Source organism: Actinomyces sp. oral taxon 181 (genome assembly GCF_018370895.1).
GTDB lineage: Bacteria > Actinomycetota > Actinomycetes > Actinomycetales > Actinomycetaceae > Pauljensenia.
Genome location: NZ_JAGYZL010000001.1, coordinates 57,672 through 173,014, shown reverse-complemented (window position 1 = coordinate 173,014; position 115,343 = coordinate 57,672). Strand labels below are relative to the sequence as shown.

The window sequence follows — 115,343 nt, the reverse complement described above, 5'->3', positions numbered from 1 at the left end:
TCTTCCATAACCGTCAGACAGCACGTTCCATCCACTTCCTTGGAATGGCTTTCTACTGCGTATTTGTAGTGATTCACGTTGCCCTGGTTTTTGTGGTTCACCCGCAGTACAACATCGCACACATGATGTTGGGCGAAAACTACAACGACATTACTGCAGCACAATTCGCCCAAGCTGTGACAATGCTGATCCTTGGAATTGTTTTTGCAATCGCTCTATGGATCGGCGCATCCTACTGGTCGTTGACTGACAAGCGCCGCACACAGCGCCTGATCTGGGGAGCAACCCAGCCCATCCGTTCGCTCACCCTCGACAAGATGCACTCTCGTCAGGTCAAGACACGCACCTTCACCGAAGACGATATTTCGCCTTTCCACTGGGTGAACACTCGTCCCCCGACACGCGAGCAATCCGAAGAGTGGGTTGACATGCGTGAACGCGGCTTCGAGGACTACCGCCTGGAGATTGGCGGTTTGGTCGAGGAAGAGAAGTCCTTCTCGATTGATGAGCTCAAGGCACTTGGCCACGTCACTAACATCACCATGCACACCTGCATGCAGGGATGGACCGGCATCGCAAAGTGGGAAGGCATCCGTTTGAAGGACGTCTTAGCTTTGGTGAAGCCAACTGAGGGCGCACGCTACGTTATGGTCACTTCCTACGGACACGTGGGACATATGTACGACGGCGGTCCGACCACTCCGTACTACGAGTGCCTGGAGCCTTCCATGGTTGACGATGATGAATGCATCCTCGCATGGGCCATGAACGGTGAGCCCTTGCCCGACGTTTACGGCGGCCCCCTTCGCCTGCGTGCCGATTCTCAGCACGGCTACAAGATGGTCAAGTGGGTTCACCGCATTGAATGGATTCACGACTACCACGATGTCGGCGATGGTCAGGGCGGTTCCCGTGAGGACTCCGGCCTGCAACACTTTGACGCGCGCGCATAAAGCACAGGGTGTCCATCCGGCCCATCCGTTCCATCCGGCCCTCTACTCCACACGAAGTCAGCAAAAGACACAGGCTATAACCTATGCTTTTCGTCGACTTCATGTGACAGATCTAAGAGATCAGGCAAGCGGATGACGTGATACGTGTTTGTTCGCACTATGGGGGGCTGCCAATCAAATTGGCAGCCCCCCACTACTACATACATGTACTTTCGCGCATTTCTCCGTCTTCCCATTAACCAGATCCCCACTCCCCTCCTGCTCAAAGCCCCTCCTCATGTCCCCACAGGACAGAAGCTATAATCCAGTCCTCTTCAGCCACTACACCGGACAAAGGAGTACTTAGGCTACATTTCAAAGGACGAATGCGACCTGCGGAACGCATATTTAGGCACGTGCAGAGTCACAATAAACACTGGTGGGCTCCATCTATGTAGATGGAGCCCACCAGTACGTGTACCGCGTTTACGCCTGAGACGTCCCTCGTGATTCAGGGGATTTACTCGTCAGGCATTAAACCTCAGTTTTTAGCCGAAGTTTCAGACCTACCCTCAGGCCTGCTGACGACGACGCATCAGCGCAGCGCCCAATGCCAGTCCAAGCACACCCAAACCGATTGCCGGAGCAGTCATAACACCGGTATGCGCCAAGGGAGTCTTCGGCGAAGGAGTGGTACTGGTTGAAGGGGAAGGAGTGGCCTCGGTCGTCGACACAGAGGGAGACGGGGTCACCGTGGTAGCCGGAGGAGTCGTGACGGACGGTGTCGGAGGAGTCGTACGCAGCTGTCCCTCGACATTGCCCCAGCCAACGGTCTCAACTTTGATTTCCTTCTTCGCGGTCACTCCGTTGACATCAGCGGTGTTATTGAAGGAGTTACCAATCTTGAGTCCCTCTGGAGAATTAAGCTCGGTGTAGTACTTGAGCTCATAGATCGCATCATCGTTGGAGTTCGGGAAAGAGGCAACGAAGCCAGTCGAGGTTTCGGTCAAGGTGAAAGTACCACCGTTGATCGCCTCACCGACCTTCACCCGTGAAGAAGGATGCGCGTGGTAGGGGTCCTTCTTGTAGGCCTCTGTACTATTCCACTTCAGCAAGCGAGTATGCTGCCAAGCATTCGGATCCGTTGACGGATCATTGAAGAGCTTGTAACCACCATGAGCGGTATCGAAGGTGTCCGTCACCGAAATAACGGGCGCTTGGATCGATTTTGCAGGAATATGAATTTCCCAGGTGAAGCGCTCATTGTGTCCGTCGTGGAGCTGCCAACCATACTTCCACGGGCTCGGAGGCACCCAAGCCTCCTTGTTCACCACAACGTTGCCATTGGGAATATCGGCTTTGATCTCCACTTTGTGGTTGATCTTGAAAGTCAAGGACGCATCCGTAGTCGTCGAAGCCATATCCGCACGAACGTGGATATCACCCTTCGCGTTTACGTGCGTATTCACGTAGTCCGTAAACGTACAGGTGACCGTCTGCCCAAGACCGAAAGGCACCGTACAGTTCAAAGCAACTCCGCCGGTCTTCTTATCGGTGACGTCGAAGGTCGCGTTACGGGTACGCAATTCAGCCGGCAGGTCGATGGTCAGAGTATCGCCCTGCTTCACGCTCTTACCGCTGGTATCGAAGGTCAGATCGGCCGAGAAGTAATCCCAAAGCCGATTTGGCCCATTGGGACTAAATTCATTAGCAACATTGACGCTGGTGATGATTCCATTCACTTCAGCCGCCGAGGCCGCCGGGGCAGTGGGCGCAAAAACGCTGAGCGCGCCGGCGCCGAGCAAAGCGACTGTGAGTGTCCCAGCAAGAGGAACGCGACGCAACTGCGCGCGCGTAGCTTCGTTATTCATGACGTATGTGTCTTTCTGGAGGGATACCGCTTAAGCGGCTAAGCCCTTTCAGGCTAACACTTTCATCTTCAGCTTTGGTCAAGCGATTTTTTCTCAAACAACAATACCAATTTCAGGAAATCCGCAGAATATCAACGATATACGCATTCAATATCAGCGGATTCCCCGATACATTTCTGAATATTCCTGAGTAAATCCCAGTTATTGACACATCGTTAGAGATTCAAAAGCCGGAAGTTACGCAGCACTACAAATTCGCATCTTTCCGGCTACATACAACTGACCACCAGCACATATTCGTGCAAAATCGCAAAATAACGCTGCTTCTAGGTAAAGTTGTGGGCCCCACCCACAAGGATGGAGCCCACAGTTCAGCTGTTACTTCTCTACAGAGAAGTGCGCCTCGTTCAGACTTAGGCCTGCTGACGACGACGCATGAGCGCGGCACCCAATGCTAGTCCCAGTGCACCCAAACCAATCATCGGAACACTCATAACACCTGTACGGGCCAAGGGAGTATTAGGCGTAGGAGCGGTGCTGGTGGAAGGGGAAGGGGCCGCCTCGGTTGTCGACTCAGAGGGCGATGGGGTCACCGTGGTAGCGGGAGGAGTCGAGGTCGAGGGAGCGGGAGGAGTCGGGCGATTCTCACTCGAGAGGTCACCCCAGCCAACCGTATCGATCGCGATACTGTGCTCAGCGGTCATCCCATTGACATCAGCCTTGTTATTGAAAACGTTTCCGGGCTTCGCATCTTCAGGAGCATTCAGCACCGTGTAGTACTCGATCATGTAGTACGCATCGCTGTTCGAGTTCGGGAAAGAAGCAACGAACCCGGTCGAGGTCTCGGTCATGGCAAAGGTGCCACCATTGACCGCACCTCCAACCGGAATGCTCTCGTTGTACTTCTGGTAACTGGGGTCAGCCTTGAATTCCGCAAGCGAATTCCACTTGAGCAAGCGGGTACGCTGCCAAGCATTCGGATCCGTTGACGGATCATTGAAAAGCTTGTAACCACCATTAGCGGTGTCGAAAGTGTCAGTCACCGAAATAATGTTGGAGCGTATTTTACGCTCTGGGATGAAGACCTGCCAGGTAAAGCGTTCCTTGTGGCCTTCATGAAGCTGCCAGCCGTTCTTCCACGGAGTATCAGGAGCATACCCAACTGCATTCGGAACGACGTTGCCATGCTCAATATCTGCAGGCAGCGTAATGTCATGACTCAACTTGAACTCAAAGTGCGTTGAAGTGGTCGGGCGCGTAACGTCCGCCAGGACATGGATATCGCCCTTTATGTTGATGTGGTTATCTGCGTAGTCCGTAAACGCACAGCGCAGCGTCTGTCCCTCGCCATCGGGAATGACACACTTCATTGCGACGCCACCGGTGTTCTTATCTGTAACGTCAAAGGAAGCAGCACGAGTACGCAAGTCACTGGGAAGCTGAATTGTAATGGTGTCAGTTTCGGCAACTTCCACACCAGTCGTATCGAAGCTGAAATCCATGGTGAAGTTATCCCACACATGGTTGGGGCCATCCGGAGTCGAACGGTTTTTCATCACGACGTTCTTGACGACCTGATCAACCGCAACGGGATAGTGATCAGCAGCTTGCGAAGACGAAGCGGTAACAACAGACATCACGCTGGCTCCGGCAAGCGTGCATGCAAGAGCACCGGCAACCGAAACGCGACGCACGCGCACGCTTGTAGCATTGAAAATCATGAAGTTATTTCTTTCTGGAGGGTTGTCACAAGAGTGACCGAACACTAAAAGATTATCACGCCAACATCCAGCCTCAACTCAGGTTACACCGTGAATAACATCAGAATTCTTGGTCATTTTCTGCGGATTCTCAGAAATTTTTTCAGACAAATACCGATGTATGTTGAGCTACGTCATAAAGAGTCTCCAGGCTACCCCCTAGAGCATTTTGCGTACAAAATGATTCGACCGGTGTCTCCGCACGGAGACACCGGTCAATCAGACTAGCGAGAAATTAAATTACTGTGCGCGTCGACGCGAAAGCATTGCGCCCAGCGTGCCAGCCAAGGCACCGGCGAGAAGGACAATCGCAGCACTTGCACCCGTATGGGCCAGAACCTTAGGAGCTTCAGTCGAGGTTGAAACACTGGGCTCAGGCGTCGTGGTAGACGGAGTGGGTTCAGGCTCAGGCGTCGTGGTAGACGGAGTGGGTTCAGGCTCAGGCGTCGTGGTAGACGGAGTGGGCTCAGGCGTCGGCGTCGTAGTGGACGGAGTGGGCTCAGGCGTCGGCGTCGTAGTGGACGGAGTGGGCTCAGGCGTCGGCGTCGTGGTAGACGGAGTCGGCGAAGGCGTCGTAGTGGACGGAGTCGGCGAAGGCGTCGTGGTAGACGGAGTCGGCGAAGGCGTCGTAGTGGACGGAGTCGGCGAAGGCGTCGTGGTAGACGGAGTCGGCGAAGGCGTCGGCGTCGTGGTAGACGGAGTCGGGCTCGGCGTCGTGGTAGACGGAGTCGGGCTCGGTGTCTTCTTCTTATCTGCATCGACATCGCCCCAACCGGCGGTGTTAATGACGATACTCTTCTCAGCAACTTGCTCATTAACGACAGCAGTGTTCTTGAAAGCACTGCCGACGCTTGCGTTCGCAGGAACCTTCAGTTCTGTGTAGTACTTGAGCAGGTAGTAAGCATCGCCACCCGAGTTCGGGAAAGATGCGACAAAACCGTTAGCAGTCTCCGTCATGGTGAAGGTGCCGCCATTGATGGAGCCACCAACGTCGACCTTTTCAGCAAAATTCTCACGCTTCGGGTCGTTCTGGAAGTCTTCCAGCGAATTCCACTTCAGAAGACGCGTACGCTGCCATGCACCATTCGGATCATTGAAAAGACGGTAGCCACCGTTGGCGGGATCAAAAGTATCGGTCACGCTGATGGTGCTTGCATGGTTTTGGCGCTCAGGGATGTAGACCTCCCACGTAAAGCGCTCATCATGCCCGTTGTGAAGCTGCCAACCATCCTTATAGGCCGTCGCAGGCGCATGAGCATTAGCTTTCGGGACAATCTTGCCATTAGGCATGGGTACAGGAAGGGTCACCGTGTGATTCACAGTGAAGCTCAAATTTTCACTTGAAGATTCGGCGGCTGTTTCACCAACCAAGTGGATCTGACCCCTCGCATTTTCATGCGTCTTCATATAGTCGGTGAAAATGCAGGTAAGCTCAGGCCCTTCGCCAGAAGGAACCGAGCACCGAAGCGCTACGCCACCGGTCTGAGCATCAGTCACATCGAAAGAGGCCTGACGGGTCCTCAATTCCTTGGGAAGCTTAATGGTAAGCGTGTCATTTTCGGCTACAGTCTTACCGGTCGTATCGAAGGAGAAAACGGCACTGAAAGAGTCGAAGACATTGTTGGGACCATTTGGATGCGAGGTATTCTTGATCGACGCATCGGTAACCACATTGACATCCGCGGCATGCGCGACGCCGTTCGAGGTCATCACACCGACAGCAGCTCCAGCACCAACTAGCGTACAAGCGACTGCCGTTGCTCCCCAAGAACACAGCGGGCGAACGCGTATCACTTTAGAGTTCATCACAAGTTATCTTTCGTTGAGAACGTCGAACTGTATTGAGGCAATTTGAATGCTAACACAGCAACGTACAGCCTAAGTTCAGAGATTTCTCACACTTTCTACATTTTCCTGATATTGCAAGGAAAACTCCTAATTAATAAGGCGCGAGGCGAGTATTATTCTTCCGCAATACTCCTATGCGGATGAAAGCCATACGACAAATCCAGATCCTTATAGAAAACGTGGCTGGTGCAAAAATACGCACCAGCCACGCTCACGATCACCGATCAATCATTGCGCCCGACGGGCAATGAGTGCGGCTCCTGAAATTCCAAGTAACACCATCAAAAGTCCGATCAGCGCAACGTCACTTCCCGTACGGGCAAGAACCTTTTGAGGAGGCAAACTTGCGCTTGTTGACGAAGTCGGTGATGGACTTGTCGTCGAGGCTGTGGGTTCCGGCTCAGGAGTCGTGGTAGACGGAGTGGGTTCCGGCTCAGGAGTCGTAGTGGACGGGGTCGGCTCAGGCGTTGGCGTCGTTGTAGACGGGGTAGGCTCAGGCGTTGGCGTCGTTGTAGACGGGGTCGGCTCAGGCGTTGGCGTCGTAGTGGACGGGGTAGGCTCAGGCGTTGGTGTGGTCTTTTGATCTGCATCCAAGTCTCCCCAACCAGCAGTCTTAATGGCAATAGTATTCTCAGACTTTTGCCCATTCACAACCGCTGTATTTGCAAAAGTACTGCCAACCTTCGCATTAGCTGGGACATTCAGAACCGTGTAGTACTTGAGAACGTAGTACGCATCACCCTTAGTATTTGGGAATGAAACACGGAAGCCATCCGCCGTATCCGTCATCTGGAAGATCCCTCCATTAATTGCACCTCCTACCGAAACACTCTCCGCAGGACGTTCATGGTTGGGATCCGCTTTAAAGTCTTCCAGCGAATTCCACTTCATAAGGTGGGTACGCTGCCACGCATTTTCACTGCTCATATCATTGAAAAGACGGTAGCCACCGTACGAGGAATCAAAAGTGTCATTGACCGTTATGGTGTTTTCACCAATATGCCGCTCAGGAATGAAGATCTCCCACGTGAAGCGGTCAGGATGACCATCATGCAGCTGCCACCCGTACTTATACGGCGTCTCCGGGGCGAAACCTATTTTGGGCTTGACAATTGCCCCATGATCAAGGGACATCGGAATATCAACTGAGTGATTAATCGTCGCATGAAGCACTTCACTTGTCGTTTCTTTCACCGAATCTGCGACAAGGACGATATTTCCCCTAGCATTTATATGAGTTGCCATGAAATCAGTGAAAACACAGGTCACTTCTGGACCTTCAGCTGCAGGAACAGTGCAGCGCAGCGCAACACCACCCGATTCCATATCGGTCACATCGAAAGAAGTACTCCGAGTTCGCAGCTCCCTGGGGAGCTGAATATTAAGAGTATCGTTCTCAGCGACCGTCTTTCCGGTTGTATCAAAAGTAAGCTCGAGCTTGAAATTGTCGTAGACGTGGTTCGGACCGGCTGGCGTAGACGTATTAGTAATCTTCGCTCCCGTCACGGCATCAATTTGAGCGGCCTCTGCAGATTGGTCACTTGTCACAACCCCCAGCAAAGAACTCACACACACCAAGGCGCCTGCCGCCCCGATCGCAAGCCATGAGGGAACCCGTAAAGCACGCTTCATATCTGACTCCATAACACGATGCACCTCTTCAGCAAGGTAAAAATCTCAGATCCTCAAATACTAGCACTGACTATATACAGATAAAATTAAGTAAAAATTGAGAAATGCCCCAAAAGCTGAGTAATTACATAAAAAGAAGCTCGGTAGATCACATAATTATGGCAACTAAGACGTCTCAGATCTCAGACAATATTCAGTTTTGACTCGGATCCAAAGCCATGTGAGAATCTTTAATCCTGGCCGCGGGAGTGAAAGCCATCACGACACCAGCAAGCACTGACAGAACAACGAAGATATACATGGCAGCTTCGACACCCACGATGGAGGCAAGAAGACCTGCAGCGACCGATCCCAGGGGCATCACTCCCCACACCGCGAAACGGAAGGTTGCATTCATACGCCCAAGCATCCACTTAGGGCAAATTTCCTGCCGCAAACTCATCTGCGTCACGTTGTAGATGGTAATGAAATAGGAGTAGACAATTGCCGCGCCAGCGATGACCCAGTCCGCAATCTCGGGCACATGAAGTGCCGCCGGCTGCAAGACAAGGATCGAGACTCCAATGACGTAAGTGATCACAATGCAACGCCCGATCCCTAGGCGCCCAAGCCACAGGGAACGAGTCATCGCGCCAAAAATGCCGCCAATCGCTCCCGCACTCAGAAGTACCCCTAGTTGCGTCGCATTCATGCCCAGTGTTCGAAGCACCAAAATCGGCAAGAGAACTCGCAACCCTGAACCCGTAAAAGCAGCAAAGGAGATACACGAGAACAGGGGAAAAAGCAGACGCTCGTGTCGAACGAAGCTCAACCCCTCGCGGATTTGCGCAAACAACGAAGCACTAGGGCGCTCGGGTTTAGGCTCAGGTGTTCGAATTCGCCAAATCGCCACCGTCGAAAACACGTACGTTGCTGCGGTAAATACGTAGGCAAGCGGAGGCGCAAAGACCCCCAAAAGCCAGCCACCTAAACCAGGGCCACCCGCAGCACCAACCTGGTACGAGGCCTCGAGCCGGCCATTCGCAGCCGCGATGTACCGCGTGGAGGCAATTGCTGGAACATAGGACTGATACGCAACATCAAAGAAGACTGTCGCAAGCCCTAAGAGCGCAGCAACGATCATCAGGTGCGTGAGCGTAAGCGTAAACCACTCATATGCGATCGGAATTGAAATCAGCGCAAAAACTCGCGCTAGATCAGAAACAATCATGACCCGGCGTTTACGCCAGCGATCAACCCAGGCACCTGCAGGAAGACCGATGAGGAGAAATGCGAGTGTCTGTAAACCGCTGAGAACACCGATTTCAGACTCCGAAGCGTGCAATAGAGAGATAGCGATTGCCGAGGTTGCAAGAGTGGCAACTTGGAAACCAAACTCCGCAGCGGTCTGGCCAGCCCACAGGTGCATGAAAGCAGAATTGCGCGTGAGAGGATGGTTCAGCAACCGCCCAATCACCCTGTTCACTTCTTTTTCCCCGTTCTGCTCTGCCTGCGTCTTTCACTCACCCGATGCCACGACCGTGTGCCCGGGTAGCCTTCTGAATAGAGAATACACAAAAACGGCCTGAGAGCAAGCCGTTTTGCATTTCAGTGCCCCCGAGACGATTCGAACGTCCGACACCCGCTTTAGGAGAGCGGTGCTCTATCCCCTGAGCTACGAGGGCGCACCACCATAGGGTATCACCCACCTCTTCGTTTCTCAGACTCTCAAAAAAGAATGTAGACACGTAAGCGGCGACACCCGAAGATGTCGCCGCTATTAAAAACGCATCGTCAGCGCCTACTCCACTCCTGCGAAGGATCGGGCAAGAGGTCGTGATGCTTCGAAGGAACAACCATTACCGGACAGGTCGAGTGCGCGATCACTGTCTGCGAAGTTGACCCCAGCAAGATGCCGGCAAAGCCACCACGGCCTCGGGTACCGACGACAACCAAATCAACGGCAGTCGAGAACTCAATGAGCAACGATGAGGGGGACCCGTCCAAGGCATGACGAGCAACCTTGCGCTGGCGTCCATCTAAGGCCGCATCAACAGCGTGATCAAGCCCCTCCTTGACATCCTTGAGGAGCTTGTCGCGATCAATATTGGCTGGCAACCAGGCCATCATCGTCGTACCCGTCGTCATTGGGACTGCGGCAACTGCGGTCAGGCGGGCGTCCCAGAGCTCGGCCTCGTCAACCGCACGCTTGAGCGCCGAGGTCGCACCTTCGGAGCCATCAGAGCCAACGACGATTCGCTCAACGGGAGTAAAAGCCTTACCCGAGGTGTGACGGGGCACAATGACAACCGGGCAATGAGCATGAGCAGGAAGTGCGGAAGAGACAGTTCCCAGGAGGCGGTCGGCGAAACCGCCACCACCGCGCGAGCCAACGACAATCAAGTCGACTTCGCGGGACATGTCGATAAGAATTCCCGCAGGGTCACCAGCTTCGACGAGGCCGTGAACATCAGGAGCGCCGATTTCCTTTGCCAGGTCAACGCCTTGCTTGACGATCTGCGAGGCGCCTTCTTTAAGAGCCGCATCGTCGAGGACCGCATATCCGCCATCTAGGGTTGCCGCGGCATACGATGCAACGGCATAAGTACAAATAATGTGAAGTCTGCATGAGCGAAGCTTTGAACGCTCTGCGGCCCACTTGACTGCTGCGAAGCTCTCCTTTGAGCCATCGACACCGACCAAAATCACTTCTGATGTCCCCATGACTACCTCCTCGTGATTACGTCACCACTATTTTGCCCTATTCACACGTGAAATGTCAGTACTTCAGTGATTCCACAGCGAAAAACTGAATATCACGGAGCGCGGGCGGATATAGAAAAGGGGCCGCCGAAGCGACCCCTTCCCTATCACACAAAAACTCAGTAGCGCACGAAGCTGTAGTTGCCCCACAGCGGCTGGACCTTAGTCACAGAACCGGGGGTGGTAGCCTCGACGACCATTCCGTTACCTGCGTAGATACCCACGTGACCGTAGGCGTGCCACACGAGGTCACCAGGACGCGCTTCAGAAGCGGAGACGAAGGTGCCCGCCGCGCCCTGCGCACCAGAGGTACGCGGAATGGAGATACCTGCACGAGCGTAGACGTACTGGGTGAAGCCAGAGCAGTCGAAGCCCGCGGGGGTAGAGCCACCGTAGACGTAAGGAATGCCGGTGAGAGACATTGCGATCGACACAATGTCGTTACCTGAAGGGTTCACCGCTGCAGACGAAGTGGCAGAAGCGCCAAGATCCGCGCGAGTGTAATCACGCGAAGCAGCATTCGTCGTTGCAACAGGAGCCGGAGCTTCAGCCGAAGCAGAAACTTCGTCACTAGCAGACCAGGCGATATCCGGGACCGAAACCGTCGTAGGCAGAACGGTCGCGGTGTTGTTCGAAGTATCGACTGCGGCATCATGGACGGCGGGGGCTGCGGTTGCAGTTCCACCGACGACAGCGGTCAGAGCGAGTCCAGCGGCCGACGCAGCAGCGGTGCCACGAAGCGGTGTCTTGAACGCGGTGAGCGTGTCAGCCAAGTCGAAAACAGGGGCCATCGGGCGGCGTGCCTTGCGGTGCCGCGGCGCGGGCTTACCAGTTGTCACAAGTAATCTCCTCTTTGACCTGCGAGGTGAGCTGTCGGGTTCGGGCGGGAGAGCCCGGCTTGGTTTCCCAAGCTTCACCCCAAGACCCAAGGGTCGTAAGTGGTTTCCCCGCGTTGAACCTTCGTCTTACCTATTTCTTCGCGGTTCAACCTCGGTTAACGAAGAACGGTCGGCCAGTGCGGCCATGTATGAGTTTATCGTACTGACCCTGAAATGTCACGCCAATGTAACGAAACGATGACGAACATATTACAGGTTTCCTTAAGGTTTTGCAGCTTACTTTCAGAATTACTGGTCAGGGAGCTTAATTAAGCGTGATGAAAAGGTGTGGAGCAAGCGTCAAAGGCAGTTGAACGGCCTGGCCGGGCGCCGATTCCTTCCCATCATTGGTGTGAGTTACCTCAAGAACGACCTCGCGAGGGTCAGCTTCGAAGTTAATCCGAGCCCCCGGACGAACTCCGCAGCGTGCGAAGGCATCCAGCACTTCGGTCTCCGCCTGGATGGGTTCACCGATTCGGGTGACCGTTCCAGAGGTGGACTCCCCCATTCGCAATGCCAGTTCCATCGAAATGCCGTCTGACACCCCATCCGTTCCAGGAATCGGGTTTCCGTAGGGATCGGTCGTCGGGTTATGAAGAATTTCGCCGAGGCGCTGCTCGACTTGGTCCGACATGACGTGCTCCCAGCGACACGCTTCCTCATGGGTGTGGGCCCAATCCAAACCGATGACATCAGTCAAAAGACGCTCAGCAAGGCGATGCTTGCGAACAACTTCAATGGCGCGCTCACGCCCCAGAGCCGTCAGTTCTAGCCGCCGGTCCCCCATGACATGCACGAGGCCGTCACGTTCCATTCGTCCAATTGTTTGCGAAACCGTGGGGCCAGAGTGTCCCAATCGCTCGACAATTCGAGCGCGAAGAGGCGTAACACCGTCTTCTTCAAGCTCAAAAATCGTCTTGAGATACATTTCGGTGGTATCGATCAGATCGCTCACGATTCCTCCATAGGTAGTTTCTGACCTCAGAGTACATATTTCCGTGCCATGGTGTTCATTAGCTTAGAAAACCGCGCGTCACGGGGAGTCAGGTGAACAACTTCGACATCAATTGAGATAAGCCAATGTTGCTAATTCCCCATATAGGGATCGTAATGAGCATTCGGGTTCTCAATTTCAATGGGGTGCGCACCCGCGCGAACATGCAGATGGATATCCCACCGTTTCATACACACCGCTGCCGCAATAATCGTCACGATCAGGGTCGAAACTGAACCCACCCAAATCGAGGCACGAGCATCAATCACCTGACCAATCCACCCCACAAAGGGAGCACCGATAGGTGTCGACCCCATAACGACCATGCCGTACAGGGCCAAAACTCGTCCACGCACGTCTTCCGCAGTCGTCGTTTGAACTGCAGCATTTGCCGAAGTGAGCATGGTAATCATGGCAAAACCCGTAGGAACGCACATGATCCCATAGGTTTCATAAGTGGGAGTGAATGCCAGAATCGTTGATACAACGCCCAATGCAATAGTTGAGCCAACGACCAAACGAAGACGCGGAAGCCTCCGCCGCGCAGCAAAAAGTGCCCCAGAAAACGATCCGACCGCAATCAGTGCGCTCAACATACCGTACTGGCCCGCTCCCCTATGAAATACCGTTGTCGCCATGACAGCCGTCGTGAGCTGCTGGTTTAAGGCCAAAGCCGAAGCAAAACCAACTACAACAATGATCAGAATGAGATCGGGACGGCCTCGTAAATACACAAGCCCCTCACGCAACTGCCCTTTCTTCCGAGGAACCGGCCGACGAGGCACTAAATCTTTATGGCGAATTGATGTCGTGAACATCGCGGCAATCAGGAACATTCCCGAGTTCACAAAAAAGACCCAGGCCTCGCCCACCCAATCAATCATCAGGCCCGAAATTGCGGGGCCTACCAGACGGGCAAAATTAAAAGCAACGGAGTTGAGCGCTACAGCATTCGTAATCGATGAAGCGGGGACAAGCTCGGAAACAAAAGCCTGACGCGCAGGAGAATCAAAAGCCGCAGCGACTCCCCCGCCAAAGGCTAAGCCATAGACCAGCCACAGATGCGCATGCCCCGTAAAAACCATGATTCCCAAAAGGAGTCCAAAAACGCCAAAGGATGTCTGGGTGACCTGGATGATTCGTTTGCGATCGAGACGGTCGACCACGACGCCCGCATAGGGACTCAAAAGAAGAATGGGGAGGAACTGGAGAGCCGTGACGACACCGACTTGGAAAGACGAGTTCTGCGTCAATACGGTCAGAACAAGCCAGTCCTGAGCAACGCGCTGCATCCACTGGGCAGAAGCAGCCAGCACATTGGCGACAAACCAATGCCGGAAACTCCGGTACTCAAATGACTGAAAAGTTCGTGACACAAAAGCCCCCACATCGCTCGACACTGCTTTTGAGGATACGCCCAAATACACGTGTGGGGGCCGACACATGCCAGCCCCCACAAAAGGTGAATAACGGATCAGGCTCCCAAAGCGGCCCGAATCGGTCCCAAGAGGAAGTAGACCACGAAGAGGATCGAGGTCAGCCACATCAGCGGGTGGATCTGACGAGCCTTGCCCAGGGTGATCTGAATGACCGTGTAGGCGATGAAGCCAACGCCGATACCCACCGAGATCGAGTAGGCGAAGGGCATGAAGGCGATGGTCAAGAAGCCGGGGATTGCATACTCCGGGTCCTTCCAATCAACCTCAAGAACCTGAGCCATCATGAGGAAACCAACGAAGACCAGAGCGGTCGAGGCGGCCTCGGTCGGAACAAGCTGAACCAGGGGCGAAAGGAAGGTGGACAGCAGGAAGAGGACACCGGTGACAACCGAGGCCAAACCAGTACGTGCACCCTCACCAACACCGGCGGTCGACTCAATGTAGGAGGTGTTCGAAGAGACACCACCCAGACCACCTGCAGCAGCAGCCAAGGAGTCAATGAGCAGAATGCGGCTGGAGTGAGGCGGGTTGCCGCCTTCGTCCAGAAGACCACCCTCGGCACCAACAGCAACCATCGTGCCCATGGTGTCGAAGAAGTCTGCAAGCATCAGCGAGAAGATCAGCAGAACAACCGAAACAACGCCAAGCTTCCCGAAAGCTCCGAAGAAGTTGATTTGGAAAAGCGAGTTAAAGCTTGGAATCGAAATCGGAGAGCCGCTCAGAGCCGGAATGGTCTGTCCCCAACCGGTCGGAGAGCCCTCACTGCGCACGGGAAGGTGGACGAAGAGCTGGAGGATCGCGGCCAAAACCGTCGAGGTGATAAGGCCGATGAGCATAGCGCCCTTAACCTTGCGCACGTACAAGATGATGGTCAGACCAAGGCCAACAACGAAGACTAGGGTCGGCCATCCCTGCAGGGAGCCGTTAATACCGAGCTGAACCGGGGTTGCGCCTGCACGAATAATGCCCGCGTTGATCAGGCCAACCAGGGTAATAAAAAGACCGATACCTACAGAGATAGCGGTCTTGATCTGGTACGGGACTGCGCGGAAGACCGCGTCTCGGAACCCTGTTAGAACGAGAAGGGTAATGAGGATACCCTCCCAGAAGATCAAGCCCATGGCTTCTTGGAAGCTCAGGCCCGAACCAAGGACCAGGGTGAAGGCAACGATTGCATTGAGGCCAAGACCTGCAGCCAGTGCCAGCGGGTAGTTCGCAACGACACCCATGAGAATGGTCATGATGCCGGCGACAAGTGCGGTGCCTGCAGCAATTCCGGCGGGGGTAATGGAGCCGTCTTGAGGCAGAGCGGCGGAAAGAATTGAGGGGTTAACAACAAGGATGTAGGCCATTGCGAAGAAGGTGACCACGCCACCTCGGATTTCGCGACCAATTGTGGATCCACGTTCAGTGATGTGGAAGAAAGTGTCAAGGGGATTCAGTGGCTTTGCGCTCGTTGGCGCTTTCTCTTGTGTGCTCACTCCCCACATATTCGCTGAAAAAACACTCAAAGTGAAGCGCTTATCATCCAGCGAGATGCACTTTGATTTCCCGGATTGACCTGCTTATAGTTCTTATTTAGAACCAGTTTCGTTTTCAGGACCCGATTCGCTCAGATTCAACAAGGAAATCGTTGATACGCGAGGGGCGAACTGGCCAATCCGTTCCATTGTTCGGCACATCAGTTTCCGAGTGCGCACCGCAAGTGTGATCCAAACTCACAACACAACCATCATCTTGCGCCCATTCATTTGCGCAGACGCCAAAGACCAGGCGCATCGAACCGGACATCTTCATAAGGAAGCCGCAGGTCGAACACGTCTGCTTGGGACGACGGCCACGCTTAGGACCGCGTTCCGAGGCATACCAGCGCTTTGCAGCATCGTCGTGACCTTTATCAGAGAGAACGCGAACGCGCCCCAATCCCAGCTCACGGTCCGTAGGCAAATCCGGATCTTCTCCGGTGTCCTCAAGCCCCGAAATCAAGCGATCATCATCGTCACGGTACGGCAGTACATCCTCGCGGCTCACATCACCCGGCTGCAGGCGGTCCTCCCACGGGAGCCACTCGGGTGCCAAAAGTGCGCCGGAACCGGGTACCAAATCAACTTCGCACACCGTGATCTTCCGCGAGCGCGGAACGCGCGTCAAAGTGACCGACCAACGCCAGCCGACGTAACCGGCATCGTTACAGGCAAAGTAGTGAGTGCCAAGGCGCTCGGCATCCATTTCGAAAGAGAGGTGCTCTCCTACCGAGGCTTCTCCCCCAACTTCGACCGCGTTTTCACGCGCAAAGTCCACCGCTTGAGCGAGCTGCTGATCCATTCGCCCACGCGCGGACGCAGTTTTTTCAGGCATCAAAATCCTCTGCAACGGCCCGCATGACCTTCGCGATCTTTGCGGCGTTTTCCGGGTAGTGTCCGCGGCGCAAAGATTCAGAAGAGGCATCGAGCAGTTTAATTAAGTCTTCGACGACGGGCACCATAGTTTCGGGCTTGCGTCGTTGGGCACGCGCCACGGAGTGCGGCGTGGAAATAATACGAACCGACAGCGCCTGCGGCCCCTTGCGCCCATCGGCAACTCCGTATTCAACACGGGTTCCGGGACGAGGCGTCACTCCTTCAGGCAGCGCGGAAGAGTGCAGGAAAACCTGACCACCGTCTTCTCCCATAATGAAGCCAAAACCGCGCTCAGCATCAAAAAACTTCACCTTACCAGTGGGCATCGTACGCACTCCTTCCTGTGTCATCGGCTAAGGACGTATCCTCCATCATAGATGGCGCGTCAATCAAACGCTTCTTAGTCGTAAACTAGTGGCTATGTTTTACCACGCTTTCCGCTCTCGTTGTATGGCTTTTCTCGCCGCGCTTGCTACGGTGCTTGTCGCGACGTGTCTACCGGCCGGAATTGCGCGCGCCGATTCACCGGTGACCGTAACAACAAACCTGACGGATACGGCCTCGTTCCTGTCTGAAAACTCAGTTCAATCCATTAATCGCGAACTGCGCGCCCTTCAAAGAAAAGGTCTGGATACCTACATCGTTGTAGTCCCAGATTTTTCAGGAACAGCCCCTCTCGAATGGTGCAATACAGTCGGCACCCAATCGGGCCTATCGAGTTCTTCGCTGGTCTTAGTGATTGCAACGCAAGAACGACAGACTGCCACCTGCGGCAATTCAAATCAAAAAGGGATCAGTGACGCGACGGTTGTGAGCGCATTCTCGGGATTAAGGGAAGTGCTGAGCAAGGCAGATCCTCTGGATGAATCAACTTTAGCTACTGGCCTCAGCCTTTTCGTCACCGAACTGGAAGTGGGAGTAACAACTAAATCCATCACGGCCTCGCCGACGGCAACCAAGTCCGCCGCGACGACTTCTCACAGTTCCAAGCGAAACTCGAACTCACTGGCCATGGCCATCGGCGCAATGGCTCCCTTCCTTCTGCTTCCCGTTATCATCCTCGTAATTCTGTTTATCATCATGCGTTCTCAACGCAAGACACACAAAAATGTCGTCCGTAATCAGGCTCAGGAGCATGTTCAGCAGACCTTGGATCTTGCACGCCTTCTGCTGGACGCAGATGACATCGTTCGATCGAGCGACGACGAAATCCAATTCGCCCGGGCTCAATTCGGCCCCGAGTCTGTCAAGTCCTACTCTGCAGCGCTTGAAACGGCGCGAGCACTGGTTAATAAGGGTTTCACCATGCAGCGCGAGAATGAGGATGGAAGCCACCCGCGTTCTCCCTACGAATTCCAAGAGTTTGTCGGGAAACTCAACGTCGCAATGAACCAGTTGGTTGCGGAGAAGAACGCTTTCACTCAGCGCCGTAACCAGGTTGCAAATGTCGGCCAGCAAGCCCGCGAGTTGCTCGAGATGATTGCGCAGACTCGTACTCAGGTGGATCAGGCTGAGAAGGACCTTCAGACCCTCCAGCTCGCCTATTCTCCCGAGGCCGTCGCCTCCCTCAAGGAACGTCCCAACCAGGCCCGCGCGCTCTTGGATCAGGCCGAAAGCAGTGCAAACGAGGCTCTAGCAAACGAGAGCAATGGCCAGAACGCGCTTCAGATCCTCGAAGTTGCGCGTCGCGCTTTGGCGCTGGCACGCCATCAGCTGGAAGCCATCACTCAAGCTCCCGATCAGCTTTCGCGTTCTTCGGAGCTTTTGACCGCTGCAATCGGTTCAATCACCTCGGATATTTCTGATGTGACTCGCCTTCACGCGGATCCGATCGCATTCCAGCAGCTGGTTGCCTCCGCTCAAGAAGCAATTAACGCTGGCAATGCCGCGCAAAACGGGAAGGGCGATCCTTTAGTCGCGCTTGAATCCCTGCGTGTTGCGGAAGCCGCCCTTGACGAGGCCTTGGCTCCCTTACGTAGTGCAGAAGAGCGCAGCCAACGTGCTGAGTCAGGAATTGATGCACTTTTGGCACAGGCTGATTCCGATGTCGCACGCGCAAGCCAACACGTCACAAGCCACGGCACGCTGGTTGGTTTCGATGCGCGCTCAAATCTGTCCTTCGCGCAGTCCTCGCTTCAAAGTGCTCACTCCTATCACGACCAAGGCAATGATGAGACCGCTGCCGGTCAAGCGCGAAACGCAATCACCTACGCGCAGGCGGCAATCAATGCTCCCCTGATCACTCCGCAACGCTCCACAACGGGTGATTCCATTGTCAACGGGATCGGAATGGGCAGCATGCTTGTGTGGTCCGTCTTGAATGGAATGCTCAATGGAGGAAGTTCACGTCGACATGATTGGGGCGGGGGCGGTTCCAGTTGGGGTGGTTCCAGCGGAGGAAACTTCGGCGGAGGCTTTAGTGGCGGCTTCGGCGGAGGCGGCTTCGGCGGTTCCAACGGATCAGGTCACACCGGATCTTTCTGAAATAGGATATAGTTCAACCATAATTTTTCCCGCTTCCCAAAGGAGGAAACAATGGCGGAAAAGCAAACCATTCTTGGACGTATTTCTCAGCTCGCAAAGGCAAACATCAATGCGCTCCTCGACCGCGCCGAGGACCCTCAGAAGATGCTTGATCAGTTGATTCGTGACTACACGAACTCGATCGCAGAAGCTGAGACCGCAGTTGCACAGACCGTTGGCAACCTCCGCTTGGCCGAGAAGGACCACGATGAGGACGTCGCAGTAGCCGAAGATTGGGGACGCAAGGCAGCCGCAGCCTCGGCAAAGGCAGAGGAAATGCGCGCAGCCGGCGACCAGGCCGGCGCACAGAAGTGGGACGATCTGGCCCGCGTCGCCATCGGCAAGCAGATCCAGTTCGAGGGCGAAGCAAAGACCGCTGAGCCACTGATCGCTTCTCAGCGCGAGGTCGTCGACAAGCTCAAGAACGGGCTGGTCCAGATGAAGGACAAGCTCAGCGAGCTCAAGACCAAGCGTGATCAGCTGGTGGCACGCCAGAAGGCCGCCGAGGCACAGGCTCAGGTTTCGGATGCAGTTGCCTCGATCAATGTTCTTGACCCCACTTCCGAGCTCTCACGCTTCGAGGACAAGGTTCGCCGAGCCGAGGCGATGGCCCAGGGCAAGGCTGAAGTTGCGACCTCCTCGTTGGACTCACAGTTCGCAGAGCTGGAGACCGATTCTTCGCAGGCTGAAATCGAAGCTCGTCTTGCGGCACTGAAGCAGCAGAACTGATTAACAGCATAAAAATGTGGGCCCTGATTTAGGGCCCACATTTTTATATGTCAGAGGTAATCGAAGGGGTCGAAGTCGTCGATATCGATGATGTGAATACGTGGAAGCTGCACTTGGAATGCGTGCGCATCGTATTCAAGGTCAATGACTTCAAGGCCCAAATCTTCCAATTCGTGGAACTGGCTGGAGAGGAACTCCTTGAAACACATAATCCCGACGCGGTGTCCACTTTCAAGCAAATCCTGAATTTGCGGCAGAAAATCGGCGTCGTGAGAAGCCAAAATAACTGAGCCCGATCCCTGCTCTGCAATGGCTTCAAGGGTGCGTTGAATACCGACATCAACGACCTTCATGTCGTCTGGACCAGCTAGGGGAAGAGCGCGGTAACCCATTGCATGGAGCGCTTGAATAAAGCCCATGGGAAGGTAACCTGAGGTTCCATTGAGGTAGAAAAGGCCGCGCACTTGCTGATGCCAGAGTTGCTCGGTTGCTTCACGAATGCGATCCCAGCGGGGACGCTCATCGGGAGTTGGGCGGCGATCCAGAACGGAAAGCCCAAGTGTGGCATCGATGTTTTCACCATCGATCAGGAGATATGTCGCTTCTGCGTCAGGGGGATTCATAGTCCAATCCTATACTTTCGCGCATCGACACATACGTGAGTTAAGAGGGAAGTCCTCATCGCGAGGCGCCTGAGACACAAGAGGCCGGGACCGCAGATGGCGGCCCCGGCCTCTTGTGTCTCAATACCTTGAGACTACTTCACATCCTCGTCAACCCAGTCGAGAGTACGGGTGACGGCCTTCTTCCACAGACGGTAGGTGCGATCGCGTTCTGCAGGAGCCATTGAAGGACTCCAGCGCTTGCCTTCCTGCCAGTTGGCGACGACATCGTCGGTGCCCGACCAGAAGCCAACAGCGATACCCGCAGCGTAAGCAGCACCCAGTGCGGTGGTCTCAATGACCTTCGGCCGAACAACATCAACGCCGCACAGGTCAGCCTGGAACTGCATGACCAGGTCATCGTGCGTCATGCCGCCATCGACCTTGAGTTCCTTGAGAGGAACACCGGAGTCAGCATTCATTGCATCCAGGACTTCTGCGCTCTGGAAAGCGGTGGATTCCTCAACCGCGCGAGCAATGTGGCCCTTGTTGACGTAACGCGTCAAGCCGACGATTGCACCACGCGCATCGGAACGCCAGTACGGTGCGAAAAGACCGGAGAATGCGGGGACGAAGTAGACGCCACCATTGTCTTCGACCGTACGTGCCAGTTCACCGATATCGGAGGACTTCACGATCATGCCCAGGTTGTCACGCAGCCACTGAACCAGTGAGCCGGCAACAGCGATCGATCCTTCCAAGGCGTAAACGGGAGCCTGATCACCGATCTTGTAGGCAACCGTCGTGAGCAAACCATTGTTGGAGAACACGGGCTCGGTGCCGGTGTTCATCAGCATGAAGCATCCGGTGCCGTAGGTGTTCTTCGCCATGCCCTTTTCGAAGCAAGCCTGGCCAAAGGTTGCAGCCTGCTGGTCACCAAGGATGCCCGAAATCGGCGTATCGATGAGCAGACCGTTCTTACGGCCATAGCCGTAAATCTCCGACGAGGACTTGATCTCAGGCAGCATCGACATGGGAATGCCGAAAATCTCGCAGACATCTTCGCGCCACTGAAGGGTGCGGATATCCATGAGCATGGTACGCGAGGCGTTGGTGACGTCAGTGTAGTGAACGCCGCCGTTCACGCCGCCCGTTAGGTTCCACAAAACCCAAGAGTCGGTGTTGCCAAAGTAGAGATCGCCGGCCTCGGCGCGCTCGCGCGCACCCTCTACGTTGTCGAGGATCCACTTAATCTTCGAACCGGAGAAGTAGGGAGACAACCCAAGGCCACAAATCTGGCGGAAGCGGTCGGGGCCTTCATCACCTTCGAGTTCCTTGACGATGTCGGAGGTACGCATGTCCTGCCAGACAATCGCGTTGTAAACGGGCTCGCCGGTGTTCTTATCCCACACGACGGTGGTTTCACGCTGGTTGGTGATGCCGACGGCCGCCAGTTGGTGACGGTTAATTTCCGCTTTCTGCAGTGCATCAGCGACGACCTGACGCGTGGTATCCCAGATCTCGATCGGGTTGTGCTCAACCCAACCGGGGTTCGGGAAGATCTGGGTGAATTCCTTCTGCCCCACGGAGACAATCTCACCGGAGTGATTGAAGATGATTGCTCGGGTTGAAGTCGTACCCTGATCGATTGCCATGACGAATTCTTTAGTAGTCATGAGTTTCCTTTCGAAAGTAGTGTCACGTCGTTGTGTTTACTCAGACAAGGACGAGGAAGTAGAGGACAGTGCCCAACACAGCACCAATGATGGGGCCGACAACGGGAACCCACGAGTATGCCCAGTCAGAGCCACCCTTACCCTTGATCGGCAAAATCGCGTGAGCAATACGAGGGCCGAGGTCACGCGCGGGGTTGATCGCGTATCCGGTGGGGCCACCCAAGGAGTTGCCGATGACGACGACGATGAGGGCAACGCCAAGCGGGCCAATCGCAGTCTCGGTGTTGCCGGAGACAAAGACCCAGAGGATAAGGACAGCGGTGCCGATGGCCTCAGTGACGCAGTTCCAAGCGTAGGAACGAATCTCGGGGCCGGTAGAGAAGACACCGAGCTTCAGAGCAGGATCGCAATCCTCATCGAAGTGCTTCTTGAAGGTCAGCCAGCACAGGACAGCACCGACAAACGCACCGAGGAACTGGGCAATGATGTAGACGGCAACGTTCGAGCCAGTGACAAGAACAGCTCCGGCCTTATCTGCCGAAACGCCATTGAGAGTCCAGCTGGGATCAAAGAGGTAGGCGACAACCTTTGCAATGGTGACTGCGGGGTTCAGGTGTCCACCGGTACGGACAGCGACATAAACACCTGCAAATACTGCAAGTCCCCATCCGAAGTTGATCATGAGCCAACCGCCACCCTTGCCCTTGGACTTGGGCAGCAGATTCGTGGCAACGACGCCGCCACCAAGGAGAAGAAGTACTGCAGTTCCAAGGAACTCAGACCAGAAGACCTGCGCCGTTGTCACCGGAATTGAGGTGTCAAAGGCTGGGAGAATTGTTGCGAGCATATTTCCCTAACTTTCTCCGTCGCGTCTTCGCGACGGGGCCATTGGCGGGATTTCACCGCCATGCAAGTACCACCAGACCACCCTCATTCGAAGATGCGTTGTGGATCACGTTTAGTATCTCATTTGTTACCCTTCACCCCAAATGGAAGAACGTATGTTCATGCATTTGGGTCAACCTGTGGACAAGTACACCATGTGGAAGCTGCTTCGCCTATAGGCAAATTGGTGACTAAACAGCTACGAGTGCGTGCTCATGGATGGCATACTAGGAAATGTGACAATACGTGATGAACAGGCCCACGAAGCGGCCTCGATGTATTACCTGCAGGGGCAGACGATGGAGACCATCGCCCGCCACCTCGGTGTTTCACGTTCGTCTGTTTCACGCCTACTGACCTACGCTCGAAACTCCGGTCTGGTGCGCATCTCCGTTGCTGCGACCCCAGGAAACCGTGGTTCTCTCTCGGGCCAAATTAACGAAATATTTGGAATTCGGACATCAGTCGTTCCTGTTCATGATATTCACACGGAAGTGAATCGACTGCACAATGTTGCACGAGTAGCCGCTGAACGCCTTGTGGATATGCTCAAGCCCGGAGACACACTTGGAATTGCATGGGGAAACACGACCTCTGAGGTCACCCGATGCCTCCCCCGAGTGAATCTCCCGGGTTCAACAGTGGTGCAACTTAATGGCGCTGCAACTGCGACAGAATCTGGTGTCCCCTATGCGGATGCCATCATTTCTCGCGCAGCTACTGCCTTGGGTGCCCGAATGGTTCACTTCCCCGTCCCCGCTTTCTTTGACTTCGCAGAAACAAAGGAAGCACTGTGGCGTGAACGTTCGGTAACCTCGGTGCTTGCGACGATTGATTCGGCAAATGTCGCGCTCTTCGGAATCGGCTCCCTTTCTGCTCGACTTCCATCGCGCGTCTATTCGGGAGGATTCTTGGATCCCGATGAAATTTCGCATGCACAAGAAGACGGCGTTGTTGGGGATGTCTGCACGGTCCTTCTGCGTGAAGATGGATCGACGGATATGGATCTGAACAAACGCGCATCTGGGCCAAGCCCAGCAACGCTGAGGAAGATTCCCCGTCGCTTAGCCGTGGTGGCAGGTGCATCGAAGGCACTACCACTACTGGGCGCACTCCACGCCGGTGTCATCACCGATCTTGTTTTGGATGATGGCGCTGCGCGTGAGCTCCTAGATTTGGTTCGCCACCGCACCCACGCCTAGCCCACACCTGTGACGCTTGAACACTGCGCTTCCAGGTAGTATCCACCAGCACTAAGGTGCACTCTCTACATACAAAGGCGACCGGCCTCGTCAAGTAACGAAAGCCGGCCGCCTTTTTACGTACTCAGCCCAGGCGCTTCACCAAGGGGAAGGGGATCGTTTCACGGATTCCCTGTCCAGTCAGCACCATCAGCAGGCGGTCGATACCCATGCCCATACCGCCGCAGGGCGGGAAGCCCTGTTCCATGGCAATAAGGAAGTCCTCGTCCAGAACCATGGCTTCGGGATCACCATTGGCAGCGGCCAGAGCCTGCGCTTCAAAACGCTGGCGTTGGACAACGGGATCAGCGAGTTCGGAGTATGCCGTTGCGGTCTCAAAACCACGAACGTACAGGTCCCACTTCTCAGTCAATCCCGGACGCGAACGGTGGTACCGGGTCAGCGGAGAAGTATCCTCGGGGAAGTCATAGACGAAGGTCGGTGCCCACAGCTTCGAGGCAACGAGCTCTTCGAAGATATCCTCGACGATCTTGCCGTTTACTGCGTAATCATCAACTTCAATACCGATCTGATCGGCGTACTTGAGCAGCTTTTCACGAGGTGTATCCACCGTGATCTCTTCACCCAAAACCTCTGAGGTCGAGCCATACAGGTCGATGTGGTCCCAATCGCCCGAAAGGTCATACTCGGTGCCGTCAGCAAGAGTGACAACTTCCTGGCCTTCGGGAAGATCAAAGGCATCGCGAGCAGCCTGCTGGATCAGGTTTCGGGTTAGAGCAGCCATTCCGTTGTAGTCGGAATAGGCTTCGTAGGCCTCCAGTGAGGTGAATTCGGGGCTGTGAGAGGAATCCATACCTTCGTTGCGGAAGTTACGGTTCATCTCAAAGACGCGATCCACACCACCGACAACTGCGCGCTTGAGGTAGATCTCGGTAGCAATACGCAGGTAGAGGTCCATATCCAGCGCGTTCATGTGCGTGATAAAGGGACGCGCCGAAGCACCACCGTGGATGACCTGAAGCATTGGAGTCTCAAGCTCGATGTAATCGCGGCGGAAGAAATTCTCACGAATGGAACGGTTCACCGCAGCGCGAATACGGATCATATTGCGCGCGGCAGGACGGGTGATCAGGTCGAGCTCGCGGCGACGGATTCGCTGATCTTCCGAAAGAGTAACTTCTTCACCCTCTGCGGTCGTCCATGTCTTAGGCAAAGGACGCAGGGCCTTTGAAGCAATTGCCCACGAGGCGTCAGGAGCAGGAAGGGCAGTCGGGGCCGCATCGTAAGCAGCTTGAGCTTCCTCAGTCACTTCAGCCGGGGTAGCGAAGATCGACAGTTCACCACGCTTGGAGGAAATCACGCGACCGTGAACGTAAAGGAAGTCACCCAGGTCGACGTCGTTTTTGTACTGAGCCAGCGACTCTGCACCAACCGAGGCGGCAGAGAGCATCACCTGGATTTTGTTACCCGCACCATCCATGAGGGTTGCAAAGCAGAGTTTTCCACCGTTACGTGCCAAAACCACGCGGCCAGAGAGAGCAACGATGTCATCGGTCTCTTCACCGGCTTCCAGATGGCTGTACTTTTCACGGACCTTTGCAATGGTCGTGGTGAGAGGAAGCTTCACAGGGTAGGCAGGAATCCCCGCCTCCATAAGGCGTGCACGCTTGGCAGAGCGGATTTGTACTTGTTCAGGGGTATCGTCAACAGGCGAATCAGTCATGACTTCAATGGTAGCGAAAGTCAGCGATTAGTCACGCCCATGCGTATGAGCGGATTGAAATTCACACACCCGAACTTTTCAAGCCCAAGCTTCGGGCGTGGGGCGAAGACTCAGGGACCTGTCCCAGAGCGCTCCCCTCTTCGATAATTCGATTCTGCGCATCAACGAAAACGACACTGGGCGTTACAGAGCGAACCTGGGATTCGGGAACCTGAGCATAGGCCATAATGATGACCAAATCATCCAGGTTCACCAGATGCGCCGCGGCCCCATTGAGCTGAATGACACCGCTCCCCCGCTGACCTGCAATTGTGTACGTCGATAGGCGCGATCCGTTGTTCACATCCGCGATATCCACTTTTTGGCCGGGAACAATATTGGCCGCATCCAGGAGGTCTTCGTCGATGGTAATTGAGCCAACATAATGCAAATCGGCTCCAGTTACTCGTGCACGGTGAATCTTTCCGATCACCATGGTCCGAGTCATTTCACTCATGACGTGCGCCTCCGGCAACAGAAATAACGACATCCGCGTTATCGATCAAGCGAGTCGCCCCAACCCGCGCAGCAAGAAGAATCCGAGCGCGAAGGCTTCCCTGCGTTGTCGCAGCTTCCAGCACCTTCTCACGAGTTTCCTTCTCAACCTGCTCTGCGGCACTTCCTGTCCCCGCAAGCAGGGTGAAATCGTCATCGTCCACGATCGCAACGTAATCGGGTACGACTCCCTCTTCGGCCTCGAGAACAGAGGCTGCTGCACGCAAAACTTCGTCAAGAGGAACACCCAAAGCCGCTGCAGCGCGGGCCTCGTCAATCGCGCGCGACAGGGAACGGGCATGCACGCGTTCTTCCTCACTGAGGTACTGATTACGCGAAGACAGCGCAACACCATCGCTATCGCGAACAATTTCAACGGCCTGAATGCGCACGGGCATATCCAAGTCGCGAACGAAGGTACGAATAACCGCCAGCTGCTGAGCATCTTTTTGGCCAAAGAGTGCAACATCAGGACGGATCAGATTCATTGCCTTTGAGACGACCAGGGCGACACCAGCAAAGTGCGTCGGGCGGATTGCGCCTTCAAGAATGTGAGCAACCGGGCCAGCGTCGATACGGGTGGTTGCAGGAGTTGGGTAAGCATCAGCGACGGAAGGAGCCCATACAAGATCAGCGCCCACCGTTGACAGGGCCTCCATATCGGCATCCAATGTGCGCGGGTAGGCGTCGAAGTCCTCGCCGGGCGCAAACTGGGTGGGATTCACGAAGATCGTGACAATGACATGATCAGCAAGCTCCTGTGCCTGCCGGACAAGCTCAAGGTGCCCTCTGTGGAGCGCTCCCATTGTCATGACCAGCGCGCGCGTCCCCTCAAGTTGGGATAGTGCTTGCGCAAGCTCTTCGCGGGTATGCGTCAACTGAGGCGTAAAGTTCATATAACTTATTTTCGCCCGAAAGGCCCCCAAAACGCCATTTCGTTGGGGTCTAACGGATCACTTTTCGCTCATTTCGCGCACGGCTGCGCGAATTTCCGAGGCCACCTGAGAGCTGATTCGTCCCTCGAATTCCAGTAGGTCGACGGTGTGCACAGTCATTGCCGCGTAGGTCGAGCGCGCATCCCGGAGGCGGTGTGCCCACTGCCCCTCCCCCGCCAGGTTTTCTTCCTTGGCTTTGGTTTCTAGAAGGCTGAGGTGCTCGCGAATTGTTCCTACATCCCCGCGCGGGATGGGGCCAGAGACACCGCGGTCTCCCGCTCGCAGCGCGCGATCGAGGGCAGCCTCGCACAGGGGACGCAAGAAAGTTCCCGGATCATCAATTCCAACGGTGGAGAGGATCTGCTTAGACTGCGTAACTACGGTGGCAAGGAAATTTGCACCGTGATTCAACGCAGCGTGGTAGACCCCGCGGTCTTCCTCCGCGATCTCAAAAGGCTCACCGCCCATTTCAACGACTAGCGCTTGGGCTATGGGCAAGGCGATTGCAGGAGCAGTCACCGCAAAGGGCGTCCCCACCAAACGTGGAACGTCAACAGAGGTCCCCGTGAAGGTCATCGCGGGATGAATTGCCAGGGGAATTGCCCCCATACCCGAAGCAGGACGCAGAATATCGATTCCGTGTGCCCCTGAAGTATGCACAACTAGTTGTGAGGATTGCCAGGCCCCTAACTCAGCCAGCCCCTTGACCAAGCCCTCCAGCTGGTCATCGGGAACGGTCAGAACAACCATCTGGCAACGAGAGACAATCTCTTCCACCGAAAGAATGGGAATCCCCGGTAACAGAGCGTCGGCACGCTCTCGTGATTCCTCTGAAGAAGCACTCACCCCAACAATTGTGTGTCCAACCGCGCGCAGGGCCGAGCCAATCACAGGGCCAACATGTCCCATGCCGATAATGCCGATATCAAGTCGACCGCCGCGCATATTCCGCCTTTGCTGTGATGTCTGATGGATGGCCCTAAGTGCCAAGCCACGCATGAATCCGCGCCCCTTGATCGGCGCTATCTTCGCAGCTGCATCATTGGATATTAACTGTGCATCCCATTTTCTACGCGCAGCATCCATTTCTCAGGAGGCTCGCTGGCACGGTTGGCCTGCCCCTCGATGAGCAAGGTGTGGATATCTGCACCTGCCTGCGAGGCGTCTTGATGCTCCGCAATCATCCTGAATGCACCGGGAACCACATCCATGTGCAGACTTGCCACACCCAGTTTGCGTTCTAGCGGACCCGACTGCACCCGAACCGACTGCAGACGTGCAATAGGTGCCCACAGGCTCTTCCAATTCAACCAACCATCGCGGATAACGAATGTGGTCCGCGTGATTGCTCGAGCGCGGCGATGGTAGGCGAAGGGGTCCAAGCAGCGCGCTCGAGGCGACATCTGCACAAAGCCCTGCCCGCTTCCCTTTCCCGCGAGCGCAGCCTCAATAAATGAAGGAACATCATCGACACCCAGATCGTTGAAAACCATCCACAGCGCGAATTCAACGTCTTGGCGTGTACCTACGGGAATAAGGATGTGAGAGCTCTGCTGTTTTTTCGAATCGGTGTCTTTCGCGCCGTAACCGGCTTGAAGAATGCTCACGCGGTACCAACCCAGAAAACGCCAAAAGAAGGGCTGCTGAACCTGAATCGCGTGAATACGCCTCGGCGGAATGGTCTGTGCGCGCGTGCTGAGCAAGCCGCGTCTCACGCGAATACCATCTGGGGAAATCGCTAGGCGGAAGTTAGCCTCAGAGGCAAAACGATTCCACTGCACACCGACAATCGACACTGCCACCGAGACGAAACCACTCAGTGAAGCAATGGCAACGACAATACCCTCTTGAAAAGCAGCAATACCTCCTGCGACGAGGAATGCAATGAGAAGCAAAATGGCAACGATATTGCCCAAAGACAGCATCTGAGAAGCGAGCAGGCGCCCCATTGAAACCTGATAAAGCTCGCGCTCAGGTGCGACCGGGATTGAGGAAGGCGCATAGACCTCTCCGGTGTAGCTGTAGTTTCCAGGAACTTGCGAGGCCGTGGGCTGGGTGGGCGCGTAGGGATCTGCCGTTGCAGCTGGGGACTCGCTCTGGGCGGGGGCGTATGGAGACTGAGGTGTCGTCCCCTCCCCCGAGGCCTCGGGCGAGGCTTGCGCTTCTACCCTCAGCCCTGCAGCTCGAGCGAGGATTTCACCGCGCAGAGCTTCAAGTTCAGAAACCTTGAGATAACCGATGGTAATGCTGGAGGAGGAGCCACCGGCAACTTCGACATCAAGCTTGCCCAAACCAAGGAGACGCGCAAGGACTGGCTGGGAGATATCAACGGCCTGAATACGATCCAAGCGCGCGTGGCGCTGCTGGCGCTTAAGAATCCCGCGGCGTGTCCACACTGCAGTTTCCGTGACTGCAAAGGCCAAGAACCACCACTGAAGAAAAACAAAACCAACCAGAACGGCAACGACAATCAGCGCGCTCCCCGCCAAATAAAAGAAACGCTCCGAAAGGAAAGGGAGAAGATACCCAGAGCGCAGCATTTCCTGGAATTCACTGAAATTGCGATAAGTAGCAAAGGCAATACCTGCCACCAGGATTTGCCAGATCTCCAGAAGAGGCGTGATGACGTGGACACGGCGCCACAGCGAGGGATCAACCCCTTGGTCAGCTGCATACACGTGTTGAGAAGAACTCATGCTCACAGCCCTGCCATCTCAGCACTTCCACGCTGGGCAAGTTGGTCGCGCAGACGAGCAGCATCCTCAGAGGGGATCCCCTGAACAAAGGCACGAGTAGAGACCGAGGCCGTATGAATGACCACCGTGGAAATACCGAAGAACCGAGAAACGGGGCCTTCTGAAATATCAACGTACTGAATACGACCGTATGGAACGATTGTCATCGAGCGGAAGAAAGCACCTCGTCGGATGAGAAAATCATGCTCACCTTGTGCCCAAGCAAAATTACGTACTTGCCTGCCGATAATCCACATCATGTAAAGCCATCCGGCACTCAATCCAGCGATGATCCCAAAACCCCACTCACGCGGAAAATCTGGCGCCGTCACCATGCCAACCAATACCGCAGCAACCCCAATAACGAAGTAAAGGCTGATGTTCACTCGTCGCACCACGGCAAGCGAGCGTTTGACCGGATTAAAAGTCACACCTTGGGGTTCAAAAAGGCTTTGAGAGCTGGATTGAATCATGCTTGCATTATCTCTTCCTTTCAACGTCTTTTTCATGCGAATTCTCAGAAAAACAATTTCACACAGCAGACGCTCAGGATACATTCAGACATCTCACTCAAAATATTGACTATGACGGAATTTGAAAACACTGGAGAAGCACGACTTCTTGTCGTTGACGACGAACCAAATATTCGCGATCTTCTGGCCTCATCTCTGCGCTTTGCAGGTTTTGATGTCATTACGGCAGAAGACGGGGCATCTGCTTACCACCAGGCTCAGGAAGAGCGCCCCGACCTGATCGTTCTGGACGTTATGCTCCCCGATATGGACGGCTTCACAGTGACCCGTCGCCTGCGCGATGCAGGCATCACCATCCCCGTCCTTTTCCTGACAGCTCGCGATGATGTGCGCGACAAGATCCAAGGACTGACGGTCGGCGGCGACGATTACGTCACCAAGCCCTTCGGCCTCGAGGAAGTCGTCGCACGTATTCGTGCCATCCTGCGCCGCACGCTGGGCGAGAGCGGCGACGATGGCAAGCTGCGTGTCGCCGACCTTGTCATCGACGAGGACGCACACGAAGTCACTCGCGCCGGAGTGCCGATCGACCTGTCCCCCACCGAGTTCAAGCTTCTGCGCTACCTCATGATCAATCAGGGACGTGTCGTTTCGAAGATGCAGATCCTCGATCACGTCTGGGAATACGACTGGGATGGCGAGGTCGCAATCGTCGAATCCTACATTTCCTACCTGCGCCGCAAGCTAGCCGTCGAAGGCGCCAGCGGCGAGCTCATTCATACCAAGCGAGGCGTTGGATATATCCTTCGAGACGATAACTAAAAAATGTACCCACGCGGTGTAGTACGCAGATTCTGGTCGTCACGTTCGTTGACGGCCAGAATTGTTGCGCTCACTACACTTCTTCTCTCCCTTGGACTTTCCCTTTCAGCAACGGTGATGATCGGCCTCTTGCAGCGCCACCTCATTGCCCAAGTTGACGACCAACTCTCATCAACGGTTCTCTCATTGGCCCCCAAAGCCATTGAAAACCCCCAAGAGCTGGCTCAAGAGCCCAACCTCCCCACCCTCTACTACCTCAACATCCACCGGGCGAACGAAGAAGACGTCACGCTACTCTCGGCCTCGACACGCGACCACGCGGGTAAACCGCTGATCCCTGAACTTCTCAAGCCAGGCCAGTCCGCGCAAACGGCTACTGGCTGGACTGACCCCGTCACTGTGGAATCGACGAAGCAGGGATCCACGTGGCGCGTGACCGTTGTCCCCATTACGCGCAGTGGCGAAAGTACCCCCACGGGCATGCTCACCGTTGCGCTTCCGCTCAACGACGTAAAATTCACCATCCAAAATATGGCTGGATACGTTGCAACGACAGCAATTGCGATCATCGCCATCGGCACTGGCCTAGCGACGTACCTGGTCCGACGCGCGCTTCTTCCCCTGCGCGGGATCGAGACGACTGCTGGAAAGATCGCCGACGGCGACCTCACCCAGCGTGTTCCATTTGCTCCGCCTTCAACGGAAGTTGGTTCACTTTCGAAATCATTGAACTCCATGCTGAGCCAGCTGGAGCAGTCATTCGCAGCGCGCGAAGAATCTGAGCGCAAGATCCGTCGCTTCGTTTCCGACGCTTCGCATGAACTGCGCACTCCCCTCGCTGCGATTTCCGGTTACTGCGAGCTCTACTCAATGGGTGGCGTTCCAGCAGAGCGAACCGGCGAAGTTATGGGACGTATTCGATCCGAATCAACTCGCATGGGTTCATTGGTTGAGGACCTTTTGACCTTGGCCCGCTTGGACGAGGGCCGACCGTTGGAAATCGTGGATGTCGACGTGATCGCGATGCTTCGCAATGCTCGCTTCGATCTTCAAGCCCTTGATCCCACTCGACAGGTTACGATTCTGGGGATCAACGACCAACCCATTCCTCAATCCGTATGGGTTCAGGCCGACCGCGACCGCCTGCAACAGGTGCTCACAAATATCATCGGCAACATTGCGCGTTATACCCCGCGTTCAACACCGGTAGAGATTGCGGTAGGCCAGAATCCGACTTCTGTTCTAATGGAATTTAGGGATCACGGACCTGGAATTGCGAAGGAAGACTATGAAAAGGTTTTCCAGCGCTTCTATCGAACAGAAAGCTCACGTGCCCGCTCACTGGGTGGCTCCGGATTGGGACTTTCCATCGTATCCTCAATCGTCTCAGCGCACGGCGGTCACGCAGAGCTCGCAAAGACTGCGGGCGGTGGCCTCACCGTCAAGATCGATATGCCAATCGTGCAGTCCAAAGAACGCTTGAAGGCATAAACTGACGCAATTCGATCTTCGCAGCTTCCTTCCCGCGCCAATTGTCTTGCGAATCTCAACTATCGAAGCACTGGTGTTTTTCCTTGAGAATCACGCAGAAAACCGCTGGAAATTAAGTGATTATGCGCTGCATGGCCTCTGCGAATCCTTCGCTCAGGGGAAAGATCCGTGCCAAGTGCTCAAAAAATGGCTAGCATTGCCAAGTAACATTGTCAGACTAGGAGTGAGCGCGCATGGGTGCCGATGCACCTCAGTGGCTTTTTAGTTCCTTCGTGGACGCGATGCAAGAAATCGGGGCAAGTGCTCCGATTCCCCTTTTGGAGGCGGAAGCGCGCGATTTGATCTCGCGCTGGAATGCCAAGGGACGAATCCTTCACAATACCCGCCATCTCATCAAGACCTTGGCGCGTATCGACGAGATTGCCTCGACAGCACACGATCCTGATGTTCTGCGGGTTGCTCTGTGGTATCAAGGAGCGGTTATTAACCGCAGTTTTGACGTTTTCCAACGCGGTACTAACAGCGATGAACAAGAATTTTCCGCACTGTACCACGCACGTTCTCGCATGGAAGCACTGGGGTTGAGCGAGGATGTTATTTCTCGCGTTCAAGAGCTCATGATGGCGCTTTTCACGCACCGCGCGGACCCTTCTGACATGGATGCTCAAGTCCTCATTGATGCCGACTTAGGAATGCTGGCAGCTAGCCCTCAGGACTTTAAGCGCTTCCGCGAATCATTGCGCGAAGAATGCCCTGATTTGTGCGATATGGATTACGTACGTGCACGCCGCCTGGCAATTAAGAAGATTTTGGCGCGCGAGCAGATCTTTCATTCACCGCTTGCACTTGCATGGGAAGAAAGCGCACGAGCTAATCTCGAGGCCGAAAGCGCCAAGCTCGCTCGAGTTCTCAAAGCATATGCCCCCGATGCCGATCTCAATGAGCCCGAAGAAGATGTCGAGCCAGAGGAACACCATGAGACGCTCTCATCGGATACTCCTGCCTCTGGAACGATGATTATCCGGCGCCGTCACCTCAACATTAAGAGTCATACTGAGCCTTTCGACCCCGTCGACGCCCCGAGCACTCCTGCTGAGTCTTTGCCTTCCGCGGTCGTAGAGCTTCCGAAGTCAACCCTTTCCGTTGATTCCGATGAGTTTGCTACTGACGAGGCCGCTGGCCTGCCTGTAACCCCCGCTCCCCTTGGCAGCAGTGGGGATGAGGCTACAGCCTCCGTTCAGACCCCTTCCAATGCCACATCTGATGACGCGGAAGAGGCAGCGGAGAATAGTGTGCCCGCATCGCCAACGCTTCCTCCCGAGAACACTGAGACACCTGCTCTAGGAATTCCAAGCGGAGCGGCGGCAAACGGAGCGGCAGCCCCCACATCCTCTGGCGCGGCGGTGCCTTCCGCTCAACAGGTTTCTCTTCCCAGTACCGTCCACACCCCTCTGCCGGGAGTTGCAGCAGAGAGCCCTTCGCGTGGATCTGCTGCTGATGCTGACGACACTTCTTCTTTGGAGTCGGCATTGGATGACCTGGACATTCCAACTCCTCCCCCGCTGTCCTAAATCCTTAAACTTGAATCGTCGTATTCATCCACCGTGTCAGATTGAACCGTTTTCTCCACAGATTGTGTTATCTGCACGGTGCCGTCAAATTACTCTTCCTAGGCTGTGAACACCCATTCACCCAGCCTAGGAGGGCACAATGACCGCATTTTCCGTTGACTCCGCACACATCGCATCCTGCGCCTCGCGGATCCAAATTACTTGCGACTCGATTCGAAACGAAGTCTCAGCGCTCATGAACGAGTTACTGGCGCTTAAAGATACCTGGCAAGGCGGCGCTTCGGCGCAATTCTCTGATTCTGTTGCCTCTTGGCAGCTCACCCAAGCTCAAGTTGAAAGCTCCCTGGACCAGATCTCAGGCTCACTTTCGCATGCGGCTCAGGTCTACGCAGATGCTGAAGCACAGAGCATCGGGCTCTTCGCGCACTAGGAAACTGCCTTATTCACATACAGCTGCCTATTAAATGCCTGTGGGGGACGCGCATGAAGCGCGCCCCCCACAGGGACATTCATAGGGAATGCGGTTTTCTAATCCCTAATGGATCAGTACATTCCGCCCATTCCGCCGTCAGCAGGTGCTCCTGCCGGTGCCGGAGGCTCAGGCTTGTCGGCCACAACGGCCTCGGTGGTCAGGAACATACCTGCGATCGAGGCTGCGTTCTGCAGAGCGGAGCGGGTGACCTTGACCGGGTCGGAGATACCCTGGGTCATCAGGTCGCCGTACTCACCGGTTGCAGCGTTTAGACCGAAGCCGGGCTCCATCTGAGCAACGCGGTCAGCAACAACGCCGCCCTCAAGACCAGCATTCTCAGCAATCTGCTTGAGCGGTGCAGAGACAGCCTCGCGAACAATGTTCACACCGGTTGCCTCATCGCCGCTGAAGTTCAGCGAGTCAAGAGCCTTGGAGGCTGCCTGAATCAGTGCAACACCGCCACCGGCAACCAAGCCCTCTTCAGAGGCTGCGCGAGCGTTACGGATCGCGTCCTCGATGCGGTGCTTACGTTCCTTGAGCTCAACCTCAGTTGCAGCACCGGACTTGATGACTGCCACGCCGCCGGAGAGCTTTGCCAGACGCTCCTGGAGCTTCTCGCGGTCGTAATCGGAATCGGTGGTCTCGATTTCCTTACGCAGCTGACGGATGCGTGCCTGGATGTCATCCTTTGCGCCCAGACCGTCAACGATGGTGGTTTCATCCTTGGAGACGATGACCTTGCGCGCACGGCCGAGATCCTCAAGGGTGGCATTCTCAAGAGAGAGACCAACGGTCTCGGAGATCACTTCACCGGCGGTAAGGATTGCAACGTCCTTCAGCATGGCCTTACGGCGATCGCCGAAGCCGGGGGCCTTGATGGCGACCGACTTGAAGGTGCCGCGGATGTTGTTGACAACCAGGGTTGCCAGGGCTTCGCCCTCAACGTCCTCGGCAATGATGAACAGCGGCTTACCGGTCTGCATAACCTTTTCCAGGACAGGCAGCAGTTCCTTGGCGTTGGTGATCTTGGTGTCGACCAGCAGGATGTAGGGATCCTCGAGGACGGCTTCCTGGCGATCTGCATCGTTAACGAAGTATGCAGAGAGGTAGCCGCGCTCGAAACGCATGCCTTCGGTGGTCTCAAGGGTGGTGTCGAAAGAGTTGGTCTCTTCAACGGTCACAACACCTTCAGAGCCAACCTTCTCGAAGGCCTGAGCAATGAGCTTGCCGATCTCGGGATCATTTGCGGAGATCGAGGCGGTGGCAGCAATCTGCTCGGTGGTCTCAACAGGCTTGGAATCCTTGTGCAGCTGGGCAACGATTGCCTCAACAGCGCCATCGATGCCGCGCTTCAGGGCGATAGGGTTCGAACCGGCTGCAACGTTACGCAGACCCTCACGGACCAGTGCCTGTGCCAGAACGGTAGCGGTTGTGGTGCCGTCACCTGCGACATCATCGGTCTTCTTGGCAACTTCCTTGACCAGTTCTGCACCGATGCGCTCAAAGGGATCTTCGAGGTCGATTTCCTTAGCAACGGAAACGCCATCCTTGGTGATGGTGGGGGCGCCCCACTTCTTGTCGAGGACGACATTACGGCCCTTGGGGCCCAGGGTGACCTTAACGGTGTCGGCGAGAAGGTTCAGACCGCGCTCCATGCCGCGGCGTGCCTCCTCATCGAAGTGAATGAGCTTCGTCATGTTCTTCTATCCTTCCGCGATGCGGATTGGACCGATGCCCGCGACGGACGACTCAGGTAACTCCTAAGCCTCACCGGCCTTAGTGCTTATCACTCGGCACTCCCGAGTGCTAAATCCAAGTCTGGCACTCTCAGCCCCAGAGTGCAAGATGGGCAGTTTGGAGTTCGCTGAAAAAGAAAAACCCCGGTACCAAGTACCGGGGAGAAGCTCCCGCGACTGGATTCGAACCAGTAACCGTCCGATTAACAGTCGGATGCTCTGCCGTTGAGCTACGCGGGAAAGCGACAAAAAGAAATAGTAGCGATGAAGTGAGCTAAGAGCAAATCCGAAAGCATCTTGCACTCATGGCCTGCCTCACAAACCAATCACTTCCATTCGGGTTTATCGGTATCGACACCGCTCTGATGAGCAACATGCTCAATTGCAGATGCGAGCCATTGGGCAAAACCGTCGAGCTGCGAGTCGTAGTGCGAGCGGAAACGCTCGTCGTGAATGTAGGAACGCGAAATCACGTAGTGCTTTGCGGGGGTCACCGGGAAAAAGGCACTGAGCAGTTCCCTATGCAAGGTCACAAGACGTGCCGCCTCGCCACTGTCAGGAGAAACTCCCTTGCGGATCGCGTTGATCATGTCCTTTTCAACTTGCTCAAAAGCTTCAGCATTCCCCTGCCAGTCCGCCGCACTCCACGACGCAGTGCGGCGCCGAGATTCCTGCCAGTCATCACTGCCACCGTAGAGTTGTTCAGCTTCCTCCTGATGCGCGACAAAGTCAGCATCCCCAAGGATTGTCCCAATTTCTTCCGCGTTGAGCGCATTGTCGTTCATTGCTTCCTCCAATAACGTATCGATTGCTGCGATCATTTTGTCCGTCTGTTGGCGATGGGCAATAAGGCTCTCTCGCTGACGTTTGAGGTGCACAATCGCAGAGTCACCGGAATCAAGGAGCTCCTTGATATCCATCAATTTCATGCCCGTCGCACGATAAATAATGATTCTCTGCACGCGCGCACAGTCTTCAAGCGAGTAGAGCCGATAGTTTGACCAGCTTCGCCCCGAGGGCACGAGAAGCCCCTGTTCTTCCCAATGACGAAGCGTTCGCACAGTCAACGAAAAGTGCTTGGCTAGTTCGCCGACAGTGTAAAGAATTTCGTCGTTGTTCATGTCAATCATTGTGAAGCCTCACGTCACGTCATGGTCAAGTCGAATGCGCAGGAAATTGCAAAACTTCCACTTCACGAGGCCGCGGCCCCCAGAGCGGCACCACAAGCGGAAACCCCGCCCTGCCATAGCAGAACGGGGTTTCGCAGCCCATGACGGGCAAAAGTCTGAATGAATCAGACGGGGAAAGTCACTTAAGGGTGACCTTGCCGCCGGCCTCTTCGATCTCAGCCTTAGCCTTCTCGGCGTCTTCCTTCTTGGCGTTCTCGAAGATGGTCGAGGGGGCGCCGTCAACCAGGTCCTTGGCTTCCTTGAGGCCCAGGCCGGTCAGAGCCTTGACAGCCTTGACGACGGCGATCTTCTTGTCGCCTGCGGACTCGAGGACAACCTCGAACTCGTCCTTCTCTTCAGCTGCGGGAGCATCGCCTGCTGCAGGAGCAGCAACGGCAACGGCTGCGGGAGCAGCAGCGGTAACGTCGAAGGTCTCTTCGAAGAGCTTCACGAAATCGGAGAGCTCGATGAGGGACATTTCCTTGAAAGCTTCGATGAGCTCGTCGTTGGAGAGCTTAGCCATGATTGGCATCCTTTCGATTTTGGCCTGCTACGTGAGCAGATTGTGGATGTGATCGCAAAGGCGAGTGCCTTCGCGGGCCTGTCACGTCAGGCCGCTTCGCCCTGCTTTTCACGCAGAGCATCGATAGTGCGCACCGCCTTGGACGGAAGCGCGTTGAAGGCGTATGCCGCCTGAGAGATCTTCGCCTTGAGGGCGCCTGCAGCCTTGGCCAGCAGGACCTCGCGAGACTCGAGATCGGCAAGCTTCTTGACAGCCTCAGCGGAGAGCTGTGCGCCCTCCATAGCACCGGACTTCAGTACCAGCTGAGGATTCTCCTTGGCAAAATCACGCAGCGTCTTGGCAGCCTCAACGGGCTCACCGGTGACGAAAGCGATAGCGGTCGGGCCCTTCAGGTCAGCCTCGAGGAAATCGAGACCAACTTCGCGAGCCGCCAGGATCGCCAGCGTGTTCTTTGCCACGGCGTAGGTCGCATTGCCAGCCAGGCCGCGACGCAGCTGCTTGAGCTGGCCAACGGTCAGACCGCGGTACTCGGTCAGCAGGACAGCGTCGGCTGCGCGGAAACGCTCCACGAGCTCGGCAACTGCTGCCACCTTGTCGGACTTCGCCATGGTCCTCCTTTCAAAAATTCACCGCCGGACGCACGAAAAAGCCCGGCACGCAGGAAAGCGGCCGGGCTCAAATGAAACCCACTTCTCAAGAAGTCACTCACCTGCGTCGGAAGCTTTCGCACTTGGAATCCACCGAGGTGGATGACCGACGGTCTTCGGCAACGAGTAGCTTAACATGCATCGCGGTCGGGGTTCCAGCTTTGGACGTGTGGATCAGCACACGGTTCAATACACACGTCACGCATGGCCGGAGTCACTTTCCTCAGTATGACGTCTTATTCGAGTTCCCTATGAACCAAAGCAAAGGTCCCCACGAGCAATGCTCGTGGGGACCCACGTGAAACGACTATCTGCCGTTAACCTCTAGAGTGCTTCAGGAAGCATCCTCGGAGGTCAGGGCGCGAGTCTTGGTGGCATCCAGCGGAATACCAGGGCCCATGGTCGTGGCGACCGTAGCCTTGAGGATGTAACGGCCCTTTGCGGAAGCCGGCTTCATGCGCAGGATCTCCTCCAAGACGACAGCGTAGTTCTCGACCAGCTGCTCGGCGGTGAAGGAAGCCTTACCGACGATGAATGCCAGGTTCGAGTGCTTGTCGACACGGAACTCGATACGACCGCCCTTGATTTCCTTAACGGCCTTAGCGACATCCATGGTGACGGTGCCGGTCTTGGGGTTCGGCATGAGGCCACGGGGACCAAGCACGCGGCCCAGACGGCCAACCTTGCCCATCAGGTCGGGGGTTGCAACGGCGACATCGAAATCGGTGTAACCCTTGGCAACCTTCTCGATCAGCTCGTCGCCACCGACTTCGTCGGCTCCGGCGTCGATTGCTTCCTGTGCGCGCTCGCCAACGGCGAAGACCAAGACCCGGGAGGTCTTACCGGTGCCGTGCGGCAGGGAAACGGTGCCTCGGACCATCTGATCGGCCTTACGGGGATCAACACCCAGTCGCATAACAACCTCAACGGTTGAATCGAACTTGGTGACCGAGGTTTCCTTGGCCAAACGCATTGCGGCCAGGGGGCTGTACAGTTCGCCAGCGTGGATCTTCTCCGCCGCTGCGCGGTAGCTCTTAGAGCGCTTCGTCATTCTGCTTCTTCTCCTTGCAGGTGTGGGTGTCGGGCAGCGCCTGCCCTACCACGGAAATTAAAGGGTCAGTCCTGAACAGTGATGCCCATGGAACGTGCGGTGCCCGCGACGATCTTGGATGCAGCATCAATGTCGTTGGCGTTGAGGTCAACCATCTTGGCCTGAGCGATTTCGCGCACCTGGTCCATGGTGATCGATCCAACCTTGGCGGTGTTCGGAGTGCCCGAACCCTTTGCAACACCTGCAGCCTTCTTGATCATCTCGGAGGCCGGAGGGGTCTTCAGAACGAAGGTGAAGGAACGATCTTCATAAACGGTGATTTCAACCGGGACGATCGAACCGCGCTGCGACTCAGTTGCAGCGTTGTATGCCTTCGTGAATTCAACGATGTTCACGCCGTGCTGGCCCAGTGCAGGACCAACTGGCGGAGCCGGGGTCGCGGCGCCTGCAGCAATCTGCAGCTTAATGAGGCCGGTGACCTTCTTCTTCTTCGGTGCCATATTTCGGGTCTTTCTATTTCTTACTCAGCCGCGGAGACTACCGCGGCATACGTCCACGTGGGATCTGCAGGAAGAGCAACCTGCAGACAAAGTCCACCTAGACGCACGAATCTACATGATAACGCGATGTGGGTGACTCCCCAAGTCTAGGTGCTGCAGCTCACGCCGATCGAGAGATTAGCTGGCATTCACTGCATCAGCAGAAGGGGAGCACCCACGTGCGTTTCAGTGAATTTACTCTTCGATCTTTTCGACCTGATCGAAGGTGAGTTCCATGGGGGTCTCACGTTCGAAGATGGTCAGCAAGACCTTCAGGCGCTGAGTTTCAGGCATGATCTCGGAGATCACTGCGCTCATGGTGGCGAATGCACCATCGGTGACGGTGACGACCTCGCCAACCTCGAACTGAGTGTGAACTTCCTGAACGGGAGCAGGAGCGCTCTTTTCCTCAGCGGCAGCAGCCTCGAGTACGTTCGGGGTCAGCAGCATAACGACCTCGTCGATCGACAGCGGCACGGGATTATGCTGATCACCGACGAAGCCGGTAACCGCGGGAGTTTCCTTCACAACGCGGTAGGAATCTTCGTTGAAGTCCATGCAGACGATGACATATCCGGGGATGCGCACGCGACGAACACGCTTCTTCACATTGCCGCGGTACTCCATGACGTACTCATCGGGAACCTCAACCTGGAAGATCGACTCTTCCATGTTCTGGCTGGTGATGCGCTGCTCAAGGTTTGCCTTCACCTTGCGCTCGTGACCGGAGTAGGTGTGGATGACGTACCAGTCACCGGGAGACATGTAGAGCTCACGGCGCAGTTTCTCGATGGGATCATCCTCGCTCGAGGCCGCTTCCGCAGCTGCTTCCTCAACGCCAGCAATCGCTTCGCCTTCTTCAAGAGCTTCCTTGCGCTCTTCGGGGGCATCTTCAAGGCGCTCTTCGCGCTCATCCTCGCGCTGTGCAGCGGTTTCCAGCTCACCTTCGGGGGCGATTCCACCATCAAAAGTATCGGGTTCCTGGCCCTCGATCTTGTCCTGGCTCACGGGTTTTCCTCCTGTGGTTACCGCTTGCGCGGTGCTTCACGGCCGAGCCGTAGAAGAAACCCGCCTGCATTCCTGCGGGCGGGTCACGGTTTCAGCCAAATACGATGGAACCTAGTCTACCGAATAGGAAATCAAGAATTCCAGTGAAAGCCATAACTGCGGTAACAAACACAATCACAACGATGAAGTAGGTCCACGTCTCTGATCCGCTGGGATAAACAACTTTCTTCATCTCAGCGACAACCTGAGAGACAAAGATCACCATGCGCTTAAAGATATTCGGACGCTTTTCCTGGGTCTTCTCAGAGGAGGAGGCTTTACGAGAGCGCGTTGCGCTGCTCTTTGTACGATCCGCCTTGGGCGATTCGTCACGGCGAGCCTGGGATCCGCTCATCGTTCCTCCAATAGTTCTGCACCTAAGTGGCAGGGCAGGCGGGACTCGAACCCACAACCGCCGGTTTTGGAGACCGGTGCGCTACCAATTGCGCCACTGCCCTACTGCAACTCTTTAAAAAGTGTTGCCTGGTTGAGTTTAGGGGAGAACGCCTCCCATGTCCAACTCATCCGCGTGAGAATCCCCCGCTGAAGCTCAAATTGTGACTCAGACCAATAAATCACTGCGGCCATGTCACAATACTGATGTGGAAACTCAATCAGCTTCGCGCATCTCAACGCGCTTCGCCAATATCACCCCATCCGCAACCCTTGCCGTCGACGCCAAGGCTAAAGCGCTCAAGGCTCAGGGGCGCCCCGTCGTTGGTTTCGGTGCGGGCGAACCTGATTTCGCAACCCCCGATTACATTGTCGAGGCGGCGCTCGAAGCAGCACGCAACCCCGCGATGTACCGCTACACTCCGGCCTCGGGACTTCCTGCACTCAAGGAAGCAATCGCGCACAAGACTCTTCGCGATTCCGGATACGAGGTCAGCCCCGACCAAGTTTTGGTGACCAACGGCGGAAAGCAAGCGGTTTTTCAGGCATTCGCCTCGCTACTGAACCCCGGAGACGAGGCTATCCTCCCCACCCCCTACTGGACCACCTACCCCGAGGTCATCAAACTCGCGGGCGCAACCCCGGTGGAAGTTTTCGCGGGTGCCGATCAGGACTACAAGGTCACCGTTGACCAGCTCGAGGCCGCACGTACCCCTCGCACAAAGCTTCTTCTTCTGTGCTCGCCCTCGAACCCAACGGGTGCTGTTTATACTCCCGCTGAGCTGACGACGATCGGTCAGTGGGCTCTCAAGCACGGCGTATGGGTGATCACCGACGAGATCTACGAGCACCTGCTCTACGACGGTGCACAAAGCGCACACATCGTCAAGCTCGTCCCCGAACTTGCCGACCAGACCATCGTGTTGAACGGTGTCGCAAAGACCTATGCGATGACCGGTTGGCGTGTGGGCTGGATGATCGGGCCTCGCGACGTGATCCGTGCAGCAACCTCCTTCCAATCGCACCTGACGTCGAATGTCAACAACATTGCTCAGTGCGCAGCAATCGCTGCTCTTAATGGGCCACTGGATGTCGTTGAACATATGCGTCAGGCATTCGATCGACGTCGCCAGACCATGGTGAAGATGCTTCGCGAAATCGACGGACTTCAGGTTCCCACACCGAAGGGCGCCTTCTACGCCTACCCGGCAGTCAAGGATCTTCTTGGGCGAGAAATTCGCGGGAAGGTCCCAACCACTTCCGCTGAATTGGCCGACCTGATCTTGGATGAGGTCGAGGTCGCAGTCGTTCCCGGCGAGGCCTTCGGCCCCTCTGGTTTCATTCGCCTGTCTTACGCCTTGGCAGACGAGGACCTTGTTGAGGGCGTGGGACGAATTCAGGAACTTCTGGCAGAAGCTCACTGATACAGCTGAATCAAAATTCCAATACACCCGGGCGGTAGCGACACAGTGCCACCACCCGGGTTTTCTTACTCCGCGTCAATAAATACCCCGATAGCGCTATCCAAAATGGAGCTTGAGCTGTCACAATTGACATATGGACCTTTCGACGCTGCGAACACACCTCGACCAACCCAATGGACACGTCCTTGTCGCCCACGGTTATGGTGAACATTCGGGACGTTTCGAAAGGCTGGTCAATGCGTTTCTTCAGGCTGGCTACGATGTGTCAACCTACGACCACTACGGTCATGGCACTTCTCCCGGTCCTCGCGCCCAGGTCGATGTCGGTCTGCTGATCAAGGACCACATCAGCGCACGTCAACAGGCTCTTCACAATTCACGCTGCGATGAATTGATCCTTTTTGGGCACTCGATGGGTGGTTTAATTACCGCTGCTTCTGCACTGATCTACCGCAAGCATCTGCGCTGCATGGTCCTCACCGGGCCCGCTTTCATTCCACTCCCCCAGCTTCCTCTGCCTGTGGTTGAGGGCCTTGGGAAACTGGCTCGCTATCTGCCGGGAGTACAGATTCCGGCGGCACAGTCCACTCCCGAACACTCCTTGCTTTCGCGCGATCCCAGCGTCCAAGAAGCTTTCGACGCCGATCCCCTCAACTACCACGGCGCTCCCCCGCTTCTGACGGCCTCGACCATGGTGATTCAGGGCAAGAAGGCACTTGATCATGCGGATCGCCTGACCTGCCCCACGCTGATCTTCCACGGCAGCGCCGATGAGCTGACCTCGCCGGAGGGCTCTGCAGAGTTTGTTGAGCGTGTACGTGATGCACATCCCGACGCAGATATTCACCTGCGGATCATCGACGGGGCATGCCACGAAGTCTTAAATGAGCCCGAGAAGGATATGGTCCTACGTGACCTGCTCCTGTGGGTCGAGAGGCACTGATGGCGTCGACGTCTAATCCTCGCCAGCCTTCTCTTACCGTTCCAGCACCGACTCCCCCGGGGCGACGACCGCTGTCCGCACTCCCCAAAGCGCATCTTCACCTGCACTTCACAGGTGCGATGCGCCCACAGACGCTGGTGGATATGGCGCAGGAAAAAGGCACGCGCCTTCCTCCTCACCTGTTGGACTTGGATCCCTTAACCGTGCCCGCAGACGCCCGCGGATGGTTCCGTTTCCAGCGTTCCTACGATGCCGCTCGAGCTTTGGTGCGTTCCCAAGCCGCGATGCGACGAATCGTTGCCGAGGCCGCGGAAGATGATGCGGCCGAAGGCTCGCGTCGCCTCGAGATGCAGGTTGACCCCACGTCTTACGCGCCCTGGGTTGGCGGGATTACTCCCGCTTTGGAGATCATCATTGACGAGGCGATCGCTGCGGGGAAGCGCACGGGCGTTGAAGTTGCATTGATCGTTGCGGCCTCGCGAATTCGCCATCCTCTTGATGCGCGCACGCTTGCTCGTCTGGCGGTTCAGTATGCCGGTGATGGGCCCGGACAGGTTGTGGGCTTTGGTCTGTCCAATGATGAGCGCGTTGGTGATACCTCGGCTTTTGCTCCTGCCTTCCGCATTGCCCGTGATGGCGGTTTGGCCTCGGTTCCCCACGGCGGCGAACTTTTGGGACCGGAATCGGTGATGAATGTTGTTTCAGCCCTGCACCCGACGCGTTTGGGGCACGGCGTGCGCACCAGTGAAGATCCCGATTTGCTGCGGCGTTTGATTGACCAGGATATTTCTTTCGAAGTATGTCCGACCTCGAATATTCACCTGGGGGTCTTCCCAGATTTTGCATCTGTTCCACTCATGCGCTTTATCGAGGCCGGCGCGCGCGTTGCTCTCTCGGCTGACGACCCCTTGTTATTCCATTCGCGTGTGGTTGCCCAGTACGAGGCTGCGCGTGATGTTTTCAGGCTTTCTGACGCGCAGCTGGCAGATTTGGCCCGTCAGTCGATTGATGCTTCTTTGGCCAGCGAGGCATCGAAACGCGTGTGGCGAGCGGAAATTGATCAGTGGCTTGCGGCTCCGCCCGCAGCCTAAGTATCTCTCTTCACCAATAGTGCATCCGTGCACTATCATGCCCTTATGACGCGTTTTAATCGGGAGCACGCACCATTGCTTGTACGCGAAGCGCGCACTGATGCTTCACTGACACAGGCTGAACTAGCGGGGATGACCGGGATGAGCCAGTCAACCCTTGCACAAATCGAAGCTGGGAAACGTGCGGTATCCGCCGAGCTTTTAGAGAAAATTCTTCGCGCTGCCGACTATCGCCCCTCCATCCCTTTATCCCGCTACGCTCCCTCTATCAGCCGCTATGCCACGGAACAAGGACTAGAATCCCTCCGAGTATTTGGCTCCGTCGCTCAGGGGACGGACGGTTTTGAATCGGATATCGATCTGATCGGTACACCCACCCGCGAGCTGTCACTGTTCGAGCTGGCAGATATCGCCTCGTTTACAAGCGAACTCACGGGATTCCCTACCAAAGTCCACGCGGATACACACGTACCCGAAGACCTGCGGAACATCATTGACGAGGCGGTACCACTGAGCGACCCTGCGTCTTTCATGCCTCAGCCACGCGCGGCAAAGAGACAAACACTGAGCTTCGACGTTGATAACTTCTTACGTGAGCTTGACGTTATCGCCCGACGCATCGAGCGGGTTGCTGGGGTCCCCGCCGAGACCTTGACCAGCGATTACCCCGAATATGACTCCGCGTGCATGGTGATCATCCGATTGGCAGGTTTCCTGGAGCGTGACGAATACGCGCCATACATGGACACCCTCACCTCAGTCGAGAAGCGCGCGCTGCGGACGGCTCGGAACATCGCGGCGCATCCGGGGTACCAAAGCATGGATGACAAACTTCTGTGGACGGCCGTTACCCGCAATGTTCCCGATATGATCGAACGCCTGCGCAGTGCAGTTCAAGCAGATAGATGACAGCCTCTCGGGCAAATCATTTGCCTGCTCGCAAGGTTGACGAAGATCCGCTCTACCACTCAATACCGATGGCAACAGGCTCAGGAACAAGAGTCACACCATAGGCGTCAAACACGCGTCCGCGCACAGCACGCGCCAAGGCTTCGATATCTGCACCGCTTGCGCCCCCGCGGTTCGTCAGCGCGAGCACGTGCTTGGTGGACAGGGACGCGCGCGGCGGGTCTCCGGCCTCGGAAAGATGGAAGCCCTTGGGGCAGCCCGCGTGGTCAATGAGCCAAGCGGCGCTGGTTTTCACCAGTCCCTCCCCCGCCGGGAAACGAGGCGCCTCTTCGGGGAGCGCCGCAGCTGCTGCCTCGGGAAGGATGGGGTTGGTGAAGAAAGATCCCGCGCTCCACGTATCGTGGTCCTCGGGGTTTAAGACCATTCCCTTCCCCGCGCGCAGCTCAAGGACGGTCGAGCGGACCAAGGATGCCTCGGCACGCTCCCCAGCGTTCACTCCGAGGCGCCGCGCGAGTTCGGAGTACATGACAGGCGCACTCAAGGATGAGCGTTCAAGGTGGAAGTCGACGCTCAACACGACCCAACGCCCCGTCGGCCCCCAGACGCGGCCGGGAAGACCGGGCTGACCAATGCTGTGCTTGATCGCGGAGGAACGGTAGGCAAAACCAAGTTCGGAGGGAAGCAGCCGGACGATGCGCTGTTCGAAGCGGTCGTAGGCCTCGACACTGTGAATCGTTTCAGCAACCTCGTGTCCGTAGGCGCCCACGTTCTGTACCGGGGATGCCCCCGCACTTCCGGGGATCCCCGACAAGGCCTCGATACCGGACAAGTGTTCTTCGACGGTCCACGCAACAAAGTCATCCCAGATCGTGCCGGCCCACACGCGGACGATCACCCAGTCAGCCCCGCCCTCTTCAATGACGCGAGCGATTTGTGCACCCGGACGCACAGCGATGACTGTTCCATCAAATGGAGCATCGGATGCAAGCAGATTCGATCCGCCGCCCAAAACTAGAAGCTGGCGCTGCTCCTCATCAGCCGTGCGAACGGCAGCAACCAATTCCTCACTGGAAGCCACGCGAACAAGGCGAGAAACCTCTCCGCCCACGCGAAAGGTCGTCAATTCAGCAAGAGTCGTCATAACTCAAGATTAATCGTCAAGGGGTGCAACGGCTCGCACACGCCCCCGCTGGTCCGGAACCTGACCGGCCAAAACGATCGCCAGAAGCACGGGAAGAACGACGAAGGCAAGCGCGCGGTGGTATCCGACATGATCTGCGATCAAGCCCAAAACCGGCGGTCCAATGAGCGCCGAACCATAATTCACCGTCGAGAGCACCGAGACACGAGCCGGAGTCATGACGGGATCAACGCTGAGTGCGGAAATACCCAGCGGGAAGACCAAAGAAGCGCCAATACCCCACAGTGCGATGCCAATAATCGCCAAAATATGATGCGGAGCGAAAGCAACAAGCAGTAAGCCGACAACCGCACAGCTCATGGTGAATCGCAGCAAATGCGGCGCACCAAAACGCCTTTCCAAACGCGGCGAAGCAAAACGCATCAGCGTCATCATGAGCAAGAAGAATGCGAAGATCGCCGACGCAGAAGAAGTCGCGAAGCCATAGCCATCGACCATCGACAGGTTCAGCCAGTCGTTGGAGGCGCCTTCCATCAAGCCACCACTCATCACCATGAGTGCGATCAGGACCGTGCGACGCTCGCGCCATGCCAAGCAGGTCAGTCCCTTCTTCGCATTGTTTCCCGAGGCCTCGTCCCCTTCGCCCAGGGATCTTTCCTTCGCGGATTCAAGAGTGGCGACCTCATCTTGACTGAGGTAGAAACCGACAGCGATGCCACAGGCCATAAGCTCAAGTGCCGCCAGGCCGAAAAGGTGAGCCGCAACAGGAAGTCCCGCGCGTGCGGCAAGCGCGCCTACAAGCGCACCGCCGAGCATACCCACGGCATACATCGCCTGAATGACGGGAACAACCAAGCGCCGCACAGCAGCTTGTACAAGGCCGGCCTCGATGTTCATGCTCGAGCCCCACAGACCCGTTCCCGCAGACATCAAGACCAAAGATGCCGTGAAGACAGGAAGGGATTCCATCAGGGTTCCACTTGCTGCACCAGCAATGCCTAATGCCCAAACGAATACGCCTATTCGCCCAGCCCACCGCGCGCCGATCTTCATGACGATCGGACCCGAAGTGGGCAGGGTCAACAAAGAACCCAGCGAAGCAATCAGCAGCATCATGCCGATTGTGCCCGGGGTCAGTCCCAGATGATCGCGCACATCAGGCAGACGTGAAAGCCACGCCGAGGTTGCAGAACCAAGGCCCGCGTAGACCACGAAGGTCGCACGAAGAGCACTATGCGCACGCGATAAGGGAATAGACATGGTTCGAAATTTTACTCGCTGAAAGGCCCGTGGTTAAATGCCCAAAAAAGAGGTGTCCGTGTGAATTAGCTCCACACGGACACCGATTAAAATTCGGGAATAACGTCAGTTTTCGACTGCGGCCTTAAACCAACCCGTTACCGACGTCGGGTGAGTAATTGCGGTGCCCACGATCACTGCGAACGCACCGAGCTTCATGGCAGCTGCTGCATGTTCCGGAGTGTGAATACGCCCTTCGCAGATCACGGGAACATTCGGGAATGCCTGAACCGTCTGCTGGAGAAGCTCCAAATCGGGGCCATCGGTCTTCGGGCGATCACCGGTGTAGCCGGCAAGGGTGGTCGAGACGATATCGACACCGGCATCAACTGCGCGCTGTGCATCGTCAAAAGAACCGCAGTCAGCCATGACCAGAGTCTCTTCTTCGCGAAGAGCTGCAACGGTTTCGGCAAAACTACGACCATCAAGACGCGGGCGACCGGTCGCATCTAGGGCGACAATATCGGCCCCAGCCATCACGCACGCGCGAGCATGGCGAAGCGAGGGAGTGATGTAGACGCCTTCGTGGCCTTCTTTCCACAAACCAATGACGGGTACATCCACGCGTCCCTTGATTGCGGAAATATCAGACAACCCTTGGCAGCGAATTGCCGCGGCTCCACCGATTTCGGCAGCGCGCGCAATCTGCGCCATGGTTTCGGGGTGCCGCATGGGCTCTCCGGGGTAAGCCTGAACGGAAACAATGAGCTTCCCCTTCAGGCCGGCAATAAGCGGATGCATGGTTTCTCCTATGCGTTGAGGAAGAATGAAACGGCTCCGAGCAGCGGCGCATCACCGCCCAGGGAACCAATGAGGATCGGTGTATCGGCAACGGGAGTCATCGCGCTGGCCGCGAAACCTTCACGTAGGCCATCCCACCAGATATCTCCCGAACGAGTCATCGAACCGGAAATAATGACCGCTGCCGGGTCCACGCAGTTGACCAGCGAGGCCGTGGCCTCACCCAGTGCGTACGCGGAGCGCGAGAAGCAGGCTTGTGCAAGAGGGTCACCAGAATCGGCGAGTTCTTGCAGCGCGCGACCGCCATCAACTTCGGGAGCATCTTGAGGACGCAGCGAGTTGTACCAAGCCGTAATTCCTGACCCTGAACAGAATGCCTCGATGTGTCCAAGTCGGCCGCAGGAGCACAACATATCGGGGGCAAAGTGGTGATGGATGTGGCCGACATGCCCAGCGATCCCTCGGGAACCAAAAGTGACATGGCCATCTTCAACCAGAGCACCACCAATTCCCGTACCTACTGCGATCGAAAGGACTGAGGAATAGGGGCGTCCGGCTCCCAAGGTTGCTTCGCCCAAGCCGTGTGCGTGGACGTCGTTAAGGACGCGCACAGGAAGTCCCGTGCGCTGCGCAACGAGCTTCCCCAGAGGGGTTCCTCCCCACCCGGGCATGATGTCGGTTGCCGAGACAATCATTCCTTCGACCGGGTCAACAACCCCAGCAGAAGCAATTGCGACGCCCGAGGCCTCGGGGTGAGCTTCCTTGAGAGACGAGGCCAGCGAGCAGATTCGCTCGGCGACGTCGGCTCCCCCGCGGGAAGCCTCAGTAGGAATTGAGCCGCGCTCAACAACCGTAGAGTTTTGTCCAACTTCGACAATGCCCCAACCGACTTTGGTTCCGCCGATATCAAGGGCGAGGAGCGTAGTCATGAAAGTTCTCCACTAAAGAACGGATGAAAATGGTAATCAGCGAGGCCAAGGCGGGCGCACGCTCGCGCGTACGCGAGAGGAGGACCACCTCAGCCTCGCTGATGATCAGGAAAGCAAGCCAGCTTCGCGCAGGACGGAAGCAACGTGCTCGACGTTGTCACCTTCGAGGGCGCCGACAGGACGCGGCATCTCGTTGGAATCAAAGACACCCAGAAGCTGCAGAGCAGTCTTGAAGGCACCAACGCCAGCGCCGAAGCCCTGAACGCCCTTCACCAGAACAATGCGCATGAGGTCCGCAAGGCGGTCCTGCTCGGCGCGCACGGCTTCCCAGTCACCGCGCTCGAAAGCCTGCCACTGACGGACGTAGCCATCGGGGTCGACATTGGCCAAGCCGGGGACCGAGCCATCTGCGCCCGACATGTAAGCACCGTCGACAACCACTTCGTGGCCGGTCAGCAGCTGAAGCGGGTGGCCAGCGGCCTTGTTCGCACGGGACAGCCAGCGGAAGCCCACATCGTCACCGGAAGAATCCTTAACGCCGTCAAGAACGCCTTCCTTACCCAAGCGAAGAACAAGATCATTCTGCAGCTTCGTGTGGACACAGACGGGAATGTCGTAGGCCCACAGCTCAAGATTGGTGTTCTCCTTGAGGATGCGGAAGTGCTTTTCGATCTCTGCCTGGCCGCCCAGTGCATAGAAGGGAGCGGTTGCAACGACGCCCAGAGCTCCACCGATTTCCTCAACTGCCTTGATGTTCTCAATGACACGCTCGGTTTCGGTATCGATCACACCAACTAGCAGCGGAACGCGGCCGTCAACAATACGAACAACCTCGCGCTGGATCTGCTGACGACGCTCGGAGGTCGAGAATGCAACCTCACCGGTCGAGCCGGAGACGAAGAGGCCGTTCAGCCCCGCACCAATCATGCGGTTGATGTGACGCTCCAGCGAGGCAACGTCCAGCTCGCCGTTCTTTAGCGGGATAGCCAACGGCGGGACAACGCCGCGAATCTGTGAACTCATTAGTTCTCTCCTCCGAGTGTTGGATGCAGCAGCGAGGGCGCAGCCCCCAGGAGCTTGCGGGTGTAGGGATCTTTCGGGGACGCCAGCAATTCAGCTGCCGGTCCCTCTTCAACGACCTTTCCGCCATTCATCACGGCGATCCGGTCAGAAACGTAACGAACAGTTTGAATATCGTGCGAGATGAAGACCATCGCCAAGCCCAGTTCCTTCTTCAGGTCCGTGAGCAGGTTGAGGATCTGAGCGCGAACCGAGACATCCAGAGCACTGGTCGGTTCGTCAGCGATGATCGCATCGGGGCCGATGGACAGGGCTCGGGCGATTGCCACACGTTGACGCTGACCACCGGAGAGCTGACCGGGGAGCGCATCCAAGGCGCTCGAGGGCAAACCCACGAAGGAGATCAGTTCGCGAACACGCTTGGCGCGCGAGGCCTCGTCACCAATCTTGTGCACACGCAGCGGATCAGCAAGCTGATCAGCAACGTGCATACGCGGGTTGAGAGCGGTTGCGGGGTCTTGGAAGACCACGGAAACAACACGCCCGATACGCCTGCGCGCATCCGCACCGCGCTTGGTGACTTCCTCACCGTTGAAGAACACTTGGCCCTTCGTTGGCATCTGCAGGCCGCACATAACATTTGCAGTCGTGGACTTACCGCAGCCGGATTCACCGACGATACCCAGAGTCTGTCCACGCTCAATACGCATGTTGACACCACGAACCGCGTGCACCTTGTTCGGCTTGAACAGCGATCCGGTACGGGAGTTGAAGGTCACCTCAACGTCTTTGAGCTCGATGATCGGAGTTTCAGTACTCATCAGTTTTCCTCCTGACCTTCTTCAATGACGACGGTCTCGCTGGAGACAAGGACCTCTTCGCGAGGCGGCAGTGCCGCATACACGTGCTCGGGGCCCACCTCGGTGAGGACCGGGCGAATATCGAGGCCGTAGTCGGGGTGCGAGGAACGCGGGGCGAAGCGGTCGCCGATCGGGAAGTCCCGAGGCGAGGGTACGGTCCCGGGGACCTGGTGCAGACGTCCGGAGCCGGACTCGATGGAAAGGACTGCGCCCAGCAGGCCGCGGGTGTACTCGTGGGTCGGGTGAGTGAGCAGTTCCTGAGTGGGAGCTTGCTCGATGACCTGACCGGCGTACATGACGGTGATGTTGTGGGCAACCTCTGCGACAAGAGCCAGGTCGTGGGAGACGAAGATCATTGCGAATCCCAGCTTCTCACGCAACTCGTTGAGCAGGTCGATGACCTGCTTTTGAACGGTCACGTCCAGAGCGGTGGTCGGTTCGTCAGCAATGATGAGCTTCGGGTCGCGGGTCAGTGCCATTGCGATCAGAACTCGCTGACGCTGGCCGCCGGAAAGCTCGTGCGGGTAGGACTCAAGGGTGCGCTTGGGATCCAGGCCCACCAGCTCAAGGAGTTCTTCTGCAGTGCGGGTTCCGCCGCGCTTGGTCAGCTGCTTCATCTGTGCCTTGATGAGCATGGCCGGGTTGAGCGAGGAGAGAGCATCCTGGTAGATCATTGCCATCTCGTGGCCCAGAAGCGCACGACGCTCTTCATGCTTCATCTCCAGCAAGTTCTTACCTTCGTAGAGGATCTCACCGGTGATCTCTGCCTTCGGGTCAATGAGGCCCATAATGGTCAGTGCCGTAATGGACTTACCACATCCGGACTCACCGACGAGGCCCATGGTCTCGCCGCGGCGTACCTTGAAGGACACGTGATCGACGACATTGACATCGCCGTGACGCTCGAACTTGATGCACAGGTCCTTGACCTCTAGCAGAGGTGCTTCGTGCGAAGTAGAGACAAAACGATCGTGACGCTTGCCTTCGACAACTTCCAGATCGTCCAGGCGCTGCTGCAATGACTCGGCCTGCTCGGCGTAGGCGCGGCGAGGATCGAGAAGGATGCGGTCGGCTTCGCGCTCAGAGTTCTTATCAACCTGGGCAACAGCTGCCGTGGAGGGAGCCGCGACCATGGCATCGGTGATGCCTTCGGAGAGGATGTTCAAGCACAACACGGTGATCATGATGAACAAACCGGGGAAGAAGGCGGTCCACCAGTAGCCCAGCAGGACCGAGAGGTTGGACGAAGCCTCGGACAAGATATTGCCCCAGGTGGGAACCATGGTTGGAGGAAGGCCTGAACCGATGAAGGTCAGCGAGGCCTCGAGGATGATCGCATCTGCGACCAAGACCGTGGCGAAGACCAAAACCGGAGCAGCAGTGTTACGCATGACGTGCTTGATGAGGATCCACGGTGCACGGGCACCGGAGACGATCACTGCACGCACGTAGTCTTCACCGTATGCGGCCATCACGTTTGCGCGAACAATACGTGCCAGCTGCGGGATGTAGACGAATGCGATCGAGAAGATAATGACGAAGACAATGCCCATCTTGTTGTCGGACTGGGAAAGTGTGCGTCCGAAGACCAGAACCGTAACGGCCGCCATTGCGATACCGGGGACAGCCATGATGATGTCTAGGATGCGCATGATGGTCTCGGAGATGGCCTTGCGCGTCACAGCTGCGATCGATCCGATGATTGCGCCGAAGAAGAGCGCGATCACGGTTGAGCAAAGACCGATAAGCAGTGAGTAGCGCCCACCGAAGAGGACACGAGACAGAATGTCTCGGCCCGCATAGTCAGTACCGAAGAGGTGAGCCGAAGACGGCCCCTGCGACGGCCTATCAATGAATTCGGGCGAATAGGGCGCCACGAAGGGCGCGAGGATTGATACAAGAACGATCAGCGCCAAAACACCGATTGCGATCTTGGATCCCAAAGACATCGCACTGATGCGTGAGAAATGCGCACCCTTCGCGGTGACCTTTGCGAGTTTTGCTTTTTGGTTCATGACTCACACCGACCTAATACGCGGGTTGATGAGCAGGTAGAGCATGTCAACAAGGATGTTGACGATGATGAAGGTGATTGCGACGACCAAGGCGCCACCCTGCACCAGGGTCACCCAGTTCTGTTGGATGCCCTGGAGGAGCACGAGCTTACCCATGCCATCAATGGCAAAGATGATTTCAATGACGACGGCACCACCCATGAGGTAGCCGATACGCAGACCCAGAACAGTCACAGGAGTGATGAGGGCGTTGCGCAAGACGTTGCGGGCAACGACGACATGCTTGGGAATGCCTGCGCCAATTGCGGTACGAACGTAGTCGCGGTCGAGTTCCTCAACCATCGAGGTACGCACGACGCGGGTCATTTGGCCGATCACAGGAACAGCCAATGCGATGGCGGGAAGAAGTAATCGAAGGAACCAACCCAAGGGATCGACGCTGAATGCAGGAATAGGACCGGAAACCGGGATGGAACCACCGACGAAAGCCAAGACCAGCAGCGCTGCCAGCCAGAAGGAAGGGGTACCAATGCAGATAACCGAGATCACGCGGATCAGCTGATCAGGCCAGCGATCGCGGTAGAGCGCGGCGATGACTCCGAGGGGGAAAGCGATAACGACTGCGAACAACAGACCCAAGAAGGTGAGCTGAAGAGTGACAGGCAGCGCCTGTGCGACCAGATCACTCACGTGGTACTCCGTGCCAGTTGCATACAGACCGAGGTCACCGTGAAGCATGTTCCACAGATACGTTCCGTATTGGATGAAGAAGGGCTCGTTGAGTCCGCGTTCAACGCGGTACGCTTCGAGAGCTTCGGGAGTGGCTGTCTCACCCAGTGCCGAGTAGGCGGGGTCAATGGGAGACAGCGACATGATGAAGAAGACGAGGAATGACACGCCGACCACCATGATCGGCAGCGCCACCAGTCGTCGCGCGATAAGGCGCAGAAGGTTATTCACTGCTAGACCTCCATGTCAAGCGGAATTGAGCAAAATAAAGGAGGGGTGGGGTCCCACTGTGGCTAGAGCCTCAGGGCGAGCATCCCACCCCTCCTTTCTGTGAAGCCTCGAAGGGCTTACTTTGCGCTTACTCCAAGCAGCTGCAGGCTGGTGGCGGAAATTGCCTTGAAGCCATCGACCTTCTTGGGGTTAGATGCGGTAATCATGTTGCGGAAGACCAGCGGGTAGATCACGCTCTGCTCGGCGAGCAGATCCTGAACCTCGCCCCACTTAGCCTTGGCAGCGTCACCGTCAAGCTGAACAGCCTCGTCCATTAGGCCCTGCAGCTTCTTGAAGGAATCGGGATCCGAAACCTGCCAGCCGTCGCGTTTCTTGGTCCACACGTTGTCGCCGTTCCACCAAGAAACGATGATGCCGGGGTCGACACCGAAGACCGAGGGGTCACCGGGAGCCAGGACGACATCGTAGGTCGGGTTGTCAACGTCGGTCACGGTCGAGTAGAGAGCCGAGGAAGCCATCTGCTGGTGGTTGACCTTCAGGCCCAGTGCCTCGAGATCGGACTTGATCTGGGGAACCAGGGAGAGAACCCACGGGTGGTCGGTCGTCACCAGGTTGACCGTTAGACCGGAAGCACCGGCATCGGCGAGCAGCTTCTTGGCTGCATCCTTGTCGTAGGACAGGTCGGTTGCGGGCTTCTTGTAGGACGGGTTTGCTTCGGGCAGGAAGGACTTAGCTTCCACAGCCTGACCGTTCAGAGCCGAAGAGATCAGCTTCTGCTTGTCGATGGCCTTGAGGAATGCGCGACGCACCTCAGGCTTGTTGAAAGGAGCCTTCTGGGTGTTGAACATCATGAAGGGATTGCCGTAGCCGGGCTTGGATTCGACGTTCCAGCCTGCTGCCTTGAGCTGATCCTGCGCTGCGGCGGGAACGGCTTCCATGATGTCAATGCTGCCACCGAGAGCAGCGGAGAGGCGTGCTGCGTCGTCCTTGAGGGCGCTCCACTTGAGGGTGGCTGCCTTCGCAGGGGTCTTGCCGTTGTAGTGTTCGTTGGGAACAGCGGTGACCTCAGTGGCCGAGATGTTGTCGTACTTGTAGGGGCCGGTGCCAACGGGCTTGGCCTTGAGTGCGTCTTCGCTCATGGTCGAGGGAACGACGTGAACGTTGACGAAGCGCTCCTTCAGGTTGGAGAAGGGGTACTTGAGCTTAACAGTGATGGTCTTGTCATCCTTCGCGGAAACGGAATCCACGAAGGTGAAGAACTGACGGAAGATGGACTTGTCGCCAGTGGTGCGCTCGTAGGAGCTCACGACATCTGCTGCCTTGACATCCGTGCCGTCAGAGAACTTGGCTCCGTCGCGCAGGGCGATCTCGTACTCGGTGTCGGAGACCTTCACGGGGTCACCGGCAGCCAGCGCGGGACTGACCGAGTAGTCGGACATGTCGAAGCGGTACAGGCCTTCGAGGACCTGCCAGTTTGCGCCCATGCCGAGTGCCGAAGTGGTGATCGGGCTGTAGTCAGTCGTCTCGTAGGCGGAACCAACGGTGATGGTGCCCTTGGGTGCACCTGAATCTGAACTACTGCTGCTGGTTGATGTTGAAGTGGACGATCCGCCACCGCATGCGGTCAGGACCATGGTAGCCGCTGCTGCCATTGCAGCACCGGTTGTGAAGTGCTTGCGCATACGCATATTCTCGCTCCTCATCTTCGAGAAATGGGATGTGCGGGCCGTTTATCACGTCCGCTGAAGCAAGCATATGTTGTCTGACAAATGTCCGCAAGATATTCAGATAACAATTTCATACACCCCTTGCAATCTGCCCCACAGAGCACAGAAACTCTAGGACACGAGCTCAGTCATAGAAAGCACTACGTCCCACAGGCTACGGTCCCGTTCAAACACAACAACAACCTCGTCACCACGAACGCAGACGTCGCTATACCCAAACTCTCCCCCACCCAAGGCAGCAAGGGCCTCGGCGCGCACACTCCCCTCCCAAGGAGGGGTCAAGCGCAAAACGCTACCCGCACGACGCGAACTGAGCGAATGCGGGTGAATAAAGAAATCCGCAAGCTGTTTCGCATTGCACCCCGGGTCCTCGCAATCCCACAATTGCCCGCCGTTCCAGCTATGCCCATCCCCCCATGCAAGATAACGAGCTCCCGAGCCTCGACCTTCAAATCCTTGCAGACGACAATTGGCAACAAGCCGCCCATCCCAAAGCGCCAGCGTCGTCTCATCAAGAAGAACGCCTTGAGGACCAACCAGGGGATCAGAAAGCCACTGAATCTCCCCGCCACGAACGGCAACGACCTGCACATGAGTGCGATTACCCACTCGTACAACGTAGGGAAGAAGAACTGCTCCCTGCCACGTCACAGTCGAACCAGAAGTCGCAAAGAGCGCATCAGCGCCCGTGCGAGAGTAGAGCTCATCCGCCAGATCGCGCACTTGCAGGTCCTCCGGACCACTCCCCCACGCAAGGATCGCTTGGAGATGCTCAGCATCGGCACGCGAATCCATGTATCCCACTCGACCACGAGTCGAAGCGCAGGCCAAGTGTAGAAGACCGTCACCATCGATCCCCACACATGCATCAGAGGTAATCGCAGGAAGGGTAAGAGGAAGATCGCGCGGAGCACTCCACCTTGACGCATTGTCACCTTCGGCTGGGAACGTGCGCTCCACCCAACGAATTCGATTCGGGTTGGGAAGGTCCGAGGCCATCGTCAGCCCATTAAAGTCCGATCCTTTTCCCGAGGCCGGGGCTGGCCGCTCGTCATAAAAGAGAAGCATGCGTCCGTTGGGAAGCAGCGTGAGGGCGGGAATACGAGCCTCGCCCCTTTCAAGCGGCGCGACAATCTGACGACAATCCGTGCGGGCATTCATGGGGACAACCCTACCGGAAAAGTAGATACAGATAACAAAAATCCCCGAGGACCTTGCGTTCCTCGGGGTTTAGCGCGACGCCGTCAGCGGGTCTCGCGGTGAAGCGTAGACTTGCGGCAACGCGGGCAGTACTTCTGCAGTTCAAGACGATCCGGCGTGTTACGACGGTTCTTCTTGGTGATGTAGTTGCGCTCCTTGCACTCCGAGCATGCCAGAGTGATCTTGGGGCGAACGTCCTGAGACTTGCTTGCCACGGTGATTCCCCTTTTGCTATTGCTTATGTCGGCGTGCGACTCTGTTGGTCTGGTAGCGGGGGCGGGGCTCGAACCCGCGACCTCACGATTATGAGTCGTGCGCTCTGACCAGCTGAGCTACCCCGCCGCAGCGGCTGCGGTCGAAACCGCGACCTGAGCCCCGAAAGGGAATCGAACCCTTGACCTTCTCCTTACCATGGAGACGCTCTGCCGACTGAGCTATCGGGGCAACGCCGAGAAGCCTAACCCATAACCGAACTGCGAAGCAATTCCTGTCAGTGAGAATGACATCACAACGAGTCTCTACGAGACTGTGGCAGGTGAGGGATTCGAACCCCCGAAGCACGAAGCGTCTGATTTACAGTCAGATCCATTTGGCCGCTCTGGAAACCTGCCATGCGTCGAAAAAATCGGTGCTGTGGAAGAATAGCAGAATGAACGGGTCGCGCGCCAATCAGAGCGACCCAAGTGCGCCATAGAGCACAAAGAGAGGATGGTCATGGCCGATTCATCATTTGACATTGTTTCCAAATTAGACCGCCAAGAAGTCGACAATGCGGTCAATCAAGCCGCAAAAGAAGTATCAACGCGCTACGACTTCCGCGGCGTTGATGCCTCGATCCGCCTGAGCGGAGACGCAATCGAGATGGAAGCCAATACTCCCGAACGCGTCATGGCCATCGTCGATGTTCTCCAGACCAAGCTCATTCGCCGAGGAGTGTCCCTGAAAGCTCTTGATCTCAAGGATCGCGAGCCGAAGGCATCGGGCAAGATCTACCGCCTGGTTGCACCCCTACGCGAAGGAATCGAACAGGACGTTGCGAAGAAAATCACAAAACTGATCCGTGATGAAGGACCCAAGGGGGTCAAAGCCCAGATCCAGGGTGATGAAATTCGCGTCTCTTCAAAGTCTCGTGATGATCTCCAGGCAGTCATCGCACTGCTCAAGGGCCCCTCGGGAGAAAAACTCGAGGTCGCACTTCAGTATGTGAACTACCGCTGATAGAGATCAACTGACAGCAACACTGTGGGGGGCATCTAGCGCTGCTAGATGCCCCCACAGGTTATTCATGACTTTACGATGATCGCGTTTTGCTTCGAGGCTTTCACAGGTCACTGCCCATAAAAGTCAGCCTCTTCCTAGTAGCCCGCAATGTGTTCGAGGCGTGCAATCCGCTGATCCATCGGAGGGTGAGTCGAGAAGAGGTTCCGCAAGCCCTGTCCCCTGAAGGGATTTGCAATCATCATCGCGGAGACATTCTGCGTCTGCGGTGTCACCGGAAGAGGATCCTGCGCATTTCCCGACTCGAGCTTTTTCAGTGCCGAGGCCAAGGCGAGCGGATCTTCAGTCAAGTAGGCACCATCCTCGTCCGCATCATATTCGCGGGTCCTCGAAAGAGAGAACTGGATCAGTGTGGCCGCAAAAGGAGCGAGGAGCGCCAGCAGGATACCGCCAATCGCCGATAGAACTCCGCCCTCGCGATTATCACGACTTCCACCACCAAAGAACAGGATGAACTGGGCAACCGAGGTCACGATACTCGCCATTGCCGCAGCAACGGAGGACGTCAGGATATCGCGGTTGTAGACGTGCATGAGCTCGTGACCAAGAACTCCGCGAAGTTCACGCTCATTGAGCAGGTGCAAAATACCCTCGGTGCAGCACACCGCCGCGTGCGATGGGTTACGACCGGTTGCAAAAGCATTCGGCGTCATTGTGGGTGCCACCCACAGCGTCGGCATTGGCTGACCTGCTTTTTGTGACAGCTCGCGAACAATCCGATACATCGCAGGCTGCTGCGCTTCGGTCACCTGATAGGCATTCATTGAACGCAGTGCCATAGTCGCAGAGTTCCAATAGGACCAAACAATTTGGATTAGTCCGATCCCGGCGAAGATAAAAATCCACATGGACTGTCTGGTTCCAAGGGCAATGGCATAGCCAATTGCCAGGAGCAGAGCCCACATTCCACCCAAAAGCACGGTGGTCTTCAGACCATTGTGATAGTGACGCATATGCATAACGCCTCCTTAGCAACCGTCTCAGGCGCGGGTCGGCCCCGAGTAGTCCTCAAAACGCTCTGGGGCTGAAGGAACACCCATCTCCCCCATTTCACCGATCAGGTCCTCGTGAACCTCATCCTTGCCCTGGGAGATATCAGTCATCGCGCGACGTGACACGACCTTCACGCGCTCGCGTGTTCCGCGACCACCGGGAACCTCACCGAATTGCTCGCCCAGCGCGGCCTCGTACGCATCAAGGAGCTCCCAGCCCTCCCAGGTTGTGAACGCAACGCCACGCTCGCGCAGCAGCGCAACCATGGCCTCGTGACCAACCTCGGAAGAAGTCGCATGCAGGCGACCGGCCTCGGCGTCCTCAACCAGGTGGGAAATCGTCTGCTGAGCATCGGACTTCGTCGAGCCAATGAGGCCAACGGGGCCGCGCTTAATCCAGCCGGTTGCATAGATACCCGGAATCACCGGGGCATCTTCATTCTTCGTCGTATCAGAATCGATCACGCGACCCTCGACGTTGGGAACAACACCGGCACGCTTATCGAAGGGCAGACCGGGGACCGGCGAGGAGTAGTAACCGATTGCTCGGTAGACGGCCTGGACGGGCCAGGTGGTAATGACACCGGTTCCACGTACGGATCCATCGCCCGTCAGCTCGGTGCGCTCGGTGCGGATCGCACTGACATTGCCATTTTCATCGGCGAGGATCTCGACCGGAGATTGGAAAAGGTGGATATGGATACGACGCGAAGCCGTGTGAGACTCCGGATCCTCCATCGCGTAGTTCGTCAGAGTTTTGACAACCTGGCGCTGCTGGTTCGAGGCGCGCAGGGCTTCTTCGGAACCTTCATCGAAGTCGAAGTCATCCTCGGAAACAATGATGTCAACATCGGGAACATGCCCCAGCTCGCGCAGTTCCAGCGGCGTGAACTTCACCTGGGCGGGGCCACGACGACCAAAGACATGAACGTCAGTAATGGGGTTTTCAGCAAGACCCTTTGCGACGTTTTCCGGGATCTCGGTCACGAGCATGTCTTCCGCGTGCTTGGCCAAAACACGGGAAACATCCAAAGCAACATTTCCCACGCCCAAAACGGCCACGGACTTGGCTTCAAGAGGCCACGTACGGGGGTAATCCGGATGTCCGTCGTACCAGGAGACAAAGTCGGCAGCACCGTAGGACTGGGGCAGATCAACACCAGGGATATTGAGCGGGGCATCTCGGTCAGCGCCGGTTGCGATGATGATCGCATCGTAGTGCGCATGCAAATCTTCAATCGTGACGTCGCGGCCAATCTCAACATTGCCCAAAAGACGAATATCACCGCGTTGAAGGATCTTGTACAAGGCGACAATAATCTGCTTGATTCGCGGGTGATCGGGAGCTACACCGTAGCGGACCAGGCCGTAGGGGGCAGGAAGGCGTTCAAACAGGTCGATATTTACGTCCAAACCGGATTTGGACAAGATATCCGATGCATAGATGCCAGCAGGTCCAGCGCCGATAACGGCCACGTTGTAGGTGCTCACTCGTATCCTCTTCTCTGGCCACCAAGGAAGGCGACCCTAATCCTGTCCCAATCCTACAATTAGACGACCTGCAGGGCAGCTGAGAAGGTCGAGGCGCACCTCAAGAGGGGTGCCCGCAATCAGGCGACGCGGTCCACCATCAGGTGGGCAAAAGAGATCAAAGCGTGCTTGGCCTCCCCATCGGGCAGGCCTGCAATGCATTCGAGAGAGCTATCGCACCACTGGCGCGCAAGCTCCCGTGTCTGCGACACAACATCATGTTCACGCAGGCGTTCAACCAAGGCAGCCAAAGCCTGGTCGGAGGAAAGATCCCCACCCAGCATGGACAAAATCTTTTGCCCCTCGGGGTCCAGATTGCCATTTGACTGCGCGCGGCGAAGAAGAAGCACCGGAAGAGTATCCACGCCTTCGCGAAGATCCGTTCCCGGGGTCTTCCCCGAAGCGCCGGCCTCGGGCCCCAAATCAATGACATCGTCAGCGATCTGGAAAGCGACTCCCAAACGCTCACCAAACTGGGTGAGAGCATTAATCGTCGCCTGATCCGCACCCGCATGCATCGCGCCGAATGCCGCGGCAGATGCCACCAAAGAACCGGTCTTATCAGCCAGCACCTGGATGTAGAACTTCAGCGGGTCATCGCCCTCTTTGGGGCCGAAAGTTTCATTAAGCTGCCCCATGCACAGGCGTTCGAAGGTAACGGCGTGCTGACGGACCGTTTCATCACCCAAAGTGGCAATCATGGCCGAGGCACGCGCAAAGAGGATGTCTCCTGCAAGAATCGCGCGGTTATTCCCCCACAGATGTTGAGCCGAGGGAACACCCCTGCGGGTGGGCGCAGAATCCATGACATCGTCATGGTAAAGCGAGGCCAGGTGCGTCAATTCGATACCCGTTGCTGCTGTGAGGACTTCGTTACTCAGCGCACGCTCGGGATCACCAAACTGCGCGGCAACCAAGGTCAGCAGGGGGCGCATACGCTTGCCACCGGCCTGGGCCAAGTGAGACGTCAATTCTGTAACCAGGTCCCGAGAGTGGGACACGGCCTGGTGCAAACGGTCCTCAACGGCCTCGAGGCCCGGAAGAATTCGGGCCTCGAGATCAGGAACGTGTAAGTCGATTACGGCGCTCACGGGAGAAGCACAACCACCTGATTGAGTAGAGACAGAACCGGACTCGGGAAGAGTCCCAGTGCAATCGTACCCACAGCACACACGGTAATGGCAACACCTGTGAAACCTTCGGAGCGAACAACCGCAACGTCTTCACGCGGCTCCGAGAAGAACATCACGCGAACCAGACGGAAGTAGTAGAAGGCCGTGACCGCCGAGCATGCCAGCGCAAGCGCAACAAGCCAGGCATTTCCAGCCGCGAAAGCATCCGAGAAAACGACGAACTTGGCAATGAAACCGCCGGTGAAGGGGATACCCGCAAAAGACAGCAGGAAGATCAGCATTGCCGAGGCCAGGGCCGGGTTGGTCTTTCCAAGTCCCGCCCAGCGACGCAGGTCCGTTACTTCTCCACCGATGATGTCCTGATCGTCGCGCGAACGCACCAGGGTAATCACCCCGAAAGCACCGATGGTTGCAACCGCATAGGCAAGAACGTAGAAGAGAACGTGTCCTGCGGAGTAGCGGAGCAGCGAGATCACACCCATGAGGATGAAGCCCGCGTGGGCGATCGAGGAGTAGGCAAGCATGCGCTTGACATCCATCTGGACAACACCGGCGAAAGTACCCACCAGCATGGTCAAGATGATGACGACAACCATGATCGGGATGAGGCTCCACTGCAGGGGTGCTGCGACAACCTGGAAGAAGCGAAGCATCGCAGCAAAAGCTGCAAGCTTCACGGCAGCAGCCATGAAACCGGTGATCGGAGTCGGCGCGCCTGTGTAGACATCAGGAGTCCATGCATGGAAGGGAGCAGCGCCGACCTTGAAAAGCAGACCGACCATGACCATGACCGTGCCCATGAGCAGAAGAATCTGCATTCCAGCGGTCTGTGCCGTAGGAGTCGCCGCATCGGAGATCAGCAGCGAACCTGAGTACCCGTAAAGGAAGGCAGAACCCATGAGCATAAAGCCAGAGGAGAAGGCGCCCAAGATGAAGTACTTCAGGGCAGCTTCCTGCGAGAGCTGACGGCGACGGCGTGCCGTTGCGGCCAGGATGTACAGCGGCAAAGACATGACTTCCAGAGCCACGAAGAGCGCGATATAGGAGTTCGCCGCGGGGAAGATCATCATGCCACCGGTAGAGAAGAGCACCAGAGCAAACATTTCCGAACGCTGGTAGCCCTTTGAATCGGAACGCTCCTCATCGGAGGAACCGGGACGATCCGAAGGCTGTCCAGCGAAAGCACCGTCTCCGGCCTCGGAACGATCGGCAATAACCAGAACGGCGAAGAAAGCGATCAGGACCAGGATTCCTTGAGCTGCAACCGTCAAAGGATCTTCAATGTACTCCCCCAGGGAGTGAGGAGATCCAAGAACGGCAGCCCAACGCATCACCAGAGCGACTGCGGAAGCGATCAGCGCGACGACGGCAATTCCGAAGACCGAAGCACGGCGCGCACGTACCGGCACGAAGGACTCGGCCAGTACCGCAAGGATTCCGCCGCAAAGAACGCACAGAACCGGTGCAAGCGCGGCCCACGAAATCTCGGGGACCGTAAAGTTAACGGCCGTTGCAACAGAATTCACTGTGCGCTCCCTTCACTCAGAGTTGCGGTCGCTGCGGTGAGGAGATGTGAACCCTCATCGGCGATGGGTGCCAGAGCAGAAACAAAAGGCGCCGCCCAAATACCCAGAACAAGCATTGCAATGACCAGCGGGGTCATCACGGTCTTTTCACGTCCGTTCAGATCAGCAATATGCTTCTTATCCTCTCGCGGAGGACCGGTGAAGACTCGCTGGTAGGGCATGAGCATGTACAGCGCGGCCAGGACCACTCCCAGCACTGCAAAGAGTGCAAGAAGGGTGGAAACCTTCCACGTGCCCATCAGAACCAGGTATTCGGGGACGAAGCCCGAGAGTCCCGGAAGGGCGATCGAGGCCAAGCCAGAGAAGAGCCACAGGCCAGCCAAGACGGGGCTCACGCGCTGCATACCGCCGTATTGGCGCATATCTTGGGTGCTGCCTCGCCTTGATAGCCAGCCGGACAGTAGGAACATCGCGGCGATTGAGACACCGTGGGCCACCATGTAGACCATGGCACCGGTCAGCGCAATCTGCGAGCCGATGAAAATACCCAGAACCATGAAGCCAAAGTGCGAAACCGAGGTGTAAGAAACCAGGCGCATGATGTCGTTCTGGCCGATAGCAGCCAAACCGCCCCAGAGGATTGACAGGACAGCGAATCCGCAGATCCACCACTGCAGGCTTGCGGCTCCCAGCGGGAACAGACGCAGACACAGGGTGATCATGCCGAATGTACCGACCTTATCCAGTATGCCGACAAGCAGCACCGAAGTTCCCGGACGCGCATTTTCAGCGGTGTCAGGCAGCCAGGTGTGCAGGGGCACCATTGGAGCCTTAATAGCAAAGGCAATGAAGAAGGTCGCGAAAAGACCGACTTGGATGCCCACCGGAAGACCAACGGTTCCAGCCGACAGAGTATCGATCATAAAGAGTGTGTCTCCACGGCGAGCAGCAAGGGCCCAAATAGCTACCAAGCCACCGAGCATGACCAGACCGCCAGCCAGCGAGAAGAGCAAGAACTTCATTGCTGCACGCTGACGTGCCTTCTTCTCACCAACTCCGTAACGACCGATCATCACGAAGAGCGGAACCAGCATTCCTTCGAATGCCAGGTAGAAGAGCAGGACATCGGAAGCGGCGAAGATCAATACCATGAAGGATTCCAAGAACAGAACCCAACCGAGGTAAGCACCCGTACGAGCCGGATCCTCGTCCTCATTCCATCCGGCCACAACGACCAGGGGAACCAAGGCGACGGCCAGAAGGATCATCACCAAACCAAGAGCGTTCACGGCCAGCGCCCAACTCAGGCCAATCTGAGGAATCCAGGAATAGGCCTCGGAAAGCTGGTAGGCGGAGGAACGCGACCAGTCGAATGCAACTGCAGCGACGATGGCTACGACCAGCTCACACAACGAAAGAATGAGCGCGAAGGCACGCCCCGCTTGCCGCAGGGATGGAATCGCCAGAAGAAGCACAGCACCCAGTGCGGGAAGTGCAACAAGAATCGACAGCCACGGTAGTGGTGCGCTGAGCATTTGAGACATCTGCATAGATCCTTACTTCCTCACAGCGAAAATGCCAGGACAGCGGCAAGGGCACACACGACCCCGCCAAGAATGTAAGAGGCGTAGGTACGCACGCGACCGGACTGAGTGAATCCAACCGCTCGGCCAGTACCGGTGGATGCCGCTTCAACCAAGTGGACAACACCGTCGATCGCCTTGTTATCACCAAGGGTGGCGGTCTTCACCAGGGCGATACCCGGGGTCATGAAGAGCGCTTCATTAACGGTGTCTTGGTACAGGTCGACGCGAGCAGCACGCGTGAGCGCGTTGCCTGCCGGGATGGCGGTGGGAACCTCACGGCGACCGTACATGACCCAGGCAATTGCTGCGCCGGCAAGCACCAGAAGCAAAGTGACAATCTGGATGGCAATTTCAGGAGCAACCGGGTGAGCGTGCTCAGCAACACCAAGCGAAGGCTCAAGCCAGGTAGTGAAGACATCACCAATTGAGAGGAGGCCACCGACCACAGCGGCGCAGATTGCCAAAATCACCATCGGGATTGTCATCAGCGGACCTGACTCATGCGGATGGACACCATTGCCTTCGGCCTCGGTGGTCCAACGAGCGGTGCCGTGGAAGGTCATGAAGAACAGTCGCGACATGTAGAAGGCGGTAATACCAGCGCCAACCATGGTGACGATACCGAAGACCCACCCTGCCCAGACGGCCTCGTGACCGGCGAAGGAGGTCGCACCGAATGCTGCTTCGATGATCTTGTCCTTGGAGAAGAATCCCGAGAAGGGAGGAATACCAAGGATTGCCAACCAGCCGCAGGCGAAGGTCAGCCAGGTGACCTTCATGGCGGTACGCAGGGCACCAAAGCGACGCATATTGACCTGGTCATTCATTCCGTGCATGACAGAACCTGCACCAAGGAACATGAGCGCCTTGAAGAAACCGTGAGTAAAGAGGTGGAAAATTGCGAAGACCCAACCGATGGGTCCAAGACCTGCACCCAGCATCATGTAACCGATCTGGCTCATGGTCGAGGCCGCAAGCACCTTCTTCATATCGTCCTTGGCGCAACCGACAATCGCACCAAAGAGCAGCGTAATCGCACCAACGATGACAACCGCAGTGGCCGCAATCGGGGATGCCTGGAAGATCGCACCCGAACGAACAATCAGGTAGACACCGGCGGTAACCATCGTTGCCGCGTGAATGAGCGCGGACACCGGAGTCGGACCGGCCATTGCGTCACCCAACCAAGCCTGCAGGGGGAACTGCGCGGACTTACCGCAAGCGCCCACCAGCAGGAAGAAACCAATGATGGTTGCTTGAACGGGAGAAACCGCCGCGGCCGCTGCGTTCACTTCCTCGATGTTGACGGTTGAGAAGTTAGCGACCATCGCCATCATCGCAATAAGCAGACCCATGTCACCGACGCGGTTCATGACGAATGCCTTCTTCGCGGCAACCGCATTGGCAGGAACGTAGTTCCAGAAACCGATGAGCAGGTACGAGGCCAAGCCCACGCCTTCCCATCCGACAAAGAGACCCGCGTAGGAGTCCGCAAGCACCAGGATGAGCATGGCTGCGATGAAGAGGTTGAGGTAGGCGAAGAAACGGCGACGCGCATCGTCATGAGCCATGTAGGCGATGGCGTAGACGTGGATGAGCGAACCGACGAAGGTGACCAGCATGACGAAGGTCATCGACAGGGGGTCGATCATCAAGCCGAAGTTCACCGAGAACTCGCCCGCGGGAATCCACGAGAACAGAGGAAGCTCAAAGCGGCGAGTATCGGGGGCTGCGGAGAGCATGGCGATAATGACGCCGAGTCCAACAGCGAAGGATGCCCACGATGCCAGAGTGGCCAGAAGGTGACCCCAGCGATCGGAGCGGCGTCCGCATACAAGGAGAAGTGCACTGGAAACAGCAGGGATCGCAATCATGAGCCATGCCAAGGAAATAATTCCCGTGGGCTGGCCAGGAGCTGCGACCTGCGCCGCGGTGCTGAAAAGTGTCAATGTCATTCCGGCTTACTCCTCAGTTCTTCAGCAGATCGAGGTCGTCAACGTTTGTAGTGACGCGTGACTTAAAGATGGACACGACGATTGCCAGGCCGACAACAACTTCCGCGGCAGCAACGACCATGACGAAGAAGGCCATGATTTCGCCACTCACATTTCCGTGGATTCGTGCGAAGGTCACGAAGGCAAGGTTGGCGGAGTTGAGCATGAGCTCGACTCCCATGAGGGAGATCACCGCACTGCGACGGACCAGAACGATGGCTGCTCCGATCGCGAAGAGGATCCCCGAGAGCACCAAGTAGGCTGCAAGGCTCATTCTTCTTCCTTCCCTTCTTCAGCGGCCTGGGGCGCCTGCGGCTGCTTCAGACCAGTGGGAGCTGCTGCGCCCGGCATACCCCATGCCTGAGAACGCTCGTGAGTGCTGGGGTGAGCCGGATCGAAGATCGTGTGGTCGAGAGAGCCACCCTTGGCCAGTACCAGAGACTGTGCAACTTCGGGTTCGACCTGACCAACAACACGATCCAAACCACGCACACGCAGAACCCTGGGAACCGATTCTTCAACGGGTTCGTGAGTTTCGCCCGAAAGTGCGGGGACATCGACCGCGTTGGAGTGGGCGTACACACCGGGGGCCGGGAGCTGTCCAATTCGACGTCCAGAGGCCTTGAATGCGCGCATCTTCGCTTCTGCTGTCGTGCGCTGGGTAAGTACCGGACCAAGCTGATCAGAGTGAGTGAGAAGCATCGCGCCGATTGCTGCGGTAATCAGCAGAATTCCCGCGAGTTCCATTGAGAACCAGTAGCGCGAGAACAGCGTTGCCGCCAAGTCGGTGATTGGGGCGTTCGAGTAGGGATCATCACTGAGCGAGGCCGAGCTTCCCGCGGTGCGCGAGCGAGCAATTGCTCCGATGAGGATCGCACCCAAACCAAGGGCCATCAGCACCGAGGTAAGGATGCGTCCACGCGATTGACGCGCGTAGTTATCAGAGGCACTCAGGCCGATCATCATGATGACAAAGAGGAAGAGGACCATGATTGCGCCGGTGTAGACGACAACTTGGACCGTGCCCAAGAATGCTGCCCCGTGCATGAGGTACAAGATCGCAAGGCCGAGCATGACTCCAACCATGCAGATCGCACAGTAAACGGCCTTCTTGAAAAAGAGAACGCCCAGGGCGCATGCGACCATGAAGACCGCCACGCAGCCAAAGAGGATCGCCTCCCCCGTTGATGCCATTTCAGGCCAATTCATTAAGGTCATGCCTGACGCGCCTCCTCATTGACGGGACGGGCAGTTGCAAGGGAGGGATCATCTGGACGATGCTCGCGTACCCAATCAATCTGAGTTTGTGTGGGGCCCTGTACAGCGCCGCGGTAGTAGTCACCATCGCTCAAGCCTTCCACCTGCGGGTGGGGAGGCTGAAGCATTCCCTCTGAGAGCGGAACCAGAAGCTGGTCCTTTTCATAGATGTCATCAGCGCGGCGATACTCAGCCAACTCGAAATCGTGCCCCATGGTCAGGGCGCGAGTCGGGCAGGCCTCGATGCAGAATCCGCAGAAAATGCAGCGCAGGTAGTTGATCTGATAGACGCGACCGTAGCGCTCACCGGGGCTGTACTGTTCCTCGGGAGTATTCGATGCGGCCTCGACATAGATGGCGTCCGCGGGGCATGCCCACGCACAAAGTTCACAACCCACGCACTTTTCCAAGCCATCCGCGTAGCGGTTGAGCTGGTGACGTCCGTGGAAACGAGGCTCGACAAAGGGACCCTCGAAGGGGTACTGCTCAGTCACGGTCGGGCGGAAGAAGGAAGACAGGGTCACTCCATAGCCCGCGAAGGGAGCGAAGAACTGACCGATCGGCCCCTTCGGATCCTGCTCGTAACGCAGATTCTGGCTGTCGTTGTGATCAGTCATTCGTCTCCTCCAATGCGGCAGCAGTGACCACGCGGTTTGCGCGCGGCGAGGGCGGTAGCTGTTGTCCCGGAAGCGGAGGTACCGGGAAGCCGTCCGCCATGGGATCGAAGTTCGCCAAGCGTTCTTGCTTCTCAGCTTGCGCAAGGGCTTCCTTACGAGCGTCACGCGAATCGGCGAACCACATGACGATCAATGCAATAACGAAGATTCCAGCAACGCCACCGATCAGCTGCGGCAAGGTCAAAGACACCCACTGGGTGATTGCCCGAATAATGGCAACCATGACCAGCCAGGCCAGTGAGATCGGGATGAGTCGCTTCCAGCCCAGCTGCATGAACTGGTCGTAGCGGAAACGCAGCAGGGTGCTTCGCGTCCAGATCATGAGAAGCATGAAGAACCACATCTTGAGGAAGAACCACAGTATTCCGAACCAGCCACCATTGAGAAACTCAATGTGCGAGAGGGGCCAGGGGGCGTGCCAGCCGCCGAAGAACATGGTCGTCGCCACCGCTGAAACGTTGAACATATTGACGTATTCAGACAGGTAGAACCAACCGAATTTCATTGAGGAGTACTCGGTCATGTGACCGGCGACCAACTCGCCTTCGGCCTCGGGAAGGTCGAAGGGAAGACGGTTGACTTCACCGACCATGGAAATCAGGTAGATCACGAAGGCGGGCGCCAAGGGCAGGAACCACCAGGTCTGCGCCTGAGAGGCCACGATGTGCGAGGTCGACATCGAGCCAGCCATCAAGAAGACCGCAACCAGCGACATTCCCATGGAAAGCTCATAGGAGATCACCTGGGCCGACGAACGAACCGCACCGTAGAGCGGAAGCGTCGAGGACGCAGACCAACCACCCAGCACAATGCCGTACAGACCCAGCGAAGAAATCGCCAGAACATACAGGGCCGCAACCGGCATATCCGCTAGCTGCAGCGGTGTGGAGTGCCCGAAGATCGAAACATTCGGTCCCATCGGGATCACAGCGAAAATCGAGAAGGCTGCAAATGCCGAGATCGAGGGTGCAAGCAGATAAATGAACTTATCGGCCTTACGCGTCCACATGTCTTCCTTGAAGAGCAGCTTCACGGCGTCAGCGATTGCTTGGAACAGGCCGAAGGGACCGGCAACATTCGGGCCGGGCCGAGTCTGCATGCGTCCAATCATTCGACGCTCAACCCACAGGGCAAGCAGAACGTTGAGAATCAGGAAAACGATGATGAAAACGGCCTTGAGGACTGTCAACCACCAGGTTTCCTGCGTAAAGTCCGCAGCGGTGTACGTGGGAACATCTAGGGGGATCAGGTTCATCGGGCCACCTCCCCCTTTGCGCTCAAGGTGACAGAAGAACCGAAGTTCCCCAATGATTCGTGGACGATAGATCCCTGGGAGCACTCGGGCACCCAGACAACCCCGTCGGGAAGATCAGCAAATTGCAGGGGAAGCGTAATGCTTCCGCGCTGGGTACTGAGCGTGAGTTCCTCGCCCTCGTCAATGCCGAGGCCCGCAACAGTTGCGCGCGAGGCGAAGACGACTGGACGTCGTGCACTTCCCGCCAGCATGGTTGCGCCGTCTTGCAGACGACCTGCGTCGAGCATCGGCTTGTGAGTGGCAAGAAGTGCCTCGCCCTGACCGACCTCAACCAATTCCGAGGCCGTCGCCGGAAGGAATTCTTCACGCTGACCGTTCCACTGCATGAGCGGATTCACTTGGTCATACAGACCCACGAGGTCGTGCAGACCGAGATCCACGCCAAACTCGCTGGCAAGCGCATCGAAAACCAGTCGATCGGTCTGTGAACGTGAGGCGATGGCCTGGCCGAAGGGGCGCAAACGACCTTCCCAGTTGATGAAGGTTCCGTTCTTTTCCAGCGGAGGTGCGACCGGCAAGATCACATCTGCACGATCGGTCACCTCACTGCGACGAACCTCAAGGCTCACCAAGAAATCAACCTGATCAAGTGCCTTTCGCGCGGCAGCCGGATCATCGAAGTCACGAAGGTCAACGCCACCGACGACAAGCGCCTTCAGGCGACCATCAGCTGCGGCGTCCAGCATCTGTGAAGCATCAAGACCGCGCTGAGAGGGAATCTCTCCCCATGCCAAAGACTCGCGAGCCTCTTGAGAGGCAAGCGCACGGCCGAAAGGCAGAAGACCGGGAAGAAGGCCGGCTTCCACTCCACCGCGCTCACCGGCGCGGCGGGGGACCCACTGAATACGGCAGTGAGTGCGTTCTGCCAGTCGAACAACTTCACTGAGCAAACCCGGCGTGCGGCTTGCGCGCTCGCCAACCAGGATCACTCCCCCGTCAAGACGCGAGGCGAGATCAGCGAACTCACCACCCTCACGGATCTCAGCGGCAACCTCAACCTCGGTGCCGGGAGCGCAGCGCAGCAGCTCTCCAGAGAGCTTGGCGAGGCCTCGGGAAGTCATGGGAGCCAAAGAAGCAACGCGGAGCTTGCCCTTGCGAGTGGCCTTGCGCATCCGCAAGAAGATCGCGCCGCACTCATCCTCGGGCTCGAGTCCAACCAGGAGGACCTGGCCGGCGCTCTCAAGCTGCGAGTAAGTGACGCCCAAACCACTGCCTGCCACGTGAGCAGCAAGGAATGAACGCTCTTCTTCACTATGGCTGCGAGAACGCATATCGATGGAATCGGAACCAACAACCGAACGCGCGAACTTCGACCACGCCCAAGCATCTTCGAAGCTCAGGCGGCCACCGGGAAGGAAACCAACCTGGTCACCGGAAAGGCCGGCAAGCGCACGGTGGACACGGTCCAAGGCATCCGACCACGAGGTCGGGACAAGCTGGCCGTTCTCGCGAACGAAAGGTGTATTGAGGCGCTGAACACCGGACCACTTAAATGCGAAGCGGTCCTTGTCAGTAATCCACTCTTCGTTGACCTCGGGGTCGTTTCCAGCCAGGCGGCGCAGAACCTCACCGCGGCGAATATCGACGCGGATCGCACTACCGGAAGCATCGTGCTCGGTCACCGAAGCGGTAGATACCAAGTCGAAGGGGCGTGCGCGGAAGCGGTAATCATTCGAGGTCAGAGCACCAACCGGGCAGATCTGAATGATATTTCCCGAGAAGTACGAGGCGAATGCGCGACCCGAAACATCACGATCGTTGGGGGCAAGATCGCCTTCATTGAAGGAACCAATAATGCCCTCTTGGCCATAAGGTCCGGAAATACCAGCCTTGACATTGTCCTTTGCCTGCGGGTTGAAGTAGTCCAAGACCGCGGTATCAAAGGATCCAACCTGCTCACCCATGAAGTGATGGTGCTCGGTCGGCGCGGTGCCACCGCCTCGTCCCTGAAGATCAAGGAAGGGGTCGCCCGCAATTTCCTTACCGAAGCGCACGCAGCGCTGGCACAGGATGCAACGCTCCCGGTCCAGCAGAATCTGCGAGGTGAGCTTCAAAGGCTTGCGATACGTGCGCTTCGCATCAATGAAGCGCGAGCTCTCGCGGCCTTCGCTCATTGCTTGGTTCTGCAGGGGGCATTCGCCGCCCTTGTCGCAGATTGGGCAATCCAGAGGGTGGTTGATCAGCAGGAATTCCATCACGCCTTCCTGGGCGCGACGGGCAACCTCGGAGGTGTGCTGGGTCTTGACCACCATGCCGGGGGTGACAGTCTGAGCACATGAAGGCTGAGGCTTGGGCATGAAACGCAGCTCGCCGGTGTTACGGTCGGGCATTCCGACCTCAACAAGGCACTGACGGCATGCGGCGACGGGCTCAAGCAGCGGGTGATCACAGAAACGCGGGATGCGAATTCCGGCCTGTTCGGCCGCACGGATCACCAGGGTGCCTGCGGGAACATCCAATTCGACGTCGTCGATCGTGACCTTCACTAGGTTCTCGCTCATCGAACTCCTCCCTTGGCAAAGTTGCTCGAGGCCTCGTAGGGGAACAATTCGCGTGCGGGCGTGGTCAGCCCGGCCTCGAATTCTTCGCGGAACTTCTTAATTCCCGACATGATCGGGGTTGTCGCCGCATCGCCCAGAGCACAGAAGCTTCGGCCAAAAATGTTGTGTGCGATCTCATCCAACAGATCGATATCGCCTTCCTGGCCCTTACCTGCTTCCAGGCGGAGCATGATCTGCTTAAGCCAGTAGGTCCCTTCACGACAGGGTGTGCACTTACCGCAAGATTCGTGCTGGTAGAACTCAATCCAGCGGGTAATCACGCGAACCACAGAGGTCGTTTCGTCGAAGACCTGCAGGGCTCGGGTACCCAGCATCGAACCGGCAGCGCCAACGGATTCGTAATCCAAAGGCGTGTCCAGCTCGGCTTCGGTAAAGATCGGGGTCGAAGAGCCACCGGGAGTCCAGAACTTCAGCTGGTGTCCTTCGCGGATACCACCGGCAAGCTCAATGAGCTCACGCATGGTGATTCCGAAGGGAGCCTCGAATTGGCCCGGGTTCTTCACGTGACCTGAAATTGAGAACAGGCCGTGTCCCTTGGACTTTTCCGTTCCCATCGAGGCGTACCACTGTGCGGAGTGCTGGAAGATTCCCGTCACCTGGCTAATCGACTCGACGTTATTAATAACGGTCGGACGCGCATACAAACCTGCGACAGCAGGGAACGGGGGCTTCAGACGCGGGTGGCCTCGGTAGCCTTCCAAAGAATCTAGAAGAGCAGTTTCTTCACCACAGATGTAGGCACCTGCGCCCGCGTGGGCGGTGATGCGAAGATCACCCAGCAGACCGGCCTCGGTTGCTTCCTTAACTGCAGCCATCAGGCGGCGGTAGACGTGAACAACTTCGCCGCGAAGGTAGACAAATGCGTGGTGGCAATTGATAGCGCGCGAGGTGATCGCAATACCTTCAATCAACACGTGGGGATTTGCCATAATCGTCGGGATATCTTTACAGGTTCCCGGTTCCGATTCATCGGCATTCACCACCAGATAACGAGGAAGTCCATCATCTGGCGGAAGGAAGGACCACTTCAGTCCCGTGGGGAATCCAGCGCCACCACGGCCTCGCAAACCAGAAGCCTTAACGGTCTCAACGATCTCAGCGGGCTCCATGGTGTTGGCCTTTTTAAGTCCCTCATAGCCTCCTCGGCTCAGGTAGGACTCCAAAGTCCATGAGCGATCGCTCCCCCATCCGCGGGTCAGAATCGGGGTAAGGGCCACGGTTGTTTCACTCACCGTCCTTCTCCTTTCCTTCTTCCGCGGGAACGTCAGCCGGAGCGCGCCAGCCGCGTTCTTCAGCGATCCTTAGTCCCAGTGTCGAGGCCTCGCCGGCGCTGGGTCCTTCGTTCTCGTGTCCATCAAGGAAGCCGGCAAGGACGTGCTCGGTTTCCTTGAAGGTCGGCAGCACTGCGCTTCCGCGAGTGGGGTGCAAGGGCTTACCGGCCTCAATGTCGTCAATGAGGGCGCATGCAGACTCAGGGGTCTGGTTGTCGAAGAACTCCCAGTTCACCATGACAACGGGAGCGTAATCGCAGGCCGCATTGCATTCGAGGCGCTCAAGAGTGATAGTTCCGGCCTCATTGGTTTCGTCTGTTCCGACGCCGACCTTTTCGCTAACGGCCTCCCAGATTTCATCGCCACCCATGACAGCGCACAGGGCATTGGTGCACACGCCCACGAGGTACTCGCCGGTGGGGTGTCGCTTGTACTGGGTGTAGAAGGTCGCAACTGCTGAAACTTCTGCACGGGTGATGCCCAGAAGTTCAGCGCACAGTGCAATTCCGTTTGCACTCACGTAGCCGTCTTCAGACTGGACGAGGTGAAGCATGGGAAGCAGTGCAGATCGAGCGTGGCCCTCGGGGTAGCGCGCGATGATTTCGCGCGCCTCACCTGCAAGGCGCTCATAGGTTTCCACGGGATAGCTCATCGATCAACGCCTCCCAGAACGGGGTCGAGAGTGGCCAGTGAGACAACGACATCGGCCAACTGGCCGCCTTCCGTCATCATGGCCAGAGACTGCAAATTTGCGAATGAAGGGTCACGGAAGTGCGCGCGGAAGGGGCGAGTCCCACCGTCTGAAACCAGGTGGACACCCAAGATGCCCTTCGCGTGCTCAACGGTCTGGTAGACCTGGCCGGCGGGGACTCTAAATCCTTCGGTGACCAGCTTGAAGTGGTGGATCAGGGATTCCATTGAAGTTCCCATGACCTTCGCAATGTGTTCGGCGGAGTTACCCTGGCCGTCCGTTGCAACCGAAAGCTGTGCGGGCCACTTGATATGCGGGTCGGCAACCATAACGGGCTGGCCTTCAGTTGCCTCCAGTCGGCGAAGGACCTGCTCGACGATACGCAGCGACTGGTAGCACTCATCGAAACGCACGCGAACACGGTTGTACGCATCATTCGAGTCATAGGTTGGGACATCGAATTCGAAATTCTCGTAACCGCAGTAAGGCTGATCCTTACGAAGGTCTTGGGGCAAGCCCGCGGCTCGAAGGGACGGACCGGTCAAGCCTAGGGCCATCATTGCTGACAGAGGCATGTAGCCAACACCAATGAAGCGCTGCTTAAAGATTGGGTTTGCCAGAACCAAGTCCTGGAGCTCACCGATATCGTTTCGCACCTTCGGGAGCTTTTCGCGGATGTAAGGGACCATACCGCTGGGCAGGTCCTGAACCACACCGCCGGGACGGATGTATGCGTGGTTCATACGCAGACCGGTAATGCGCTCGAAGATTCGCAGAATCTCTTCGCGTCCCCTGAAGGCAATGGTCATCATGGTCGTCGCGCCAAGCTCGTTACCGCCGGTACCAATGGCAACGATGTGAGAGGCGATGCGGTTGAGTTCCATCATCAGGATACGAATGAGGTTTGCGCGTTCCGGCACGTCATTCGTAATACCCAGAAGCTTCTCAACAGCCAGGCAGTAACCCACTTCTTGGAAGAAGGGAGCCACGTAATCCATACGAGTGCACAGCGTGACACCCTGTGTCCACGTGCGGTATTCCATGGTCTTTTCGATACCGGTGTGCAGGTACCCCGTGTCAACGCGAGTTTCGCGAACGGTTTCGCCGTCCAGTTCAAGGATCAGGCGAAGAACGCCGTGGGTTGAGGGGTGGACGGGACCCATGTTGAGCACGACGCGCTCATGGTTAATCCGCTCGATCTCAGCGATAACGTCGTTCCAGTCTCCGCCTTGGGCAAGAACCTCGGGAACCTCGTCAATATCCAGACCTGCACTTGAGGCTGCAGCGTGAAGTGAAGGAGTAGTCATTAGTTGTACGACCTCCGAGTGTCGGCAGGTGCGTTGACTGCACCCTTGAATTCCACGGGAATACCACCCAGGGGGTAGTCCTTACGCTGCGGGTGACCTACCCAGTCATCAGGCATAGCAGTTCGTGTCAGCGAGGGATGCCCATCAAAAACAATTCCCATGAGGTCCCATGTTTCGCGTTCCTGCCAGTCGTTCGCCGGGTAAATATCGACGATCGAGGGAATGTGCGGATCCGAATCCGGGCAGGTCACTTCCAGGCGGATCATGCGATTGTGTGTGATCGACATGAAGGGGTAGATCGCGTGGAGCTCACGGCCGTGATCTTCGGGGTAGTTCACGCCGTTAGTTCCCAGGCACATCTCGAAACGCAGATCCTGATCATCACGCAGGTAACGCACGACGCGGCGGATGTGCTCACGCGGGATGAAGATACTGAGTTCGCCGTGTTCAACAACAACCTTCTCAATAACATCCGCAACTGCCAGTCCATCGGCGGCAATCAATTCCTCGAGGATGTCAACGATCTGATCGAAGTAGGAACCATAGGGGCGCAGCGCTGCGGGAGCAGTACGCGCAACAGTAACTTGCTGCGAGAAGCCCGTGGTATCACCTTGATCTTGAGTCCCGAACAGACCCTGACGGGTTTTGATGACCTCGGGCTGCTCGGCACCGAAACGATTAATTTCTTCGCTCATGCCAGCAATCCCTTCAGGTCGTGAGTCGGGGTCGCAGCAAGTGCTGCTGCTTCAGCCTTGCGAGCAATTTCGCGACGGTGTGCGCCCAGCGGTTCGCTTCCGATCTGCTCACGCAGTGTAAGGATCGCGTGAATCAGGGCCTCGGGACGAGGCGGGCAGCCGGGAAGGTACACATCGACGGGAACAATGTGGTCGCATCCCTGGACGACGGCGTAGTTGTTGAACATACCGCCCGAGGAGGCGCAGGCACCCATGGAGATGACCCACTTGGGGTCCGCCATTGAGTCGTAGACGCGACGCACGATGGGAGCCATCTTGTGGGAAACACGTCCAGAGACAATCATGAGGTCGGAGTGACGCGGCGATGCGCGGAAAACTTCCAAACCAAAACGCGACATGTCGAAACGCGGAGTTCCGGCTGCCATCATTTCAATTGCGCAGCACGCCAAGCCCATGGTGACTGGCCACTGACTGTGCTTTCGAGCAAGACCGAGGATCTTCTCCATGCTTGCCAGGGCAATGCCTGCAGGCAGGCTCTCTTCAATTCCCATTGTTTTCCTCTTACCTCAGTAGTCCAGTCCGCCGCGGCGCCATTCGTAGATATAGGGGACGGTGATCACCGCGATGAAGGTCAGCATGGCAATCAATCCGAAAAGTCCCAGCTGGTTGAAGCTCACGGCCCACGGGTACATGAACACGACTTCAATGTCGAAGACAATGAAGGTCATGGCTACCAGGTAGTAGCGCACAGGGAAGCGCCCGCGCTCTAGGTGCTGCTCCGTGGGGTCGATTCCGCATTCGTAGTTATCGGCCTTCGTGCGGTTCTTGCGCGTTGGCCCCAGAATTGCGGATGCGCCCAGCCCGCCCAGCGCCAAGACCATGGCGGCTGCAGCCATGATCAGCAGCGGAACATAGGGATTTGTCATCGTTCCTCCCACATCGGGTGTACCTTCGTGGCCATCATGCTGATGGCACCAGCTTGGATAGGGTCGTAATCAGTCGGTCGTCGAAGTCGCCGCCTTGGCGTTCAAAGCCATCCGACAGAAGTTTGTGAACCAGGGTCATCAGGCGCGGGATAGGCAGACCGTAGGTCGTGCACAGGCGCATGATTCGCGGATTTTCAATGAGACGAACAAAGATACGTCCCAACTGGTAGTAGCCACCGTATTCGTCGCGGATCCGTTGGGGATAGGCGCTCATCGCTCGGTCAATGCCAGCGCGGTGCGTGCGGGCAAGAGCCTGAGCCATAGCCTCGGCCGCGTAGCGTCCAGCCTTCATCGCGGGTGCGATTCCTTCTCCGTTAAAGGGAGAAACCATTCCACCGGCATCGCCGACAATGACGAATCCATTGGTGTAGTGGGGCTGACGATTCAAACTCATCGGCAAAGCTGCGCTGCGAAGCTCGCCGATTTGGTTCTCGGGGGTAAATCCCCATTCCTCGGGGAGGTTGGCCATCCACTGTTCGAAAACCTGACGATAGGGCAGGTTCGTCGCACTTGCCGTCGAGGCCACAGAGCCCAGTCCGACGTTGACGACGCCGTCTCCCATGGGGAAAATCCAGCCGTATCCGGGAAGTAGATCTGAATGCCCGGACTCGCCCGCCCACAACTCGAGGTGCGATTCCATCCATTCTTCGTTACCACGAGGGGAATGGAAGTAGGTGCGCGCCGCAACGCCCATGGGACGCTTGGGATTCTTTTCAATTCCGAGGCGGGTAGAAACCTTTGCGGAGACGCCACCGGCATCCACAACCAGCTTGGCGTGGATCGTCACATCCTGGGCATTCTTGCCACGGCCTCGGCGCGCGCGGACACCGCAGATGCGGTGTGCACTGTCCTGGAGGGCCTCGGTAACGGTGAGTTCTTCTTCGAGGCGAGCTCCCGCACTCTGTGCACGCTGAACCAGTGCGTGATCAAGATCCATGCGCGCGCGAGTCATTCCGTATCCCGGAAGTGAAGCTTGATCGGGCCACTCCATGTGAATAGTGTGACCGCCCCCGATGACCGTCAAACCTCGGTTTCGTGCCCAACCAGATGTATCGACGCCCATGAGGATGAGCTCTTGAACGGCGGCGGGAGTAAGACCATCACCGCAGATCTTGTCGCGCGGGAAACGTGCTTTATCGACAAGAAGGACGTCAATACCAAGGGTCGCCAAATGATAGGCGGTAGATGCACCACCTGGGCCAGCGCCGACAATAACGACATCAGCGTTCATGTCTTGGGCCTGTTGGCTCACCACGCCTCCTTCACGCTCCACGCAACGACGAACCTATATCGGGTCCAGTTCAGACCATAGTCACCGGTATACGAAGCCGCGAAAGCACGCCAAAAAGTCCGTGAGAACAACACTTTAGGGGCGTGAGCGAGCACACACCCGTATTCAATTTGCACATATGCTTGTTACGTTAATCGGCGCAGAAATCCTTAGGAAACCGGGTAGCAGTGCTCAGGCTCGGCCAAACCGGGACCGAAGTCAACCTCGCGACCGTCCAAAGACCAGACATTTCGCGAAATCTGCTGAACGTCCTCGCGGCGAGCAAGCCATTGGCTCAGCTCCGCCTGCTCCTGCTCCGTTAGCCACACCAGAGGATCGGACGATGACTTGAAACCAGCGACCGCGGCAACGTCTTGAAGCCACCCGATCTGCTGATCATTGAGCAGGTTTTTCATGTGACGGAAGAAGATGACATCGGGATCAACATCGATGAGCTCACGCAGCCACAGACGTGATACGGAACCCATAAAAGCATTGCGCGCTTCTGCGTCGGAACGATCATCAGTCGCGTAGTTCTTCCAAATGGGTGCGACATCGCAGCCCACTCGAATTCCATCGTAGAAGCCGACTGCGGGGATGATCAAAGCACCAGAGCCCAGAAGGTAGGTGCCCTCCCCTGCCGCCTCGCGCAAAATCTGCGAACCCAAAATAAATGCGTCATCGGGGCTAGCTTCACGATCAAAGCGCACACCTTCAATGGCGGCTGCGTTAATAAAATCGGTCTTGATGTAGCGGATTCCCGCGTCAAGCAGATATCCGATGGTGTTGCGCAGATACTCCTGCGCTAAGGGATGCGTCGTATCGAGCGCGTAGTAGGGGCCACCCCAGTTATATCCGGCAATAGCCAGCTTCCCATCCTCCGCATGAACGAAAGCTTCGGGATGCGCTTGAAGGAAAGGCGTCCCTTCGCGAGCAATAAAGGGTGCGATCCACAGACCGGGAGTCACACCGAGGTCAGAAATATAGCGAGCGCAGGCAGCAAGATCATGTCCAAACTTCGCATTCGGACGCCAATCACCCACGTTCAGCTGCCAACCATCATCAATTTGCAAAGCGGTAAAACCAAGTTTTGCAAGCCCGGGAAGCTGCCCTGCAAGAACATCCCAGGAAACATTTTCGTAGTAGGAATACCAGGAACACCACACGCGCGGGGCCTGGCCGAGGCTGCGACGTCGAGGGCGCAACTGCTCCACATAGGCCTCGAAAATCTCCGCTTCACTCCCCCAGCTCACAAACCAGCGCGCCGGGCGGATCTCATCGAAGCCAACAAATACGTCTTCATCAGCGCGTACCTTCGGGTGCCCACCCGCGAGCGCACCAATGAGGAAACCCGCACCACCCTCTTCTTCGACAACCGCACCCATCCATGAACCGTGGTGGCGGACGGTGTCATCTGCCCCCGGATCATCGGCGGTTGTCCTACGTTCATCAGAGGGAACGCGCAGCGGTGCATCGCTCAGCGAATTCCAGCCCGAGGGCGACCATGAGTTGTGCCCACTGCGGTAGTACTGGCCATTTTCCATTCCGTGGAGCAGCGCGACACGGCTAGCGTCAATGATCGCGAAGTTGTCACCCTGCTCGACGAGCTGAGCATCGGCTGACGCACTCAAAGTGGCGTGAGGAAGGGAAAGTACCAGACGTTGCATGATCGTTCTTTCATTGACGAGGCCGCTGGAAGCGGCGCAGAAGGAAAGGAAAGTTATGGGTTTGGGTGTGGAAAGCGGGTCCCGCTGACCTGCGATTGGGGAAATCACGGGGGGCGGGACCCGCTCAGTGGCTTACTTGAGCAGGGCGTTTGCCTTCTCGTTGGCCGCGGTCATAGTCGCCTGAGGATCAGCACCACCAGCGATCTCCTGGATTGCGTCCTGGATCAGAGCGTTGACCTCGTCACCGTGCGAGAAGACGGGAACCGAGAAGGTCTCCTTGTTCTTAACGACGGTGGTGAATGCGGAGTTGTCCTGGCCCTTTGCCTCGCGTGCCTTCAGGGACGCTTCGGTGCCCTTGATGCTGGCGGGGAAGATGACGCCGGACTCGCCGACCTTGACCTGGCACTTGTCGGAAGCCATGTAAGCGATCCACTTGAATGCCTCATCGGGGTGCTTCGTGCCGCTCCACACAACATCGTGCAGGCCGTTCATGGCGCTACGACGTCCGACGGGGCCGATCGGAAGAGGCGCGTATGCGAACTTCTTCTGCGCATCTGCACCCAGGTAGGAAGAGACGGTGAAGGAACCGGCGATGGTCGATGCGGCAATACCTGCGTTCATCGTTGCGTCGGTGCCCAGCGAGGACTGCTTATCGAACTTGGGGGCGTAGCCCTTCTCGATGAGCTGACGTTCCCAAGCGAGGGTGTCGACCAGGCTCTTATCCGCGAAGTTGAACTTGGTCGGGTTCACGGTCTTGTCGCCGTAGGTGAAGCCGTTGGAAGCGGCGAATTCGCCCCAACCGTTCTGGCCGATTGCGCCGTCTGCCCACTCGGGGTAGTAGCCGTAACGCTTGACGTTGTTCTTATCGAAGGCCGGGTCAAGTCCGTTGTGGCCATTAGCATCGACGGTTGTCTTTGCGACGAATTCCTGGAAGGTACCACCATCGGTGGGGTTCCAGGTCAGCTTGGCCATGTCTTCCTTGGTGTAGCCAGCTTCCTTTGCAACCTCGGTGTCGTAGAGCAGACCCATGGTGTCCCAGTCCTTGGGCAGGCCGTAACGCTTGCCCTCAAACTTCGACAGATCAGCAAGTCCGGGCTGGTAGATGGAATCATCGATTCCAGCTTCCTTTGCCTTGTCAGTGAGATCCAGAATCTGCTTGGAATCAATGAACTGGAGCAGACGCGTGGAGTGATCGACGAAGGTGTCGGGGGCGTTCGATGCTGCCAGCTGCGTGGTCAGCGTATCCCAGTATTGACCCCATGCGGTCTGGGTGATCTTGACGGTGATGTTCGGGTTTTCTGCGTGGAAGTCGTCAGCGCACTTCTGGTACAGAGGGGCTTGACGGTCATCCCACAGCCAGTAGCTGATGGTGACACCGTCGCCCGATGCCGAGGAACTCGAGGTGCTCGAGGAGTTGGCGTTGCACGCGCCCAGGGACAGCGCCATTGCTGCGACAATCCCCGCTGAGACTACGGTACGAGTTTTCATGTGTGGTTCTTTCTCTTCAGGCACTTTCGTGCTATTTGATTCCAGAGAAGTTCAGGGACTCAACCAGCTTGCGTCCCATGAGAATCAGGAGGATCAGGACCGGGATGACGCTGAGCGTTGACCCTGCCATGAGTCCGGTCCAGTCGGGTGCCCTATTGGGCGATTGCTGCTGGAAAATTCCCAGAGCAACGGTGAGGAGCTGAGCGCCTTCGCGCCCGGTCAGCAGCGGCCAGAGGAAGTCTTTCCACATGCCGATGATCGTAATGAGGGTCATCGTCATGATTGGTCCTGCAGACATGGGGATGGTTACTTTGAAGAAACGGCGGACGGGTCCCAATCCGTCAAGCATTGCCGCTTCCTCTACTTCCCGAGGCAGAGAGAGGAAGAACTGCCTCAGGAAGAAGATTGAGAAGGGTGCCATGAAAAGCGCGGGAAGCATCATGCCCTGCATCGTGTTCAGCCAGCCAAGTTGCTTAATCAACACGTAGTTCGGCAGGAGCGAGAAGATCCCGGGGATCATGAGCGCACCGATGACGCACGCAAAGAGCGCATTTTTGAAGGGGAACTTCAAACGGGCGAAAGCGTAGGCCGCGCATGAAGCGAAGAAGGTCTGAATGATGGCAATACCGCCCGCGTAAATGAGCGAGTTCGTTGTTGCAATAGCGAAGTTGATCGTTGCTCCACTACCACCGGCTGCCATGGCTTCTTCAACGGAGACTATTCCAAGAATTCGCTTGAAATTGATCATCGTCGGGTGTGATGGCCACAGCCTCGTTGATTCGGCAATGAGATCGGCCTGCGGAGTGATCGCGGTGCGGATCATCCAATAGAAGGGGAAAACCGTCACAAGAACTGCGATCGCAATGATTACCCACGCGATAACTTTGGAAGGTTGGAATTTCTTGAGCATGATTGGTCCCCTTAGGCCAGATCCGATGAGCCGGCGCGCATGAGGCGCAATTGGACTGCGGTAAAGATTGCCAGGACGACAACCAAGAGCATTGCGACGGCGGATGCATAGCCCATCTTCAGGAAGGTGAAACCCTGCTGGTAGATGTAGTAGTAAATGACGCGAACTGCGGGAATTGGGTGTCCGGCGTAACCGATCTGAACCGTATCGAAGATCTGGAAGGATCCAATCAGACCCATGACGAGGACCAGAACCAGAACAGGACGCAGAAGCGGAAGCGTAATTCCGAAGAACATTCGCGTCTCACCAGCGCCATCTAGAGACGCACTTTCATAGAGTTCACCGGGGATCTGCAGCATGCCTGCGTATAAAAGCAGTGCGGTGTATCCGGTGTAGGCCCAGATATTAATTCCAGCGACGATCGGCATTGCTGCGTTGGCGTTGTAGAAAGTCACGCCATCAACACCAACCATTGAAAGTAGGTGAGTAACAAAACCGATATTTGAATCGAGGAGCCATCCCCAGATCAGCGCGATGGCGACATTGGGAACCAGCCACGGCAAGAGCAAGAGCGAGCGAACCCAGGTTGCGCGAGCAAATCGCTGCATGAGCGCCGCAAGAAGCAATCCAAGGAAAGTCTGTCCCACGATGTTGTACAGCGCGTAAGCAATGGTGACTTTAAAGGCGTTCCAGACTTCTTTATCGGCAATTGCCTTGCTGTAGTTGTCCAAGCCCACCCAGTTGGCCTCACCGATCAGATTGAAGTCTGTAAACGAATACCACAGGCCGCGAAGTGCGGGGTAGACGTAGAAGATGAAGAAACCGATGAAGGTCGGAATGAGAAAGATCGCAGCTGCCCGGCGATCATCACGACGCTTGAGCGTACGAGTTCCAGCGGCATCTGCACGTGAGCGCAGACTCCGCTTCTTGTCTGCCAGCTGCGCTCCCTGTTGCGCGCTGGTTTTCTGCGAATCAGAACCGGTTCCTGACCGTTCTTCCGCAAGTGTGGGGCTCTTCATTGAGTACACCTCCATTGCTGTGACAGGCACTAATTAAACACCTTGAACAAAGTTTGTCAAGACCATTGACAAAGTTGCTCCTACTCTGCTTCACTACTTGTCACGAGCTCAATGACAGAGCTCAATCGCCCGAAAGGACTCTCAACGATGAGAAAAACACCAGCTTTTCTTCTCTCTGGCGCACTCGTAACGGCACTGACGATTGCCGCTCTGCCGGCCACGGCCTCGGACGCAGGAAATGGGGAATGGACGCAACTCAAGAGCGCCCCAGCCCCAATTTCAAACCCTCTCAAGGGTTTCCTCCCCTTCGCACCCGACGACGGAAGTGAGTTGCCTGCTGCAGAAGGCTCACTCCCCTACACGATGGAATGGACCTACTTCCCCGTTAGTGATGTCGTCACCGCAAAGGGCGTCTACGACTGGAGCAAGGTCGACAAGATGCTAGACGCCATTGCCTCCCGCGGCCACCAGGCAGTGTTCCGTTTCTACCTTGACTACCCCACCAGGAAGTCCGGAGTTCCGCAGTATCTCATCGATGAAGGAATCGACACTTCCCGTACCTACACGGTCTTTGATAACAATCGCGTATCATTCTCGCCTGACTACAACGATCCCCGTATTCAGGAAATGATGCTTGACTTCGTCAAGGCACTGGGTAAAAAGTACGACGGTGATGCGCGCGTGGGCTATCTGACCGCTGGCCTCATCGGTTTCTGGGGAGAAGACCACACCTGGCCAATGAACGGTGAAGTGAGCGCCGACAACCCCAAGGGCGAAAACTGGATGCCCAGCGACGAATTCCGCGCCAAGTTGGTCGCCGCATGGGACAGCGCATTCAATGACACTCACATTCTTTACCGCCTACCCACCGAGGCAACGAAGGCCCACCACATGGGCTACCACGATGACTCTTTCGCCTACTCAACCCTCGACAATGTTGACTGGCATTTCATGGCGCACATGAAGAATCAGGGCGAAGACAAGGCATGGCAGAACGTTCCGATCGGTGGCGAGGTCTACCCGCCACTGCAGACCTGCATTTTCTCCCAGCCTTTGAACTGCCCAGGTGCGGAAGCAGAAAAAGCGCAGGGTCGTAATTTCGACATGGTTGAGTCCATCAAAGCTACTCACGCCACCTGGCTCATCAACCACAAGGCTTTCCTTGTCGGATACAAGGGCGCAGACCTGGAGCGAGCAAAGGAAGCAAACGCTCTGATGGGCTACACCCTGAGCGCGAAGAAAGCCCGGACGACCGTAAAGGATTCCTCCGTCACCGTCGAAGCTGAGATTGCCAACACTGGCCTCGCCCCCTTCTATGCGAATTGGCCGATTGAGATCGCCTTGGTCAACAGCAAGGGTGAGAAGGTCGTTTCCAAGACCATTGAGTCCCCGCTTCCCTCCGTTGAGCCCGGATCGTCAACAACTGTCGAGGCCACGCTAGACCTGAGCAGCGGCGCTGGAGAACGTAGCACTGAGGCAGCTACCGCCCCCGTCAGCGGAGATCTCAGCGCAGTCCTCAGGGTTGTCAATCCGCTGCCTAATGGTGCACCTGTGGCCTTTGCAAACGAAGCAATGGGCACAACCCTTCCCGGCTACCTGACCTTGGGAACGGTATCTGTGGGAACCTCACTTCCAGCTCAGCCTTCCACGCCGAAGGGCAATGAAGCGAGCACACCCGGCGGTTCCACTGAAGCCAAGGCAGCTGCTGTCTCTACTGAAAAGCAGAGTGCACAAGCCCCCAAGACGAAGCTGGCACGTACCGGCGCCATCGGCGGCTCTGTCCTCGCACTCACAGCGGGCGCACTTGGGCTTGGAGCCCTTCTGATTCGCCGCACGCGCGCCTGATAGGCGCTGCCACACTGTCGAGTATTCAGAATTATTCGACTCGCCTATCAGCGTAGGCTCAGGATTTCCTTCCTGAGCCTACGCTGAATTGGTCTCATCCCAACGAAGAGAGAGCCATGACTCAGACCTACGGCCCAGACCACATCAGGGAAATGAATTCCCTCGCGGTACTCGCATACCTGCGCACTATTGAGGACACAACTTCCTCTCAAATTGCTGCCGCAACGGGCCTCTCACGCACTTCGGTCAATGCAACGATCACAGATCTTGAGCGTTTGGGATGGGTCCAATCCCTGCCACCGGCTTCACCCCCCACTGGGCGCCCTGCAAAGCGCTACCGTTTCCGCTCAGAGTCGGCTTTTGTCTTGGGTATCGATATTGGGGCAAATCGAATCGCAACTTCCTTGACCGACCTGCGCGGTGAAGAAAAGCGCGCAGAAGAAACTGAACTGGCCCCTTCTTCGGCCGCACCACGGCGAATGAAAGCTGTTCAACACACGATTTCCCAGACCCTTGAGAAAAACCCGTCCTACCGCGACGGTCTGGCACTGATTTCCGTCGCGGTTACCGGCCCCGTTGACGAGGCCGGAAGAATGCCTTTCGGCGGCCCTCTTCCCGGTTGGGAGAGCGTGTCCATGGTTCAAGAGCTCCAGGCACGTTACAAACGCCCAGTTACCGTTGAAAATGACTGTAAGTGCGCTCTGGATGCAGAGTCGCACCTCGGTCAGGCGCAAGAAGTTTCTTCTGCCGTCTACATCATGGCCGGCGCACGAATTGGCGCATCCTTCATGATCGATGGGAAGGTCTGCCGCGGCTCAGCCGGTGCAGCCGGAGAAATCGGCGCACTCCGTCACCTCAATTGGTACAAGGCACCCGCACATTTCTTTACGCACTCTCAGCTTCCTGTTGACCTCGCTCATCGCGCAGCAGCGCGGTGGGTGTGCGATCGGATGAGGGATGGCGACGCAGAAGCAACGCGAATTGTCAAAAAATTCGCACGAGACCTTGCCCTTGGAGCAGCTGCGTTGATTCTGACGATTGACCCAGAAATTCTCATCCTTGGTGGAGGTATTTCAGCATCCGCCGATCTGTGGAAGGAAGAGTTTTCTTCACACCTGGAAGAACTCACGATCCATATGCCTGAAATCCGCGTCTCTCAGCTGGGCGGACGCGGGGTAGTTCAAGGTGCTGTGTGCCGCGGAATCGACCAAATTACCGCCCATGCGTGCGGAGAGCAATTACTCCCCGCATCAGAAGTTATTCAGATCGTGTCCTAAACAGATCGCATCCTACAAGAGTGGGGGTGGCCGTAGCCACCCCCACTCTTCGTCTCACTCTCAGGCTCCTCGATCCTGGTTATTCTCGAAGTAGCTGCTCAATTCAGGACTGACTCGCGGGACGTCAAAAGGAACAGAACCCTCACGCAGCGACTTGGTAGCCAACACCCCCGCAGCGACGGCCTCGCGAGCCCCCAGTGGCGTTGTATCGGTCCGATCACCTTTGGCAACAAAGCGCAGGAACTCATCCATCGTTGCGACATCGGCATCATCGTGTCCGCCAGCATCTCCCTTAATGGGGATCTCAACATCGCCAGTGGGTTCCCATCCGCTGCGATGTTTCCATACGCGCACAACCCCGCCTTCACCATCACCAAAGTTTTCCGCTCGTCCTTCGGTTCCAATCACGGTGTAGTTACGCCAGTAATCGGGGGTGAAGTGGCACTGTTCGTAAGAAATCAGAGTGCCAGAAGTCTGTCTCATCATGAGCATAGACACGTCCTCAACATCAATCACGGGATTAAGACCGGTGAGAGACGCAGGTGGCCAGTTATCGAAAGAGAACCAGTCACTCATGACTGCATCAGACTTCTGTCCACTGCGATCAGTGAGCTTTCCGTAGAGCATGAGATCCCCCATGCCAACAACACGCTCGGGGACGGAATCAGACAGCCAGTTCATGACATCAATGTCATGGGCGGCTTTCTGGAGCAGCAGCCCAGTTGTTCGACTGCGATCTGCATGCCAATCCTTGAAGTAATAGTCACCACCATTGCCCACGAAGTGACGGCACCAAATTGCTCGGACCTCACCGATCAGACCATCTTGGACAACTTGACGCAGAATGCGCACAACCGCCATGTGTCGCATGTTGTGCCCAACATAGAGGGCAGTCTTGGTCCTATACGCGGTTTCAAGAACGCGATCAGCACCCTCAATAGTGATCGCAATCGGCTTTTCCAGATAAACCGCAACCCCAGCTTCCAAGAGCGCACAGGTGATGTCTTCGTGAGTGTCATCAGGGCTGGTAACAATTGCGCAATCAATACCCAGTTCCAGCAGTTCATCGAGGGTCTCAAACCACGGGTAATCACCCAAAACTTCTGTCGCGCGCTGGCGCATCGCAGGATTGGGATCGCATCCTCCAACCAGTTCTGCAGGAATCGTGGCTTTGTGGCAATTTTCGGCAATGACGCACCGTGCGCCCAAACCAATCACGCCAACACGTAGGGGTGCAGACATTTTTAGCTCCATTCAGGGGTCATCTTTGACACCCCTATTATGCGCCCTCTACCCCCACTTATGCAAAGGTCTTGACAAAGTCCCCAAGTATGAAGCTCCAGCTCCTCACTTGAGCAAAAACCAGCGAAACTTCAGTGCTTCACAGCGCGATGAAGAGCCACGATCCCACCCGTCAGGTAACGGTATTGGACGTCACTCCACCCGGCCTCGGCAATCAAGCTTGCAACTTCGGGAGCATCGGGCCACTCGCGAATCGACTCCGCCAAGTAGTCATAGGCAACGTCATCGGAAGAAGCCAGGCGCGCAACCAGCGGCATCACATACTGGAGGTGCAATGAATAACCCGCACGCAGCGGCGCAGAGGTCGGCGTCGAAAATTCGCAGACAACCAGTCGCCCGCCCGGGCGCACAACGCGAGCCATCTCCTCCAGCGCACGCTTGGGATCTGGAACATTTCGCAGACCGTAGGAAATGGTCACCGCATCGAAAGACTGATCTTCAAAAGGAAGATCCATCGCATCGCCTTGGATGAATTCGATATCGGGGTGACGATTGCGTCCCACCTCAATCATGCCTGCAGAAAGATCACAGGCGACAACGCGCGCACCGCTGCGCGCGATTTGCGCGGATGAGGCACCCGTACCAGCCGCAAGGTCCAAAATCCGATCCGAGGGCTTCGGTGCCAGCGCCTTCGTTAAAGCCTTCAGCCAGATAAAATTCATCCCGCCGCTGAGCAGCGCATTCATCACGTCGTAACGCGAAGAGACATCATCAAACATTGCGGCCACTTGATCTTGAGACTTACCAAGGTCTGCTCGACGCTGCTGGGAGGCGGTCTGTTCACTCATATGCATATTTTCCCATTTACACGCCACATCGGCACGCTTAAGTGGAAGCGCACACAAGGCACTAGCATGGAAACATGCCCTCCGGACACTTTTCGTCGATCCCCACCCTGTACTGCTGGGTTGAGCGCATCGATCCTTCCTCCCCCCAGGGGCATCTTCCATTGACTTCTTTCCTCCCCACCTCTGGACTTTGCGCCTGGATTCGCGACGAGGCCATGGTCGGCTGGGGGCAGGCGTGGCGTTGGCAGCGAGGGAAGGACCGCCCTCCCCTTGTCGAGGCCGGGGAGAACGCTGCAATTACCGAAGCGGCGCGAGTGTGGGATTTAGTTCGAGAGAAAGCACAGATCCACTGGGCTGAAGGCACGCGCGATGCGTGGGGTTCTGATTCACCCGTCCTTCCGATTGCTTTTGCATCCTGCGCTTTTGAGGACGACGGGGAACGTGTTTTAGTTGTGCCCACTTTCCTCATCATCACCCACGGTTCGACACGTTTCTTGGTGACGAGCTCAATCGATTCGCGTGACAAGCCTGTTTTTCATGCCGAGATTATCGATCACCAACTCCCGCCTGCCGAAACGCTCAATATTGGCCCAGGTGCCATGAGCGAGGAAGCTTGGTGCGGCGCGGTTGATGAAATCATTAATGCCCTTCGCAACGAAGAGGTCGGAAAAGTTGTCATGGCTCGCGACATGACGATCATCTCCGACTTTCCTTTCGATCAGGCTGCTTTGGTTGAGCATCTGCATCAGCGCTACCCCCAAACCTGGACCTTCGCCGTTGCAGGATTAATTGGTGCAACTCCAGAAATGCTGGTCTCCCTTCACCAGGGAAAGCTCCATTCGCGCGTCCTTGCAGGAAGCAGCAAACCCGAGGATGCGGATTCGCTCCCGCTGTCGTTAAAAGATCGTTCTGAACATCTCTTTGCAGTCGAGTCCGTCGTGGCCGCACTCCTTTCTGCGGCGCAGGATGTGCAAGCACCTGCACGTCCTAATGTGCTGATTCTTCCCAATATTGCCCACCTCAGTTCTGATGTATACGCAACTTTCCCGCAGGGAAGCGTTCTTGATGCGGTGGCACAACTGCATCCCACTGCCGCAGTGTGTGGAACTCCAACTGATGATGCGCTGGATCTCATCCACGCCTACGAACGCACGGAGCGCGAGCGTTATTCGGGCCCGGTTGGCTGGATTGACGGTGCGGGAAATGGGGAATTCGGCATTGCCCTACGTTGTGGCCAATTAGAGAACAACGACCGCACCTTGAGAATCTTCGCCGGCTGCGGAATCATGCCAGATTCATCATCCCGCAGAGAATTGGAGGAGACCCAGACCAAGATGCGGCCGTTGCTCGAGGTTTTAAACCTTTAACTCAGTGTTCTGACTGAAGCGTGACTTTTGCAGTGTTTTCTACGCCATCACGCACGTAAGTGACGCTCACCTCTTGGCCGCCCGTGTAGCGACGGACATAACCGACCAAGGACTGCGCCGAGGTGACAGTGTTCCCATCAATCTTGGTAATGACATCCCCGGCTTTCAACCCTGCAACTTCAGCTCCAGACCCCTGGCTCACACCGGAAATCTGCGCACCCGCACGGGTGTCGTTGCCTACTCGCGCGGCACCGGTACTGACCGTAACGCCCAATCGAGCATGATCAACTGTTCCGTTTTGAATGAGCTGATTAACAACCGAAACGACCAAGTCAGAAGGAATCGCGAATCCCAGACCGATCGATCCCGCTTCAGAGTTCGACGATGAGGAGAGCGATGCAATAGACGAGTTGATGCCGATCACTTGGCCGTGTTCATTAAATAGCGGTCCACCGGAGTTACCGGGGTTGATCGAGGCGTCAACCTGGATGGCATTCGTTGTGATCGATTGACTCTGGTTACCCTGCTGCTGAAGCTGACCGAAGGGATCCTTTGAGTTGTCCTGGTTTTGGGATTCCGAGGCCTGCACCTGAACAGGACGATTGAGAGCAGAGACAATACCCGTTGTCACCGTATTCGAGAGCCCAAGCGGCGAACCTATGGCCATTACGGGCTGGCCAACCTTTAGATCAGAGGACTGCCCGAACTGTGCAGCAACAAGATCCGAAGGCGGATTTACCAAACGGATCACCGCAAGGTCAGTGCTCTTATCTGTACCAACAATCTTTGCTTCGTAGATCCTGCCATCAGTGAGTGTGACTTGAATCCGTCCGCTTCCATCAGCAACCGAGGAAATGACATGGTAGTTGGTGACGATATTTCCAGAGGAATCGACGATCGCACCCGAGCCAATTCCCGAGGAGTTCTGAGCCGAAACAGAAATAGTGACGACAGCGGGAGACACGGTTTGCGCGACGTTCTCCCAATCGACTGCAGTTCCAGCGGAATTAGTCTGAGCCGGTGCGGAGGTCTGACTGACCAGAGGGGTTGTCACCGAAGAATGCAGGTTTTGTCCAATGACTAGGGTGCCTCCAATGGCCAGGCCTGCCGTGCAGGCCATCGCCAGCACAAGCGCTCCCCAGCCGGGTCCGCGCCTCGGGCTATGCGTCTCAAGAAGAGTGGGGACCGGGCCTGCCGGAACTCCAGTTGGGGTTTCACCTTCTGCCGAGCCCTCGGATGCAGGGGGCTGAGCAGAAGCAGGAGTATATGCTGCTTCACTTTCAGAAGTGGCGGGAGTTACTGCAGGCAGCGGCACAGTTTCGTGCTGCATCGGCACAGACGCGCCGCCCTCTTGCGAGGCCGATTGCTGGGCGGGTTCTTGCGCGTCAGGTTGAAAGCGCGCATCACCTTGAGGAGTGGTTTCTTCCGGATTCATGACCAACCCATCTCATTTCGTTATCAAATCGTTACATTAGCATCCTACAACGACCGCAAAAATGCAATATCTTCGGTCGGCCGAGGGATAGAGAGGTGCAGCACTTCTAATCCTTCAGTCTCCGTATTCAAAATCGCTCGAAGCTCGGACATTGAACTCACGCGACGAATCTTCGCTCCATATGCCGCGGCAAGCGCACTGATATCAGTACGCTGAGCGACTCCGAAATAGCGTTCATACACCGTCTGAGAAGCGCGCTGACCATGCTCCAAACTCTTAAATATCGAGCCGCCCTGATCATCCAGGACAATGATCCGACAGCGAGGAAATTCCTCTCCAAGAGGCATTCCCATCCCAGAGGCATCATGCAAGAAAGTTAAGTCCCCCATTACGGCATGAACCGTTGGCGGGCATTCAGATGTTTCTTCCAATAGGCGCGCCCAACCAAGAGCAGTCGACACATTTCCATCAATTCCCGCAAGGCCTCGGCTCGACCACACCTGCTGGGGACAACGGTGATCGCTTTCAGAATTCCCCTGCGGATCGTAACCTTGACGGCCGGCAATAAGATCCGCAACTCTGATGGGATTCGATGCGCCAAGGAAAATATGAGAGCACTCTTGCCATACGGCATCAAGAACACCAATTTCACTAAGCTCATCACCATAGGAATTGATCAGTTCATCAACCCCACGTGCCACCGATTGAGCACGCGCAGATAAGTCTTGACACAAAGAATTTTGGATGGCTGCATTCACGCGATCAGATCCGGTGAGAGACGAAACAACACAGCTTGCCTTGCCATGCAGATCCGTCCACGCCGCATGGGGAGAGACGATGATGACACGCTTATTGGAAGCCAAGAGCTTCTGGATCGGACGCGACAATGTTGGACGTCCGGTGACAACAATTTGACCGATTCGTGCGACAACATCTGAATCCGCGCACAGAGTCTGCTGGAAGGGGATGAGGACTTCAGTGCTCACACCGGTAACCATGGGCTCGGCAAAAACCGGCACCCGCGAGCGCTCAGCCCAGTGCAGCACCGAGTCCTGTGCGCCATGACCGGCAATCACAACCGTTGCAAGATCGGGCTTGAGGGCATTCTCCGCACTCGGTTCACGCACAATCTGGGACGGGTAGACCTCGACTCCCCCGCCGCAATTCTCCCTCAGCTGAGCGCTTTGAAGAGCCTCGGCCTCGTCGCAGGGCGTAAGCGGATCACGGAAGGCGCAGTTAAAGTGGATTGGACCTGGAGTGCCGGAGGGACGACCAGCGGCAGCTGCAAGTGCACGCGCAACACGGCCAGGAACACTGGCCAATTCAGCGGTGTCCGACGAAAAATCCCATTCGTCCACGACTTGGTCGGAAAAAATTCCCTGCTGAGTCATGGTTTGGGATGCTCCAACGCCATGCAATTCAGCGGGACGGTCCGCGCTAATAGCAACGAGAGGAAGATGAGAATAAAACGCCTCGCTCATCGCAGGATAAAGATGCGTGACGGCACTTCCCGAGGTGGTAATCACGCAGGCACGTGCGGCGGGGGAACCACTGCCTTCCCCGAGCGTGAGTCCAAGGGCAAAAAACGCAGCCGAACGTTCATCGAGGCGAATGTGCACACGGATTGGGTTCTCATTCAACGAGTCATACCGCGCAAGCGCATAGGCAAAGGGCGCATTTCGCGATCCGGGACAGTACACAAAATCGTGAATTCCACCGGCAATCAGGGAATCAATGATGCACTCAGCCAAAGCTTGTGAGGGGTACATACTCCTACTTCTATTCTTGATCTTTAACGGTGGGATGCCATTGCATTTAGCCGATTCACCCAGGATTCACAGAGCTGAGAATCGGGTGCTGAGGGCGTGATCAGGCTTTCCTTCACGGCTAGATCAGTTGGAATCATATGTCCATCAACTATACGCACTGGGGAAACCGCCGTATCGCCGCTCAATAGCGAGGCCGTGCCCAGACCGCATGCGCGTGGTTCCTGATCTAGAGCGCAGGCCACCCGAGCCGCGTAATCCAAACCAAAACTGGTTTCCAAGGCCGAAGAGATCACCAAAGGCATGGGCAGTTCCTCGGCCAACTGGAGAACTGCACCCGCCCCTCCCAGAGGTTCAACTTTGATAACGGCTACGTCAGCCGCTTCAAGCCGAGCAACCTTGAGCGGGTCTTCCGCGCGGCGAATCGATTCATCAGCTGCAAGAGGAACCTCTTGTTTGCGCCGCAGCCACGCAAGGTCTTCAACGGCCATGCACGGCTGTTCAACGTACTCCAGACCACCCGCAGCGTGGGCTGCACGGTTCAGGCGCGCGATCCATGTCAGAGCAGTTTCCCTGTCCCACGCACCGTTGGCATCAACACGCACCTTCGCAGACGACCCATGCAATTCAACCAGAGCCTCCGCGACGGCCTCGACACGTTGACAATCGCGCTCAAGGTCAGAACGCGTATCGGCAACCTTGACTTTTGCAGTCGCACAACCCGGATTATCAAATACTCGTCTGCGCGCATCTTCAGCCGAAATCACCGGAATTGTCACGTTGAGCGGCACTTTTTTGCGCCGAGGCCTCGGCGAAGCTACTCGGGCAGCTTCCAATGCGCTAGCAAGCCACGTAGAGGATTCACCCGGGTCGTAATCCCAGAAAGGTGCGCATTCTCCCCACCCGTATCCGCCGTGTAGAAGAAGACCTTCGCGGACCTCAATATTGCGAAAACGCACGCGCATTGGAATTGAGTAGACCAGTAAACGATCGATGCCTTCTAAGACCATTCGAGTCTTGGTGGGAAGCGAATCTACAGAAAGTTCGTGGAGGCGAACAGCTGAAGACGCGCTGCCAGTATCCTCCACGGGCTTTCTCCTATCGTTCAATAACCACCGCTGATCGCGGAGCAAGAAGAACGTGTCCCGTACACTCAGCTCCGCTGAGAAGATCTTGACCCACAATCCCAGCGAGTTCAACCGCACGATCAGAGTGGTTGAGAATGAAGAGGAAGTCTTCACGTTCTTGAGCTTCCACACCCTCAGGAAGGTCTGGACACACAGGACGAATTCGCGTGTAGGTCGTCCACAAGCGCAGCAGGACCGAGCGAGTCAAGGCATCAAAGTCCGCAGCTGCATACCAGACACTTCCGCAGCCAACTTTCCTGCGGGTGAGCGCAGGAAGCCCCGCAAGGTCGAGGCCGCCGCCTCGGCCATCAAAGTATGCAACGCACTCAGGCCCACCCTCCGAGGACGAATCCCCGGGAATCTGCCACTGCAAACCGAAAGCTGGGGCAAGCATTTCAGCCCAGCGGCCACTGCGCAGATCCGACGCCGCTCCCCCAAGAAGGTCTGCGGTTCGTTTGAGGGCCTCGTTATCGGTATCGATCCCACACCAATCACAGGCCGCCGGGGTACTTACTGCGGAAGAAATCCGGTTCGCGGCCTTCTCGCGCGCATCATACACACGCCCCTGGCTGGGACCGGTGAGTGTTGAATGCTCCAGAACCCGCACCCCTGCAAGATCAGAAAGGGAGCCGAGGTATCCGCCGAGAATTGCCCCAAGCTGGGAATCAACAACACCGCTTGGCGCGGTAATGACAATGTGTGCTCCGCGTTCAGCTGCCGCGTGCAAAGCCTGAGTCATCTGCGGGTAGTCAACGAAAAGCGCGGGAAGAATGATGAGATCGTAAGAGCTGAAATCATTGTCGACACCCACAACATCAGTAGCGATTCCCGCTTCCCACAAGCTTTGATGCCAAGACTTAGCGGGCGCGAAGTTCCCCCACGAATCTGCGGGATTTTCAGAACTAATCGGACCGATCGCATAGCGCCGCGCCCATTCGCTCTCCCAGTCAATGACAACTGCAGCGCGTGAGCTCATGCGAGTCCCCGTAATGGGCGCCAGAGACTTTAGAGCTTGGCCGGTGCTCACAACATCCGTCCAAATTGGTGAATCTTCGCCAGAGTGCGGCACCATCCCTGCATGGAAGGTTTCCGATCCCCTAGCGGATTGCCGCCACTGGAATTGGAGGATTCCATCCGCTCCGTGAGCGAGCCTTGCGATCGTCCACAAAAGGAACTGTCCCGGGCGCTTGGGAGAGTTTTGGGGTCGCCACTGCACCGCACCGGGGCTCTGTTCCATCAAGAGCCAGGGAGCGCCGTTGCCGAGGCCGCGCATGACATCGCCCTGCCAAGCAATGTCGTGTGCAGCCTGAGGATCTGCGGGGTCTGGGTAAGAATCATCGGCGATGATGTCACACAGCGGTGCCCACTTGCGGTAATCAAGAAGCGGGAAGGCCCCCATAAAATTCGTCGTAATAGGACGGTCCGAATAGCGACGAATCACCTCTCGTTCACGTTCCATCTGGGAACGCAGAGCGTAGTCACTAAAGCGACGCCAATCCAGCATCTGCCCGGGGTTGTAGAAGGTGGGCATTGCACGGGGAGGCTGGATTTCTTGGATGTCCCTATAGGTTTGGGACCAAAATGCAGTTCCCCAGGCTTGATTGATCGCCTGAATATCCCCGTATTTCTCCACTAGCCAGCGTCGAAATGCCGCAGCGGACTCATCGTCGAAACTCTCTGCCGTGTGACAGGCGTATTCGTTCGAAATGTGCCACATGACCACGCCGGGATGGTCGCTAAAACGGCGCGCCATGGCCTCGGTCAACTCACAAGCTTTGCGGCAAAAAAGCTCGCTTGAGGGGTTGTACTGCTGGCGCGAGCCAAATCCTAAACGCACGCCTCGAGAGTCAACGGGAAGGGTTTGGGGGTAGCGTTGAGCCATCCACACCGGAGGGGAAGCGGTCCCATTGGCCAGGTCCACGCCAATTCCAGCGCTGTGGAGCTGATCAATGAGATCCGCCAACCACTCCAGATCGTAGTGGCCTTCTTCGGGTTCAAGAGATGCCCAGGAAAAGATCCCAAGGGAGATCAGATTGACGCCGGCACGGACCATGCGTTCGATATCGTCTCGGTTAGTTTCCTTATCCCACTGTTCGGGGTTCCAATCGCCACCGTAGGCAATCGTCTCCATTAACCTATCCTTCCCAGCACCTCGTGGTGGCTCAACAGCGGGCTAACTATCCCTTCACAGAACCGGCAGCCAGACCTGATTGCCAGTACTTCTGCAGGCCAAGGAATAGTACGATGAGCGGCAAAACACCCAAGAGTGCGCCCAGCATTACTGCGCCCTTTTGGGGAGCGAAGTAGCTCATCATGCCATACAAGCCCAAAGTGACAGGCTTGAGTTCAGGCGTCGAGACCATCATCAAGGGAAGCAGGAAGTTATTCCAGGTTGCCACGAAGATGAAGAGGAAGATTGTCACCATTGCCGGGGCGAGCAGGCGAAGAACAATCGTGAAGAACACGCGCGCTTCGGATGCTCCGTCGATGCGGGCAGCCTCGATGAGTTCTGTCGGGACAGAAGATTCTGCGTAGACACGGCCGAGGAAGACACCGAAGGGAGAGACACAGCTAGGGATCAGGATTGCCCACACAGTGTCTGTCAACCCAAGGTTATGGAAGACAACGTAAAGCGGGATGGTGAGCAGAGCGACGGGCATCAGCAGTCCGGCCATAATCAAAGCCATAGAGACATTACGTCCCGGGAAAACAAACTTTGCCATCGCGTATCCAGCGGCAACCGAGATCAGGGTTCCAATGACGCCAGCAGTCGTTGAGTAGAAGAGGGAGTTGAGCACCCAGCGCCAGAAGAGGCCTTGAGTCCAGCCCATAAGCTTCGTGTAGTTGTCCGCCAGCTCAAAGTGACCAAACCAGAAGCCATTAGTAGAAACGAGATCTGCGTTCGACTTCGTTGCCGAGAACATCACCCAGATGATCGGCAGGATGAAGTAAAGCATGGTGAAGGTCAGAGCAACGATAGTGACGATTCGAGCGACCTTCGAGGGTGCGAGTGAACGCGGAGGCATTCCCTCGAGAGAGGGTGTGTACTGGCGTCCATCGGGCAGCGTGCGCATAGTGGTACTCATCGGACGGTCTTCCTTTGCAAGAGCGCGTAGATCACGGCAAGTCCGCCAGCAACCAGTGCCATCACGATTGAGATTGCCGAGGCCGGGCCATCGCCACCGGGCGAGATAGTTCCGAACATGGTGCTGTAGGCCATCATCATCGGCGTGTAGGCATAGCCCATCCACCCATTTGCAGACTGCATAACTGCGGGTTCATTGAAGAGCTGAATTGTGCCGATGATGGAAAGAAGAACCGCCAGGAGGGCAGCTCCGGAGACCATGGGGATCTTAATTTGGCGCACAATCTGCCACGAGGAAGCGCCGTCGAGACGTGCGGCCTCGTACAGCTCATGGGGCACTGCTTGCAGCGCTGCCAGGAAGATCAGCATGTTGTAACCGGTGTAGGTCCACGTCGTCATATTTGCCATCGAGGCCAGGATTGGTGCTCCAGGAGCCATGAAGTCGACATGGATTCCAAGGGAATCAAAGAACTTAACGATCGGGGAAAGCTCAGGGGTGTAGATGTAGAGCCAGACCATTGCGGCAACGATGCCGGGGATTGCAAATGGCAGGAAGTAGCTCAGTCGGAAGAAACCGACCCGACGAATCAGGAATGAGTCCAAAACAAGAGCCAGAACAAGAGCCGAGATAATCATGATCGGGATCTGGAAGGCCGCGTAAACAACGACTCGCCCCATGCCGGACCAGAAATCACCCGAAGCAATGACCATAGCGAAGTTGTCGAGGCCAACAAACTGGTTGGTGAGTTCGCCGCCGCCGTACAGGCCTCCGCCACTTGCGACCTGACGGAAGAAGGACTGGTAGATTGCCACACAAATCGGAACGGCAAAAACCAAGAGGAACATAATGAAGAATGGGGCCATGAAGGCCCATCCGGTACGCGCATCGTGCCGTTCTCTGATGCGCCGGTTTTGAATGTCTGACTGCATGTATCAATCACCCTCGATTGCTGGCAGATTGTGGACTTTAAACACGGTAGGGGTGTGGTTCCTCAGCGGAGAAACCACACCCCCTCCGCGATTAGCGCTTACTCAGCGACGGGAAGGTTTCCGTCCTTGAGCGCCTTCACGGACTGCGTCTGAGCAGCCTTGAAGATGTCGATCACCTTGCCGGAGCCATCACCAGCTGCGGTTGCAGCCTTGGTCATGGGATCGGTGAGGGTCGAGAAGTAGGGGATGTACGGGAAGTCGGGGGCCAGGTTGGCGTTTGCCTTCGACAGTTCAGCGAAGACATCCTGTCCACCATAGAATTCCTTGACCGAATCCGGGGTCTTCATGGTGCCGGTGGTGGTTGCGACGACCAAACCCTGCGAGACCAAAGCGTCAACCTGGGTGTTCAGCCAGTTGTTGAACTCCATGGCGCCCTTGGGGTTCGCGCATCCCTTCATGACTGCAACGCCGGAACCGCCGTTGGGGCCGGTCAACGCGCCCTTGCCGAAGTCAGGGAGCTGAGCAACTGCCCATTGACCCTTGTTGTCGGTCTTCTCCAGATCAGCGGAGATGAGCGGTGCTTCCCATGCGGCACCGATGCTGCCGATCAGGGTCTTGTCGGTCAGAGCCTTAGTGAAGGAATCTCCCCAGCGCTCGGCGACGAGAGTGGTCTTGTCGTCGAGCATCGACTGCCAGAAGTCTGCCACGGTCTTGGCGGACGCATCGTCGATCTTGACGGTCCACTTATCGTTTTCAGCCTTGTACCAAACACCGCCTGCTGCAGCTGCCTGAGCGGACAGGCTATAGCGCGACTCGTCAGCCTCGAAAGCAGAGATGTACTTGCCTTTTGCAGCTGCGGTCTTGGCAGCGGCCTTGAACTCTTCGAGGTTGGTGGGAACCTTGATTCCCAGCTTCTCGAACTCAGCCTTGTTGTAGTAGTAAACAAGCGGGCCGGTGTCCTGGGGCAGGCCGTAGTACTTGCCACCCACGCCAACCTGCGAGAAGGCGCCAGCGGAGTAGTTGGCCTTGTACTGGGTCGCGTACTGTGTCACATCCTCCAGCAGGCCCTTGGTGAACATCTCGGGGATTTCTGCATAGCCCAGCTGTGCCAAGCAAGGTCCGGAACCGGCCTTGACGTCGGTCTCGAGCTTCTTGATCATTTCGTTGGCCTTGCCATCAAACTTGACCGCCTGGACCTGAGTGTCAGGGTGCTCCTTGTTCCACTGCTCAACCAGCGACGAGACCTTTGTCATTCCTTCACCATCGGGCAGACGGTGCATGTATGTGATGGTTGCGCCCTTATCAGCAGATGCCGAAGAGCTTGCGGCGCTGTCAGTCTTCGCGCCCGAACCCGAGCACGCAGTCAGACCCATCGCAGCAACTGACATGAGCGCAACAACGCTCATGGAGCGGCGTGACATGTGCATGTTATTCCCTCTCCGTTGTGGGATATCTATAAAGTTGACACCTCTTGTCAGCTTTACCTATTGCTTTCTTATGCTATCACGGTGATGGTATCTGATCACAGATTGACATGTGAGAATGCAATTATATGGTCACGATTTAATAACTAGCCTTAATCTTCTTTCTTCCACTGAGTCCAACGTCCTTCGCCGGGAGCCAGATCCACGGTGCGTTCCAGACTAAAGCCAGTAATGACGCTCGAAGACGGAGCATCAGAATCATTGTAAATAAAAGCAAGTTGCGATTTTGGATACCAAGCAACCTCAACATCAGGATTGGATGACGCAAGGACACAATCCCACTGATCTTCTCGGTGCGCTGCCCACATAATCGCGCGGTGCAGAAGCCGGCTATTGACAGTCGACCAGGTCAGTCCAGCAAGGTAAACACCCCTACCTGAGCAGAAATCATGTGCAGAGGCACGCACGCTCCCCCGCTCCATCACAAGCACAGAAGTGTCAGGATCTGTCACTACGACATCTCCGGGGTCTTCACCGAAAACAAAGTCTCCATCCAGGTCAGCAGTAATGAAATGTTCTGGCACAATCTCGTCATAGCGATCCTTAGACAGAGACCATGAGATTTCTTGATCCACACCCAAGACGTCCGCGAGCGCAAAGATGCTTCCGCGGCAGATGCCTCCTCTGTCCGCTTGCCCTTGAGTTCCCAACGAGGCCGTGGGCTGGCCGACCCCAATAAAACCGCCGCCGCGGGCGACAAAGCGACGCAGGGTATCTTGCAGTCGCAAGTCCTCCCAGACTTCCCCTCCGGAGAAGGCCGTATTCGCAGCGCCTGCGTTGATAACCACGTCGACATCCTTCAAAGAGGAATCTCCCCCATCGATGACCTCATCGAAAGATACGAAACGCACGTCAAAAGGAAGTCCTGCAAGGGCTTCAATAACCCCCAAGTAGGTATGGATCTGCTTGTACCACAGGGCATGGGCAACCATATGGGTCTGCCACGTGCGCAACTTTCCCCACGCATTCAAAACGGCAACACGTACGGGTGCACACGCTGGCTTTTCCCCGCCCGTGGCCTCGTGAAGGGAACGGAACTCCGCAAGAATCTCCTCCACGCGGTCAATGAACTCGGGGAACTTGAGCGCCAGGGAAAGGTAGCCGCCATAGCCCATACGGTCCAGGGGACTACGAACGATTGCGCGACGAGCGGTGCGCCACGACCCGTTCGCTTCTCCCAGGGGATCTCCGCCCTCACGGAAGACATCGGGGAAGAAGTAGGGAAGGAAGCGCCCCTCGGTGTAGCGCACACCGGGAATATCGGAGATCATGCGGCAGGTTGCTGCCGAACCGACGGATCCAACAACCGCATCCATCTTGATCGAAGGGAAGTAGGGTCCGTAGGGTTCCATACCGATCCAGTTGTCGCCAAGGAACATCATGGCTTCGCGGCCTTCATCATGGACCTTGCGAACCAGTTCTCCCGCCTTTTGGGCGACTCGCTTGGAGGTGAAGTCAATCCAATCCCGGAACACACGTGTTGGCGTACGGAAGGGGCAGTTATACCAGCCGCCATCCACGAAGTCCTCGGGAGTCAGCGCATAGCCGTATTCCTTTTCAAACTCTTCCATCGCCGGGATCGACACCGAGGCCGAGTATCCAAACCAATCGACGTAGCGTTCACGGCCTCGGGAATCAAAAGCCAAAGTGAAGTGGTAGAAGAAAGTCGTAAAACGAACCACATCCACTTGAGGGTTCGCTTTCAGCCATGCGGCCAAGGCATCCTTGACGTGCTCCCAGGTCCGCGGGAATGCCACATCGAAGGGGCGCTCCTTCACGCGGCCTTCTTCAAGCGCCCAGTCGTTCGTCAAATAGTTGTACATCTGGGTGGAATCCCACATCTGTACGGCAAAGAAATTCACGGTGTACACGTGGAAGGGAATGGGCTTGTGAATTGTCACCACCGCGCTCGATGCAGTGGGCGGCAGCTCTCCAACAATCGGCACGGGGTCAACGACGGGTGAGGGCTCAACCTCCTGAACGCTCCATTCCGAGGGATCCAAAGCCTGCCCACTGGTCCGATCAATGACCTGCCACCAGCGGGAGGTATCGCATTGAGTATCGGGGCGGAATTGCGCCTGGAACCACCCCTCCATCACATTGATACTCAAAGGCCCGCTTTCTGGCGCCGTATGAGGGTTTGAGGAAAGGTATTGGTGGATGCGCTCGCCCTCGCTCTGATCGGCCCACTCTTCATCACCACGCGCAGGGAAATACGTGGAGTACACCTTGGCAAATGCTCGGTCGACCCACTCAGGAAGTTCTGTTCCATCGGAATTTCGCACTGCGTCCGCACCAAGGCGCTCAACAAGAGCGCGCACTTCGGCATCAATTCCACGCTCAATGGGCAGGGTAAGACGACCTGGCTTGATCAATTTGTCAGTCATTGTCACTCCGATGTGTTGATTTCAGCGTCATTGCAAAGAGGTAGACAACTTCGGGCACTGATCCAGCTAGTCCTAAGTTATTTCCTTCTTGGTACGATAGTACAAGCACACCGAGGTGGTGATGCATTCCCGATAACAATGGAGACACCGATGTCCCTTACTTCTGAAGAAATTAACAGCCAACCTGAGCTGTGGCGTCGAGTTCTTGACGTTCCCACTGATGCACTTCCCAAAGATGGTGAGGCCATTGCCGTCATCGGGTGTGGAACATCGTGGTTTATCGCGCAGGCATACACCGTTGCCCGCGAGCGCCAGGGCAAGGGTCTCTCTGATGCCTTCACCGCCACCGAATTCCCCTGGGATCGCCACTACGACCGCGTCGTATGTCTGTCACGCTCGGGCACGACAACTGAAATTATTGACATCCTGCACGGTCTGAAGGACCGCGGCGTCCCCAACGTCTTGATCACCGCTGTGGGCAATGGCCCCGCAACCCCCTACGCAGATGTTGAGGTTGTTCTGGACTTCGCCGATGAAGAATCCGTTGTCCAGACACGTTTTGCAACCACCGCTCTTGCATACTTCCGTCACAGCTTGGGTGACGATATCGCTGCAGCTGCGGATGACGCACAGCGCGCACTCGAGCTCGAAATCCCCCAGTGTTGGGTTGATGCCGAGCAGATTACCTTCCTTGGCACCGCATGGACCATTGGTCTGGCGAACGAAGCGGGCCTGAAGCTTCGTGAAGCATCTCAGTCATGGACTGAGGTCTATCCGGCAATGGAATACCGCCACGGCCCGATCTCTATCGCTCAGCCCGGTCGCCTGACCTGGGTTTTCGGCCCGGTTCCCGAGGGTATGGCCGATCAGGTTGCCGCAACCGGCGCCGAATTGGTGACTTTCCACGGTGACCCCATGGCTCACCTTGTTGTTGCACAGCGTTTGGCCGTTGCTCGCGCTGAAGCTCGCGGTCTCAACCCCGATACCCCGCGCCATCTGACCCGCTCGGTGATCCTCAAGTGAACAACTCGGAACAGAAGCTCGCCATCGGGATCGATGTCGGCGGCACCACCATCAAGGGGGTGCTCGCTGACACCCACGGCACTGTGATTACCTCTTCTGAGGCCGTCGCCACCCCCCAGACCGGCGCTGATGATGTTGTTTCTGCGGTCGCGCGTCTAGCCCGAACTCTTCGCGAGGCTTCTGTCGATGCGCCCGTCGGTGTATGCGTTCCTGGAATTATTGACGAAGAACATGGAATTGGTATTTTCTCCGCCAATCTGGGCTGGAAAGACGCTCCTTTAACCGAAAAACTTTCCGAGGCACTGGATTCTTTCGTCCCCTTGGGACACGATGTGCGCTCGGGAGCTCTTGCCGAGGCCCTGTGGGGTGTTCGCCGTCCCTCCTGCCTGTATGTGGCAGTAGGGACCGGGATCGCCTCGGGCGTTGTGATCAATTCACACCTCGCACCGGCACCGCCGTGGGCTGGTGAAATCGGACAGGTTCCCGTTCCACACCCCGATCGTCCCTATAAGGTTGTTCCGCTGGAGCAGGTTGCCTCGGCCAGCGGTATTGCACGCCGGGCAGTCGAAGCCGGGATCGTCCCCGAAGGATCGGGGGCCCGCGAAGTTGAAGAACTTGCCCTTTTATCCAGCGAAAACGCTCGAAAGGCACGCGAGATCCTCGCGACCTCGATGAGTCTACTGGGCAGCATTCTTGCAACGGTTTGCCACCAGGTTGGTTCACTTCCCGTCGTTCTGGGAGGTGGCCTCTGCAAAGGTGGGTCGCTTGTTTACGATCCCCTTCGTAAAGGCTTGGAATCGGGGTGCACGGTCATGCCCGCGCCCACACTGCTCTCCGCTGCTTTAGGTTCCTCATCGCAGGCTTTGGGCGCCGCAGCTTTGGCATTCCAGAGCCATGGAATCGAGGTTGAATCATGATCTGGACCTTCACTCCCAATCCGGCTCTGGATATTACGTGGCAGGCTCCTGACCAAACCCGCGGTCAGGTTCACCGCATTACGGACTATTCCCAGCGTCCGGGAGGGAAGGGACTGAATGTCTCTCGTGTCTTGGACCAGCTCAAAGTCCCCAACCATGCAACAGGTTTCTTGGGGGGCGCAACCGGCGATGTGATCGCCTCGCTCATGGAGGAAATGACTTCTCTGGTCACACCGGAGTGGGTCGAGGTCCCCTTCCAAACGCGACGCTCAATCGCCATGATTGACAACACCGCCACGGTATACAACGAGTCCGGTCATGCTCTAGATCCTGATTCCTGGAAGCAGATGGTTGATCTTTTGGGAAGCCGCCTGAGCGACGATGACCTCTTAGTGGTTTCTGGTTCTCTTCCCGGAAGCAGCACTTTTGAGGTTCTCGAGCCGGTGTTGCGCCGTGTCCGTCAAAACGGTTGCCGCATCATACTGGATACCTCAGGGCCATCCTTGGTTGAGTGCGCAGCGTGGGCCGATGTCCTCAAGCCCAATCACTTGGAGCTCCTCGACGCTACGGGCGCCTCCTCCATCGAAGAGGGCGCACGTGCCCTTATCGAGCAGGGCCCAAACTGGGTGTGCGTATCGCGAGGCGAAGAGGGAATGGACCTCTTTTCTCGCGAGAGCCATTGGCACGCCGAGGCCGGAGTTGTCCTTCAGGGCAATCCCACCGGTGCCGGCGATGCCTGCGTCGCATCCCTAGCTCGTTCACTTGCCCAGGCTGGGGACGAGCTTGAGTCAGAGATTCCTACTGCTATTGCCGAGGCCGTCGCAACCTCTGCCGCCGCGGTGACGATGCCCGTCGCTGGGGAGATTGATCTTCCGCTTCGCGAGGAGCTTCTTTCCCGCATTTCTCCTATTCGCCTGTCCTAATTTGTCAAGAAAGTAGGTCGCTATGCTTGCTGACACCGCTGCACTTGCACGCGATTGTGCCGCCCGCAAGGTTGGCCTTGCGGCTTTTAACGTGGTCCTCCTTGATCACGCTGAAGCATTTGTCAATGCCGCTGAAAACACCGGTTTGCCTTTGGTTCTCCAGCTGTCCCAAAATGCCGTGAAGTACCACGGTGGTCGTCTGCGTCCCCTGGGGCGCGCGCTTCTCGAGCTTGCCGAGGCCTCCACCGTTCCCGTTTCTGTTCACCTTGATCACGCTGAATCCACCGATTTGTGCCGCGAGGCTGTCGAGATCGGTTTTACCTCAATCATGTACGACGGTTCAAAGCTCCCTGATGCGCAGAATCGTGAGACTACCGCTGAGATCACCGCTTTCGCTCATGAGCACGGTGTCAGTGTCGAGGCCGAGCTGGGTGAAGTTGGCGGAAAGAACGGCGTCCACGACCCTTCGGCACGTACCAATCCTGAAGACGCGGCCCAGTTTGTTGCAGATACCGGCGTTGATCTACTTGCTGTTGCTGTCGGTTCTTCTCACGCGATGGCAACTCGCGAGGCGGTTTTGGACTATCAGCTGATTGCTGCAATCCACGAACTCGTCCCTGTCCCACTGGTTTTGCACGGCTCTTCCGGCGTTCCCGACGAGGGCATGGTCGCGGCAATTCAAGCCGGAATGACCAAGATCAACGTATCGACACACCTGAATGTCGTCTTCACCCAGGGTGTTCGTCAGATTCTTGATGAAAACCCGAAGATTGTTGATCCGCGAAAGTATGTCGGCCCCGCAACTCATGTGGTTCAAGAAGAAGTTGAACGTCTGATGCGCCTGTACGCACAGGCTTAAAACTCAACGAACGCAATTCGCTGCCGATCGTGTTTCATGCGATGCGGTAGCACGCAGCCCTCCCCCGCTTCCGCGGGGGAGGGCTTTTCATCTGCGCTCTATTTATTTGACGTACCAGCCACGGCCTCGCCACAGGCCTTCGAGGCCCGCTAAACGTTCTTGGAAGTCTTCCCAGCTTCCACGGGGACCTCCCGCCCAGGCGACCTCAGCAAGACCCGCTAGGCGCGGAAGCAGCATCTCCCAGACATCCTTTTCTCGACACAAGGTTTCACTCCACAGGCATGCCTCGACGCCTTCAATTCCCTTGCGGTCCACGCCCTCACAGATGCTCTCAGGATCCCAATCCCAGGCTTTCTTCAAAGGAAGGATTCCGGCCCACGTGATCCCAAGCTTCTGTTCTGGGTATTCCTTCATATCGAAGTAGGCATTCGGGCCCGGAGACATGACTGCACGCACGCCACGCGCGACTGCACGAGCGATAGAGTCGCCCTCGAGGTCATCATGCCAGACCTGAACGAGGTCTCCTTCGCCCAGCAGATCCGCTGCTTCTTCCCACGCAACAGCGCGCTTGCCCAGTGCATGGATACGTTCGACCTGGCTGCCAACGATGATCGGGTAGTCACCTTCTGCAGTCGAGAAGGATTCATCCCCACCGATGTGGATTCCCGCAGGAGAGAAGGGGGCAAGGGTTTCGACGACGGCCTCGAGGAAGGCTTGGGTCGCAGGCGCCTTGGTTGAGAGAGTCGAGAAGCCGACTTCCGTTCCTTCGTAAAGGGGCGGACAGACCCCATCGGGATTGAGTCCTTCAATCGCGTGGAGAGCAGCATTGACGTGTCCGGGGATATCAATTTCGGGGATGATCGCGATCATCCGCGAGCGCGCTCCCTCGACCAGGGTCTGATAGTCATCAAGAGTGTAGTAGCCACCTTCTTCCCCGCCGACTGCACAATCGGACGAGCGTTCAATAAGTTCGGGGAATTGCGGGATTTCAATGCGCCATCCCTGATCATCACTCAGGTGCAGATGCAAGATGTTCAAACCCACTTCACTCATCGCATCCATGACGCGAAGGATCGTGGGAACGCTGAAGAAATGGCGGGCAACATCGATGTGCAAGCCGCGGTGCCTATAAGCGGGAAAGTCGATGATCTTCACTGCAATGGGGGCCCGGCTGTGATTCGCGATGGCCAATGTGTTGAGGCGACGCAGGCCTCGCGACAGCCCCAATTCTGTAGCAGCAGTTACCTGCGCACTTCCAGCGGAAATCGTCAAAATGTAGGCCTCTGCGAACTGCCATTCCTCGGGGATTGTCAGGGGTGCAATTGCCGCCGAAAATGCCTCAGGAGTCTTCAGCACAACAGAGGGGCTAATATCTGCCCAAGTGGCCTCTTCCGGATGCGCATCGGCCTCTTCAATGAAGACCGGAAGTGGAAGAAGTCCGGGAATCGCGGACAGAGAGGAGGACATCGACGAGCTCCTTTACTTAGTCATCAGCTGTATGAACGTCCCTATCCTAACCCTCTAGGCATCAAGTGGTCATCGGCCGCTATTGTTGGGGCTATGAGCGCACTGAATTTCGTCTCCGATACCTTTGATCCTTCGCGCTGGCGTGAGGTTGAGGGTTTCGAGCTAACCGATATGACCTACCACCGTGGGATTTCCCGAGGCCCCGCCGACGGAACTGAGAAGGGCGCCGACTTGCCCGTGGTCCGTATTGCTTTCGATCGTCCAGAAATTCGCAATGCGTTCCGCCCACATACCGTTGATGAGCTCTATCGTTGCCTGGACCATGCACGAATGACCAGCGATGTCGCTGCGGTTATTTTGACGGGAAACGGGCCGTCCCCTCGCGATGGTGGCTATTCCTTCTGTTCGGGTGGCGACCAGAGGATCCGAGGAAAAGATGGCTACCACTACGAACTTGAGGGCAGCGAGGCCTCGGCGGGAGTGGAACAGCGACGCGAGCAAATTGACCCCGCACGCGCGGGACGCCTTCATATTTTGGAGGTTCAGCGCCTGATCCGCACCATGCCGAAGGTCGTTATTGCGGCGGTTCCCGGTTGGGCGGCCGGTGGTGGTCACAGCTTGAATGTTGTGTGCGATCTATCGATTGCTTCTCGTGAGCACGCCGCATTTATGCAAACCGATGCGAATGTTGGCTCTTTTGATGCCGGTTACGGCTCTGCACTGCTCGCGCGTCAAGCGGGTGATAAGCGTGCACGTGAGATTTTCTTCCTTGCCAGACGCTATGACGCCGATACTGCGGAGCGCTGGGGCGTCATTAACGAGGCCGTTCCCCATGCTCAGCTCGAGGAAACCGCGTTGGAATGGGCTCGGATCATTGCAACGAAGTCTCCACAGGCTATCCGCATGCTGAAATTTGCTTTCAACTTGGCCGATGACGGCTTAGCTGGCCAGCAGGTTTTTGCCGGCGAAGCCACGCGCATGGCGTACATGACGAATGAGGCTCAGGAAGGTCGCGATGCCTTCATCGAACATCGCTCGCCAGACTGGTCTTCCTTCCCTTATTATTTCTAAATAATAATTTGGCTTTCAGGAGCCAACCAGCTTTGCCACAGCTCAAGTCATGGTTACTTTGTATGACATTTCTGCGGAAATATCAGGGAAAGTAGTCATAGGATACACTTCTGTATCCCATTAGCTTGACAAAACCTTTAGACTATTAGCAGTGCAGGCTGCAGGAACTTTCCAGCAGTATCTGTTCCCATCACACAAGTTGAGTTCAAAGAAGGGGCCTATGTGAGAATTCGCTTAGGATCGCGAAACTCCCAAAGGGCACTGTCGTATCGACAGGGCTCCAAGTTTTCGCGCACCCTAATTCTTCTCTCAACTGCTGCAATTGGCGGATCCTTTACACTTTTAGCTCTGCCTTGGTCTTCCGCATCTGCGCATCCGGACACAGCGCCCGTTACGACTGTTTCCACTGATCCTCTTGATCATCTAGACGATGTCGGCGGCAGCCTAGATGTACATGCTACGGCTGAAGCCCCCAGCGCAGATCCAACTCTCAGCGTCAAGGATCTTCAGTCGACCCCAAATCGCCTTGTTCTTGAAAGCGATTCCCCGCTGGCGAAGAAATTTGTCCACACACCTTATGAAAAGGCAGAGGTAATTGTTGAAGGTGCCGAGTTTGCGCCCGAAACGACACTGTCCAATCAGACTCCTGCGGGCACCTTCGATCAACTTGAACCCAAGCCGGCATCCAGCGACGGTACGCCCGTTCTGAATGACCTGAAGGGTCACGAAGGCGCGGTTTGGGCTGGGAGCAACGCGACACCTTCCGCCAACGCCACCTCAATTGCTCAATTGCAAGGCGATGAGCAGGATGCGAGGACTCTCGATGAGTTGCAGGAAAAGGGTATTCCCGCCATCGATTCTTCGCTTGCAACTCCTGAGATCCTCGTCGAAAACGGAGAAATTCGTACCCTGACATTCGAGCTGACCAATGTCGGCAAGGATGCAAAGGACATCGAGATTGAAGGCGTTTTCTCCAGCGAGGTCGCCGGCAGCAGTAATGTCATTTGGAGCCTCCAGTGCGCAGTTAAAGGCGGAGCAACCTGCCCCGAGCGCGCCGATGGGTATGCAGAATCACTTACGCTTACCCAGGACAAGCCTGAGTTCTCTCCCTTCCATTCCGTGATCAACATGCCAAAGGGCTCCACCATCACGATCACTGCTCAGATACGTCAAACAATCAGCCAGTGCACCCCCGATGCCGTCAGCGAAACAACTACTCGTTTCATCTGGAAGCGTTTGGGTGCTGACAAATCAAAGCAGACCGATCTTGAACTCACTACAAAGATTGCCTGCGCAAGTGCAACTCCCACACCGACGGCAACACCTTCAGTGACTCCGTCCGCCACTTCGACGCCTACTGCGCCTTCAAGTGATGATCAGACGCATTCTGCGACTGCGAAGCCCCTACCGACGGCGACTCCGACCCGACACGCCCATGAGAGCCAGTCGAGCGTTCAGCCCCGGCCCAGGCAGAACGAGGCCCGCCCTGCGCCTGCCCCGGCTCGTCGAGTACAAGTCTTCGCTCCCGGTTCACCGAACCGTCCGACCGCACAGGAAGCAGCGCGTCGCACTGCTACTGCTCGACAGGCTCAGTCAGCTGTCCGCCAGCAGCACAACACAAATGCTGCGCCCCAACGCAATAATGCTGCACCCGCCGCTCCGACGCACTCGAGCAGCGATGCCACTCCCGCCGCTTCCCAAGCTCATGTTGAGAACCAAGACAACTCGCAGCTGGCTGATTCCAGCTATGGTTTCAACGCGAACGGTCGCCGCGGTGGCTTGATGAGTGATGTTGAAGCCAATAGCGCGGTTGCAGTTGCTGCACTGCTCGTCACTGCCGGCGCCGGCGCACTGGCGACCTTCCACAAGGGCAAGTGAAACACTCTCTGTGATTTTCGCTGGTATCTATCACTCGATAGATACCAGTTTTCCTTTTCTCTTCGAAAGAGCTCTTTACGCTCCTCCGGGGTGCACAAGCAAATGCTGCCCATGGAGAGAGGATAAAGAAGCGCTGGGCTGACCGTACACAGCCCAGCGCTTGTGTCGTTTCGAATGACCTAGCGGCGTCCAAACTTCGCACGCATCACGCGCGCCAAGGCAAGTTCAGCGAAGGCATCCACCAGAAGAGCACCACCGAAAACACCCGAGAAGATCTTCCACCCCGAGCGCGGCTTCGCAGCCTTCACCGCGGATACCAGTAGCGCCGCACCAGCCGCCGCTTCGATAGAAGCAAGAGCTGAAAGAATCCATGGACGGTCAGAAACGACCGCCATGTAGGCCTTCTGAATAGCGCTGGGATCTTCTTCCTTGTTCCCGGTCATCATGATGTCAACGCTACGACCGATGGCATTCGAGATACCGCGCGCATTGTGGAGAACCGCACCTTCGACTTCCCCGGCTTCAATTGTGCCCTGTAGGAACTCTGAAACGCCGTGAGGCAGCGCAAGCGCCTTCACAACGGCAGTAATTGCGTGAACTCCGTGAAGGTCCTGAGCGGCCAGCAACGCCTCGACATCAGCGCCCGGGACATGTGCCGCAATTTCGCGCAGGGCGGGGCGATCCCCCACTAAGTCGACCACGGAAGGATCCACGGACTCGGCAGAAGCGGAACCGGTCACGATACGCGTTGTCATTCCCCAGTTATGGGTCACCACATGCTCGAGATGGTCATCTGTCACCAAGTACAGATGCAAATCACCATCGGTCATCGCCAAGGAAACCAGCGGAAGATCACCGAAGTTCCACCCTGACTTGTCTTCCGGAATTTCTGCCAACAGTGCGCGATAACCATTGTCCAGCTCGACATCTGCGACATCAACACCCTCAAGTGCGGCCAACAGCGGGACTGAGGACGCGGGGGTACGACCGATCTCAACGACACGAACACCTGATTCTGACTCTTCGACCTCTTCAGGAAGGAAATCAGCCAGAGGGCTATCACCCTGAGGAAGAGCATCAATATGTTCTCCACCCAGACGCACTTCTGCTTTGAAGTGCGAAGCTAACTGAGAAGCAAGCTCGCTGACCGTAATTCCTGCTTGTGCATCTTGGGCGCCTTCAGCAAGTATCGCAACCCGCCCGTTCTCAACCGCAATATTGAGGCCCAGAAGCTGAGGAGTTGCCTCAAACCACTCCAATTGGGCCAAAACGGAACTTTCGCGGAGCACGCGCGCAACTTGATCGGGATCAAGCTGGGAGGCAATCATCATTCCCTCAACGCGGGTCCATGTCGCATCAGTCATCATTGTCATCCTTCCGAAGACCCTGAGAATCGTCCTTCGACTAGCTACAAGTTTAGCCTGTCCTTCCGATCGATAGGCACATCACAACAGAAAAGGTGAGGGCACCCATTTGGGTGCCCTCACCTTTCAGTGCTAATGAAGCGGTTTCAGAAGCGATCAGCGCATCTTGGTGCCGACCGAGCCCAGACGCTCAGCAGCCTCAACAACGCGTGCAGCCATACCGGCTTCAGCTTCCTTGCCCCAAGCGCGAGGATCGTACTTCTTCTTGTTGCCAACCTCGCCGTCAATCTTGAGGACGCCTTCGTAGTTGGTCATCATCCAGTTGACCACGGGGCGAGTGAAGGCGTACTGGGTGTCGGTGTCAACGTTCATCTTGATGACGCCGTTGGCGACTGCCAGTGCGATCTCTTCGTCGGTCGAGCCGGAGCCGCCGTGCATCACCAGGTCGAAGGGGCGGTGATCCAGACCGTAGTGAGCAGCGACCTCTTCCTGGATGGTGCCCAGGAGCTCAGGACGCAGCTTAACGTGACCGGGCTTGTACGCACCGTGCACGTTACCGAAGGTCAGAGCGGTGATGTAACGGCCCTTTTCACCAAGGCCTAGGGCCTCAACGGTCTTGATGGCATCGGCGGTCGAGGTGTAGAGCTTCTCGTTGATTTCGCCAACGACGCCGTCTTCTTCGCCACCCACAGCGCCGACCTCGATCTCGAGGACGGTGTGAGAGTCAACGGCCAGCTGCAGCAGGCGCTTGGCGATTTCCAGGTTCTCATCGAGGGCGATGGCGGAGCCATCCCACATGTGGGACTGGAACCAGGGCAGACGACCTGCCTTAACTTCCTCGGCCTCCATGTGCATGAGCTGCTCGGTCCAGGAATCCAGGTTCTGCTTTGCGCAGTGGTCGGTGTGCAGAGCGATGGTCACGTCGTAGTTCTTTGCGACCTCACGCGCGTAGGCAGCCATTGCCAGCGAGCCGGCGATACGGTCCTTGACGGTGGAACCTGACCAGTATTCAGCGCCACCCACGGAAACCTGGATGATGCCATCGGATTCGGCATCAGCGAAACCGCGAAGTGCAGCGCTCAGAGTCTGAGAAGAGGTCACGTTAATTGCCGGATACGCGAACTTTCCGTCACGCGCACGGTTGAGCATTTCGTTGTAAACCTCAGGGGTTGCGATGGGCACAGGAGCCTCCTAATTGATGACAACATCTGTCGCTTCATATTGTCCCACATTTGCAGAAGAACAACACTGGACTATTGGCCCTCAGATCGAAGTAGTTTGAGCAAGGTATCATTCCCCCTACTCGACGCTGATCAGAGAGCAGTTTTAGACCTACTAAAATACGCCTTCTATATAGGGTGTACTCTTCTTGTCCCTTTTCTCAATATAGGTGGATGGTTTTTTGGAACGATTCAAACGCGCGCGAATTTGGCTTCACTCTCCGCAGACTTCGTGAGGAACACGAACTCTCACAAGAAACCTTGGCCTACCGTTCTGGCGTAACGAAAAACCAAATTCAACTACTGGAATCCGGACGCGCTTCGGGACGCAAAGGCGAAGCCCGCGCCTCCAATCCACGCATGACAACACTCAGCGGCATTGCACAGGCGCTCGGTATGAGCGTCTCTGCACTCCTTGCCGAGGCTGGACTCTAAACTAAAAA

General features: G+C 56.6%; 98 protein-coding genes, 6 tRNA genes and 1 riboswitch (1 of these 105 only partly in view). Of the genes, 23 read left to right on the top strand and 81 right to left on the bottom strand.

Annotated features, from left to right (window positions below):
* On the top strand, window positions 1-953 hold the 3' portion of the coding sequence (locus KHW85_RS00750; RefSeq protein ID WP_178703946.1) for a molybdopterin-dependent oxidoreductase. Its footprint begins 616 nt before the window's first position; only the last 953 of its 1,569 coding nucleotides appear in the window; its start codon lies off the left edge, out of view; it ends in the stop codon at window positions 951-953.
* Window positions 954-1,504: 551 nt separating this feature from the next.
* Here the strand turns inward: KHW85_RS00750 and KHW85_RS00745 are convergent.
* From KHW85_RS00745 to KHW85_RS00685, 13 genes are all read right to left on the bottom strand, one after another.
* Window positions 1,505-2,803, bottom strand: coding sequence for an Ig-like domain-containing protein (locus KHW85_RS00745; RefSeq protein ID WP_291458372.1), 1,299 nt, complete (start codon window positions 2,801-2,803; stop codon window positions 1,505-1,507).
* A 413-nt stretch (window positions 2,804-3,216) separates the two neighbouring features.
* Window positions 3,217-4,524 carry an Ig-like domain-containing protein gene (locus KHW85_RS00740; RefSeq protein ID WP_291458370.1) on the bottom strand — a complete coding sequence of 436 codons (1,308 nt, stop codon included), beginning with the start codon at window positions 4,522-4,524 and terminating at the stop codon, window positions 3,217-3,219.
* 279 nt (window positions 4,525-4,803) lie between these two features.
* On the bottom strand, window positions 4,804-6,369 hold the full coding sequence (locus KHW85_RS00735) for an Ig-like domain-containing protein (protein ID WP_291458368.1): 1,566 nt from the start codon (window positions 6,367-6,369) through the stop codon (window positions 4,804-4,806).
* A gap of 270 nt (window positions 6,370-6,639) precedes the next feature.
* Complete coding sequence (locus tag KHW85_RS00730; protein ID WP_291458366.1) at window positions 6,640-8,043, bottom strand: Ig-like domain-containing protein; 1,404 nt, start codon at window positions 8,041-8,043, stop codon at window positions 6,640-6,642.
* Window positions 8,044-8,236: 193 nt separating this feature from the next.
* A complete protein-coding gene (locus tag KHW85_RS00725) occupies window positions 8,237-9,508 on the bottom strand; it encodes an MFS transporter (protein ID WP_291458364.1) in 1,272 nt (423 codons plus the stop codon).
* A gap of 126 nt (window positions 9,509-9,634) precedes the next feature.
* A tRNA-Arg gene (locus KHW85_RS00720) sits at window positions 9,635-9,707 on the bottom strand.
* A gap of 109 nt (window positions 9,708-9,816) precedes the next feature.
* On the bottom strand, window positions 9,817-10,746 hold the full coding sequence (locus KHW85_RS00715; RefSeq protein WP_291458362.1) for a universal stress protein: 930 nt from the start codon (window positions 10,744-10,746) through the stop codon (window positions 9,817-9,819).
* 158 nt (window positions 10,747-10,904) lie between these two features.
* Window positions 10,905-11,624: a C40 family peptidase gene (locus KHW85_RS00710; RefSeq protein ID WP_291458360.1), complete on the bottom strand. Its 720-nt coding sequence runs from the start codon at window positions 11,622-11,624 to the stop codon at window positions 10,905-10,907.
* 3 nt (window positions 11,625-11,627) lie between these two features.
* Window positions 11,628-11,760: riboswitch (cyclic di-AMP (ydaO/yuaA leader) on the bottom strand.
* A gap of 168 nt (window positions 11,761-11,928) precedes the next feature.
* Entirely contained in the window at window positions 11,929-12,618 is a 690-nt protein-coding gene (locus tag KHW85_RS00705) for a metal-dependent transcriptional regulator (protein ID WP_156334490.1), read from the bottom strand.
* Between the two features lie 131 nt (window positions 12,619-12,749).
* A complete protein-coding gene (locus tag KHW85_RS00700) occupies window positions 12,750-14,033 on the bottom strand; it encodes an MFS transporter (protein ID WP_156334492.1) in 1,284 nt (427 codons plus the stop codon).
* 98 nt (window positions 14,034-14,131) lie between these two features.
* Window positions 14,132-15,586 carry an NCS2 family permease gene (locus tag KHW85_RS00695; RefSeq protein WP_156335588.1) on the bottom strand — a complete coding sequence of 485 codons (1,455 nt, stop codon included), beginning with the start codon at window positions 15,584-15,586 and terminating at the stop codon, window positions 14,132-14,134.
* Between the two features lie 106 nt (window positions 15,587-15,692).
* The gene (locus tag KHW85_RS00690) at window positions 15,693-16,454 is read right to left on the bottom strand and encodes a DUF3027 domain-containing protein (protein WP_156334494.1); all 762 of its coding nucleotides are present in this window, start codon (window positions 16,452-16,454) and stop codon (window positions 15,693-15,695) included.
* Window positions 16,447-16,821 carry a cold shock domain-containing protein gene (locus KHW85_RS00685; RefSeq protein WP_034251511.1) on the bottom strand — a complete coding sequence of 125 codons (375 nt, stop codon included), beginning with the start codon at window positions 16,819-16,821 and terminating at the stop codon, window positions 16,447-16,449. The genes KHW85_RS00690 and KHW85_RS00685 overlap by 8 nt, the downstream gene beginning before the upstream one ends.
* Before the next feature lie 124 nt (window positions 16,822-16,945).
* Here KHW85_RS00685 and KHW85_RS00680 point away from each other — a divergent pair, with 124 nt between their 5' ends.
* Together KHW85_RS00680 and KHW85_RS00675 are read left to right on the top strand one after the other, a co-directional pair.
* Window positions 16,946-18,979 carry a TPM domain-containing protein gene (locus KHW85_RS00680; RefSeq protein WP_291458356.1) on the top strand — a complete coding sequence of 678 codons (2,034 nt, stop codon included), beginning with the start codon at window positions 16,946-16,948 and terminating at the stop codon, window positions 18,977-18,979.
* A 51-nt stretch (window positions 18,980-19,030) separates the two neighbouring features.
* Entirely contained in the window at window positions 19,031-19,747 is a 717-nt protein-coding gene (locus KHW85_RS00675; RefSeq protein WP_291458355.1) for a PspA/IM30 family protein, read from the top strand.
* Between the two features lie 50 nt (window positions 19,748-19,797).
* Here the strand turns inward: KHW85_RS00675 and KHW85_RS00670 are convergent, their stop codons facing one another.
* The 3 genes from KHW85_RS00670 to KHW85_RS00660 all read right to left on the bottom strand — a co-directional run bounded on the left by KHW85_RS00670 (window position 19,798) and on the right by KHW85_RS00660 (window position 22,872).
* Window positions 19,798-20,370: an NYN domain-containing protein gene (locus KHW85_RS00670; RefSeq protein ID WP_291458353.1), complete on the bottom strand. Its 573-nt coding sequence runs from the start codon at window positions 20,368-20,370 to the stop codon at window positions 19,798-19,800.
* A gap of 134 nt (window positions 20,371-20,504) precedes the next feature.
* On the bottom strand, window positions 20,505-22,025 hold the full coding sequence (glpK, locus tag KHW85_RS00665; protein ID WP_291458352.1) for a glycerol kinase GlpK: 1,521 nt from the start codon (window positions 22,023-22,025) through the stop codon (window positions 20,505-20,507).
* Window positions 22,026-22,065: 40 nt separating this feature from the next.
* Window positions 22,066-22,872 (bottom strand): MIP/aquaporin family protein, encoded by an 807-nt coding sequence (locus KHW85_RS00660; protein ID WP_291458350.1) that lies wholly within the window; start codon window positions 22,870-22,872, stop codon window positions 22,066-22,068.
* Between the two features lie 313 nt (window positions 22,873-23,185).
* On the opposite strand from KHW85_RS00660, the gene KHW85_RS00655 reads away from it, so the two are divergent.
* Entirely contained in the window at window positions 23,186-24,112 is a 927-nt protein-coding gene (locus tag KHW85_RS00655; RefSeq protein WP_291458404.1) for a sugar-binding domain-containing protein, read from the top strand.
* 124 nt (window positions 24,113-24,236) lie between these two features.
* On the opposite strand, the gene KHW85_RS00650 is transcribed toward KHW85_RS00655, so the two are convergent.
* From KHW85_RS00650 to KHW85_RS00625, 6 genes are all read right to left on the bottom strand, one after another.
* Window positions 24,237-25,835: a lysine--tRNA ligase gene (locus KHW85_RS00650; RefSeq protein WP_291458349.1), complete on the bottom strand. Its 1,599-nt coding sequence runs from the start codon at window positions 25,833-25,835 to the stop codon at window positions 24,237-24,239.
* 61 nt (window positions 25,836-25,896) lie between these two features.
* A complete protein-coding gene (panD, locus tag KHW85_RS00645) occupies window positions 25,897-26,331 on the bottom strand; it encodes an aspartate 1-decarboxylase (protein ID WP_291458348.1) in 435 nt (144 codons plus the stop codon).
* Window positions 26,324-27,265: a pantoate--beta-alanine ligase gene (panC, locus tag KHW85_RS00640; RefSeq protein ID WP_291458347.1), complete on the bottom strand. Its 942-nt coding sequence runs from the start codon at window positions 27,263-27,265 to the stop codon at window positions 26,324-26,326. The genes panD and panC overlap by 8 nt, the downstream gene beginning before the upstream one ends.
* A 57-nt stretch (window positions 27,266-27,322) precedes the next feature.
* Window positions 27,323-28,249 (bottom strand): DUF2520 domain-containing protein, encoded by a 927-nt coding sequence (locus tag KHW85_RS00635; RefSeq protein ID WP_291458346.1) that lies wholly within the window; start codon window positions 28,247-28,249, stop codon window positions 27,323-27,325.
* A gap of 104 nt (window positions 28,250-28,353) precedes the next feature.
* A complete protein-coding gene (locus KHW85_RS00630) occupies window positions 28,354-30,000 on the bottom strand; it encodes a PH domain-containing protein (protein WP_291458345.1) in 1,647 nt (548 codons plus the stop codon).
* Between the two features lie 2 nt (window positions 30,001-30,002).
* Entirely contained in the window at window positions 30,003-30,512 is a 510-nt protein-coding gene (locus KHW85_RS00625) for a PH domain-containing protein (RefSeq protein WP_291458344.1), read from the bottom strand.
* A 111-nt stretch (window positions 30,513-30,623) separates the two neighbouring features.
* On the opposite strand from KHW85_RS00625, the gene KHW85_RS00620 reads away from it, so the two are divergent.
* The 4 genes from KHW85_RS00620 (at window position 30,624) to KHW85_RS00605 (ending at window position 34,826) form a co-directional block, all read left to right on the top strand.
* A complete protein-coding gene (locus KHW85_RS00620) occupies window positions 30,624-31,334 on the top strand; it encodes a response regulator transcription factor (RefSeq protein ID WP_291458343.1) in 711 nt (236 codons plus the stop codon).
* A 3-nt stretch (window positions 31,335-31,337) separates the two neighbouring features.
* Window positions 31,338-32,825 (top strand): HAMP domain-containing sensor histidine kinase, encoded by a 1,488-nt coding sequence (locus KHW85_RS00615; RefSeq protein ID WP_291458342.1) that lies wholly within the window; start codon window positions 31,338-31,340, stop codon window positions 32,823-32,825.
* A 233-nt stretch (window positions 32,826-33,058) separates the two neighbouring features.
* Window positions 33,059-34,396: a hypothetical protein gene (locus tag KHW85_RS00610; protein WP_291458341.1), complete on the top strand. Its 1,338-nt coding sequence runs from the start codon at window positions 33,059-33,061 to the stop codon at window positions 34,394-34,396.
* A 139-nt stretch (window positions 34,397-34,535) separates the two neighbouring features.
* Complete coding sequence (locus KHW85_RS00605) at window positions 34,536-34,826, top strand: WXG100 family type VII secretion target (RefSeq protein ID WP_178704980.1); 291 nt, start codon at window positions 34,536-34,538, stop codon at window positions 34,824-34,826.
* A 113-nt stretch (window positions 34,827-34,939) separates the two neighbouring features.
* Here KHW85_RS00605 and groL read toward each other — a convergent pair whose 3' ends face one another.
* The 10 genes from groL to KHW85_RS00555 all read right to left on the bottom strand — a co-directional run bounded on the left by groL (window position 34,940) and on the right by KHW85_RS00555 (window position 42,038).
* Window positions 34,940-36,565 carry a chaperonin GroEL gene (groL, locus tag KHW85_RS00600; protein ID WP_178704983.1) on the bottom strand — a complete coding sequence of 542 codons (1,626 nt, stop codon included), beginning with the start codon at window positions 36,563-36,565 and terminating at the stop codon, window positions 34,940-34,942.
* Between the two features lie 207 nt (window positions 36,566-36,772).
* Window positions 36,773-36,844, bottom strand: a tRNA-Asn gene (locus KHW85_RS00595).
* Window positions 36,845-36,930: 86 nt separating this feature from the next.
* On the bottom strand, window positions 36,931-37,725 hold the full coding sequence (locus tag KHW85_RS00590; protein WP_291458339.1) for a MerR family transcriptional regulator: 795 nt from the start codon (window positions 37,723-37,725) through the stop codon (window positions 36,931-36,933).
* 187 nt (window positions 37,726-37,912) lie between these two features.
* Window positions 37,913-38,296, bottom strand: a complete 384-nt coding sequence (rplL, locus tag KHW85_RS00585; RefSeq protein WP_019126974.1) for a 50S ribosomal protein L7/L12 — start codon at window positions 38,294-38,296, stop codon at window positions 37,913-37,915.
* An 86-nt stretch (window positions 38,297-38,382) separates the two neighbouring features.
* Window positions 38,383-38,904, bottom strand: a complete 522-nt coding sequence (gene rplJ / locus KHW85_RS00580) for a 50S ribosomal protein L10 (protein WP_009408642.1) — start codon at window positions 38,902-38,904, stop codon at window positions 38,383-38,385.
* 373 nt (window positions 38,905-39,277) lie between these two features.
* The gene (rplA, locus tag KHW85_RS00575; protein ID WP_178704986.1) at window positions 39,278-39,994 is read right to left on the bottom strand and encodes a 50S ribosomal protein L1; all 717 of its coding nucleotides are present in this window, start codon (window positions 39,992-39,994) and stop codon (window positions 39,278-39,280) included.
* Window positions 39,995-40,059: 65 nt separating this feature from the next.
* Window positions 40,060-40,494, bottom strand: coding sequence for a 50S ribosomal protein L11 (gene rplK, locus KHW85_RS00570; RefSeq protein WP_009408634.1), 435 nt, complete (start codon window positions 40,492-40,494; stop codon window positions 40,060-40,062).
* A gap of 234 nt (window positions 40,495-40,728) precedes the next feature.
* A complete protein-coding gene (gene nusG, locus KHW85_RS00565) occupies window positions 40,729-41,541 on the bottom strand; it encodes a transcription termination/antitermination protein NusG (protein WP_009408633.1) in 813 nt (270 codons plus the stop codon).
* 91 nt (window positions 41,542-41,632) lie between these two features.
* Entirely contained in the window at window positions 41,633-41,935 is a 303-nt protein-coding gene (gene secE / locus KHW85_RS00560) for a preprotein translocase subunit SecE (RefSeq protein WP_291458335.1), read from the bottom strand.
* Window positions 41,936-41,962: 27 nt separating this feature from the next.
* A tRNA-Trp gene (locus tag KHW85_RS00555) sits at window positions 41,963-42,038 on the bottom strand.
* A 144-nt stretch (window positions 42,039-42,182) separates the two neighbouring features.
* Between KHW85_RS00555 and KHW85_RS00550 the strand changes: the two genes are divergently transcribed.
* The 4 genes from KHW85_RS00550 (at window position 42,183) to KHW85_RS00535 (ending at window position 46,340) form a co-directional block, all read left to right on the top strand.
* Window positions 42,183-43,397 carry a pyridoxal phosphate-dependent aminotransferase gene (locus KHW85_RS00550; RefSeq protein WP_291458333.1) on the top strand — a complete coding sequence of 405 codons (1,215 nt, stop codon included), beginning with the start codon at window positions 42,183-42,185 and terminating at the stop codon, window positions 43,395-43,397.
* A 133-nt stretch (window positions 43,398-43,530) separates the two neighbouring features.
* On the top strand, window positions 43,531-44,340 hold the full coding sequence (locus KHW85_RS00545; protein WP_291458331.1) for an alpha/beta hydrolase: 810 nt from the start codon (window positions 43,531-43,533) through the stop codon (window positions 44,338-44,340).
* Complete coding sequence (locus KHW85_RS00540) at window positions 44,340-45,431, top strand: adenosine deaminase (protein WP_291458330.1); 1,092 nt, start codon at window positions 44,340-44,342, stop codon at window positions 45,429-45,431. The genes KHW85_RS00545 and KHW85_RS00540 overlap by 1 nt, the downstream gene beginning before the upstream one ends.
* A gap of 45 nt (window positions 45,432-45,476) precedes the next feature.
* On the top strand, window positions 45,477-46,340 hold the full coding sequence (locus tag KHW85_RS00535; RefSeq protein WP_291458329.1) for a helix-turn-helix domain-containing protein: 864 nt from the start codon (window positions 45,477-45,479) through the stop codon (window positions 46,338-46,340).
* Window positions 46,341-46,392: 52 nt separating this feature from the next.
* Here the strand turns inward: KHW85_RS00535 and KHW85_RS00530 are convergent, their stop codons facing one another.
* The 14 genes from KHW85_RS00530 to KHW85_RS00465 form a co-directional block, all read right to left on the bottom strand.
* Window positions 46,393-47,481: a UDP-N-acetylmuramate dehydrogenase gene (locus tag KHW85_RS00530; RefSeq protein WP_291458328.1), complete on the bottom strand. Its 1,089-nt coding sequence runs from the start codon at window positions 47,479-47,481 to the stop codon at window positions 46,393-46,395.
* Between the two features lie 9 nt (window positions 47,482-47,490).
* The gene (locus KHW85_RS00525) at window positions 47,491-48,741 is read right to left on the bottom strand and encodes an MFS transporter (protein WP_291458327.1); all 1,251 of its coding nucleotides are present in this window, start codon (window positions 48,739-48,741) and stop codon (window positions 47,491-47,493) included.
* Between the two features lie 105 nt (window positions 48,742-48,846).
* A complete protein-coding gene (locus KHW85_RS00520) occupies window positions 48,847-49,521 on the bottom strand; it encodes an N-acetylmannosamine-6-phosphate 2-epimerase (RefSeq protein WP_178705992.1) in 675 nt (224 codons plus the stop codon).
* Window positions 49,522-49,529: 8 nt separating this feature from the next.
* Window positions 49,530-50,450 carry an ROK family protein gene (locus KHW85_RS00515; protein ID WP_291458326.1) on the bottom strand — a complete coding sequence of 307 codons (921 nt, stop codon included), beginning with the start codon at window positions 50,448-50,450 and terminating at the stop codon, window positions 49,530-49,532.
* Between the two features lie 105 nt (window positions 50,451-50,555).
* Window positions 50,556-51,473, bottom strand: a complete 918-nt coding sequence (locus KHW85_RS00510) for a dihydrodipicolinate synthase family protein (RefSeq protein ID WP_291458325.1) — start codon at window positions 51,471-51,473, stop codon at window positions 50,556-50,558.
* The gene (locus KHW85_RS00505; RefSeq protein WP_291458324.1) at window positions 51,473-52,291 is read right to left on the bottom strand and encodes an ABC transporter ATP-binding protein; all 819 of its coding nucleotides are present in this window, start codon (window positions 52,289-52,291) and stop codon (window positions 51,473-51,475) included. The genes KHW85_RS00510 and KHW85_RS00505 overlap by 1 nt, the downstream gene beginning before the upstream one ends.
* Window positions 52,291-54,345 (bottom strand): dipeptide/oligopeptide/nickel ABC transporter permease/ATP-binding protein, encoded by a 2,055-nt coding sequence (locus KHW85_RS00500; protein WP_291458323.1) that lies wholly within the window; start codon window positions 54,343-54,345, stop codon window positions 52,291-52,293. The genes KHW85_RS00505 and KHW85_RS00500 overlap by 1 nt, the downstream gene beginning before the upstream one ends.
* Window positions 54,346-54,348: 3 nt before the next feature.
* Window positions 54,349-55,305, bottom strand: coding sequence for an ABC transporter permease (locus KHW85_RS00495; protein WP_291458322.1), 957 nt, complete (start codon window positions 55,303-55,305; stop codon window positions 54,349-54,351).
* A gap of 116 nt (window positions 55,306-55,421) precedes the next feature.
* Window positions 55,422-56,993 carry an ABC transporter substrate-binding protein gene (locus KHW85_RS00490; protein ID WP_291458321.1) on the bottom strand — a complete coding sequence of 524 codons (1,572 nt, stop codon included), beginning with the start codon at window positions 56,991-56,993 and terminating at the stop codon, window positions 55,422-55,424.
* A 150-nt stretch (window positions 56,994-57,143) separates the two neighbouring features.
* Window positions 57,144-58,193 (bottom strand): sialidase family protein, encoded by a 1,050-nt coding sequence (locus KHW85_RS00485; protein ID WP_291458319.1) that lies wholly within the window; start codon window positions 58,191-58,193, stop codon window positions 57,144-57,146.
* An 83-nt stretch (window positions 58,194-58,276) separates the two neighbouring features.
* A complete protein-coding gene (gene rpmG / locus KHW85_RS00480; protein ID WP_019126956.1) occupies window positions 58,277-58,447 on the bottom strand; it encodes a 50S ribosomal protein L33 in 171 nt (56 codons plus the stop codon).
* A 50-nt stretch (window positions 58,448-58,497) separates the two neighbouring features.
* Window positions 58,498-58,574 (bottom strand) — tRNA-Met (locus KHW85_RS00475).
* A gap of 29 nt (window positions 58,575-58,603) precedes the next feature.
* Window positions 58,604-58,676: transfer RNA gene (locus KHW85_RS00470), tRNA-Thr, on the bottom strand.
* Window positions 58,677-58,761: 85 nt separating this feature from the next.
* A tRNA-Tyr gene (locus tag KHW85_RS00465) sits at window positions 58,762-58,843 on the bottom strand.
* Window positions 58,844-58,946: 103 nt separating this feature from the next.
* Between KHW85_RS00465 and KHW85_RS00460 the strand changes: the two genes are divergently transcribed.
* Window positions 58,947-59,450 (top strand): YajQ family cyclic di-GMP-binding protein, encoded by a 504-nt coding sequence (locus KHW85_RS00460; RefSeq protein ID WP_291458317.1) that lies wholly within the window; start codon window positions 58,947-58,949, stop codon window positions 59,448-59,450.
* A gap of 137 nt (window positions 59,451-59,587) precedes the next feature.
* Here KHW85_RS00460 and htpX read toward each other — a convergent pair whose 3' ends face one another.
* The 22 genes from htpX to KHW85_RS00350 form a co-directional block, all read right to left on the bottom strand.
* On the bottom strand, window positions 59,588-60,469 hold the full coding sequence (gene htpX, locus KHW85_RS00455; protein WP_291458316.1) for a zinc metalloprotease HtpX: 882 nt from the start codon (window positions 60,467-60,469) through the stop codon (window positions 59,588-59,590).
* Window positions 60,470-60,490: 21 nt separating this feature from the next.
* On the bottom strand, window positions 60,491-61,993 hold the full coding sequence (locus KHW85_RS00450; RefSeq protein ID WP_291458315.1) for an FAD-dependent oxidoreductase: 1,503 nt from the start codon (window positions 61,991-61,993) through the stop codon (window positions 60,491-60,493).
* Window positions 61,994-62,112: 119 nt separating this feature from the next.
* Window positions 62,113-63,123 carry a polyprenyl synthetase family protein gene (locus tag KHW85_RS00445; RefSeq protein WP_291458314.1) on the bottom strand — a complete coding sequence of 337 codons (1,011 nt, stop codon included), beginning with the start codon at window positions 63,121-63,123 and terminating at the stop codon, window positions 62,113-62,115.
* Window positions 63,120-64,691, bottom strand: coding sequence for an NADH-quinone oxidoreductase subunit NuoN (gene nuoN / locus KHW85_RS00440; RefSeq protein ID WP_291458313.1), 1,572 nt, complete (start codon window positions 64,689-64,691; stop codon window positions 63,120-63,122). Before nuoN ends, KHW85_RS00445 begins: the two co-directional genes overlap by 4 nt.
* Window positions 64,688-66,226, bottom strand: a complete 1,539-nt coding sequence (locus tag KHW85_RS00435; protein WP_291458403.1) for an NADH-quinone oxidoreductase subunit M — start codon at window positions 66,224-66,226, stop codon at window positions 64,688-64,690. The genes nuoN and KHW85_RS00435 overlap by 4 nt, the downstream gene beginning before the upstream one ends.
* A gap of 29 nt (window positions 66,227-66,255) precedes the next feature.
* A complete protein-coding gene (gene nuoL / locus KHW85_RS00430; protein ID WP_291458311.1) occupies window positions 66,256-68,232 on the bottom strand; it encodes an NADH-quinone oxidoreductase subunit L in 1,977 nt (658 codons plus the stop codon).
* 13 nt (window positions 68,233-68,245) lie between these two features.
* Window positions 68,246-68,545, bottom strand: coding sequence for an NADH-quinone oxidoreductase subunit NuoK (gene nuoK / locus KHW85_RS00425; protein ID WP_009408608.1), 300 nt, complete (start codon window positions 68,543-68,545; stop codon window positions 68,246-68,248).
* Window positions 68,542-69,489: an NADH-quinone oxidoreductase subunit J gene (locus tag KHW85_RS00420; RefSeq protein WP_291458310.1), complete on the bottom strand. Its 948-nt coding sequence runs from the start codon at window positions 69,487-69,489 to the stop codon at window positions 68,542-68,544. Before KHW85_RS00420 ends, nuoK begins: the two co-directional genes overlap by 4 nt.
* On the bottom strand, window positions 69,486-70,145 hold the full coding sequence (nuoI, locus tag KHW85_RS00415) for an NADH-quinone oxidoreductase subunit NuoI (RefSeq protein WP_291458308.1): 660 nt from the start codon (window positions 70,143-70,145) through the stop codon (window positions 69,486-69,488). Before nuoI ends, KHW85_RS00420 begins: the two co-directional genes overlap by 4 nt.
* On the bottom strand, window positions 70,138-71,460 hold the full coding sequence (gene nuoH, locus KHW85_RS00410) for an NADH-quinone oxidoreductase subunit NuoH (protein ID WP_291458307.1): 1,323 nt from the start codon (window positions 71,458-71,460) through the stop codon (window positions 70,138-70,140). The genes nuoI and nuoH overlap by 8 nt, the downstream gene beginning before the upstream one ends.
* Entirely contained in the window at window positions 71,457-74,021 is a 2,565-nt protein-coding gene (locus KHW85_RS00405; protein WP_291458306.1) for an NADH-quinone oxidoreductase subunit G, read from the bottom strand. The genes nuoH and KHW85_RS00405 overlap by 4 nt, the downstream gene beginning before the upstream one ends.
* Entirely contained in the window at window positions 74,018-75,313 is a 1,296-nt protein-coding gene (gene nuoF, locus KHW85_RS00400; protein WP_291458304.1) for an NADH-quinone oxidoreductase subunit NuoF, read from the bottom strand. Before nuoF ends, KHW85_RS00405 begins: the two co-directional genes overlap by 4 nt.
* Entirely contained in the window at window positions 75,306-76,004 is a 699-nt protein-coding gene (gene nuoE, locus KHW85_RS00395) for an NADH-quinone oxidoreductase subunit NuoE (protein ID WP_291458302.1), read from the bottom strand. The genes nuoF and nuoE overlap by 8 nt, the downstream gene beginning before the upstream one ends.
* A complete protein-coding gene (locus tag KHW85_RS00390; protein WP_178706054.1) occupies window positions 76,001-77,350 on the bottom strand; it encodes an NADH-quinone oxidoreductase subunit D in 1,350 nt (449 codons plus the stop codon). Before KHW85_RS00390 ends, nuoE begins: the two co-directional genes overlap by 4 nt.
* Window positions 77,350-78,045 carry an NADH-quinone oxidoreductase subunit C gene (locus tag KHW85_RS00385; RefSeq protein WP_291458299.1) on the bottom strand — a complete coding sequence of 232 codons (696 nt, stop codon included), beginning with the start codon at window positions 78,043-78,045 and terminating at the stop codon, window positions 77,350-77,352. Before KHW85_RS00385 ends, KHW85_RS00390 begins: the two co-directional genes overlap by 1 nt.
* Window positions 78,042-78,596 carry an NADH-quinone oxidoreductase subunit B gene (locus KHW85_RS00380; protein WP_009408599.1) on the bottom strand — a complete coding sequence of 185 codons (555 nt, stop codon included), beginning with the start codon at window positions 78,594-78,596 and terminating at the stop codon, window positions 78,042-78,044. Before KHW85_RS00380 ends, KHW85_RS00385 begins: the two co-directional genes overlap by 4 nt.
* A 15-nt stretch (window positions 78,597-78,611) precedes the next feature.
* Window positions 78,612-78,971: an NADH-quinone oxidoreductase subunit A gene (locus tag KHW85_RS00375; RefSeq protein WP_009408598.1), complete on the bottom strand. Its 360-nt coding sequence runs from the start codon at window positions 78,969-78,971 to the stop codon at window positions 78,612-78,614.
* 34 nt (window positions 78,972-79,005) lie between these two features.
* Complete coding sequence (locus KHW85_RS00370; RefSeq protein ID WP_291458402.1) at window positions 79,006-80,262, bottom strand: geranylgeranyl reductase family protein; 1,257 nt, start codon at window positions 80,260-80,262, stop codon at window positions 79,006-79,008.
* Window positions 80,263-80,471: 209 nt separating this feature from the next.
* On the bottom strand, window positions 80,472-81,968 hold the full coding sequence (locus tag KHW85_RS00365) for a glycoside hydrolase family 36 protein (protein ID WP_291458298.1): 1,497 nt from the start codon (window positions 81,966-81,968) through the stop codon (window positions 80,472-80,474).
* Window positions 81,969-82,100: 132 nt separating this feature from the next.
* Window positions 82,101-83,456, bottom strand: coding sequence for a sugar ABC transporter substrate-binding protein (locus tag KHW85_RS00360; RefSeq protein WP_291458297.1), 1,356 nt, complete (start codon window positions 83,454-83,456; stop codon window positions 82,101-82,103).
* 31 nt (window positions 83,457-83,487) lie between these two features.
* On the bottom strand, window positions 83,488-84,366 hold the full coding sequence (locus KHW85_RS00355) for a carbohydrate ABC transporter permease (RefSeq protein WP_291458295.1): 879 nt from the start codon (window positions 84,364-84,366) through the stop codon (window positions 83,488-83,490).
* Between the two features lie 11 nt (window positions 84,367-84,377).
* Window positions 84,378-85,385, bottom strand: a complete 1,008-nt coding sequence (locus KHW85_RS00350; RefSeq protein ID WP_291458293.1) for a sugar ABC transporter permease — start codon at window positions 85,383-85,385, stop codon at window positions 84,378-84,380.
* A 147-nt stretch (window positions 85,386-85,532) separates the two neighbouring features.
* On the opposite strand from KHW85_RS00350, the gene KHW85_RS00345 reads away from it, so the two are divergent.
* Window positions 85,533-87,230: a DUF4832 domain-containing protein gene (locus tag KHW85_RS00345; protein ID WP_291458292.1), complete on the top strand. Its 1,698-nt coding sequence runs from the start codon at window positions 85,533-85,535 to the stop codon at window positions 87,228-87,230.
* A 116-nt stretch (window positions 87,231-87,346) separates the two neighbouring features.
* Complete coding sequence (locus tag KHW85_RS00340; RefSeq protein WP_291458290.1) at window positions 87,347-88,507, top strand: ROK family transcriptional regulator; 1,161 nt, start codon at window positions 87,347-87,349, stop codon at window positions 88,505-88,507.
* 60 nt (window positions 88,508-88,567) lie between these two features.
* Here the strand turns inward: KHW85_RS00340 and KHW85_RS00335 are convergent, their stop codons facing one another.
* Window positions 88,568-89,749: a Gfo/Idh/MocA family oxidoreductase gene (locus tag KHW85_RS00335; protein WP_291458288.1), complete on the bottom strand. Its 1,182-nt coding sequence runs from the start codon at window positions 89,747-89,749 to the stop codon at window positions 88,568-88,570.
* 131 nt (window positions 89,750-89,880) lie between these two features.
* Window positions 89,881-90,597, bottom strand: a complete 717-nt coding sequence (locus tag KHW85_RS00330; RefSeq protein WP_178706072.1) for a class I SAM-dependent methyltransferase — start codon at window positions 90,595-90,597, stop codon at window positions 89,881-89,883.
* A 74-nt stretch (window positions 90,598-90,671) separates the two neighbouring features.
* On the opposite strand from KHW85_RS00330, the gene KHW85_RS00325 reads away from it, so the two are divergent.
* Window positions 90,672-91,964 (top strand): isochorismate synthase, encoded by a 1,293-nt coding sequence (locus KHW85_RS00325; protein WP_291458284.1) that lies wholly within the window; start codon window positions 90,672-90,674, stop codon window positions 91,962-91,964.
* Between the two features lies 1 nt (window position 91,965).
* Here KHW85_RS00325 and KHW85_RS00320 read toward each other — a convergent pair whose 3' ends face one another.
* The 8 genes from KHW85_RS00320 to gnpA form a co-directional block, all read right to left on the bottom strand.
* Window positions 91,966-93,399 (bottom strand): trypsin-like peptidase domain-containing protein, encoded by a 1,434-nt coding sequence (locus tag KHW85_RS00320; RefSeq protein WP_178706075.1) that lies wholly within the window; start codon window positions 93,397-93,399, stop codon window positions 91,966-91,968.
* Between the two features lie 44 nt (window positions 93,400-93,443).
* Window positions 93,444-95,168 carry a 2-succinyl-5-enolpyruvyl-6-hydroxy-3-cyclohexene-1-carboxylic-acid synthase gene (menD, locus tag KHW85_RS00315; protein WP_291458282.1) on the bottom strand — a complete coding sequence of 575 codons (1,725 nt, stop codon included), beginning with the start codon at window positions 95,166-95,168 and terminating at the stop codon, window positions 93,444-93,446.
* 23 nt (window positions 95,169-95,191) lie between these two features.
* Complete coding sequence (locus KHW85_RS00310; RefSeq protein ID WP_291458280.1) at window positions 95,192-96,253, bottom strand: o-succinylbenzoate synthase; 1,062 nt, start codon at window positions 96,251-96,253, stop codon at window positions 95,192-95,194.
* Window positions 96,254-96,263: 10 nt separating this feature from the next.
* The gene (locus KHW85_RS00305) at window positions 96,264-98,423 is read right to left on the bottom strand and encodes a beta-galactosidase (protein ID WP_291458278.1); all 2,160 of its coding nucleotides are present in this window, start codon (window positions 98,421-98,423) and stop codon (window positions 96,264-96,266) included.
* A gap of 46 nt (window positions 98,424-98,469) precedes the next feature.
* A complete protein-coding gene (locus KHW85_RS00300; RefSeq protein ID WP_178706087.1) occupies window positions 98,470-99,378 on the bottom strand; it encodes a carbohydrate ABC transporter permease in 909 nt (302 codons plus the stop codon).
* Window positions 99,375-100,307 (bottom strand): sugar ABC transporter permease, encoded by a 933-nt coding sequence (locus KHW85_RS00295; RefSeq protein WP_178706090.1) that lies wholly within the window; start codon window positions 100,305-100,307, stop codon window positions 99,375-99,377. Before KHW85_RS00295 ends, KHW85_RS00300 begins: the two co-directional genes overlap by 4 nt.
* A 98-nt stretch (window positions 100,308-100,405) precedes the next feature.
* Window positions 100,406-101,728, bottom strand: coding sequence for an extracellular solute-binding protein (locus tag KHW85_RS00290; protein ID WP_366494424.1), 1,323 nt, complete (start codon window positions 101,726-101,728; stop codon window positions 100,406-100,408).
* 155 nt (window positions 101,729-101,883) lie between these two features.
* Complete coding sequence (gene gnpA, locus KHW85_RS00285) at window positions 101,884-104,178, bottom strand: 1,3-beta-galactosyl-N-acetylhexosamine phosphorylase (RefSeq protein WP_291458274.1); 2,295 nt, start codon at window positions 104,176-104,178, stop codon at window positions 101,884-101,886.
* 150 nt (window positions 104,179-104,328) lie between these two features.
* Between gnpA and KHW85_RS00280 the strand changes: the two genes are divergently transcribed.
* Genes KHW85_RS00280 through KHW85_RS00265 form a run of 4 tightly spaced genes read left to right on the top strand, consistent with a single transcriptional unit; the run spans window position 104,329 to window position 107,900 of the window.
* Window positions 104,329-105,201 carry an SIS domain-containing protein gene (locus KHW85_RS00280; RefSeq protein ID WP_291458272.1) on the top strand — a complete coding sequence of 291 codons (873 nt, stop codon included), beginning with the start codon at window positions 104,329-104,331 and terminating at the stop codon, window positions 105,199-105,201.
* Window positions 105,198-106,118 (top strand): ROK family protein, encoded by a 921-nt coding sequence (locus KHW85_RS00275; RefSeq protein WP_291458271.1) that lies wholly within the window; start codon window positions 105,198-105,200, stop codon window positions 106,116-106,118. The genes KHW85_RS00280 and KHW85_RS00275 overlap by 4 nt, the downstream gene beginning before the upstream one ends.
* Window positions 106,115-107,041 carry a 1-phosphofructokinase family hexose kinase gene (locus KHW85_RS00270; protein ID WP_291458270.1) on the top strand — a complete coding sequence of 309 codons (927 nt, stop codon included), beginning with the start codon at window positions 106,115-106,117 and terminating at the stop codon, window positions 107,039-107,041. The genes KHW85_RS00275 and KHW85_RS00270 overlap by 4 nt, the downstream gene beginning before the upstream one ends.
* A 22-nt stretch (window positions 107,042-107,063) precedes the next feature.
* Complete coding sequence (locus KHW85_RS00265; RefSeq protein ID WP_291458268.1) at window positions 107,064-107,900, top strand: class II fructose-bisphosphate aldolase; 837 nt, start codon at window positions 107,064-107,066, stop codon at window positions 107,898-107,900.
* 102 nt (window positions 107,901-108,002) lie between these two features.
* On the opposite strand, the gene KHW85_RS00260 is transcribed toward KHW85_RS00265, so the two are convergent.
* Window positions 108,003-109,367 (bottom strand): family 20 glycosylhydrolase, encoded by a 1,365-nt coding sequence (locus KHW85_RS00260; protein WP_291458267.1) that lies wholly within the window; start codon window positions 109,365-109,367, stop codon window positions 108,003-108,005.
* A 93-nt stretch (window positions 109,368-109,460) separates the two neighbouring features.
* On the opposite strand from KHW85_RS00260, the gene KHW85_RS00255 reads away from it, so the two are divergent.
* The gene (locus KHW85_RS00255) at window positions 109,461-110,438 is read left to right on the top strand and encodes a 1,4-dihydroxy-2-naphthoyl-CoA synthase (protein ID WP_291458265.1); all 978 of its coding nucleotides are present in this window, start codon (window positions 109,461-109,463) and stop codon (window positions 110,436-110,438) included.
* Between the two features lie 222 nt (window positions 110,439-110,660).
* Window positions 110,661-112,316 carry a hypothetical protein gene (locus KHW85_RS00250; protein WP_291458264.1) on the top strand — a complete coding sequence of 552 codons (1,656 nt, stop codon included), beginning with the start codon at window positions 110,661-110,663 and terminating at the stop codon, window positions 112,314-112,316.
* Between the two features lie 179 nt (window positions 112,317-112,495).
* Here KHW85_RS00250 and KHW85_RS00245 read toward each other — a convergent pair whose 3' ends face one another.
* Together KHW85_RS00245 and fbaA are read right to left on the bottom strand one after the other, a co-directional pair.
* Window positions 112,496-113,683, bottom strand: coding sequence for a hypothetical protein (locus KHW85_RS00245; protein ID WP_291458262.1), 1,188 nt, complete (start codon window positions 113,681-113,683; stop codon window positions 112,496-112,498).
* A gap of 153 nt (window positions 113,684-113,836) precedes the next feature.
* The gene (gene fbaA / locus KHW85_RS00240; RefSeq protein ID WP_178706124.1) at window positions 113,837-114,862 is read right to left on the bottom strand and encodes a class II fructose-bisphosphate aldolase; all 1,026 of its coding nucleotides are present in this window, start codon (window positions 114,860-114,862) and stop codon (window positions 113,837-113,839) included.
* Between the two features lie 212 nt (window positions 114,863-115,074).
* On the opposite strand from fbaA, the gene KHW85_RS00235 reads away from it, so the two are divergent.
* Window positions 115,075-115,335, top strand: a complete 261-nt coding sequence (locus KHW85_RS00235) for a helix-turn-helix transcriptional regulator (protein ID WP_156334611.1) — start codon at window positions 115,075-115,077, stop codon at window positions 115,333-115,335.
* Window positions 115,336-115,343: the final 8 nt, after the last annotated feature.

Excerpts from the sequence above, each read along its gene's own strand:
- KHW85_RS00380 (WP_009408599.1), bottom strand. The coding sequence starts at position 78,596 with ATGGGAATTGAAGAGAGCCTGCCTGCAGGCATTGCCCTGGCAAGCATG.
- KHW85_RS00235 (WP_156334611.1), top strand. The coding sequence starts at position 115,075 with ATGGTTTTTTGGAACGATTCAAACGCGCGCGAATTTGGCTTCACTCTC.
- KHW85_RS00500 (WP_291458323.1), bottom strand. The coding sequence starts at position 54,345 with ATGAACCAAAAAGCAAAACTCGCAAAGGTCACCGCGAAGGGTGCGCAT.
- KHW85_RS00435 (WP_291458403.1), bottom strand. The coding sequence starts at position 66,226 with ATGCTCAGCGCACCACTACCGTGGCTGTCGATTCTTGTTGCACTTCCC.
- KHW85_RS00405 (WP_291458306.1), bottom strand. The coding sequence starts at position 74,021 with ATGAGCGAGAACCTAGTGAAGGTCACGATCGACGACGTCGAATTGGAT.
- KHW85_RS00610 (WP_291458341.1), top strand. The coding sequence starts at position 33,059 with ATGGGTGCCGATGCACCTCAGTGGCTTTTTAGTTCCTTCGTGGACGCG.
- KHW85_RS00485 (WP_291458319.1), bottom strand. The coding sequence starts at position 58,193 with ATGAATGCCCGCACGGATTGTCGTCAGATTGTCGCGCCGCTTGAAAGG.
- KHW85_RS00360 (WP_291458297.1), bottom strand. The coding sequence starts at position 83,456 with ATGAAAACTCGTACCGTAGTCTCAGCGGGGATTGTCGCAGCAATGGCG.
- KHW85_RS00245 (WP_291458262.1), bottom strand. The coding sequence starts at position 113,683 with ATGATGACTGATGCGACATGGACCCGCGTTGAGGGAATGATGATTGCC.
- KHW85_RS00340 (WP_291458290.1), top strand. The coding sequence starts at position 87,347 with ATGACTCAGACCTACGGCCCAGACCACATCAGGGAAATGAATTCCCTC.
- KHW85_RS00695 (WP_156335588.1), bottom strand. The coding sequence starts at position 15,586 with ATGTGGGGAGTGAGCACACAAGAGAAAGCGCCAACGAGCGCAAAGCCA.
- htpX (WP_291458316.1), bottom strand. The coding sequence starts at position 60,469 with ATGCATATGCGTCACTATCACAATGGTCTGAAGACCACCGTGCTTTTG.
- KHW85_RS00675 (WP_291458355.1), top strand. The coding sequence starts at position 19,031 with ATGGCGGAAAAGCAAACCATTCTTGGACGTATTTCTCAGCTCGCAAAG.
- KHW85_RS00270 (WP_291458270.1), top strand. The coding sequence starts at position 106,115 with ATGATCTGGACCTTCACTCCCAATCCGGCTCTGGATATTACGTGGCAG.
- KHW85_RS00535 (WP_291458329.1), top strand. The coding sequence starts at position 45,477 with ATGACGCGTTTTAATCGGGAGCACGCACCATTGCTTGTACGCGAAGCG.
- menD (WP_291458282.1), bottom strand. The coding sequence starts at position 95,168 with ATGTACCCCTCACAAGCTTTGGCTGAGTGCATCATTGATTCCCTGATT.
- secE (WP_291458335.1), bottom strand. The coding sequence starts at position 41,935 with ATGAGCGGATCCCAGGCTCGCCGTGACGAATCGCCCAAGGCGGATCGT.
- KHW85_RS00620 (WP_291458343.1), top strand. The coding sequence starts at position 30,624 with ATGACGGAATTTGAAAACACTGGAGAAGCACGACTTCTTGTCGTTGAC.
- KHW85_RS00730 (WP_291458366.1), bottom strand. The coding sequence starts at position 8,043 with ATGAAGCGTGCTTTACGGGTTCCCTCATGGCTTGCGATCGGGGCGGCA.
- KHW85_RS00605 (WP_178704980.1), top strand. The coding sequence starts at position 34,536 with ATGACCGCATTTTCCGTTGACTCCGCACACATCGCATCCTGCGCCTCG.
- KHW85_RS00625 (WP_291458344.1), bottom strand. The coding sequence starts at position 30,512 with ATGATTCAATCCAGCTCTCAAAGCCTTTTTGAACCCCAAGGTGTGACT.
- glpK (WP_291458352.1), bottom strand. The coding sequence starts at position 22,025 with ATGACTACTAAAGAATTCGTCATGGCAATCGATCAGGGTACGACTTCA.
- KHW85_RS00375 (WP_009408598.1), bottom strand. The coding sequence starts at position 78,971 with ATGACAAATCCCTATGTTCCGCTGCTGATCATGGCTGCAGCCGCCATG.
- KHW85_RS00370 (WP_291458402.1), bottom strand. The coding sequence starts at position 80,262 with ATGAACGCTGATGTCGTTATTGTCGGCGCTGGCCCAGGTGGTGCATCT.
- KHW85_RS00350 (WP_291458293.1), bottom strand. The coding sequence starts at position 85,385 with ATGAAGAGCCCCACACTTGCGGAAGAACGGTCAGGAACCGGTTCTGAT.
- KHW85_RS00660 (WP_291458350.1), bottom strand. The coding sequence starts at position 22,872 with ATGCTCGCAACAATTCTCCCAGCCTTTGACACCTCAATTCCGGTGACA.
- nuoI (WP_291458308.1), bottom strand. The coding sequence starts at position 70,145 with ATGACTGATCACAACGACAGCCAGAATCTGCGTTACGAGCAGGATCCG.
- KHW85_RS00740 (WP_291458370.1), bottom strand. The coding sequence starts at position 4,524 with ATGATTTTCAATGCTACAAGCGTGCGCGTGCGTCGCGTTTCGGTTGCC.
- KHW85_RS00520 (WP_178705992.1), bottom strand. The coding sequence starts at position 49,521 with ATGCATCCGCTTATTGCCGGCCTGAAGGGGAAGCTCATTGTTTCCGTT.
- KHW85_RS00305 (WP_291458278.1), bottom strand. The coding sequence starts at position 98,423 with ATGGAGACGATTGCCTACGGTGGCGATTGGAACCCCGAACAGTGGGAT.
- KHW85_RS00530 (WP_291458328.1), bottom strand. The coding sequence starts at position 47,481 with ATGACGACTCTTGCTGAATTGACGACCTTTCGCGTGGGCGGAGAGGTT.
- KHW85_RS00390 (WP_178706054.1), bottom strand. The coding sequence starts at position 77,350 with ATGACTACTCCTTCACTTCACGCTGCAGCCTCAAGTGCAGGTCTGGAT.
- KHW85_RS00490 (WP_291458321.1), bottom strand. The coding sequence starts at position 56,993 with ATGCGTATGCGCAAGCACTTCACAACCGGTGCTGCAATGGCAGCAGCG.
- KHW85_RS00735 (WP_291458368.1), bottom strand. The coding sequence starts at position 6,369 with ATGAACTCTAAAGTGATACGCGTTCGCCCGCTGTGTTCTTGGGGAGCA.
- KHW85_RS00265 (WP_291458268.1), top strand. The coding sequence starts at position 107,064 with ATGCTTGCTGACACCGCTGCACTTGCACGCGATTGTGCCGCCCGCAAG.
- KHW85_RS00505 (WP_291458324.1), bottom strand. The coding sequence starts at position 52,291 with ATGAGTACTGAAACTCCGATCATCGAGCTCAAAGACGTTGAGGTGACC.
- KHW85_RS00545 (WP_291458331.1), top strand. The coding sequence starts at position 43,531 with ATGGACCTTTCGACGCTGCGAACACACCTCGACCAACCCAATGGACAC.
- KHW85_RS00635 (WP_291458346.1), bottom strand. The coding sequence starts at position 28,249 with ATGCGCGGCGGTCGACTTGATATCGGCATTATCGGCATGGGACATGTT.
- nuoH (WP_291458307.1), bottom strand. The coding sequence starts at position 71,460 with ATGAACCTGATCCCCCTAGATGTTCCCACGTACACCGCTGCGGACTTT.
- KHW85_RS00320 (WP_178706075.1), bottom strand. The coding sequence starts at position 93,399 with ATGAATCCGGAAGAAACCACTCCTCAAGGTGATGCGCGCTTTCAACCT.
- KHW85_RS00255 (WP_291458265.1), top strand. The coding sequence starts at position 109,461 with ATGAGCGCACTGAATTTCGTCTCCGATACCTTTGATCCTTCGCGCTGG.
- KHW85_RS00650 (WP_291458349.1), bottom strand. The coding sequence starts at position 25,835 with ATGACTGATTCGCCTGTTGACGATACCCCTGAACAAGTACAAATCCGC.
- KHW85_RS00525 (WP_291458327.1), bottom strand. The coding sequence starts at position 48,741 with ATGTCTATTCCCTTATCGCGTGCGCATAGTGCTCTTCGTGCGACCTTC.
- rplJ (WP_009408642.1), bottom strand. The coding sequence starts at position 38,904 with ATGGCGAAGTCCGACAAGGTGGCAGCAGTTGCCGAGCTCGTGGAGCGT.
- KHW85_RS00345 (WP_291458292.1), top strand. The coding sequence starts at position 85,533 with ATGAGAAAAACACCAGCTTTTCTTCTCTCTGGCGCACTCGTAACGGCA.
- KHW85_RS00510 (WP_291458325.1), bottom strand. The coding sequence starts at position 51,473 with ATGAGTTCACAGATTCGCGGCGTTGTCCCGCCGTTGGCTATCCCGCTA.
- KHW85_RS00260 (WP_291458267.1), bottom strand. The coding sequence starts at position 109,367 with ATGTCCTCCTCTCTGTCCGCGATTCCCGGACTTCTTCCACTTCCGGTC.
- KHW85_RS00295 (WP_178706090.1), bottom strand. The coding sequence starts at position 100,307 with ATGCAGTCAGACATTCAAAACCGGCGCATCAGAGAACGGCACGATGCG.
- KHW85_RS00670 (WP_291458353.1), bottom strand. The coding sequence starts at position 20,370 with ATGAATCCCCCTGACGCAGAAGCGACATATCTCCTGATCGATGGTGAA.
- panC (WP_291458347.1), bottom strand. The coding sequence starts at position 27,265 with ATGAACTTTACGCCTCAGTTGACGCATACCCGCGAAGAGCTTGCGCAA.
- KHW85_RS00420 (WP_291458310.1), bottom strand. The coding sequence starts at position 69,489 with ATGACCTTAATGAATTGGCCTGAAATGGCATCAACGGGGGAGGCGATC.
- nuoE (WP_291458302.1), bottom strand. The coding sequence starts at position 76,004 with ATGAGCTATCCCGTGGAAACCTATGAGCGCCTTGCAGGTGAGGCGCGC.
- KHW85_RS00365 (WP_291458298.1), bottom strand. The coding sequence starts at position 81,968 with ATGCAACGTCTGGTACTTTCCCTTCCTCACGCCACTTTGAGTGCGTCA.
- KHW85_RS00460 (WP_291458317.1), top strand. The coding sequence starts at position 58,947 with ATGGCCGATTCATCATTTGACATTGTTTCCAAATTAGACCGCCAAGAA.
- KHW85_RS00630 (WP_291458345.1), bottom strand. The coding sequence starts at position 30,000 with ATGAGTTCTTCTCAACACGTGTATGCAGCTGACCAAGGGGTTGATCCC.
- rplL (WP_019126974.1), bottom strand. The coding sequence starts at position 38,296 with ATGGCTAAGCTCTCCAACGACGAGCTCATCGAAGCTTTCAAGGAAATG.
- nuoL (WP_291458311.1), bottom strand. The coding sequence starts at position 68,232 with ATGACATTGACACTTTTCAGCACCGCGGCGCAGGTCGCAGCTCCTGGC.
- KHW85_RS00335 (WP_291458288.1), bottom strand. The coding sequence starts at position 89,749 with ATGTCTGCACCCCTACGTGTTGGCGTGATTGGTTTGGGCGCACGGTGC.
- KHW85_RS00325 (WP_291458284.1), top strand. The coding sequence starts at position 90,672 with ATGCCCTCCGGACACTTTTCGTCGATCCCCACCCTGTACTGCTGGGTT.
- KHW85_RS00540 (WP_291458330.1), top strand. The coding sequence starts at position 44,340 with ATGGCGTCGACGTCTAATCCTCGCCAGCCTTCTCTTACCGTTCCAGCA.
- panD (WP_291458348.1), bottom strand. The coding sequence starts at position 26,331 with ATGAGTGAAATGACTCGGACCATGGTGATCGGAAAGATTCACCGTGCA.
- KHW85_RS00615 (WP_291458342.1), top strand. The coding sequence starts at position 31,338 with ATGTACCCACGCGGTGTAGTACGCAGATTCTGGTCGTCACGTTCGTTG.
- KHW85_RS00355 (WP_291458295.1), bottom strand. The coding sequence starts at position 84,366 with ATGCTCAAGAAATTCCAACCTTCCAAAGTTATCGCGTGGGTAATCATT.
- KHW85_RS00590 (WP_291458339.1), bottom strand. The coding sequence starts at position 37,725 with ATGAACAACGACGAAATTCTTTACACTGTCGGCGAACTAGCCAAGCAC.
- nuoK (WP_009408608.1), bottom strand. The coding sequence starts at position 68,545 with ATGAGCCTTGCAGCCTACTTGGTGCTCTCGGGGATCCTCTTCGCGATC.
- groL (WP_178704983.1), bottom strand. The coding sequence starts at position 36,565 with ATGACGAAGCTCATTCACTTCGATGAGGAGGCACGCCGCGGCATGGAG.
- KHW85_RS00745 (WP_291458372.1), bottom strand. The coding sequence starts at position 2,803 with ATGAATAACGAAGCTACGCGCGCGCAGTTGCGTCGCGTTCCTCTTGCT.
- KHW85_RS00330 (WP_178706072.1), bottom strand. The coding sequence starts at position 90,597 with ATGAGTGAACAGACCGCCTCCCAGCAGCGTCGAGCAGACCTTGGTAAG.
- rplK (WP_009408634.1), bottom strand. The coding sequence starts at position 40,494 with ATGGCACCGAAGAAGAAGAAGGTCACCGGCCTCATTAAGCTGCAGATT.
- KHW85_RS00680 (WP_291458356.1), top strand. The coding sequence starts at position 16,946 with ATGGCTTTTCTCGCCGCGCTTGCTACGGTGCTTGTCGCGACGTGTCTA.
- KHW85_RS00385 (WP_291458299.1), bottom strand. The coding sequence starts at position 78,045 with ATGAGCGAAGAAATTAATCGTTTCGGTGCCGAGCAGCCCGAGGTCATC.
- KHW85_RS00685 (WP_034251511.1), bottom strand. The coding sequence starts at position 16,821 with ATGCCCACTGGTAAGGTGAAGTTTTTTGATGCTGAGCGCGGTTTTGGC.
- KHW85_RS00290 (WP_366494424.1), bottom strand. The coding sequence starts at position 101,728 with ATGTCACGCCGCTCCATGAGCGTTGTTGCGCTCATGTCAGTTGCTGCG.
- KHW85_RS00655 (WP_291458404.1), top strand. The coding sequence starts at position 23,186 with ATGTATTACCTGCAGGGGCAGACGATGGAGACCATCGCCCGCCACCTC.
- KHW85_RS00690 (WP_156334494.1), bottom strand. The coding sequence starts at position 16,454 with ATGCCTGAAAAAACTGCGTCCGCGCGTGGGCGAATGGATCAGCAGCTC.
- KHW85_RS00300 (WP_178706087.1), bottom strand. The coding sequence starts at position 99,378 with ATGAGTACCACTATGCGCACGCTGCCCGATGGACGCCAGTACACACCC.
- KHW85_RS00715 (WP_291458362.1), bottom strand. The coding sequence starts at position 10,746 with ATGGGGACATCAGAAGTGATTTTGGTCGGTGTCGATGGCTCAAAGGAG.
- KHW85_RS00280 (WP_291458272.1), top strand. The coding sequence starts at position 104,329 with ATGTCCCTTACTTCTGAAGAAATTAACAGCCAACCTGAGCTGTGGCGT.
- rplA (WP_178704986.1), bottom strand. The coding sequence starts at position 39,994 with ATGACGAAGCGCTCTAAGAGCTACCGCGCAGCGGCGGAGAAGATCCAC.
- KHW85_RS00515 (WP_291458326.1), bottom strand. The coding sequence starts at position 50,450 with ATGACTACGCTCCTCGCCCTTGATATCGGCGGAACCAAAGTCGGTTGG.
- gnpA (WP_291458274.1), bottom strand. The coding sequence starts at position 104,178 with ATGACTGACAAATTGATCAAGCCAGGTCGTCTTACCCTGCCCATTGAG.